At 36.7% G+C, this 102,046-nt stretch carries 78 protein-coding genes, 6 tRNA genes and 2 pseudogenes; 46 read left to right on the forward strand and 40 right to left on the reverse strand.

Translation table 11 applies throughout. The features are described 5' to 3' along the window. Window positions 1-152 precede the first annotated feature (152 nt). Entirely contained in the window at window positions 153-545 is a 393-nt protein-coding gene (locus ACFILO_RS05470) for a helix-turn-helix domain-containing protein (protein WP_375616573.1), read from the forward strand. A gap of 89 nt (window positions 546-634) precedes the next feature. On the opposite strand, the gene ACFILO_RS05475 is transcribed toward ACFILO_RS05470, so the two are convergent. Further along, window positions 635-709: transfer RNA gene (locus ACFILO_RS05475), tRNA-Glu, on the reverse strand. A gap of 1,337 nt (window positions 710-2,046) precedes the next feature. Between ACFILO_RS05475 and ACFILO_RS05480 the strand changes: the two genes are divergently transcribed. Together ACFILO_RS05480 and glpX are read left to right on the forward strand one after the other, a co-directional pair. After that, a complete protein-coding gene (locus tag ACFILO_RS05480) occupies window positions 2,047-3,363 on the forward strand; it encodes a homoserine dehydrogenase (RefSeq protein ID WP_375677945.1) in 1,317 nt (438 codons plus the stop codon). A 141-nt stretch (window positions 3,364-3,504) separates the two neighbouring features. Beyond that, a complete protein-coding gene (glpX, locus tag ACFILO_RS05485; RefSeq protein ID WP_375617770.1) occupies window positions 3,505-4,491 on the forward strand; it encodes a class II fructose-bisphosphatase in 987 nt (328 codons plus the stop codon). A 105-nt stretch (window positions 4,492-4,596) separates the two neighbouring features. On the opposite strand, the gene ACFILO_RS05490 is transcribed toward glpX, so the two are convergent. Next, a complete protein-coding gene (locus ACFILO_RS05490) occupies window positions 4,597-5,703 on the reverse strand; it encodes a branched-chain amino acid aminotransferase (protein ID WP_375613100.1) in 1,107 nt (368 codons plus the stop codon). 310 nt (window positions 5,704-6,013) lie between these two features. Between ACFILO_RS05490 and ACFILO_RS05495 the strand changes: the two genes are divergently transcribed. Beyond that, window positions 6,014-6,289, forward strand: coding sequence for a hypothetical protein (locus ACFILO_RS05495; RefSeq protein WP_375611528.1), 276 nt, complete (start codon window positions 6,014-6,016; stop codon window positions 6,287-6,289). A gap of 177 nt (window positions 6,290-6,466) precedes the next feature. Here ACFILO_RS05495 and ACFILO_RS05500 read toward each other — a convergent pair whose 3' ends face one another. From ACFILO_RS05500 to ACFILO_RS05510, 3 genes are all read right to left on the reverse strand, one after another. Then, a complete protein-coding gene (locus ACFILO_RS05500) occupies window positions 6,467-8,983 on the reverse strand; it encodes an SPOR domain-containing protein (RefSeq protein WP_375677946.1) in 2,517 nt (838 codons plus the stop codon). A 151-nt stretch (window positions 8,984-9,134) separates the two neighbouring features. Beyond that, window positions 9,135-10,892 (reverse strand): arginine--tRNA ligase, encoded by a 1,758-nt coding sequence (gene argS, locus ACFILO_RS05505; RefSeq protein ID WP_375627798.1) that lies wholly within the window; start codon window positions 10,890-10,892, stop codon window positions 9,135-9,137. A 30-nt stretch (window positions 10,893-10,922) separates the two neighbouring features. After that, window positions 10,923-12,125 (reverse strand): deoxyguanosinetriphosphate triphosphohydrolase, encoded by a 1,203-nt coding sequence (locus ACFILO_RS05510; RefSeq protein ID WP_375627797.1) that lies wholly within the window; start codon window positions 12,123-12,125, stop codon window positions 10,923-10,925. Window positions 12,126-12,233: 108 nt separating this feature from the next. On the opposite strand from ACFILO_RS05510, the gene ACFILO_RS05515 reads away from it, so the two are divergent. From ACFILO_RS05515 to glmS, 5 genes are all read left to right on the forward strand, one after another. Then, on the forward strand, window positions 12,234-12,557 hold the full coding sequence (locus ACFILO_RS05515; RefSeq protein ID WP_273791197.1) for an iron-sulfur cluster assembly accessory protein: 324 nt from the start codon (window positions 12,234-12,236) through the stop codon (window positions 12,555-12,557). Between the two features lie 39 nt (window positions 12,558-12,596). Continuing rightward, window positions 12,597-13,586, forward strand: coding sequence for a carboxypeptidase regulatory-like domain-containing protein (locus ACFILO_RS05520; protein ID WP_375677967.1), 990 nt, complete (start codon window positions 12,597-12,599; stop codon window positions 13,584-13,586). Between the two features lie 45 nt (window positions 13,587-13,631). Further along, window positions 13,632-14,420 carry a cytochrome c biogenesis CcdA family protein gene (locus tag ACFILO_RS05525; RefSeq protein WP_375653514.1) on the forward strand — a complete coding sequence of 263 codons (789 nt, stop codon included), beginning with the start codon at window positions 13,632-13,634 and terminating at the stop codon, window positions 14,418-14,420. Window positions 14,421-14,434: 14 nt separating this feature from the next. Then, complete coding sequence (gene glmU / locus ACFILO_RS05530) at window positions 14,435-15,784, forward strand: bifunctional UDP-N-acetylglucosamine diphosphorylase/glucosamine-1-phosphate N-acetyltransferase GlmU (RefSeq protein ID WP_375677947.1); 1,350 nt, start codon at window positions 14,435-14,437, stop codon at window positions 15,782-15,784. A 173-nt stretch (window positions 15,785-15,957) separates the two neighbouring features. Next, window positions 15,958-17,781: a glutamine--fructose-6-phosphate transaminase (isomerizing) gene (gene glmS, locus ACFILO_RS05535; RefSeq protein ID WP_375677948.1), complete on the forward strand. Its 1,824-nt coding sequence runs from the start codon at window positions 15,958-15,960 to the stop codon at window positions 17,779-17,781. A 356-nt stretch (window positions 17,782-18,137) separates the two neighbouring features. On the opposite strand, the gene recG is transcribed toward glmS, so the two are convergent. Beyond that, window positions 18,138-20,246 (reverse strand): ATP-dependent DNA helicase RecG, encoded by a 2,109-nt coding sequence (recG, locus tag ACFILO_RS05540; protein WP_375677949.1) that lies wholly within the window; start codon window positions 20,244-20,246, stop codon window positions 18,138-18,140. Window positions 20,247-20,648: 402 nt separating this feature from the next. On the opposite strand from recG, the gene dnaE reads away from it, so the two are divergent. Next, the gene (gene dnaE, locus ACFILO_RS05545) at window positions 20,649-24,116 is read left to right on the forward strand and encodes a DNA polymerase III subunit alpha (RefSeq protein ID WP_375677968.1); all 3,468 of its coding nucleotides are present in this window, start codon (window positions 20,649-20,651) and stop codon (window positions 24,114-24,116) included. A gap of 191 nt (window positions 24,117-24,307) precedes the next feature. Here dnaE and ACFILO_RS05550 read toward each other — a convergent pair whose 3' ends face one another. Next, window positions 24,308-25,555, reverse strand: coding sequence for an FAD-binding protein (locus tag ACFILO_RS05550; protein WP_375677950.1), 1,248 nt, complete (start codon window positions 25,553-25,555; stop codon window positions 24,308-24,310). Between the two features lie 52 nt (window positions 25,556-25,607). Further along, a complete protein-coding gene (locus ACFILO_RS05555) occupies window positions 25,608-25,856 on the reverse strand; it encodes a zinc-finger domain-containing protein (protein ID WP_375611536.1) in 249 nt (82 codons plus the stop codon). A gap of 325 nt (window positions 25,857-26,181) precedes the next feature. Between ACFILO_RS05555 and ACFILO_RS05560 the strand changes: the two genes are divergently transcribed. Beyond that, on the forward strand, window positions 26,182-28,362 hold the full coding sequence (locus ACFILO_RS05560; protein ID WP_375677951.1) for an RNA degradosome polyphosphate kinase: 2,181 nt from the start codon (window positions 26,182-26,184) through the stop codon (window positions 28,360-28,362). 6 nt (window positions 28,363-28,368) lie between these two features. Next, on the forward strand, window positions 28,369-29,886 hold the full coding sequence (gene ppx / locus ACFILO_RS05565) for an exopolyphosphatase (RefSeq protein ID WP_375611538.1): 1,518 nt from the start codon (window positions 28,369-28,371) through the stop codon (window positions 29,884-29,886). A 273-nt stretch (window positions 29,887-30,159) separates the two neighbouring features. On the opposite strand, the pseudogene ACFILO_RS05570 reads toward ppx, so the two are convergent. Next, window positions 30,160-30,345 (reverse strand): annotated as a pseudogene (locus tag ACFILO_RS05570) (helix-turn-helix transcriptional regulator). A 642-nt stretch (window positions 30,346-30,987) separates the two neighbouring features. Next, window positions 30,988-32,142 (reverse strand): ribonuclease D, encoded by a 1,155-nt coding sequence (rnd, locus tag ACFILO_RS05575; RefSeq protein ID WP_375677952.1) that lies wholly within the window; start codon window positions 32,140-32,142, stop codon window positions 30,988-30,990. Between the two features lie 132 nt (window positions 32,143-32,274). Here rnd and aspS point away from each other — a divergent pair, with 132 nt between their 5' ends. Both aspS and parC read left to right on the forward strand, forming a co-directional pair. Beyond that, on the forward strand, window positions 32,275-34,068 hold the full coding sequence (gene aspS / locus ACFILO_RS05580) for an aspartate--tRNA ligase (protein ID WP_375637467.1): 1,794 nt from the start codon (window positions 32,275-32,277) through the stop codon (window positions 34,066-34,068). 777 nt (window positions 34,069-34,845) lie between these two features. Then, window positions 34,846-37,095 carry a DNA topoisomerase IV subunit A gene (parC, locus tag ACFILO_RS05585; RefSeq protein WP_375653454.1) on the forward strand — a complete coding sequence of 750 codons (2,250 nt, stop codon included), beginning with the start codon at window positions 34,846-34,848 and terminating at the stop codon, window positions 37,093-37,095. Between the two features lie 467 nt (window positions 37,096-37,562). Here parC and ACFILO_RS05590 read toward each other — a convergent pair whose 3' ends face one another. The 10 genes from ACFILO_RS05590 to rpe all read right to left on the reverse strand — a co-directional run bounded on the left by ACFILO_RS05590 (window position 37,563) and on the right by rpe (window position 46,667). After that, window positions 37,563-38,819, reverse strand: a complete 1,257-nt coding sequence (locus ACFILO_RS05590) for a multidrug effflux MFS transporter (protein ID WP_375613088.1) — start codon at window positions 38,817-38,819, stop codon at window positions 37,563-37,565. A 71-nt stretch (window positions 38,820-38,890) separates the two neighbouring features. Then, the gene (gene grxD, locus ACFILO_RS05595) at window positions 38,891-39,223 is read right to left on the reverse strand and encodes a Grx4 family monothiol glutaredoxin (RefSeq protein WP_375606638.1); all 333 of its coding nucleotides are present in this window, start codon (window positions 39,221-39,223) and stop codon (window positions 38,891-38,893) included. 98 nt (window positions 39,224-39,321) lie between these two features. Continuing rightward, on the reverse strand, window positions 39,322-39,555 hold the full coding sequence (locus ACFILO_RS05600; RefSeq protein WP_375611543.1) for a BolA/IbaG family iron-sulfur metabolism protein: 234 nt from the start codon (window positions 39,553-39,555) through the stop codon (window positions 39,322-39,324). Window positions 39,556-39,613: 58 nt separating this feature from the next. Then, window positions 39,614-41,824 (reverse strand): phosphoribosylformylglycinamidine synthase subunit PurL, encoded by a 2,211-nt coding sequence (gene purL / locus ACFILO_RS05605; protein ID WP_375677953.1) that lies wholly within the window; start codon window positions 41,822-41,824, stop codon window positions 39,614-39,616. Window positions 41,825-42,117: 293 nt separating this feature from the next. After that, window positions 42,118-42,789: a phosphoribosylformylglycinamidine synthase subunit PurQ gene (gene purQ / locus ACFILO_RS05610; protein WP_375613086.1), complete on the reverse strand. Its 672-nt coding sequence runs from the start codon at window positions 42,787-42,789 to the stop codon at window positions 42,118-42,120. Window positions 42,790-42,800: 11 nt separating this feature from the next. After that, window positions 42,801-43,040, reverse strand: coding sequence for a phosphoribosylformylglycinamidine synthase subunit PurS (gene purS, locus ACFILO_RS05615; protein ID WP_273791180.1), 240 nt, complete (start codon window positions 43,038-43,040; stop codon window positions 42,801-42,803). Between the two features lie 78 nt (window positions 43,041-43,118). Continuing rightward, complete coding sequence (gene purC / locus ACFILO_RS05620; protein WP_273791179.1) at window positions 43,119-43,883, reverse strand: phosphoribosylaminoimidazolesuccinocarboxamide synthase; 765 nt, start codon at window positions 43,881-43,883, stop codon at window positions 43,119-43,121. A gap of 173 nt (window positions 43,884-44,056) precedes the next feature. Continuing rightward, window positions 44,057-44,605, reverse strand: a complete 549-nt coding sequence (locus ACFILO_RS05625; protein WP_375611547.1) for an RBBP9/YdeN family alpha/beta hydrolase — start codon at window positions 44,603-44,605, stop codon at window positions 44,057-44,059. A gap of 68 nt (window positions 44,606-44,673) precedes the next feature. Next, window positions 44,674-45,981, reverse strand: coding sequence for an adenylosuccinate lyase (purB, locus tag ACFILO_RS05630; RefSeq protein ID WP_375632257.1), 1,308 nt, complete (start codon window positions 45,979-45,981; stop codon window positions 44,674-44,676). After that, window positions 45,981-46,667, reverse strand: coding sequence for a ribulose-phosphate 3-epimerase (gene rpe, locus ACFILO_RS05635; RefSeq protein ID WP_375613084.1), 687 nt, complete (start codon window positions 46,665-46,667; stop codon window positions 45,981-45,983). The genes purB and rpe overlap by 1 nt, the downstream gene beginning before the upstream one ends. Window positions 46,668-46,813: 146 nt before the next feature. Between rpe and ACFILO_RS05640 the strand changes: the two genes are divergently transcribed. Together ACFILO_RS05640 and dksA are read left to right on the forward strand one after the other, a co-directional pair. Beyond that, complete coding sequence (locus ACFILO_RS05640; RefSeq protein WP_375611549.1) at window positions 46,814-47,353, forward strand: flavin reductase; 540 nt, start codon at window positions 46,814-46,816, stop codon at window positions 47,351-47,353. 315 nt (window positions 47,354-47,668) lie between these two features. Then, the gene (gene dksA / locus ACFILO_RS05645) at window positions 47,669-48,085 is read left to right on the forward strand and encodes an RNA polymerase-binding protein DksA (RefSeq protein WP_015856486.1); all 417 of its coding nucleotides are present in this window, start codon (window positions 47,669-47,671) and stop codon (window positions 48,083-48,085) included. 52 nt (window positions 48,086-48,137) lie between these two features. Here dksA and ACFILO_RS05650 read toward each other — a convergent pair whose 3' ends face one another. Next, the gene (locus ACFILO_RS05650; protein ID WP_375632184.1) at window positions 48,138-48,614 is read right to left on the reverse strand and encodes a hypothetical protein; all 477 of its coding nucleotides are present in this window, start codon (window positions 48,612-48,614) and stop codon (window positions 48,138-48,140) included. A gap of 218 nt (window positions 48,615-48,832) precedes the next feature. Here ACFILO_RS05650 and ACFILO_RS05655 point away from each other — a divergent pair, with 218 nt between their 5' ends. Then, on the forward strand, window positions 48,833-51,367 hold the full coding sequence (locus ACFILO_RS05655; protein ID WP_375632185.1) for a response regulator: 2,535 nt from the start codon (window positions 48,833-48,835) through the stop codon (window positions 51,365-51,367). A gap of 281 nt (window positions 51,368-51,648) precedes the next feature. Here ACFILO_RS05655 and purN read toward each other — a convergent pair whose 3' ends face one another. Together purN and purM are read right to left on the reverse strand one after the other, a co-directional pair. Continuing rightward, complete coding sequence (gene purN, locus ACFILO_RS05660; RefSeq protein ID WP_375677954.1) at window positions 51,649-52,260, reverse strand: phosphoribosylglycinamide formyltransferase; 612 nt, start codon at window positions 52,258-52,260, stop codon at window positions 51,649-51,651. Beyond that, entirely contained in the window at window positions 52,257-53,366 is a 1,110-nt protein-coding gene (gene purM, locus ACFILO_RS05665; RefSeq protein WP_375632187.1) for a phosphoribosylformylglycinamidine cyclo-ligase, read from the reverse strand. Before purM ends, purN begins: the two co-directional genes overlap by 4 nt. A gap of 158 nt (window positions 53,367-53,524) precedes the next feature. On the opposite strand from purM, the gene ACFILO_RS05670 reads away from it, so the two are divergent. From ACFILO_RS05670 to ACFILO_RS05690, 5 genes are all read left to right on the forward strand, one after another. After that, the gene (locus ACFILO_RS05670; RefSeq protein WP_375632188.1) at window positions 53,525-54,736 is read left to right on the forward strand and encodes an AI-2E family transporter; all 1,212 of its coding nucleotides are present in this window, start codon (window positions 53,525-53,527) and stop codon (window positions 54,734-54,736) included. Further along, window positions 54,733-55,422 carry a DnaA regulatory inactivator HdaA gene (gene hdaA / locus ACFILO_RS05675; protein WP_375632189.1) on the forward strand — a complete coding sequence of 230 codons (690 nt, stop codon included), beginning with the start codon at window positions 54,733-54,735 and terminating at the stop codon, window positions 55,420-55,422. Before ACFILO_RS05670 ends, hdaA begins: the two co-directional genes overlap by 4 nt. A gap of 711 nt (window positions 55,423-56,133) precedes the next feature. Further along, window positions 56,134-56,210: transfer RNA gene (locus ACFILO_RS05680), tRNA-Pro, on the forward strand. 89 nt (window positions 56,211-56,299) lie between these two features. Then, window positions 56,300-56,605: an ETC complex I subunit gene (locus ACFILO_RS05685; protein WP_375611556.1), complete on the forward strand. Its 306-nt coding sequence runs from the start codon at window positions 56,300-56,302 to the stop codon at window positions 56,603-56,605. Between the two features lie 39 nt (window positions 56,606-56,644). Continuing rightward, window positions 56,645-56,721, forward strand: a tRNA-Arg gene (locus tag ACFILO_RS05690). 1,872 nt (window positions 56,722-58,593) lie between these two features. Here ACFILO_RS05690 and ACFILO_RS05695 read toward each other — a convergent pair. The 3 genes from ACFILO_RS05695 to ACFILO_RS05705 all read right to left on the reverse strand — a co-directional run bounded on the left by ACFILO_RS05695 (window position 58,594) and on the right by ACFILO_RS05705 (window position 60,887). Then, window positions 58,594-58,668: transfer RNA gene (locus ACFILO_RS05695), tRNA-Val, on the reverse strand. 97 nt (window positions 58,669-58,765) lie between these two features. Next, window positions 58,766-59,128, reverse strand: coding sequence for a cell cycle two-component system response regulator CpdR (gene cpdR / locus ACFILO_RS05700; RefSeq protein WP_005773448.1), 363 nt, complete (start codon window positions 59,126-59,128; stop codon window positions 58,766-58,768). Between the two features lie 841 nt (window positions 59,129-59,969). Continuing rightward, window positions 59,970-60,887 carry a serine aminopeptidase domain-containing protein gene (locus ACFILO_RS05705; protein ID WP_375632190.1) on the reverse strand — a complete coding sequence of 306 codons (918 nt, stop codon included), beginning with the start codon at window positions 60,885-60,887 and terminating at the stop codon, window positions 59,970-59,972. Window positions 60,888-61,146: 259 nt separating this feature from the next. Here ACFILO_RS05705 and ACFILO_RS05710 point away from each other — a divergent pair, with 259 nt between their 5' ends. Continuing rightward, window positions 61,147-61,614 (forward strand): Hsp20 family protein, encoded by a 468-nt coding sequence (locus ACFILO_RS05710; RefSeq protein WP_273791398.1) that lies wholly within the window; start codon window positions 61,147-61,149, stop codon window positions 61,612-61,614. Between the two features lie 251 nt (window positions 61,615-61,865). On the opposite strand, the gene ACFILO_RS05715 is transcribed toward ACFILO_RS05710, so the two are convergent. Then, window positions 61,866-61,942: transfer RNA gene (locus ACFILO_RS05715), tRNA-Pro, on the reverse strand. A gap of 606 nt (window positions 61,943-62,548) precedes the next feature. Between ACFILO_RS05715 and ACFILO_RS05720 the strand changes: the two genes are divergently transcribed. Next, window positions 62,549-62,914: an iron-sulfur cluster assembly accessory protein gene (locus ACFILO_RS05720; protein WP_375632191.1), complete on the forward strand. Its 366-nt coding sequence runs from the start codon at window positions 62,549-62,551 to the stop codon at window positions 62,912-62,914. 70 nt (window positions 62,915-62,984) lie between these two features. Here the strand turns inward: ACFILO_RS05720 and mazG are convergent, their stop codons facing one another. The 8 genes from mazG to ACFILO_RS05760 form a co-directional block, all read right to left on the reverse strand. Then, on the reverse strand, window positions 62,985-63,800 hold the full coding sequence (gene mazG / locus ACFILO_RS05725) for a nucleoside triphosphate pyrophosphohydrolase (protein WP_375677955.1): 816 nt from the start codon (window positions 63,798-63,800) through the stop codon (window positions 62,985-62,987). 29 nt (window positions 63,801-63,829) lie between these two features. After that, a complete protein-coding gene (locus ACFILO_RS05730) occupies window positions 63,830-64,759 on the reverse strand; it encodes a lipid A biosynthesis lauroyl acyltransferase (protein WP_375677969.1) in 930 nt (309 codons plus the stop codon). Window positions 64,760-64,765: 6 nt separating this feature from the next. Next, window positions 64,766-65,794 (reverse strand): zinc-binding dehydrogenase, encoded by a 1,029-nt coding sequence (locus tag ACFILO_RS05735; RefSeq protein ID WP_375613072.1) that lies wholly within the window; start codon window positions 65,792-65,794, stop codon window positions 64,766-64,768. A gap of 57 nt (window positions 65,795-65,851) precedes the next feature. After that, a complete protein-coding gene (locus ACFILO_RS05740; RefSeq protein WP_375677956.1) occupies window positions 65,852-67,126 on the reverse strand; it encodes a beta-ketoacyl-ACP synthase in 1,275 nt (424 codons plus the stop codon). Window positions 67,127-67,141: 15 nt separating this feature from the next. Next, complete coding sequence (locus ACFILO_RS05745; protein WP_375613070.1) at window positions 67,142-68,317, reverse strand: beta-ketoacyl-ACP synthase; 1,176 nt, start codon at window positions 68,315-68,317, stop codon at window positions 67,142-67,144. A gap of 10 nt (window positions 68,318-68,327) precedes the next feature. Beyond that, entirely contained in the window at window positions 68,328-68,612 is a 285-nt protein-coding gene (locus tag ACFILO_RS05750; protein WP_005773457.1) for an acyl carrier protein, read from the reverse strand. Window positions 68,613-68,801: 189 nt separating this feature from the next. Continuing rightward, complete coding sequence (locus tag ACFILO_RS05755) at window positions 68,802-71,120, reverse strand: NADP-dependent malic enzyme (protein ID WP_375677957.1); 2,319 nt, start codon at window positions 71,118-71,120, stop codon at window positions 68,802-68,804. Window positions 71,121-72,122: 1,002 nt separating this feature from the next. Then, complete coding sequence (locus ACFILO_RS05760) at window positions 72,123-76,682, reverse strand: hypothetical protein (RefSeq protein ID WP_375677958.1); 4,560 nt, start codon at window positions 76,680-76,682, stop codon at window positions 72,123-72,125. Window positions 76,683-77,336: 654 nt separating this feature from the next. Here ACFILO_RS05760 and hfq point away from each other — a divergent pair. From hfq to ACFILO_RS05780, 4 genes are all read left to right on the forward strand, one after another. After that, entirely contained in the window at window positions 77,337-77,576 is a 240-nt protein-coding gene (gene hfq, locus ACFILO_RS05765; RefSeq protein ID WP_005773461.1) for an RNA chaperone Hfq, read from the forward strand. Window positions 77,577-77,629: 53 nt separating this feature from the next. Beyond that, window positions 77,630-78,973 (forward strand): GTPase HflX, encoded by a 1,344-nt coding sequence (gene hflX, locus ACFILO_RS05770; RefSeq protein ID WP_375677959.1) that lies wholly within the window; start codon window positions 77,630-77,632, stop codon window positions 78,971-78,973. Window positions 78,974-79,117: 144 nt separating this feature from the next. Beyond that, a complete protein-coding gene (locus ACFILO_RS05775; protein ID WP_375677960.1) occupies window positions 79,118-80,944 on the forward strand; it encodes a hypothetical protein in 1,827 nt (608 codons plus the stop codon). Window positions 80,945-81,075: 131 nt separating this feature from the next. Next, entirely contained in the window at window positions 81,076-82,167 is a 1,092-nt protein-coding gene (locus tag ACFILO_RS05780; protein WP_375677961.1) for a COX15/CtaA family protein, read from the forward strand. Between the two features lie 20 nt (window positions 82,168-82,187). Here ACFILO_RS05780 and argC read toward each other — a convergent pair whose 3' ends face one another. Beyond that, window positions 82,188-83,120, reverse strand: coding sequence for an N-acetyl-gamma-glutamyl-phosphate reductase (argC, locus tag ACFILO_RS05785; protein ID WP_375677962.1), 933 nt, complete (start codon window positions 83,118-83,120; stop codon window positions 82,188-82,190). A 322-nt stretch (window positions 83,121-83,442) separates the two neighbouring features. Here argC and glyA point away from each other — a divergent pair, with 322 nt between their 5' ends. The 6 genes from glyA (at window position 83,443) to nusB (ending at window position 87,982) form a co-directional block, all read left to right on the forward strand. Beyond that, window positions 83,443-84,756, forward strand: a complete 1,314-nt coding sequence (glyA, locus tag ACFILO_RS05790) for a serine hydroxymethyltransferase (protein WP_375621302.1) — start codon at window positions 83,443-83,445, stop codon at window positions 84,754-84,756. An 11-nt stretch (window positions 84,757-84,767) separates the two neighbouring features. Then, window positions 84,768-85,250, forward strand: a complete 483-nt coding sequence (gene nrdR, locus ACFILO_RS05795) for a transcriptional regulator NrdR (RefSeq protein WP_375611570.1) — start codon at window positions 84,768-84,770, stop codon at window positions 85,248-85,250. Then, window positions 85,243-86,373, forward strand: coding sequence for a bifunctional diaminohydroxyphosphoribosylaminopyrimidine deaminase/5-amino-6-(5-phosphoribosylamino)uracil reductase RibD (ribD, locus tag ACFILO_RS05800; protein WP_375613062.1), 1,131 nt, complete (start codon window positions 85,243-85,245; stop codon window positions 86,371-86,373). Before nrdR ends, ribD begins: the two co-directional genes overlap by 8 nt. Continuing rightward, window positions 86,355-86,972 carry a riboflavin synthase gene (locus ACFILO_RS05805; RefSeq protein ID WP_375677963.1) on the forward strand — a complete coding sequence of 206 codons (618 nt, stop codon included), beginning with the start codon at window positions 86,355-86,357 and terminating at the stop codon, window positions 86,970-86,972. The genes ribD and ACFILO_RS05805 overlap by 19 nt, the downstream gene beginning before the upstream one ends. A gap of 81 nt (window positions 86,973-87,053) precedes the next feature. Then, window positions 87,054-87,509, forward strand: coding sequence for a 6,7-dimethyl-8-ribityllumazine synthase (locus ACFILO_RS05810; RefSeq protein ID WP_375611572.1), 456 nt, complete (start codon window positions 87,054-87,056; stop codon window positions 87,507-87,509). A 2-nt stretch (window positions 87,510-87,511) separates the two neighbouring features. Next, window positions 87,512-87,982, forward strand: coding sequence for a transcription antitermination factor NusB (gene nusB, locus ACFILO_RS05815; protein ID WP_015856452.1), 471 nt, complete (start codon window positions 87,512-87,514; stop codon window positions 87,980-87,982). A gap of 77 nt (window positions 87,983-88,059) precedes the next feature. Here nusB and ACFILO_RS05820 read toward each other — a convergent pair whose 3' ends face one another. Beyond that, window positions 88,060-88,539, reverse strand: coding sequence for an outer membrane protein assembly factor BamE (locus ACFILO_RS05820; protein ID WP_375611591.1), 480 nt, complete (start codon window positions 88,537-88,539; stop codon window positions 88,060-88,062). A gap of 221 nt (window positions 88,540-88,760) precedes the next feature. Here ACFILO_RS05820 and ACFILO_RS05825 point away from each other — a divergent pair, with 221 nt between their 5' ends. The 5 genes from ACFILO_RS05825 (at window position 88,761) to ACFILO_RS05845 (ending at window position 92,654) form a co-directional block, all read left to right on the forward strand. Continuing rightward, complete coding sequence (locus tag ACFILO_RS05825) at window positions 88,761-89,318, forward strand: DUF177 domain-containing protein (protein ID WP_375611573.1); 558 nt, start codon at window positions 88,761-88,763, stop codon at window positions 89,316-89,318. 149 nt (window positions 89,319-89,467) lie between these two features. Next, on the forward strand, window positions 89,468-90,538 hold the full coding sequence (gene plsX / locus ACFILO_RS05830) for a phosphate acyltransferase PlsX (RefSeq protein WP_375613059.1): 1,071 nt from the start codon (window positions 89,468-89,470) through the stop codon (window positions 90,536-90,538). Between the two features lie 49 nt (window positions 90,539-90,587). Beyond that, window positions 90,588-91,562 (forward strand): beta-ketoacyl-ACP synthase III, encoded by a 975-nt coding sequence (locus ACFILO_RS05835; protein ID WP_375629381.1) that lies wholly within the window; start codon window positions 90,588-90,590, stop codon window positions 91,560-91,562. Window positions 91,563-91,639: 77 nt separating this feature from the next. Further along, window positions 91,640-91,954, forward strand: coding sequence for an integration host factor subunit alpha (locus ACFILO_RS05840; RefSeq protein ID WP_273791377.1), 315 nt, complete (start codon window positions 91,640-91,642; stop codon window positions 91,952-91,954). 196 nt (window positions 91,955-92,150) lie between these two features. Then, entirely contained in the window at window positions 92,151-92,654 is a 504-nt protein-coding gene (locus ACFILO_RS05845) for a MerR family transcriptional regulator (protein WP_375607116.1), read from the forward strand. A 1,048-nt stretch (window positions 92,655-93,702) separates the two neighbouring features. Here ACFILO_RS05845 and thrS read toward each other — a convergent pair. From thrS to ACFILO_RS05860, 3 genes are all read right to left on the reverse strand, one after another. Next, window positions 93,703-95,679: a threonine--tRNA ligase gene (thrS, locus tag ACFILO_RS05850; protein WP_375611577.1), complete on the reverse strand. Its 1,977-nt coding sequence runs from the start codon at window positions 95,677-95,679 to the stop codon at window positions 93,703-93,705. A gap of 111 nt (window positions 95,680-95,790) precedes the next feature. Continuing rightward, window positions 95,791-96,141 (reverse strand): membrane protein insertion efficiency factor YidD, encoded by a 351-nt coding sequence (gene yidD, locus ACFILO_RS05855; RefSeq protein ID WP_375632204.1) that lies wholly within the window; start codon window positions 96,139-96,141, stop codon window positions 95,791-95,793. After that, window positions 96,142-96,570, reverse strand: coding sequence for an iron-sulfur cluster assembly scaffold protein (locus ACFILO_RS05860; RefSeq protein ID WP_375653703.1), 429 nt, complete (start codon window positions 96,568-96,570; stop codon window positions 96,142-96,144). A gap of 125 nt (window positions 96,571-96,695) precedes the next feature. Here ACFILO_RS05860 and folE point away from each other — a divergent pair, with 125 nt between their 5' ends. From folE to ACFILO_RS05895, 7 genes and pseudogenes are all read left to right on the forward strand, one after another. Further along, complete coding sequence (gene folE / locus ACFILO_RS05865) at window positions 96,696-97,307, forward strand: GTP cyclohydrolase I FolE (RefSeq protein ID WP_375653705.1); 612 nt, start codon at window positions 96,696-96,698, stop codon at window positions 97,305-97,307. Between the two features lie 137 nt (window positions 97,308-97,444). Next, window positions 97,445-97,529: transfer RNA gene (locus ACFILO_RS05870), tRNA-Leu, on the forward strand. Window positions 97,530-97,722: 193 nt separating this feature from the next. Continuing rightward, window positions 97,723-98,895, forward strand: a complete 1,173-nt coding sequence (locus ACFILO_RS05875) for an alpha/beta hydrolase (RefSeq protein ID WP_375607121.1) — start codon at window positions 97,723-97,725, stop codon at window positions 98,893-98,895. 137 nt (window positions 98,896-99,032) lie between these two features. After that, on the forward strand, window positions 99,033-99,554 hold the full coding sequence (locus ACFILO_RS05880) for a hypothetical protein (RefSeq protein WP_375677964.1): 522 nt from the start codon (window positions 99,033-99,035) through the stop codon (window positions 99,552-99,554). 608 nt (window positions 99,555-100,162) lie between these two features. Next, complete coding sequence (locus tag ACFILO_RS05885) at window positions 100,163-100,750, forward strand: hypothetical protein (protein WP_375677965.1); 588 nt, start codon at window positions 100,163-100,165, stop codon at window positions 100,748-100,750. Next, a complete protein-coding gene (locus ACFILO_RS05890) occupies window positions 100,737-101,042 on the forward strand; it encodes a hypothetical protein (RefSeq protein WP_375677966.1) in 306 nt (101 codons plus the stop codon). Before ACFILO_RS05885 ends, ACFILO_RS05890 begins: the two co-directional genes overlap by 14 nt. Next, window positions 100,994-102,046 (forward strand): annotated as a pseudogene (locus tag ACFILO_RS05895) (hemagglutinin repeat-containing protein); the annotation flags it as partial. The gene ACFILO_RS05890 and the pseudogene ACFILO_RS05895, both read left to right, overlap by 49 nt.

Raw genomic sequence — 102,046 nt, forward strand, 5'->3', positions numbered from 1 at the left:
TTTGACTTTTTAGAATTAGAGACCCTTTGGACCTCTGGTTTTGCTAAAAAACCACCCAGAAAAGAACTCTTGATTCGTAATAATTGAAGAAAATCATAAAAAGATTTGTTAGAATCAGAAGAAAATATTTCTTCTCTAATAGGACTTTTTATATGGTTACATCTTTTGGTAAAATTTTACGGAAACTTCGCATTGATCACTCAGAACGCCTTTTAGATATGGCTAAGAAATTAGACATATCTGTAGCATTTTTATCTTCTGTCGAGATTGGCAAAAAATCTGTTCCTGTAGGACTGGAGGAAAAGATAATTGAACTCTATGCTTTAGATCAAGAGGTAGCAGAAATTTTGAGAAGAGAATCGGATGCTTGTCGCAAAAGTTTTACAATCAAGACTTCTGATCCGTTGAGGCGTAAAACTGTTGGCATGTTTTTTAGAACTTTAAAAGATTTTTCACAAGAGGATTTAGAAGCATTCAAAACATTATTAGAGATGATTAGCGAAGCGCAAAGAAAAGAAAATGCTACTGTTGTAGACAAATGTTAGAAAATCCTATTCCCTAACTTTTATTTACGTATCCCGTACTTTTAAAAAGATATATAAAATCAATAGATTATGTACAGAAAAAAGAAACATGGTACGCCCAAGGGGAATCGAACCCCTGTTTCCGCCGTGAAAGGGCGATGTCCTAACCGCTAGACGATGGGCGCAAACCAATGATGAGGCTTATAGAGAGGATCTTTTTACTTCGCAAGCCCTCTGTGTCATTTTTTTTTGAAAAAAGTGTGTTTTATTGAATAATTTTTGAGCGCTTCCTGTTTAGATCATTTTATTTTCTAAGATTTTTTGTAGAAAAAATATAAAGTTATCATGATTGATAGAAAATTTTGATGTGGGTATCATCTCAGGGAATGATATTTTCAGTTTGAGGAGTAGGCAAAAATGATCAAAAACAGCATTTTTAATGTATTTATTTTTTGCATATTTTATCGCTTGTTATCTTTGCTCACCACATGAGAATATTATTTAACTTGCTTGAAAGAGCCTTTATACAGAAAGACTTCTCATTTGAGCTTATCATAAAGCAAAAACTGTATAATTTATGAAGTGGAAAGATAATATTTATTACCAAATTAACAAATAATACCAATTATACAAAAGTTTTTTTGAGGAGCAAGCCACAAATTCCTTTCAGTTTAACAAAATATAAAAAGATTCTTTATAATAAGAATATTAAGCAAATTTTACAGAATATATTAAAAATACTTTTCTTATCTTTACTTTTACAGGTTTGTAAGAAATTTAAAATTAAAACCCCTTCATTTGTTCCCTCACATATTGGGAAGGTTATTTATTTGGAAATGAATTAGTTTGGGTAAAGGGCAGATTGAGATTTTTGTCATTTCAATTCGCTAGTTTTTTAAAGAGGTGGCAATAAGTTGAGATAAAATATTCGAATTTTGCAAATTTATTTTCCATATTTATAATATTTTAGAATTATGGTGTGTGCATATTAAGTCTTGTGTTTTACTTTAATGTAAGGTTCTATTTTGATATATGAGTGCGTTAAGATTTTTGCATTAAAGATTTATAGTTTAAGCTATGGAATGGTAGGAAGGAATGTGTTATTATTGACTGAACTACTTTATTTTATCCATTCTCTTAATTTATCATATGAAAGAATGTTTTTTGTTCCATATTTGTCGATTTAGAAGAGATATTTTTATTCTTTCTTACTAAGTCTTCAATATTCTTTAACTTGTTATTGATTATTTTTTAGAACTTTTCTTTATGGCAACTTGCATTTATCAGTTTTACAGATTTTCATTCTGAATTAAATATTTTATAAGATTCTGAAATCTTTGAAGACAATAAATATTATATTTTTAGGAATGTTGATTGAATAAGCGGGGATAATTCTATTGGAGAAAATAAAGTGAATAGAGCGGGATATTTCTTTTGTTCTTATGGATATAGATATTCTTTGTGTTGATTGGCACATCATTTAAACGATTCTTCAATGAAGATAGGGATCAGTGGTTAGAATATGGCAGAAGCTTTAAAAGTTGGCGTTGCGGGACTTGGTACAGTTGGTACTTCAGTTGTTCGAACTCTATTTGAAAAAGCGAATAGTTTAGCTTGTCAATGTGGGCGATTCATCAAAGTTGTTGCTGTTAGTGCGCGTGATAAAGGTCGCAATCGTGGAATTGATCTTAGTGGTATAAAATGGTTTGATTCACCTGTGGAGTTGGCTGCTTCTGATGAGATTGATGTTTTTGTAGAGTTAATTGGTGGTGAATTGGATGTGGTGTATACCGCTGTTAAGAGAGCGCTTGAGGCGGGACATCATGTTGTAACAGCCAATAAAGCTCTTCTTGCTCAACATGGCGTAGAGCTGGCTATAATTGCAGAAAAAAAAGGTGTTTTTCTTCATTTTGAAGCAGCTGTTGCAGGGGGGATTCCTGTTATCAAAGCGATGAGAGAATCACTTGTTAGTAATCGCATATCGCGAATTTATGGTATTCTCAATGGAACCTGTAATTATATATTAACACGTATGTTTACGGAAGGTCTTTCATTTAAAGATTGTTTAGCAGATGCACAGAGACTTGGGTATGCTGAAGCAGATCCAAGTTTTGATATTGAGGGAAATGATACTGCTCATAAATTAGCTTTGTTGACAAGCTTGGCATTTGGAACTGCTGTTTCGTTAGATGATGTTTATGTTGAAGGAATTCATAATATTTCGCAAATTGATATTCGAGCAGCTGATGAATTGGGGTATCGGATTAAGCTTTTAGGGGTTGCATTAAAAACGGATTCTGGAATAGAGCAACGCGTTCATCCAACAATGGTACCAACATCCTCAATGATTGCACAGATAAATGGTGTAACCAATGCTCTTTCTATTCAAAGTGATTTATTAGGTGAATTACTGTTTTCTGGTCCTGGCGCCGGAGGAAAGGCAACAGCATCAGCCGTTATTGGTGATTTGGCTGATATAGCAAAAGCACGTTCTGGTTTTCAGTATGCACCTGTTTTAAGACGTCCAGCATTAGAACTTGCTCCTCATAAAAAAGCACGTATTTCGCATCATGCAGGTGGTTATTTTATTCGTTTAAATGTTCATGATCGTACTGGTGTTTTTGCCGAGGTCGCAAGGCATATGGCTGATAATCACATCTCATTGGAGTCGATTGTTCAAAGATCTTTTGTAGAAGATCAAATTGAAAAAACAATTATTTTAATTACGCACGAAACAACAGAGGTGAATGTACGACAGGCACTTGCAGAAATTGAAAAAGATGGACATCTTGTTGCAAAATCTCAATTTATTCGTATTGAACCTATGGCAAAGAATTGATAACTTTCTTGATAATAAAAAAGCACGATTGAGTTCTTTTATCTCTTGTGGAAAATTTTCATCTTTGCCAAAAAACTTTATTCTTAGTATTTAATAAGGACTCATATTTTTTCTGGTATTCATTCGGTAGGATTTTTTCATATGCCCACAACTCAGAAGATTTTAAATGGACTTGATCGTATTTTGACGCTTGAATTGGTACGTGTTACTGAACGTGCTGCTGTTGCTGCTGCACGCTGGCGCGGACGTGGCGATGAAAAGGCAGCGGATCAGGCTGCTGTAGATGCAATGCGGCAAGAACTTAATCGATTGCCTATTGATGGTACAGTGGTGATTGGTGAAGGTGAGCGGGATGAAGCGCCTATGCTTTATATTGGAGAAAAAGTAGGTCTTCAAAGTGGATTGGCGATCGATATTGCACTTGATCCACTAGAGGGTACAACACTTTGTGCTAAAAATATTGCCAATTCTTTGGCAGTAGTTGCAATTGCTGAAAAGGGTAATCTCCTTTATGCCCCTGATGTTTATATGAACAAAATTGCTATTGGTCCTGGTTATCCAAAGGGAGTAGTCGATATAGATGCTTGTCCTACCGATAATATACATGCTCTTGCGAAGGCTAAAGGAGTGACTGTTAATCAGATTGTTGTTTGTATTATGGATAGACCTCGTCATGAAAAATTGGTTAATGAAGTACGAGCGACAGGGGCGTCGATTCGCTTGATTGGGGATGGAGATGTGGCTGCTGTTATTGATACAACTGATCCAGAAGAAACAGGTATTGATATCTATATGGGGATTGGTGGAGCACCTGAAGGTGTCTTAGCTTCTGCTGCTTTGCGCTGCATTGGAGGACAGATGCAAGGTCGTTTGCTGCTTGATACAGAAGAGAAAATTGCTCGTGCAGCTAAAATGGGGATTAGTGATCCCAATAAGGTTTATACAATGGAAGAAATGGCAAAGGGTGATGTTTTGTTTTCAGCAACAGGGGTGACAGATGGCAATATGCTTTCTGGTGTTAAATTTACATCTCGTTACATTCAAACGGAAACTCTCGTAATGCGCTCCCATACGGGTACAGTCCGTAATATTAAAGCAAAGCATAGAAATCATTCGAAATTTGATTAATGCTTTCTTTTTTGTCACTAAAAATAGAGGGAGTTTTTCTAGGAAAAACGCTTCCATGAATCTACTTTCATGGAAGCGTTTATAGATATGAGAATACCTTAAATATTATGAGATCTGGACAGAATGTACCCAGCCATTTTTATCTTCTATGTTCCCTTTTTGAATGCCAACCAATTGTGTACGAAGCTGCTTTGTAACTTCTCCAACTGTTTCATTTCCAATAATAAATTCTCCCCCTTTATATCTAAAACGACCAATTGATGTGACAACGGCAGCTGTACCACAAGCAAAGGCTTCTTTAAGGTGTCCACTCTTTGCATCTTCTTGAAGCGCTGTAAAAGAATAAGGACGCTCTTCTATTTTTAATCCCATTTGTTGAGCTAACCTTAAGATTGAATCACGGGTTATCCCTGGAAGGATAGTTCCATTAAGTGGGGGGGTTACAAGTGTATTATTGTCCATAATAAAGCAGACATTCATACCACCAAGTTCTTCAATCCATTTATGTTCAATCATATCAAGGAAGAGTACTTGGCTACAATTATTTTCAGTTGCAGTTTTTTGTGCCAGTAAGCTTGCTGCATAGTTTCCACCACATTTGGCAGCCCCTGTTCCTCTTGGACCGGCACGACTATAATCTGTTTCAATCCAGACGCTGACAGATTTTTCTTCTCCTTTGAAATAGGATTCAACTGGAGAGGCTATGACACAAAAAAGATATTCTTGAGAAGGGCGGACTCCCAAAAAGTTTTCATTGCCAAACATAAATGGACGGATATAGAGGCTAGCGTTGGGCTGATCAGAAACCCATTTTTGATCAATCTTTACTAATTGATGAACGGCATCCAGAAAAATATCTTTTGGCAATTCTGGCATAGCTAAACGTTGTGCTGATTCTATAAAGCGTTGTGCATTGGCATCAGGACGGAAGAGCAAGATGCGTCCATCTTTTGCACGATATGCTTTTAAACCCTCAAAAATTTCCTGTCCGTAATGTAAAACGGTACTTGCAGGGTTAATTTCTAAAGCTTTGTATTGAGAAATGACGGCATTGTGCCAGCCTTTGTCTTCAGTCCATTGAATAGTACACATGTGGTCTGTAAAAAATTGACCAAAACCGGGACTTTTTAAAATTTCTTCATATTTTTCTTCTGACAGAGGAGATGGGTGTTTTTCTATTTTAAAGGGAAGCGATGATATGGGAGATTTCATAAAAAACCTTTTGAGTATGTTTCATTTTTATTAATAAAAATAATGAAATATTTTGATTATAACTCTATTATTAACAAAACCTTTGTGTCAATGTTTTATTATAGAATACAAAGGGGTTTATTATAGAATTCAAAGGCTAGAGTAGGGTAGATATTTTAATTCTATCCTCGCTTCTTTTTCTCAACTTTATGAAGTAAACTGGAACTTTTGTTTATAATTATCGTTTTCTCACAATAAGTATCTGAATAATTGCATATATGCATATTTTCTAGAAATTTAAAGGTAAGGGAATTGAGAAAAGGAATCCACTATGATTGATAAAAATTATCACACATATGAAGAACGTATGGCCGCAGAAAGAAGAGGTCGTGAACAACCTGTTTCAATCGCTAAGGGTATTTTTGCTATTCTTCTTGCGATGGTTATTATCTGGTTTATTTTTGGTTTTTTAGGATCTTTTTTTGCAAAATCTCCTGAACATAGTTCGCGTTATAATACCCCAGAAACAAGCCAAAGTGTAACAACGCCCAAAAAAGATTTAAATTCGCTTCCTCCTGTACCTTATACCTATAAGGGTACGGAGTAATTTTTTCGTAAATATAATCTTTTAGATAGGGCGAAAATCGACGTAGATTAAGGAATAAAGTCAGCACAAAGACATAAAAAAGAGAGGAATGATTTTAATTTCTGAAGTTTTTGATAAGTAATTAAATGGTATGGAAATAAATAATGCAACGGTTGTTAAAACCGTTGCATTATTGGTTTAGCGTGTGATGAAGCAGCTTCCACCAGAACTTTTAATGGATTCACAAAGGATTATGGCTTCATTACGGTCTTGCGCTTGAATCCGAACACGGTAATAAGTACCTTTTCCTGGTATAAAAGCGGATTGAATATTTAAAGAACGGGCACCGATAAGGAATCCAAATTTAGATTTCATATTTTTTAAAGAATTTCTAGCGAGCTCATACGTTGGTTGAGATGCAAGTTGTACGTAATAACTTTCTGAATTTTGTGCTGCGACTCTGTTTGGTGATATGGGGCGAGACGCGGCTGGTGTTTCAACTTGTGTATTTCTTTCTGCATGAGAAGGGATAGGGATAAATTTTTCTTCAATATTTGAGCTAGAATTATTTTCTGCGATTATTTTATCAATATTATTTTTGAGATCATGATCTCTTTCTTGGTCGTTTATATCAGAATCATGCGACGAAACAAGGGACGAATCTTGAAGTTCATTAGAAGTTTGATCAATGCTTTCTTCAGATTGAGCAGCAGTTTTGCTGTTTGTTTGATGCGCGGGGGCTAGTGTAACTGTACCATCTTGATTGACAATAACAGTTTGTACTTCTCGCATTGGAATAGTATGATTTATGGCTTCTGTGACTGCATCTTCAACATCAGATTCATTTAAAGACGATGAGGAAACGCTTGAAGATTCTTCAGGGTTTAATTCTTTTAAATTTTCAGGTTGTTCAGAGTTATCAATAAGAAATTGTTGTGTATTTTCTTGTTTCTCATTTTGTTCAGTTGTTTGTTTATAAATATCTAAATTATGTGCAACATCATTTTTCGTTTCAGTTGTTTCTGGTTTGAATTTAAAAGGCGTATTATCAGCGTGGATAATGACCGTTTCTTCATTTTTTTGTGATGGCATAAAAAAATGAGAATAACCAGCAAACCCAAGTCCTATTAAAATAAGTATAAAAAAACCTTTAATGAAAGTTTTACCAAAAATAAAACTTTTTAAGGGAGGAGGAGCTGATGGAGGTGTGGGAACCTCATCTGAGTTTGTGTATGATGAATTCTCGCTAAAAGAGGGAAAATTATATTCCATATTGGCAGAAGAAAAATAGTCGGAATTTTGTTCTTTAGAGTTTATATAAACACCTTCTTTTGAATTTTGCATAGACTGATGAAAAACTTCACTAAAAACCTCGTTTTTCTGTTTTTTTTGAGAAAAATTATCCGTTGGGACATTCCCTACATTGAGTACATCAGCAAATTCTTCTTCTAAACCACCATTAGTTGGCACATCATATTCTGGCGCTTCATACGGGACTTCTGGAACCATAATAGGACCAGTTTTTTCTACGATTTCCTCTGAAAATTTATAAGTATCAACATTGGGAGGGGGAGTATCTCTGTGCGTATAGTTATGGGCAAAAAAGCCATCCGTTTGTTTTGTATTTAAAGAGGGGGATGAGGAAAGAAACTCATCTAAATTATTTTCATTATATGAAATTTCTCTATTTGGGTTAGAGGCACCTTCGGCGTTATTGATGTATTGGGCTCGAGCCTCATCATATATCGGAACTTTTTCGCCATAAGTTTCTTGTTGTGAGGGGTTTTCTGCAAAAAAATGGGGATAATTGGTTGTATGATCTTCTTGTGAAGCCCCCTTTAAATAAGATTGTCTATCAACTGGTGGAGAATCTAAAGGTGAGGAGAAGGTACTTGTTGTTTGATTTCTTGCAGTGTTTTGTCTTTCTGACACAAGATTAGAAGATGAGAAAAACTCATTTTCCTCTGTAGAAGAGGAGACATCAGGATAATCTTTTTTAATCCAATTTTCTTGATCAGCTGAAATTTTATAGGGATGGTTTATAGGAGTGTCATAGAGGTTTTGATTGTCCTCATAAGTTTTTTGTATATTCGTAGTCTCAGGTTGTTGTGAATTTATTTGTGAAAAACGATTGGTTTGTTCAACATCTTCTGGCGTCTCTCTCTTATTTTCGTGCCTTTCAGATTTATCAAAAAAGAAATTTTCTGATTCTGATTGTGACATAAGATTACTTTTTTCAAGAAAAGGATCAGCATTGGTTGCTGTTTTTTTCTGTTGATGTGATTGATTCTTTGGGATTGGTAATGGAGAAAGCTCATCTAAAATTTGTTCTTCATCATGACTGCTAGGTGAAGAATATTTCTCTTCAGATAAATTATTTTGTTTTGAATGGTTGAAAGAAGAAGATTGTGCAATATCTGAGGCTGTTGCGTTGCTGGTTGCATGCAAGTCCCATTGTTTTTTTTGATCATCAAACGGTAAGTCATGTGCTAAATTTTTTTCAAGTTCCTCTTCTAGAAAGGAGAAATCAAAATCATCATCATGGGATGATGTTTCGGGGTGAGATGTTGATCGTTCTGTTTTTAAAGAAGATTGCTCATTTTGGTTTCCGCTTTGTTTGTGCGGATTAAAAATGCGCGTAAGCCTTTCTAAAGGATCATGGTGTTCATGATCGTGTTTTGTTTCGTGTAGATTTTTGCGATCGTTATCGCTCATAGCTTTTCTCACATGATGGTTTGCACTTACGTGCAATCAATGGTTGATTTTGATTTGTTATATTAAAATTATAAATTTTCCCCCTCTCATGCAAGGATACATGAAAAAGTTTATCAATAGAGTACCTATTGTATGTATTTATAGAACTTTTTCAACGCATTTCTATGGGTGCTTCGACTCCTATGATGGTAAGCCCTGATGATAAAATATTGATAACAGCTTGTATCAATCCTAATCTTGCAAAGGATAACTCTTTATCATCAGGTTGAATAAAGCGTAAATTGAGATTTTCACTCCCTTTATTCCAATGGGTGTGAAAGCTGGAGGCAAGGTCATAAAGGTAAAACGCTAATCGATGCGGTTCTTTATGAATTACGGCCTGTTCAATGATACGTGGATATTCAGAAAGTTTGCGTATTAACAATATTTCATGGTCATCTGTTAATCGATGAAGATGGGCAATCAATGTATTATTTGAAAAGCTTTTAATATGAAGCGCTTCTTGTGCTTGACGAAAGACTGAGTGACAACGTGCACTTGCATATTGTACGTAAAAGATGGGGTTATCTTTTGATTGTTCTGTTACTTTTGCAAAATCAAAATCAAGAGGTGCTTCACACTTACGGTATAGCATCATAAAACGCACAGGATCACGCCCAACCTCTTCGACAACATCCCGTAGAGTGACAAAAGATCCTGCTCTTTTTGACATGCGTACAGGATGACCGTTGCGAAAAAGTTTTACCAATTGACACAAGAAGACACTTAATTTAGCTTTATCCCCAGAAATTGCTTTTGCCATTGCCTCTAGTCGTTTTACATAGCCCGCATGGTCTGCGCCTAGAATATAAATCATTTCATCAAAATGACGATTAAATTTATCCCGAAAATAAGCAACATCAGCAGCAAAATAAGTGTAAGAACCGTCAGATTTGACTAAAACACGGTCTTGGTCATCACCGACATTTGTTGAACGGAACAAAGTTTGTTCGCTTGGTTCCCAGTCTTCTGTATTTTGTCCTTTGGGAGGGGGGAGTTTTCCTTTGTAGATATAACCATTTAAAGTGAGGTCGTTGATGGTGTTACGAATGGCGCGTGCATTATCTGCATAAAGCATTCGCTCAGAGAAAAAGATATCATGATAAATATTAAGAGCAGCCAAATCTTCGCGAATCATGGACATCATTGCATGAATTGCACGTTCTTTCACAAGAGATAAGGCTTCATCTTTATCCATCGTGAGGAGTTGGTCACCAAACTCTTGAGCAAGCGATTGACCCAATGGTATCAAGTATTCTCCAGGATAGAGTCCTTCTGGAATTTCATTAATTTCTTGCCCAAGAGCTTCACGATAGCGCAATAGTACCGAATGGGCGAGGACTTCGATTTGTTGACCCGCATCATTGATATAATACTCTTTTGTAATGTTATAGCCCGTAAATTGTAGCAAATTGGAGAGAACATCCCCAACAACTGCTCCGCGGCAGTGTCCTACATGCATTGGTCCAGTGGGATTTGCTGAGACATATTCAACATTGACGCATTTTCCTTGTCCCATTGGAATACGACCATAAGAAGTGCCTAATTCAAGCATAGATTTTATAGCATCTTGCCAAAATAATTTTGTAAGCTTTATGTTTATAAAACCAGGACCGGCAACATCTATATTTTCGATAGAGGAATCATTTTTAAGAAGTTCTATGATTTTATCTGCAAGTGCACGTGGATTGATTCCAATAGATTTTGCAAGCACCATAGCAGCATTGGTTGATAAATGACCGTGGGAGGAATCACGCGGAGGATCAACAGTGATTTTTGATAAATCTAGATCTTCTCCATTTTTTCCTTTTATATCAGATAATTCAATTGATCTCTTAATTTTTTTTTCGAAGTTTTTAAAGATATTCATATTTAGCTTCCATGATGATGCCAAAAGCCATTAAACGAAATTATCTGTATGGTCAAATAAACGCTGATATTCACGTAGAGCGTAGTGATCCGTCATGCCTGAAAGAAAGTCAGCAATCAAACGTGCTAACTCTTGATTTTTTAAGTGCACTGTTTTGCTCTGCCAACTTTCAGGCATTGTATTTGGATTTTCATAATAACAATTGAATAATTTTTGTACAATGCATTTTGCTGCATTGCGACGACTAAGAACTTGTTCATGGTAGTAAAGATTTTTAAATAAAAAGTTTTTTAGTTCTTTTTCATAAACGGTCATTGTCGGTGAAAAGGTGACAATGGTTTGTTTTGCTTGGTGAATATCGTTTATGCTTGTTGGTTTGATGCGTGCTAAATTTTCTTGTGATTGTTTGATAACATCTTCAACCATGGTTGTTATTTGTCTTCGTACAAGTGTGTAACCGCGACGCGCTTGGTCGAGGTGGGGATGCTCATCTGTTATATCTTTTAATATTGCTGCTGTTAGTGGAACATGTTCAAATTGATCGAGTGTTAAAAATTGCGAACGTAGACCATCATCAATATCATGCGCATTGTATGCGATATCATCTGCAATAGCAGCACATTGCGCTTCTAGCCCTGCAAAACAATCGAGTGCAAGGTCTTGCTTTGCATTGTATTGTAAAATATCGATAGGAACCTCCTTATTCTTTGCGTGAGGACCTAAAAGGGGACCATTATGCTTTACAAGTCCTTCGAGGGTTTCCCATGTAAGGTTAAGTCCATCAAAATTTGCATAGCGCTGTTCTAGTTTTGTTACAATACGTAATGCTTGTGCATTATGATCAAAGCCGCCATAATGTACCATGGCTTCATTAAGAGCATCTTCTCCAGCATGGCCAAAGGGTGTGTGTCCAAAGTCGTGAACAAGGGCAATGGCTTCGGCAAGGTCTTCATCAAGACACAGGGCACGGGCTAATGTTCTTGCAATTTGAGAAACCTCTATGGAATGGGTTAGGCGAGTACGGTAATGATCGCTTTCATCAGCAATAAACACTTGCGTTTTATGTTTAAGACGTCGAAATGCATTAGAATGGATAATACGATCTCTATCTCGTTGAAAAGGTGAGCGTGTGGTGCTCATCGTTTCATGGTATAATCGACCACGGCTTGTTTGTGGATGAGCACTGTATACTGCTCGAGATTGGTAATTGAAGTTGATATTGCCTATATCCATTGCAAGCTGTCTATTATCATCTTAAAATTGAGAGTGGTTTATGAGAAATAAACTGCTCTTTGAGTGTAGGATACTCTTTCTTGATGGTTTAATGCAAGGATATATAAAATGAATGTGAAAATTTCAGATGTTGCTGCCAAAAAAATTGCACAGATACTTTTGCGTGAACCCGATAAAATAGCATTACGTATTTCTGTTGAAGGTGGTGGGTGTTCTGGTTTTTCTTATAAATATGACTTGGTTTCTGAAATGTGTGAAGATGACCTCGTTCTCAAAAAAGACGGGGCAGTTGTGTTTATTGATTTACTATCACTTCCTTTTATGGAAGGAGCTGAGATTGATTTTGTTGATGATCTTATGGGGCAGTCTTTTCAAATCCACAATCCCAATGCTGTTTCATCATGTGGTTGTGGTGTAAGTTTCTCAATTTAAAATGATGGCTGTGTGATATTGTTTCTTGAAAAAAAGATCATGTTGGTCAACAATGCAAAAATGGGTATTCTTATAAAAATAGTGCACCGATGTGTATGGTTGTGCGTGGCGCTTTCTTTATTGACTTGGAGCCACTGTGCTTTTTCTGAAGCAGGAGAAGGGCAAGATCAGCAGCAGAGACAATCAAGGAGTTTTATTGTAAAGACTCAAGAGCAGGAGAACGAAAACTTAGCATCTCAAACACAACTCATTTTGAATGCTCGATTAACAAATAGTCATCCGGATATTGAAAAAGGGCTTGTCTGGCGGGTTTATGCTCCTATTCTAGGGATTGATAATAAGTTACCATTAGTGGCAACCTATAAGGGGGGAAGTGCACGTTTTGATCTCGAACCAGGAAATTATCTTGTTCATGTCTCATTTGGTCATATGAGTGCTGTGCGCCATATTCGTTTAGAAAATGGGCAGAGTCTTGTAAAAAACTTTAATCTTGAGGCTGGTGGTGTCATTTTAAATGCAACACTGCTCAATGGCGTAATGAATGAAAAGGAACTCCGTTTTACCATTTATGAGGATGAAAAAGAAAATGATGATACGGGAGTAATTATATCAAATGTTAAACCCCAATCAGTTGTGCGTTTAAAAGCTGGCCGCTACCATGTTGCTTCCCATTATGGTTCTATTAATGCGACGGCTCGTTCGGATATTCAAGTGGATGCGGGTAAAATAACAGAAGTTACTCTTGAACATCAGTCCGCTCAGATTGTCTTAAAGCTGGTGCGACAAGAAAGAGGAGAAGCGCTTGCAGATACAAGTTGGTCTCTTGCCAATGATTCTGGTGATATCGTTTATGAAACAGTAGGTGCGTATGTTTCACTCGTGTTAGCGGAGGGAGAGTATATTGCAATTGCTAAAAATAAAGATAAAATCTATCAAAAAGTTTTTTCAGTCGTTTCTGGTCATGATGAAGATATAAGTGTGATAGCGAATGAAGAAAATATGCAGCGAGTTGATGAAGATGTGGATTGATTGTTGTTCATGGGGGGGTAAACTATGATGAAAGACGGGGTATGAATTTTGATTGAAATTTCAACAGTTGGTGTGTTTTTTGCTGGGGCACTCTCTTTTTTGTCACCATGCGTTTTGCCGTTAGTTCCTCCTTATTTGTGCTATATGGCAGGGGTTGGTATTGATGATTTTCGTTCAGAAAAGCCTGATGAGAAAGTCTTTATCCGGTGGGCTTTATTATCTTCTGTTATTGCTTTTGTTCTTGGGTTTACGACTGTTTTTGTTGCTTTAGGTGCCAGTGCTAGTACAATTGGGAAATTCATCGGTTATTATCGTGATTGGTTTGCCCTTGCTGCTGGAATTGTCATTATTATTTTTGGTTTAAATTTTTTGGGGATTTTCAAGATCGCTTTTTTATTTCGTGAGGCGCGTTTTCAGACCCAAAAAACACCTGCTGGTCCTTTAGGCGCGTATATTATCGGTTTAGCTTTTGCCTTTGGTTGGACACCGTGTATTGGCCCTATTTTAGGTCCTATTATAACGCTTGCTGGAACAAAAGAAACTGTGGGAGAGGGAGCTGTTCTCTTAGCGGTTTATGCATTAGGTCTTGCTATTCCTTTTATGTTAGCAGCTTTATTTTCGAGCAGTTTTATGCGATTTTTAGGAGCTTTTCGTATTCATTTAGGAAAAGTTGAAAAAATCATTGGTGTTTTTCTTATTCTTACAGGGATTTTGTTTTTAACAGGTTCTATGCAGGATCTTTCATTTTGGCTTTTAGAACATTATCCTTCGTTGAGTTATATTGAAGATATTCGTTGGCACAATATTATGAATTTTTTTGGATTTTCTCGTTAGTCTTATGTGTTTTTATGGTTAGAAGTTGTCTTTCTATTGTTCTTGCCGCAGGTGAGGGGACGCGCATGAAATCGTCTCTGCCTAAGGTACTTCATAAAATTGCTGGATTGCCTCTTATATGCCATGTTCTAAAACAAATAGAATTGGCAGGCTCTTCACAATTAGTGGTTGTTGTGGGATATGGTGCTAAGGAGGTTACGCACGTTGTTCAGTCATTTGTAAAAGATGTAATGATTTTTGAACAAAAAGAGCGTTTAGGAACTGCCCATGCTGTTTTGTCTGCTCGTTTAGCTTTGCAAAAGGAGGTGGATGATGTGCTCATTGTTTTTGGGGATACTCCTCTCATTCAGCAAGATTCATTGCACCAAATGCGTGCACAGCTTGCTGATGGAGCAGATGTTGTTTTTGCAGGTTTTCATACCAAACATCCAACAGGTTATGGGCGTCTTCTCGAGAAAAATGGTCAATTGATTGCAATTGTAGAAGAAAAAGACGCTAGCGATGAAGAAAAAAAGATTTCTTTTTGTAACGGTGGAATACTCGCTATGCGTGGAAAACATGCACTTTCTCTTTTAGAGAAAGTTGGTAATAATAATGTGAAAAAAGAATATTACTTAACAGATATTGCTTCTCTTGCAACATGCGAAGGATTAGATGTGCGTGTTGTTGAAGTTCCTTTTGAAGATATTGTAGGAATTAACAACGGTTTTGAGCTTTCTGAGGCTGATTCTTTGTGGCAAAAACGTAAAGCGCGCGATTTAATGTTATCGGGTGTTACACTCTTAAAGCCAGAAACACTCTATTTTTCTTATGATACAGAAATTGCACCAGGGGTGGTGATAGAACCAAATGTTTATTTTGGGTTAAACGTAAAAGTACAATCTGGTGCGGTTATTCATGCATTTAGTTATCTCGAAGGTGCTGTGGTTGGTAGAGATGCACAGATTGGTCCCTATGCACGTTTGCGTCCTGGAACAGAGTTGGCAAAGTCCGTAAAGATTGGAAATTTTTGTGAAGTCAAACAAGCTAAGGTAGGAGAATCTTCTAAAATCAATCATTTAAGTTATATTGGTGATGCCGAAATTGGTGCACATACCAATATTGGAGCCGGTACGATTACTTGCAATTATGATGGATTTAACAAATATAAAACCATGATTGGTGATCATGCTTTTGTTGGGTCTAATACGGCACTTGTTTCCCCATTGGTAATAGGGGATGGCTCTTATGTTGCTTCAGGAAGTGTTATTACTGAAAATATTCCTATGAATAGTATGGCTTTTGGGCGTGCACGACAGGTTATAAAAGAGGGCTATGCGACAAAATTTCGAGAGCGTTTGTTAGAAAACAAACAGAAAAAATGATTATTTTCAGCTTATTCTTTTGTTTCGTGTTAATCTAACGATGGATGGAAGATTTATTCTTAAAGATTGCCGTATTCCATGTTTGAATTATTTTTATTATTTATAGTTTTAAATAAAGGCTGTTGGATTGTTTTGTAAAATTTGAATCTTAAGATGTGGGTTGGAGCTTTTTAATGTGTGGAATTATTGGAGTTCTTGGAAAGAGGTGTGTTACGTCCTCTTTGGTTGAGGGGTTAAAACGTCTTGAGTATAGAGGGTATGATTCATCTGGGGTGGCAACGGTCCATAATGGGCATCTTTATCGTGTACGTGCTGAGGGGAAGCTTGTTCATTTAGAAGAAAAATTAAAAAAAACACCTCTGGAGGGAAGTTTAGGGATTGGTCATACCCGTTGGGCTACGCATGGAATTGCTGTTGAACGCAATGCGCATCCCCATGTGACTGAAAAGCTTGCGATTGTTCATAATGGTATTATTGAAAATTTTGTAGAACTGCAAAAGGAACTCATAGAGGATGGTTGTATCTTTGAAACAGAGACGGATACGGAAGTTATTGCACATTTAATAACGCGTGCATTAAAAGATGGTCTTTCTCCGCAAGAAGCCATACGTACCAGTTGGAAAAGGCTGCAGGGGGCTTTTGCTATTGCTCTTATTTTCGAAGGTGAAGATAACCTTATGATTGCGGCTTGTTCTGGTCCACCTCTGGCAATTGGTTATGGAAAAGATGAATTTTTTGTGGGGTCAGATGCCATAGCTTTGGCACCATTCGTTGATTATATTAGCTATATGGAAGATGGGGATTGGGCTGTTCTCACACGGGAAGGTGTTACAATTTATGATGCTAATAATCAACCGGTAAAACGTCCTGTGACGACATTACTTGAAGGGGCTTTATTGATTTCTAAGGGTAATCATCGTCATTTTATGCACAAGGAAATGTTTGAACAACCTGAAGTGATTTCTCATAATTTGGCGCATTATCTTGATCTTGGAAATTATGTCGTTCGACCCCTTGAGAATTTGATTGATTGGAAAAATATTCATCGTCTCCTTTTTGCGAGTTGTGGAACGGCTTATTATTCAACCTTAGTTGCGCGCTATTGGTTTGAGAAATTTGCCGCTTTAAGTGTTGATAATGATGTTGCTTCGGAGTTTCGTTATCGTGAACCTCCTATAACGTCTGATGTGTTATCGCTGTTTGTTTCTCAATCTGGTGAGACAGCTGATACATTGGCTTCTTTGCGTTATTGTCGTGAGCGGGGTGTAAAAACAGCAACAATTGTGAATGTAGAGCAATCAACAATGGCAAGGGAGGCTGATTTTATTCTCCCAACACTTGCCGGACCGGAAATAGGTGTTGCTTCAACAAAAGCTTTTACCTGTCAATTGGCAACGCTTGCTTCACTCGCTCTTAGTGCGGCTAAACAACGTGGCTATCTTTCGGCTCAAATAGAAAAGCAACTGGTTCAACAGTTGGCAGAAGTTCCACGTATTTTAAATGAGGTCTTAAAACTAGAGAGAAAAATTGAATGTATTTGTCGTGATTTGGTAAATGCAAAAAGTGTTCTTTATCTAGGACGTGGAACTTCTTATCCGATTGCTTTGGAGGGAGCCCTTAAACTGAAAGAGCTTTCTTATATTCATGCTGAAGGTTATGCGGCAGGTGAATTAAAGCATGGACCAATTGCTCTGGTGGATGAGACAATACCCGTTATTGTTGTTGCACCGTATGATCGGTGGTTTGAAAAAACTTTTTCTAATATGCAAGAAGTGGTAGCGCGTAATGGTCGTATTATTTTAATAACCGATAAAAAAGGAGCAGAAGTAGCTTGTCTTAAGACTTTATCAACGATCACTTTGCCAGATGTTCCAGAATTTATTTCTCCTATTATTTATGCACTCCCTGTTCAGTTAATCGCTTATCATACGGCTGTTTTATTAGGAACAGATGTTGATCAACCCCGTAATTTAGCAAAATCAGTCACGGTTGAATAAAAGTATATTTCTGAATCTTTTGGAGAATAATCAAGTGTAAGAAATTGATTTATAATGAAACTTATTTTTTCATTTTTCTCTGTTGAACGAGAATACTGAAGAAAGGTTTTTTATTCCTAAATCCTTTACGATAAAACGAAAAATATTTTCTTACCTATCAAAAAATAGATCAGTTATGTGAATATAATGGTAAAAAAAGACGCAATATTGCTTCTACTGTTTTAATGCAGTTGATTTGTTATTCGTTCATGAAGCATAAAGATGGTAAGAGACTGCGTAGATCATTTATGGGTAATTCTAAGAGAAAATCATATTTGAACAGAGAGGTATTTAAGTTTTTTATTAGAGGGTTTTTGTTATCCTGCTCGTAAGAGGCGTGCAGCATCGTTGTGTCCGAAAAGATAAAGGAGCAACCGTAAAGCTTGTCCTTGCTCAGAAGAAAGATGAGGATCGCGTTGTAAAAATAAACGAGCATCTTTTCTTGCCATTGACAAAAGATCGCTATGAACTGCAAGGTTTGCTATATGAAATTCAGGGACTCCAGATTGTTTTGTACCTAAAAGCTCTCCTTCGCCTCGTAGGCGCCAATCTTCTTCAGCAATTTCAAAACCATCTTCTGTATTGCGGATAATATTAAGGCGTGTTGCTGCTGTTTTAGTCAGTGGATCTTTATAGAGCAAAATGCAGGAAGACTTTTTATCGCCTCGTCCTACACGTCCACGTAATTGGTGCAATTGTGAAAGGCCAAAATGTTCCGCGTGTTCGATGATAATGATCGAAGCATCTGGAATATCTACTCCCACTTCAATGACGGTGGTTGCAACTAAAATACGTGTATTTCCACATTTAAAAGATGCCATAGCGGCTTCTTTTTCTGCTGTAGACATTTTTCCATGGATCATACCAACGTGTGCTCCAAAGCGCTCATGGAGAAATGCAAAGCGGTTTTCAATTGAAGTGAGATCAAGAGCTGTCGATTCCTCTACTAAAGGACAAATCCAATAGAGCTTTTCTCCTTTTTCTAATGCAATTGCGATTCTCTCTATAAGTTCATGAAGACGTTTCAAAGAAAGCGTTGCTGTTGTAATGGGTTGTCGTCCCATTGGTTTTTCGGTAATTTTAGAGACATCCATATCACCAAAAGCTGTTAAGACAAGTGTGCGCGGAATGGGCGTGGCGGTCATAACCAGCAGATCAGCTTTATTGCCTTTTTCTGTAAGAGCGATACGTTGATGGACACCAAAACGGTGTTGTTCATCGATAATGGTTAAAGCGAGATTATTATAAGTAACACTGTTTTGTATGAGAGCATGGGTTCCGATGACAATAGAAACTTGACCTGACAGAATATCATTCACGATATTTGTCCGCAATTTCCCTTTTTCTCGTCCTGTTAAAAGCGTTGTTTGTAATCCGACCTTTTCGGCAAGAGGAGCGATGGTGGCAAAATGTTGCCTAGCAAGCACTTCAGTTGGTGCCATTAAAGCTGATTGTCCTGAATTTTCAGCAATTTGTGCCATTGCCATCAATGCAACAACAGTTTTTCCTGCGCCTACATCACCTTGAAGTAGTCTTAGCATCGGTTCTGGTGAAGCAAGATCATTTGCGATATCTTCTACTGCTTTTTTTTGTCCGGTTGTGAGTTGAAAGGGGAGGATATTAAGCAATTTTTTAGTATAAATTCCTGTTGATGGTCGAGAAGTGCCAACAAGAGATTTAGTTTTCAAACGCACGAGTCCTAGTGCCAATTGACAAGCGAGCAATTCATCATAGGCAAGACGTTTGCGTGCTGTACTTTCTAAGGATAGATCATTGGGGTTAATGGGTGCATGGATACGGCGTAAAGCAACAGAAAAAGAAGGAAAATTTTGCTGCTTTTTTACATTTTCATCTATCCATTCTGGTAGAAGAGGAATAAAATCAAGAGCGTTTTGTATGGCGCGTCTTAGTGTCTTTACAGTTAGTCCGGCAGTAGAGGGATAGACAGGTTCGATCAGAGGTATCTGATTTGATTGTTCACTTGGGGCAATATAGTCTGGATGCGCCATTGAAAGCTGTCCATTAAACCATTCAACTTTTCCTGATATAATGACTTTTTTTCCTTCGGGGAGTTGTTTTTTTAGCCAAAGAGGTTGAGCATAAAAAAAGACTAAATTTATTTTTCCTGTGTGATCATGGGCAATAACACGATAGGGAATTCGGTTGTGACCACGGGGTGGTGGTTGATGCTGATCGATGATAATTTCGAGCGTAACAGTATCTCCTTCTTTTGCACAAGTAATGTTGGGACGCATTCTGCGGTCTATAACGGAATGGGGCATTAATTGAAGAAGGTCAATAAGGGTTGCTTCGCGTTGTGTGGGATTAACATCTAAGAGTTTGGTCAATAAACCATAGACTTTAGGTGTAATACCAGAAAGAGTTCGGATAGAATTAAAAAGTGGGGTAAGAAGACTTGGAGGCATGAGCAAATTTAACCTGCCCTTTTTGTTTTTTCTAGACCTTTAGAAGAGCTTTTTGGGGATAAAGTCATAAAGACAAGGTTGCTTTATTTACACATTGAACTTTAGGAAGAGAAATTAATATTTAAAGAAAAATACAATTAAATGGTCAAAAATTAAAGTACTTAGATGAGGTATATTGTTTTTCTTTTTATTTTAGGTGTTTATTTGCTGTGAATAGAAGCATTTTCTTGATAGAACTCTCTTATAAATATTAATAAAATTGGGATATTGCTCCTATGTAGGATGATGAATTTATAGCTTTAAAGTTTGATGATAAACAGAAGTTTTTTCTTTTATAAGGGGTGCTGTTTAGCATTTATTTTGTAGTGGGAAATTGTGAGAGTGGTAAAAAATAAAATGCAAATGCAAGAGAACAAAAATTCTCTTCCTCGCTTTATTCATTTGAGAGTGCATTCAGCTTATTCCTTGCTCGAAGGGGCTTTAAAAATCCCCCAAATTATTCAACAGACGATTTCAGATCATGCACCAGCGGTTGCTATTACCGATACCAATAATTTATTTGGTGCTTTGGAATTTTCACAGCATTGTCTTTCTCATGGGGTCCAACCTATTATTGGTTGTCAGCTTACTGTTGATTTTTGTGATGAAAATGATCATTCACGTTTGGCTAAATGGCGTAATCCTTCTGATTTTTGCTCTATTGTTCTTTTGGCTGCTAGCGAAACCGGTTATGCTCATTTGGTTCGTCTTGTGAGCCGTGCTTATCTTGATAAGTGTGATACTGATCCTCCTCATATTAAAGCTGATTGGTTGTCAGAACACAGTGAAGGCATAATCGCTTTAACGGGTGGAAAGGGAGGACCTATTAATCTTTCTTTGGCAGAAGAGAAAAAAGAACATGCTGTTGAGCGCTTAATTTATTTGAAAAAATCTTTTGCTGATCGTCTTTATGTGGAGTTACAACGGCATGGCTCTTATGACCGGAGAGTAGAAGCTGATCTTATTGAATTGGCTTATGCGCATGAAATTCCTCTTGTAGCAACGAATGAAGCTTTTTTTCTGCAAAGAGAAGGGTATGAAGCGCATGATGCGCTGATGGCTGTTTCAGAAGGACAAATTGTCTCTAATCCAGATCGCAAACGTGTGACACCAGATCATTATTTGAAGTCACAAGATGAAATGGTTACACTGTTTTCTGATCTTCCAGAAGCTTTGGAAAATAGTGTTGAAATTGCATGGCGTTGTCATATTGCCTCGCCTCTTCGAAAACCGATATTGCCTCGTTTTATAGAACAATCTGTTAATTCAGAAACTACTTTAGAAATAGAAGATAGTGAGTTATTAAATCAGGCTAAAGATGGTTTGAAGATTCGGCTTGAAACAATAGGGTTGGCTGAAGGGTATACGATTGCAGATTATGAACAGCGGCTTGATTATGAAATTTCAGTTATTACGCGTATGCAATTTTCTGGATATTTTCTTATCGTTTCAGATTTCATAAAATGGGCAAAGGTTCATGACATTCCCGTTGGACCAGGACGGGGTTCTGGTGCTGGTTCACTTGTTGCTTATGCATTGACGATTACTGATGTGGATCCCTTGCGGTTTTCTCTTCTCTTTGAACGTTTTCTGAATCCAGATCGTGTTTCGATGCCAGATTTTGATATCGACTTTTGTCAAGAGCGGCGCGAAGAAGTTATTCAATATGTTCAAAAAAAATATGGACGTGATCAAGTTGCTCAAATTATTACTTTTGGTAAGTTACAGGCACGTGCAGTTTTGCGTGATGTGGGGCGTGTTTTAGAAGTTCCTTATCGTCAGGTGGATTATCTTACAAAATTAATTCCTGCCACCCCAGGAAGTCAGGTAGAATTAGCAGATGCTATTAAGGATGAACCTAAATTTGAAGAAGAAAAGAAAAAAGATCCCGTTGTTGGACGCGCATTAGATATAGCGCTTCAGTTGGAGGGACTTTATCGTCATGCTTCAACTCATGCTGCTGGGATTGTTATCGGAGATCGTCCACTTTGGGAGCTTGTCCCGATGTATCGTGATCCTCGTTCTGATATGCCTGTTACACAATTTAACATGAAATATGTTGAACAAGCGGGGCTGGTAAAATTTGATTTTCTTGGATTAAAAACGCTTACTGTTTTGAAAATGGCAGTCGATTTTGTTGCCAGAAAGGGGATTAAAATAGATTTATCAAATATTCCTCTGAATGATGAAGCAACCTACGCTATGATGGCACGTGGTGAAACGGTTGGCGTGTTTCAGGTGGAAAGTTCTGGTATGCGCAAGGCGTTGATTGGAATGAAGCCAGACCGTATTGAAGATATTATTGCGCTGGTTGCACTTTATCGTCCAGGTCCAATGGAGAATATTCCAACCTATAATGCACGCAAACATGGGGAAGAGGAAATTGCTTCTATTCATCCTAAAATAGATCATCTGATCAAAGAAACACAAGGTGTTATTGTTTATCAAGAACAGGTGATGCAGATTGCTCAGGTGCTTGCTGGCTATTCGCTTGGGGAAGCCGATTTATTACGTCGTGCTATGGGGAAAAAAATTCATGCTGAAATGCAAAAACAGCGTACGCGTTTTGTTAATGGAGCCGTTGCAGGTGGTGTGGATAAAGATCAAGCTGATATTATCTTTGATCTTTTAGCAAAATTTGCCGATTATGGTTTTAATAAATCGCACGCTGCTGCTTATGCAATTGTTTCTTACCAAACAGCTTATATGAAAGCAAACTATCCCGTTGAGTTTTTAGCTGCTTCAATGACATATGATATGACGAATACAGATAAGCTCAATGATTTTCGGCGTGAAGCATTAAGGTTGGGTATTGAAGTTATTGCACCTTCTATACAAACATCTCATCGTGTTTTTGAGGTTGGTGATAACTGTATTTATTATTCTCTTGCTGCCATTAAAGGTGTGGGAGAAACTGTTGTAGATCATATTGTTTCTTGTCGTGGGAATAAGGTTTTTAAGGATTTGGAAGATTTTTGTGCGCGTGTTGATCCTCGTATTGTTAATAAGCGTGCGATGGAAAGTTTAGTTTGTGCTGGTGCTTTTGATTGTTTTAACATTGCACGTGAGGTTTTATTAGCCAATCTTGGAACCCTTCATGCGCGTGCACTTCGTATTCTCGATGACAATTCTAGCGGGCAGGTTGATATATTTGGAATGGCAGGCGGATTAAAAGAACCATTGATTTTATCGCAAACAACCCCTTGGTTGCCGGCTGAGAAACTTTATCGAGAATTTCAAGCTATAGGTTTTTACTTTTCTGCGCATCCTTTGGAGGAATATCAAGCTATTCTAAACAAAAAACGCATTCAGACTTGGGGTAATTTTGCTAATGCCGTTAAAGGGGGAGCAACGGCTGCACGGCTTGCTGGAACTGTTGTGGCAAAAAACGTGCGCAAAACAAAATCTGGTAAAAAAATGGGAATTATTCATTTTTCTGATACAAGTGGACAATATGAAGCAGTTCTCTTTTCTGAGGCACTCTCGGATTATGAAGAGATGCTAGAACCCGGAAAATCTTTTATTATTACGGTGAGCGCAGAAAATCGTTCTGAAGGAGTTAGTTTGCGAATTGAAACAATTCAGTCTTTGGAAAATGAATCATTACAACAGCATAAAATGATGCGTCTCTTTATAAAAACAGTTGATATGCTTCCACAAATTGAACAAAATTTAAATCTTGGGGGGAATGGAGAGGTTGGGCTTATTTTAATTCAAGAGGATGGATTGCGAGAAGTCGAAATTGCGCTTCCTAAGCGATATAAGGTAAATTCACATGTCGCAAATGCTATGAAATTAATTCAGGGTGTTGTTGATGTAGAATTGAGTTAAAGAAAGATTAAAGATGGGAGCTGATTTTGAGTGGTGTTTTTGCTTTTAGGAGAGCTAAAAATTGAGCTTTTAAAATCAGATTGTAGGTTTCGAAAAATATTGCTTTTATTAGAGTAAATTATGATATTTTTTAGTGTCATAAAATTAAAAAAATCTCGTTCTTTCGTAATATTCAAAGTGCCGGAAGAATTTTATAAGTTTTTATCATTATTTTTTATAGAATTCATCGCATCATACATGTAAAGCCAATTGAGATCTGACATAATGCTCTCTGGTGTACGAATTTTCATCATGAGATTGCGTGCAATTGCTATGGGACCGGTTGCGTGATAGGCTAATCTATTGAAATCTCCGCGTTTTTTTACTGCTGCAATACGCGGGGTGCGTGTTGTTTCGTAAAGCGAAAGTGCTTTCGTTAATGAAAAATCTTTCAATGAAAGTGCTTTTGCTAATGTGGCAGCATCTTCGATTGCCATAGCGGCACCTTGTGCTGCAAAAGGTAAGGCAGCATGTGCGCAATCGCCAACAAATACTTGTCTCTCTAAACCGATAAAACGATTTTGTTTCATTTGAAAAAGTGGCCAATAACTCCATTCATCAATATGATCAAAGATTTGTAAGATTTTTGAATTCCAATCTTTAAAAAGAGATTTGAGTTTTTCTTTATCTCCTTTATGGGCCCATCCTTCTTTTGAATTTTCTCCATGCGTAATGGCGACAAAATTAAAAATTTTTTCTGACGATTGAATGGGGTAGACAACAAGATGATTTTTTGGTCCCATCCAAGCCGTAATTGTCTTCATATTTTGCAATGAAGAACGAAAGTTTTGAGGAAGATTATCAGATGTTGTTGTTGCACGCCAAGCAATAAAGCCACTAAAATTTGCTTTTTCATGAAAAGGAGATTGTTGCCGTAATGTTGACCAAACGCCATCACATCCGATCAGGAGGGGCGTTGAATAAAGCTGTTCTGTTGCCGTATCTGTTTTTATTGTCGTGATTTTAATGTTGGTTGCCGATTGGGTAGAAGATACAATCGTTTCGCCTGCTTTGTATTTGATCAAAGGATTTTCAATCACTGCATTATATAAAATTTTTTGTAAAGCCGCGCGGTGAATCGTCATATAAGGGGCTTTCCAATATTTTTCTGTTAGATTAATAAGATGAGCCCGTAGATGTATTTTTAAAGATAATCCATCTTTTAACTCAAGAAAATATGGGATTGTCGCGACTTCAGTGAGTTTGTTAAGAAGTTTCCAGCGAGCAAGAATAGATGTTGCATTTGATGTCAGTTGAATACCAGCGCCTATCGTTTCAAGTTGCTTACACTTTTCGATAATGGTGCTTGCAATTCCTTTATGAGCGAGTGCTAAAGCAGTGCTTAAACCAGCAATTCCTCCTCCAACGATGATGGGTGATTGTTCCACAAATGATTTCATATTAAACAAGCAGAATTAAAAGAGGGGTTATTAAGAAAGCCAAAAAACGCAATTATAATAGCTTTTCTGGATGATATAAGCATCCTGTTGGGTTTGTTTGATCGTATGATAGCGAGGGAACATAACGATAAAGGGTTGAGCAGTAAGGGCAAATTTTCTCATCTGCTGCTCCCATATCGATAAAGATATGAGGATGATCGAATGGGTGTGTAGCGCCTACACACATAAATTCTTTCACACCAATTTCGATTGTTTTATATCCAAGGTCATTTTGGAAATGAGGAATATTGTGATCAGCCATGGCATACAAACTCCAGAATAAATTTTCTCATCAGCTATGATTGGGCTCTTCTATTTTATAGGCGTGAGTTTGTAATAAAGCGTATAATAATGCAAGATGCTTTTTAAGACAAATTTCTCTTCTTTTATGCTATATTAGAATAGTTGTCTTACTTTTAGTGCTTTGCGCATAGCAATAATTCCAAGTACTTTTAAATATTAAATGGAAAAATGATGAGGGAAGTTAGGTATTGATATATTATTATGATGATAACATATTATCAAATGTTATGTGAGATATTTCGTCAAGGATTTTAGAAAATATAAAAGAAAATTATTTAGGATATATGGAACAGAGGGTGGTAGATAAAATTTCTATATCGAATATAACAATGAAAAATCCGGTACGGTTTATTAATCGAGAGTTTTCATGGCTACAATTTAATAATCGTGTTTTGATGGAAGCGGCTAATTCGAAACATCCTTTATTAGAACGTCTACAATTTCTTTCTATTTCAGCTGCAAATCTTGATGAGTTTTTTATGGTTCGTGTTGCAGGACTAGCAGCTCAAATTCGTGCTCGCGTTACAGCGTGCAGTGCAGATGGGCACACTCCACAGGAACAACTTGATATTGTATTAGCTGAGATTTCAAAGCTGCAGGCTCACCAACTACGAGAATTGAATGTTTTACGTGATGAATTAAAAAAGAATGATATTGAAATTATTTGTTCTGATGATCTTTCAGAAATTGAAAAATCATGGCTTGAAAAATATTTTCTTGAGACAATTTTTCCTGTTTTAAAACCTTTACCTGTTGATTCTACTCATCCTTTTCCATTTATTCCTAATTTAGGGCTTTCTATTGGGCTTCAATTGTCTGGAGAAACTGATCAGAATTCACACACAGTGTTGTTGTCTATTTCAATGCTTTTAAGGCGTTTCGTTCTTCTTCCTCAAGAAGGTAAACATTTTCGTTTTATCGCATCTGAAGATGTTATTTGCCTTTTTATTAAACATGTATTTCCTAACTATGAGGTTAAAGGAATTGGTACATTTAGAATAATCCGAGATAGCGATATTGAAGTAGAAGAAGAAGCTGAGGATCTTGTTCATTTTTTTGAAACTGCTCTCAAAAGGCGGCGCCGTGGGCAGGTTATTCGAGTTGAGTTTGACGCAAAAATGCCAGAGAGTTTACGCCAATTTATAGCGAATAGTCTCGCTGTTCCTGATAATTGTATTAATGTCCTTGACGGATTTTTAGCGCTTAATACGGTATCAGAAATTGTTTCTATTCCCCGCGATGATCTTAAATTTATTCCTTATATTTCTCGTGTTCCAGAATGTATTCGTAAACATAAAGGGGATTGTTTTGCGGCTATTCGTGAAAATGATATTGTGATTCATCACCCCTATGAGACATTTGATGTTGTTGTCCAATTTTTACGTCAAGCTGCTTGCGATCCTGATGTTGTAGAAATAAAACAAACACTTTATCGTACATCAAATGATAGTCCAATTGTTGGCGCTTTGATTGAAGCAGCTGAACAGGGAAAGTCTGTGACTGCTTTGGTAGAACTTAAAGCACGTTTTGATGAGGAAGCAAATATTCGTTGGGCCCGGGATCTTGAATGTGCTGGAGTTCAAGTTATTTTTGGTTTTATTGCATTAAAAACGCATGCTAAGATGTCATTAGTTGTGAGACGTGAGGGAAAACGTCTTCGCTCTTATGTTCATCTTGGAACAGGAAATTATCATCCCATTAATGCTAAAACTTATACCGATCTTTCTTTTTTTTCCACGGATGATGATATCGCTCATGATGTTGCGTTATTATTCAATTATATTGCGCAATATGAGCGTCCAAATGAAACAATGAAGATTGCTTTTTCACCCTTAACACTGCGTGGTCGTATCTTAGAGCATATTGAGGGAGAAATTGTTCATGCACAACAGGGAGGGTTTGCTGCTATTTGGATGAAAGTTAATGCATTGGTTGATCCTGAAATTATTGATGCTTTATATCGTGCCAGTCAAGCAGGGGTGCAAATTGATTTGGTTGTGCGGGGGATATGTTGTTTACGTCCTGGTATTCTAGGAATTTCGGATAATATTCGTGTAAAATCAATTGTCGGGCGTTTTCTTGAACATAGTCGCATTTTTTGTTTTGGGAATGGTCAAGATTTGCCTAATGAAAATGCACTCGTTTACTTAGGCTCTGCTGATATGATGCCTCGTAATTTGGACTATCGTATTGAAATATTGGTTCCGGTTTTTAATAAAATAGTGCGTCAAAAAATTCTTTTACAGATTATGTTAGCTAATATCATTGATAATCAACAAAGCTTTGATATACTTAAGGATGGAACATCAAAACGTATTACACCGCAGATAGGTGAAAGTCTATTTAATGCGCAGGAGTATTTTATGGCCAATACAAGTTTTGCGGGGGAAAATGAGTCTTTTGAGTCTTCTGTTTCGCGCTTGGTTGCGTTGCATCGGCAACAAGCCGAAATACATAAAGACTAAAATCCAATGACATATAGAGATGCTCAAGGTCGGTTAAAAGGGCGTAAGCCTGTTGCTGTTATTGACATTGGCTCAAATTCTGTTCGGTTGGTTATTTATGAGGGGCTTGTTCGATCACCAACAGTTTTATTTAATGAAAAGATTCTTTGTGGTCTCGGTCATGGTGTGGCGAAAACAGGATTTTTAGAAGAAAAATCGATGAAAATGGCGTTGCAAACACTGAAACGGTTTCGTACGCTTTGTCGACAGATTGGGGCAGATGAGGTCTATACTTTAGCAACAGCAGCAGCACGAGATGCACAGAATGGCGTAGCATTTATTCAGCATGCTGAAGATATTTTGCAAAATAAAATATATCTTCTTTCAGGAAGTGAAGAAGCTATGTATTCAGCATATGGAGTTGTGTCTACTTTTTATCAACCAAAAGGTATTTCTGGGGATCTTGGTGGTGGAAGTCTTGAGCTGATTGATATTGATCATTCTGATGTTGGTGAAGGGATAACGCTCCCATTGGGTGGTTTAAGGCTACAGTATATGTCAAATAATGATAGTGCTGTAGCTACAAAAATTGTACATGAGCAATTTTATAAATCGTCTGTTGTTCGTGCTCGTAAAGGTATAGCACGTTATTTTTATGCAGTAGGGGGGACATGGCGTAATTTGGCAAAACTCCATATGGCAATGAAACACTATCGGCTCCCTGTTATGCATGGCTATGAAGTTGATGCTGTTGAAATGGAGAACTTTTTACGTCTTGTAGCACGTGGCAATATTGATAATATGAGAGGGATTGCAGCGGTTTCTCAGAACCGTCGAAAACTTTTATCTTATGGGGCAATAGTTCTTATTGAACTCATTCAGTGTATGGAGTTTGAAAAGATAATCTTTTCTGGTGCTGGCGTTCGTGAAGGTTTTCTTTATTCACGATTGCCGCAGGCGATTCGACTTTCAGATCCTCTCATTGCAGCATGCACAGAAATGGCTATTTTACGGGCACGTTCACCAAAACAAGCAGAAGAACTCATTGATTTTACGACGAATGCTTTTGAAGTTTTTGGAATTTCAGAAACCGAAAATGAATGCCGTTATCGTCAAGCCGCTTGTCTTCTTGCGGATATTGGTTGGCGTATACATCCAGATTATCGAGGCAATGAAGCAGCAAATCAAATAGCTTTAGGATCTTATCCAGGAATTTCTCATGAAGGGCGCCTTTATGCGGCACTTGCTGTTTTTTTTCGCAATACGAGTTTATTGGTTGATAAAGAATCTCTTCCCATTTTTCAATTAGCAACTCAAAATATAATTGAAAAAGCACGTATTCTTGGCGAAACTATGCGTATTGCTCATCTTTTTAGTGCTTCTGTTGCAGGAATTTTACCTCATTTATTGTGGCATAAAAAAGCAGATCATATTATCCTGCAGATCCCAAAGAATTACGCTGGGTTATTAGGAGAACGTCCTCTTGGACGATTACAGAAGTTATCAAAAATAATAAAACAACCTCTCGCTTTTGAAATTTTTTGATTTTTTTCCTAATTTATTCGTGTTTTATGTCTTAATAATAGGGCCATTGACGAGGGATAAACTAGGTAGCCTATCATCATGAGCTGGACAATAGGACTTGTTCCATAACGCCCATGCTAGACACCACGCAAAGCATTTGTAATGCCTGAGCATTCATAAAAGAAAACATAATTTTTTATTCTGTTACTTGCATCACAGGATGGATTTTTCACTTCATAAGCTTCATGTGAAAATGAAAAGTTTTGTCCATTTTTACGTGAAAAGGTTTTCTTTTTATGCTGTGTCGTTATAACGTTTCTGTTTAGCTTGCTCGATTATCTTCATAAGATTACGATTGTAACCAACGCGATAAAAAACAAGTTTTAAAGATTTTGGGAGAGATCCATTGGTTACATGACGCTGGAATGTTGAAATACTCATATGAAACAGTTTTGCACTTTCACGGTCTGTCAAAAGAATATCATTTCAGTCATTATAAAATCCTTTCACTATAAAAAATAGAAATAAATCACAACTATTTATTAACCATGATTTTTGAATCCTTTGAAAGGTATTTAATTTATAAAAAACAGCGCTTTATCATATAATTCTTATGTGAAACTTTATGAGTCTTATTGAGATGGAGTGAGAGAATCTTACGATATTCGGAGGTCTAATTCAATATAAATAACGCTAGATTATTTTTAGAAATCAATATATTGCTTTTGTTAGGTATTTTAGTTGTTATGCTGGCTCGTTTTTGATTGTTAGATTGCAATCTCGGTAGTTTTTAATACGATATGGTGACGTGAGGCATTATATCTTTGTTTGTTCCTATTTCTAGGCTGCTATTTTTGTAATGAATGCGCTTTTATTATCAGAACTTTTTTTTTCAAAACTTTTAAATAAGGAACTGTCTGTTTTTTTAGATTATTTTTAATGGGATTGCTATTTAATTGACCTGATAAAGATTTAGCTATCATTTTAATGAGAGTTTACTATTTAATTTTTTAACTTTGTCAGAAGTGGGCTTTATTTATCCTGTTTGCGTTGGTCTATAGGGCATACCAATTGATATAGATAATGAGTAGCATAATGGATTTTTCAAAATGAAAATGTAAATTAAAGCTGTTTTGTGCTTATTTTTCCATCGTTAAAGTAAAACCCTATCTGTCCCTTTAGCAGTTGTTCGGCTTTTTTACCAAATATTTCATAGCGCCAGCCATTCATAGCGGGAATATTTTTCTTTATTCCTCCATTGGCAATTTTTTCTAAATCATTAGATGTTGCAATAATTTTAGGGGCAATGCTGTTTTCATTTGCAACAATTTTTAATAACACTTTGAGCAGATCGATAACAGCGGCTGTCGTATCATTGAGTGGATTATGTTTAGGAATGGGGGGTAAAGTAGAAAGATCCACCTCTAAGCCTTCATGGACAGCTTTGATTAATGATTGAGCAATTGAGAGTTTATCCCAATTCTTATTAAGACTGCGCAATCGTTTTAATGCAGATTCATCTTTTGGTTGTTGGGTTGCTATTTCTATAAGACATTCATCTTTTATGATATGACGACGTGGCATATTGTATCTTCGTGCTTCACGTTCACGCCAAGCTGCTATCTTTTGTAATACAGCAAGTTCACGTGGCTTTTTAATTTGTCCTTTCACTTTTTTCCATGCTTCATCTTCTGGCATATCATAGGTTTTAGGATTTAAAAGGATTGTTAGTTCATCATCCATCCAGTGAGCACGTTGATTTTTTTCTAACCTTTTTTTCAATAACAGGTAAACATCTCTTAAATAGGTTACATCGGCAAGTGCATAGAGCAGTTGTTTTTCAGACAAAGGTCGGCAACTCCAGTCTGTAAAGCGGGAAGATTTATCAAGATGATGCCCCGTGCAACGTTGTACAATTTGATCATAGGAGATAGAATCACCAAATCCACAAATTGATCCTGCTATTTGCGTATCAAAGAGAGGGGAAGGAATAACACCTCCAAGATGATAAATTGTTTCAATATCTTGGCGCGCAGCATGAAAAACTTTTACAACTTTTTTATCGACCATAAGGTCAAAAAATGGTTGTAAATCAATATCTGGTGCTATGGGATCAATCAAAACTGTGACATCTGGTGATGCGAGCTGGATTAAACACAGTTGAGGCCAAAAAGTTGTTTCGCGGATAAACTCAGTATCGACTGTTACAAAATCAGAGGTACGTAGAGCGTTAAGTGCAATTTCAAGATCTGTTGTTTGTGTAATAAGATTCATCATTTTATTATAATTCGATAAATTAAATTTGTCCTTTGTTGACTTTATTTTTGAGTTTTTATTCTCATATCTTGACAAATGGTTATTAAAAAGCGTTTGTAGCGCATGTGAATATTATAATCAAAGGCAAAAAACATGCATCGTTATCGCAGTCATCATTGTGCGGCTCTCCGTAGATGTGATGTAGGAACACAAGTTCGTCTTTCGGGGTGGGTTCATCGTGTTCGTGATCATGGAGGGATTCTTTTTGTGGATTTACGTGATCATTTTGGAATCACACAAATTGTTGCTGACCCTGCTTCACCAGCTTTTAAAGTTATTGAAAAAGTGCGTTCTGAATGGGTTATTCGTGTGGATGGGGAGGTATGTGCTCGTTCTGATGAGGTTATTAATGCAACGCTTCCAACAGGTGAGATTGAAATTTTTGCACAAGAGGTAGAAATTCTTTCAAAATCTGATGAGCTTCCTTTACCGGTTTTTGGTGAGCCTGATTATCCAGAAGATATTCGATTAAAATATCGTTTTCTTGATTTGCGTCGGGAGACTATGCACAAAAATATCATGCGTCGGACTGAAATTATTGCGGCTATGAGACGGGCTATGCAAAATAATGGTTTTACGGAATTTACGACGCCACTTTTGACAGCTTCATCGCCGGAAGGAGCGCGTGATTTTTTGGTTCCAAGTCGTGTTCATCAGGGAAAATTTTATGCGCTACCGCAAGCGCCACAGCAATATAAACAATTGTTGATGATGTCAGGTTTTGATCGTTATTTTCAGATTGCTCCATGTTTTAGAGATGAAGATCCAAGGGCCGACCGTCTTCCTGGTGAATTTTATCAATTAGATGTTGAAATGAGTTTTGTTGAGCAAGAAGATGTTTTAGCAACTATGGAACCTATTATGCGTTCTATTTTTGAAGAATTTGCAGATGGAAAGACTGTGACACAAAGCTTTCCTCGCATTTCCTATGATGAAGCAATGCAAAAATATGGTTCTGATCAGCCTGATCTACGTAATCCGATCATTATGGAAGATGTTTCTCAGCATTTTTATAATTCTGGTTTCAAAGTCTTTGCTCAAATTTTAGCGAATGATGAGAATGCTCAAGTGTGGGCTATTCCAGCTAAAACGGGTGGAAGTCGTGCTTTTTGTGATCGTATGAATGTATGGGCACAAGGCGAGGGGCAACCAGGGCTCGGTTATATTTTTTGGCGTGAAGAAGAAGGAAAATTTGAAGGAGCAGGGCCTATCGCCAAAAATATTGGTGAACAGAGGACTGAAGCAATCCGTATACAGCTTGGGCTTGAAAGTGGGGATGCCTGTTTTTTTGTAGCTGGCGATCCAAAAAAGTTTTCATCTTTTGCCGGAGCAGCACGCACAAGGGTAGGGGAAGAATTAGATCTTCTTGATAGAGATAGTTTCTCTTTGGCGTGGATTGTTGATTTTCCATTTTTTGAATGGAATGAAGATGAAAAAAAGATTGATTTTGCACATAATCCTTTTTCCATGCCTCAAGGGGGAGAAAATGCCCTTGCCTGTCAAGATCCTCTTACTATTAAAGCTTTTCAATATGATCTTGTTTGCAATGGTTATGAAATTGCATCAGGTGGAATTCGTAATCACTTACCAGAAATGATGCTTAAAGTTTTTGAACTTGTAGGACTTTCTAAGGAAGTTGTGAAAGATCGTTTTGGTGGTCTTTATCGTGCATTCCATTATGGGGCTCCACCACATGGTGGTATGGCTGCGGGAATTGACCGCATTATTATGCTGTTACAAGGTGTTAAAAATTTGCGTGAAGTTGCTTTATTCCCTATGAACCAACAGGCGCTTGATCTTTTAATGAGCGCTCCGTCTGATGTTTCTCCTACACAATTACGTGATTTAGGAATCCGCATGGCTCCTACTCACAAAAATAGCTCATAAAGTTGATAATGGATTGGTTTCATCTTTTCTACGTAGAGTGAAGTTTTGATGCCTTTCAAGAGTCAACGGTGTGTGCGTGTACTGTTTGTGAAATTTAGATAGGCAAAACGCTATTGTGTTGATTCTTTACGAGGCATTTTTATTCCTTGTTTCTATAGTGGCTTTTCCCCTTGTGATAGGTGAGGAAATAATTATAATTGCTTGATCATGAATAAATTAGAAATAAAAGAATTCTATAATATTCGGGAGCCTCATTTTAGTTGAAAAAAATTAATTATCTTTATATGTCAATATATTATTTATTTTTTATTGAAGTTTTTACAACGTTGTAGCAGAGAATTGTGTCTCTTCGTTTTTATGAGAATAATGTGGTTTTCCATTCTATGGACTTACTCTGAAAAGTTTAAATTTCATAAGCTTTGAACATTTTTTTGGTTTTTCGTAGAAAAACTGAATGGGGTTGTTATACAATTTATCTTTATAATAAAAGATGATGTTTGAAAGGTGCTTTTGTCATTTCAGAAAAGATGAAATAACTCTTTGTGGGCAGTTAAATTATCGTCGAATTTGACAAAGCTTTCAATAAATTACTTAGGACAAGGGGGGAAGGACATGTATAAATTTTTCAAATTGATATAATTTTCTGTTCATGTTCTAATTGCAGCGTTTGTTTTTATGTAATTGACTTTTAATAAGAAAGTCGACTCATAGAAGATTTCATTAAATAAATCCTATAAAATAATTTCTTATTATTGTGGGAATTGTTGTTTTAATACTATGTCTGATAAAATGAATTTACCTTTTGATAAAGAACATATTGAACCAATAGAATTACGTTCTGCTTTACAGGAACGTTATTTGGCTTATGCACTTTCTACGATTACACACCGTGCATTGCCTGATGTACGTGATGGATTGAAGCCGGTCCACCGGCGGATTGTTCATGCGATGCGTCTTCTCAAACTAAATCCTGGACAGTCTTATGCGAAATGTGCGCGGATTGTTGGTGATGTCATGGGAAAATTTCATCCTCATGGGGATGCGTCTATTTATGATGCCTTGGTGCGCTTGGCTCAAAGTTTTGCTGTTCGTTATCCGTTGGTTGATGGGCAAGGCAATTTTGGTAATATTGATGGTGATAATGCTGCTGCCATGCGTTATACGGAAGCACGTATGACTGAAGTGGCTGCATTGTTACTTGAAGGAATTAATGAGAATGCTATTGATTTTCGTTTAACCTATAATGAGGAAGATGAAGAGCCTGTTGTTTTACCAGGAGCTTTCCCTAATCTTTTAGCAAATGGTTCTTCTGGTATTGCTGTTGGTATGGCAACATCTATTCCCCCCCATAATGTTGCTGAGCTTTGTGATGCAGCACTCCATTTGATTGCGCATCCCGATGTAAATGATGAGGAATTAAATCAATTTGTTCTTGGTCCTGATTTTCCGACGGGGGGAATTTTAGTTGAACCTAAAAAAAGTATTGAGGAATCCTATCGTGTTGGGCGTGGATTCTTTCGCTTGCGTTCACGTTGGCATCAGGAATCTGGTAGCCGTGGTTCTTATGTGATTGTTGTAACTGAAATTCCCTATCAGATTCAAAAGTCACGTCTTATTGAAAAAACAGCAGAGTTATTGCTTGCACGCCGATTGCCAATGCTTGAGGATATCCAAGATGAATCAGCAGAAGATATCAGAATCGTGCTGGTTCCTAAAAATCGGTCGGTTGATCCGGAGCTCCTTATGGAGTCTCTTTTTAAATTGACTGACTTTGAAGTAAGATTTCCCCTTAATCTGAATGTTTTGTCTTTGGGAAAAATACCCAATGTCCTTTCTTTGCGAGAAAGTTTGCAGCAATGGCTTGAACATCGTCAAGAAGTGCTTATTCGTCGCTCTCATTATCGGCTTGATCAAATTGATAGCCGATTGGAAATTCTTCATGGATATCTTATTGCCTATTTAAATCTCGATGAGGTCATTCAGATTATTCGTGAAGAGGATGAACCGAAAAAGAAGCTGATTAATCGGTTTGAATTAACAGAAAATCAAGCTGAAGCTATTCTTAATATGCGCTTGCGTTCTTTGCGTAAGCTTGAGGAATTTGAAATTCGTAAAGAATTTGAAAGTTTGAAAGCTGAAAAAGAAAAGCTACAGAATTTGTTAGCTTCTCCTATAAAACAGTGGAAAATAATTTCAGAAGAAATCAAAAAAGTTCGAAACACTTTTGGGCCTGAAACACTCTTGGGGAAAAGACGTACGACGTTTGAAGAGGCACCAAGACATGATCTTGATGATATTCAACAAGCAATGATCGAAAAAGAACCGATTACTATTGTTATTTCTGAAAAGGGGTGGATGCGTGCTTTGAAGGGACACTTGAACGATTATAAAGCACTTTCTTTTAAAGAAGGAGACAGTTTAAAGTTAGCCTTTCCAGCATTTACGACCGACAAGATTGTGCTGATCAGTACGGGGGGGAAGTTTTTTGCTATTGGTGCAAATAATTTACCTGGAGGGCGGGGACATGGTGAACCTATTCGTCTCTTAGTTGATATGGATGATGAGCACGATGTTCTCACAGCTTTTGTGCATCACGCCGAGGAAAAATTTCTCTTGGTTTCATCTCACGGTAATGGTTTTATTGTTTCTTCTGCAGAAGTGATCGCCAATACACGAAAAGGAAAGCAAGTGATGAATGTGAAAGCTCCTGATAAGGTAAAGCTTTGTGTTCCGGTAAATGGTGATCATGTTGCTGTAGTCGGTGAAAACCGTAAAATGCTTATTTTTTCTATTGAACAAATACCAGAAATGAATCGCGGTAAAGGTGTTCGTTTACAGCGTTATAAAGAAGGTGCTGTTGTTGATGCCAAGACTTTTAATTTATCAGAAGGCTTAAGTTGGCAAGATACAGCTGAACGAATCTTTAACCGTCAAGCTGATGATCTCATTGAATGGATGGGAATGCGTGCGGGCGTCGGGCGTTTGGTTCCAAGAGGATTTCCAAAATCAGGAAAATTTATCAATTAAATATATTTTATAAATGGGAAAGTTCCCTATGGTTTTATGATTGTGTAAGATATTAATTTATAAAGATAATTTATTATTTTTTATATTGAACGAAAGACCTAAAGCGTAAGTTTTTCTCTTATTTCGATCTTGTTTAGGTTAAACCAATCAAAACTGTTTGTTTGCCTGTCATGAGATGAAAGACCAGCCCGTCTTCATAAAAACTATTGAAGAAAAGAATCAAAATATTTTTTAATAAACCGTTTCACAGACAAGAGTTGTTGCAACAATAGGTATGTTTGTTTTTTTACATTATACCATTTATGGGCGCTGTCGTGAAATGATTTGATATTTCGAGAGCTGTATCTTTAAACAAACAATGTGAATGTTTAACACAAGAGTGTTCTATTTGAAGATGTTTTATTTTGTCTGATAGGTTTATCTTCTTATTGTTCAAGAGAGATGTTATTAATCTTTCGTAGTAATATTTATTCGTTAGGATTACTATGATATTGCCTAAAAAGATAACCACGTTCAGCCCATAAGACGAGAAGTATGGCAGTGAGACTCAGAAAGAAAAATCCTGCTGAGTTTGGGATGGTTGTTTCATCAAATTGTTGGGCAATAAAAAAGCTAAGTCCTGCACCGATAGATGTTTGAAGAAAGCCGGATACAGAAGAAGCTGTTCCAGCTATTTCTCCTACAGGTTCAAGAGCGAGTGTATTGAAATTGGCCATAATACCACCGCAGGTAAACATTAATATACAATATAACGTCATATAAAAAGGAAAAGGGATAACACCACCTGCTAAGATGGACCCAATAAACCAAATGCATGAAGTGGCACAAAAGAGCAAAAGCATAGTATGAGCAATACGCCGCATTCCAAGGCGTCCAACGAGTTGAGAGTTAAAGAATGATGATAGAGCTTGAAATGCAGCACCAACTGCAAAAGCAATAGGGAACCAAAGTCCTAGATTATAGATCCCTTCATATGTTTGTTGTGATGTATTAACGGCGGTAAAGATACAGCCTAAAATAATGGACGTTGCAAGTGTATAGCAAAGTGTTGTGCGATTGGTTATTACAATCCATAAGTTGTGTTTAACTGAAGAAAAGGAAAGAGAGCGTTGCGCATAAAGAGTTTCAGGCAAGCGCAGTTGAATCCAAATCATCAGTCCTAAACCAATCATTGCCATGAAAATAAAAATATATTGCCAATGTCCGAGCAGTAAAATGATCTGTCCTGTTGCGGGACCAACCATTGGTGCAACAAGAAAAACCATCATAACAATAGACATAACTTCTGCCATTTTTCGACCACTGTAGAGATCACGTACGACGGAAACTGTGAGCACGCGCATAGCAGCCCCTCCAATTCCTTGCAAGATACGTAAAATAAGTAAGAGAGAAAAATCAGTTACAAAGGCACAGCCAATCGCCGTAAATGAATAAAAAGCAAGCCCGAGAAGAATAAGTTTACGTCGTCCATACCTATCGCTTATTGGACCGAAAAATATTTGAGCAATACCATAGCTAATAAGATAACTCGAAATGATATAATGTTGATCATTTTCATTGAGAACATTTAAGCCGTCTAAAATATCGGGCATAGCTGGCAGCATAATATCAACAGCTATAGCGTTAATAGCCATGAGCGAAGCAATAAGAATAACAAATTCTTTATAGCCAATTTTGTTTCTAATCGCATCTCTATGCGTTTGTTCATCGACTGAATATGACATATGGCATCCTTGAAATAAAAATTTCGTCTGAAAACAGCTCTTTTTAAGAGTCTGAATAAAATGAAAGATACCTATGATTGATTACATGGAATATTTTTTTCTTTCAAAAGTTCCTGTAACTCATTGTTTTGAAACATCTCTTTAACAATATCACAGCCTCCGATAAATTCACCTTTGATATAAAGCTGTGGAATTGTTGGCCAATTTGAGTAATCTTTAATCCCTTGACGCAATTCGTTAGAAGTTAAGATATTAATCCCTTTATAATTCAATCCTAAATAATCAAGAATTTGAACAACTTGTCCTGAAAACCCGCATTGCGGAGCGTCAGGTGTTCCTTTCATGAATAAAATGACGTCGTTTGTTTTAATTTCGTTGTCAATAAAATCATGAACAGTGGTCATTTTTATCCCTCGATATTTCAGATTTTTATCAGTGTGTAATTTATATTCATACTGCTTTTAATCGTATTAAATGTGTGAATGCAAGAAGAAATTTTAGATTATTTTGGGACATTTGTTTGCAACATTAAGGCGTGAAGGTCATTTCCCATATTGCCTTTAAGGGCATCATAGACCATTTTATGTTGTTGAACACGGGTTTTACCACGAAAACTTTCAGAAATAACTTCTGCAGCATAATGTTCCCCATCTCCAGCAAGATCACGAATTCTTACAGTAGCATCAGGAATGCCTTCACGAATAAGCGTTTCAATTGCATGGGCACTCATTGCCATCATTATTCTCCTATGTTGTTCATTTTTTATAAAGGCTGTTTAAGAGAAAAAACAATTTTTATTCTTCACCCATAAATTGTGGAAACCAGTTTTCATAGGCTTTTGTGAGTTTGTCTACTGAAAGTGTTAATATCCCATCTATATTAAGAGAAGTACCCTCGACTTGACCTAGCTCTGTTAAAGAAACTGTATTGATTTGTGCACGCTCTTTAAGACTATTAAGAGAGTGAGGTTTGACGGCTAAAAGATAACGTCCTTGGTCTTCTCCAAAAAGTTCTGCATGATGGGGTGATTTATTGCTTAATTTTACTTTGATTCCTTTACCTGCTTTAATGACCATTTCAGCAAGTGCTATCGCTAATCCTCCGTCAGAAAGGTCATGGGCGGCGTGAATAAAACCACGATGTATGACATCTCGAACAAATTGACCATGCTTTTTTTCAAGTTGTAAATCTACAGGGGGGGGGGGGCCTGCATCAATATTTAAAATGTTACGTGCATAGATTGATTGTCCTAAATGGGAGCCGCAATTTCCTACTAAAACAAGAATATCTCCATTTTGCATACCACTTATTGTTACCATTTTAGACCAATCATTAAGAAGGCCTACACCAGCAATTGTGGGGGTTGGAAGAATGGCTTCCCCATTTGTTTCGTTGTAAAGAGAAACATTGCCTGAAACGATAGGAAAATCAAGGATTCTACAAGCTTCTCCTATACCTTTAATAGCAAAAACCAGCTGTCCCATAATTTCAGGTTTTTCAGGGTTACCAAAATTGAGATTATCTGTAGCAGCCAGTGGTGTTGCACCTGTCGTACTAATGTTTCGCCAGCATTCTGCGACAGCTTGTTTCCCCCCTTCATAAGGGTCTGCTTCACAATAGCGAGGTGTTACATCAGAAGAAAAAGCAAGAGCACGTTTGCTGTTGTTTCCTACACGGATAACGCCTGCATCACCTCCTGGACAAACAAGGCTATTTCCTTGGATAAGGGTATCATATTGTTCATAAACCCATCGCCGAGAACTTTGATCAGCAGAATTCAATAAGCTCAGAAGCGCATCACCAAGATTTTCAACTTTTTTGACGTCTTCTGCTTTCAAGGGTGTTTTTTTTGCCGGCTCACTCCAAGGACGATCATAAACAGGCGCTTCATCACCAAGCTCTTTGATGGGAAGATTGACAACTTCTTCCCCTTGATGAAATACACGAAAACGTAAATCATCGGTTGTTTTTCCAATGATAGAAAAATGTAGTCCCCACTTATGAAAAATTGCTTCTGCTTGCTTTTCTAGTTCTGGTTTAAGGACCATGAGCATACGCTCTTGACTTTCAGAAAGCATCATTTCATAGGCTGTCATGTTTTCTTCTCGAACAGGAACTGTATCAAGATTAAGCTGTATCCCCAGATTTCCTTTTGCTCCCATTTCAACGGCAGAAGAGGTGAGTCCTGCTGCCCCCATATCTTGAATAGCAACCACGGCTCCAAGTTCCATGAGCTCTAAACATGCTTCAAGGAGACATTTTTCTGTAAAAGGATCACCGACTTGAACAGTTGGGCGTTTTTCACTGATTGAAGAATCAAATTCAGCAGAAGCCATTGTTGCTCCACCGACACCATCACGTCCTGTTTTTGCACCCAGATAAACAACAGGGAGTCCAATACCTTGTGCTTTAGAATAAAAAAGGGCGTCTGTCTTTGCAATACCGGCGACAAAAGCGTTAACAAGGATATTGCCATTATAACGCTCATCAAAATTTACTTCTCCACCAACCGTTGGAACACCAAAAGAATTGCTGTAACCACCTATTCCAGAAACAACACCAGAAACAAGATGGCGTGTTCGTGGGTGATCAGGAGCACCAAATCGCAATGCATTCATAGCAGCAACAGGACGGGCTCCCATTGTAAAGACATCACGTAAAATACCACCAACACCTGTCGCTGCACCTTGATAAGGTTCAATATAAGAAGGGTGGTTATGGCTTTCCATTTTGAAAACAACACATTGTCCTTCGCCAATATCGGCAACACCAGCATTTTCACCAGGTCCTTGGATGACACATTTTCCTTCTGTCGGAAGAGTTTTTAGCCATTTTTTAGATGATTTATAGGAACAATGTTCGTTCCACATTGCAGAAAAAATTCCTAGTTCAGTAAATGTTGGTTCTCTACCAATTAACGTTAGGATACGTTGATATTCATCTTCTTTTAGCCCGTGTTGTGCAATGAGTTCTGATGTAATAGTGATGTTATTGCAAGGCTTCATGAGTATTTATCCGTCAAATTAATCGAAATTTAGTATTTTTATTTTTTTAACCTAGCAGCTTATATTATAAACAATAATGTTGTTTAATAATAAAAATATTTATAGACAGTAAGCTGAAGATTTTGTCCGTTTGTTTGGTGGGATTTAAGACTAAAAATGGTCTTAAATAATTATGTGTTTAGAAAATAATATCCATTGTTGTTTGTGAAGAGCTTTGTTTATAGATTTACGATGCGAGAAATGGTATAAATCCTTGTTTTTTTAAATTATGGAGCGCGAGTATTTTTGCAGCATTATCCATTTACTAACTCTAAAGCACTTTGAAAAAGTAAACGACCGTCAGTACCTCCGTGGGCGGGTTCAATAAAGTTTTCAGGATGGGGCATCATACCAAGAATATTACCAGCTTTATTAACAATACCAGCAATATCTTTCATTGAGCCGTTCGGGTTTGTATTTTCTGCATAGCGAAAAACAATTTGTTCATTGTCTTCCATTTGTTTCAATGTTTCACTATCAACAAAATAATTTCCGTCATGATGGGCAACAGGACAACGAATAATTTGTCCTTTAGAATAATATCGAGAAAATTTTGTCTTGGCGTTGACGACTTCAAGCTTGATTTCACGACAAACAAATTTTAAAGAAGCGTTACGCATTAAAGTACCGGGTAATAATCCTGCTTCCAACAAAATTTGAAATCCATTACAGATACCTATAATTGTCGTACCTTCTTGTGCTTTTTCACGAATGGCTTTTAAGACGGGAGTTCGCGCTCCAATCGCACCACATCTTAAGTAGTCGCCATAGGAAAAACCACCAGGAATAATAATAACATCTACATCTGGAATTGTTGTTTCTGTTTGCCAAATTTTTAGTGGCTCAACTCCCGTTATATGATGTAATGCTGCAACCATATCTCGATCACGATTTAATCCAGGAAGTTGAATGATGGCAGTTTTCATGAGCATTTCACTTAAAAAAGTTCGATTGTATAATTTTCAATGACAGTATTTGCGAGTAACTCTTCACACATTTGTTCAAGTTTTTTCTTTGCGGTTTCAGAAGGTAGTTCATCAAGAACAATATCAAAAACCTTTCCTTGACGAATGGATTGAATGCCTTCGAAAGCCAAACTTTTTAAAGCACCGACAATTGCTTCTCCTTGTGGATCAAGAACGCTTTCTCTTAAAGTAACTGTAATGCGTGCTTTCATTTTTTGCTTCCTGCTTTTTAAAAGAACCTCTCCTTTGAAGAGGGGTGTTTGTATAAGGTGATGTTTTTTACCTTGTTTTTACTTTACGAGAACGGGACCACTTGGTCGTGTTGGTTCGTTTTCATTCATAATACCAAGACGTTTGGCAACTTCTTGATAGGCATTAATAAGCCCTCCCATATCACGACGAAAACGGTCTTTATCCATTTTTTCTTGTGTGTGCATATCCCATAGTCGTGCAGAATCAGGAGAGATTTCATCAGCAAGAACAATGCGCATTGTTTCATCTTCCCACAGGCGACCAAATTCCATTTTAAAATCAATTAATTGGATGTTAACACCGGCAAAAAGCCCAGAAAGAAAATCATTAATACGAATTGAAAGTTGCATGATATCTTCTATCTCTTGTGGGACAGCCCACCCAAAAGCTGTGATATGTTCTTCCGTTACCATAGGATCATCGAGAGAATCATTTTTATAGTAGAATTCAATGATGGATTGCGGAAGCGGGGTTCCTTCTTCCAGTCCTAAACGCTTAGCAAGAGAGCCGGCAGCAACATTGCGAACAACAACTTCCAACGGAATGATTTCCACTGCTTTAATAAGCTGTTCGCGCATGTTTATACGTTTGATAAAATGTGTTGGGATGCCCAAACGTCCAAGATGGCTAAAAATATGTTCCGAAATTCGGTTGTTTAAAACCCCCTTTCCGTCGATAATTTCATGTTTTTTTGCATTAAAGGCAGTTGCATCATCTTTAAAAAATTGAATGTAAGTCCCTGGTTCAGGTCCTTCATATAAAATTTTAGCCTTGCCTTCATAAATACGGTGGCGACGATTCATCATGATTCTCTATTTATCTTGAGAGGTTTTTAATAACATTGATAAATGATACTATCCTAATTGATAGAATTTCTCAATGATATTGCTATGATACTTTTATAATTTTTATCATTACACGTTTACCCAAAGGTGAAGATACATAAGCGATGAGAAAGAAGATCACCTCTTTTGGATCAAATTTTTGCAAGAAAGTGAGAGAGGACCATAAGCCCTTCAGGCCAAGGTCCGTGTCCGGATTCTGCGTTAATATGGCCAGAATACCCAGCATCAACAAAGAGTGATCCCCAATCATTGGCAATTTTTTCTGCTACTGAAAATTGACAAAACTCATCGTTGCGACTGGCTATGACAATAGAAGGAAAAGGAAGCTTTTGGCGATGATAGGGGCCAAATGTCATTAAATGTTTGGGACGTATTTTTTCATTGGCGACATCTGGAGGTGCAACAAAGAAAGCGCCACAAATTTTTTCTGTATTTTGTACAGTTGCATGAATAACACTGGGAACTCCTAATGAATGAGCAATAAGCATAACAGGCCTTTGAGCTTTTGCGATGGCGGTTTTAACTTTGTTAACCCACTCTTCACAAACAGGCTTTGACCAATGGAGTTGTTCAATGCGGCTGGCTGTCGACAATTTTTTTTCCCAGCGTGTTTGCCAATGATCTGGACCAGATCCTTTGTAGCCAGGAACAATAAGAATATCGAGTTGATTTGCTTTCATGAATTGTTTTCTTTGTTACAACAGATTTTTGATCATAGGTTGAATGGATTTTGGTTTTCTATGTCGCTTTATTGTTCTTCAAAAACACGTTTAAAAATCGTATTGATATGTTTGGTATGGTAAGAAAGATCAAATTTTTCGCGAAGTTCTTCTTCACTTAAAGCTTTGGTAACATCTTTGTCGTTGAGGAGTTCTTCTAAAAAATCTTTTCCTTGTTCCCAAACTTTCATCGCATTTCGTTGTACAATCCGATAAGAATCTTCACGACTAATCCCTGCTTGTGTGAGGGCTAAAAGAACCCGTTGTGAGTGAACAAGACCGCGGAATTTATTGAGATTTTTTTGCATATTTTCTGGATAGACAATGAGATTTTCAATGACAGATGTGAGGCGAGAAAGAGCAAAATCAAGTGTAATCGTCGCATCTGGAGCAATATAACGCTCAACAGATGAATGAGAAATATCACGTTCATGCCAAAGAGCTACATTTTCCATGGCTGGGAGTGCAAATGCACGTACCATGCGGGCTAATCCAGTTAAATTTTCTGTTAAAACTGGATTACGTTTATGAGGCATTGCCGATGAACCTTTTTGTCCAGGTGAGAAATGTTCCTCTGCTTCAAGAACTTCTGTTCGTTGTAAATGGCGTATTTCTATTGCTAGCCTTTCAATAGAGGAAGCAATAACACCAAGTGTTGCAAAAAACATAGCATGACGATCTCTTGGTATTACTTGGGTGGAAACCGGTTCAGCACGCATCTTCAAGGCTTTTGCTACATGTTCTTCAACGCGTGGATCGATATTAGCAAAAGTTCCTACAGCTCCTGAAATCGCGCAAGTAGAAATTTCTTCTCGTGCAGCAAGAAGACGTTTGCGACAACGGGAAAATTCAGCGTATGCAAGAGCAAACTTGATTCCAAATGTTGTCGGTTCAGCATGAATGCCATGACTCCGCCCAATGGTGATTGTCTCTTTATGCTCAAAAGCACGTCTTTTTAATGCTTCAAGAAGTTGATCTATATCCTCTAGCAAAATATCACTCGCACGCATCAATTGAATGTTCAGCGTTGTATCGAGAACATCAGATGATGTCATGCCTTGGTGGATAAAACGTGCCTCTGGTCCAATGAATTCAGCTAGGTGGGTTAGAAATGCGATAACATCATGTTTGGTAATTGCTTCAATTTCATCAATGCGATTGACATCAAATTTAGCTGCTGCCCCTTTTTCCCAAATGACTTTGGCGGCTTCTTTCGGAATAATCCCTAAGTGAGCAAGGGCATCACAGGCATGGGCTTCAATTTCAAACCAAATACGATATTTTGTTTCGGGAGACCAAATTGTTACCATTGCAGGGCGGGAATAACGTGCGATCATCATTTTTTTCCTTGTTGTGAGAGGATTGCGGCTTGGCGCAATGCACTAATACGTGTTTTGTAAAGCTCTTTATTTCCATCTTTATAAATTGCAGAGCCTGCAACAAATACATTTGCACCAGCTTTTGCAGCTATCCCAATTGTATCAACGGTGATACCACCATCAACTTCAAGATCAATAGGGCGGTTTGCAATCATGTTTTTAACGCGCTTAATTTTATTTTTTATTTCTGGAATAAAACTTTGTCCACCAAAACCGGGATTGACCGTCATGATGAGAATGAGATCTAATTGATCAAGCAAATATTCCAGTACATGTTCAGGGGTGCTTGGATTGAGTGCGATTCCTGCTTTTTTCCCCATTTTTTTGATTGTTTGTAATGAACGATGAAGATGTGGACCTGCTTCAGCATGAATAGTTATAATATCTGAACCTGCTTTTGCAAAAGCTTCTAAATAAGGGTCTACTGGTGCGATCATCAGGTGGACATCAAATATTGCTTTTGTTAATGGGCGTAGAGCTTTGACGATTTCAGGACCAAAGGTGATGTTAGGAACAAAGTGCCCATCCATAATATCAAGATGAAGCCAATCTGCACCAGCATCAACAACATCTAACATTTCTTGTCCAAGTTTAGAAAAATCAGAAGCCAAGAGAGAAGGCGAAATGAGATGAAAATGAGGCATTAAAATCTCCTTAGATTGGCAGTTTTTATCATATCGCTGTGTATACACAAATATTTTTTGTGTTATGACGGAAAAGAAAAAATATGTATTATAGGTCTTTTTATGGAAAGATTGCTTGAAATTTTAAAGCTTTATAAGTGAAAGATATGTCGAATCATAAAACATATTTGATGCCTGAACTTCAACATAAACATACTATTGCGGTTTCTTCTCAAGAATATCGAGATGCCATGAGTCTTTTTGCAGGAGCTGTGCATATTGTGACAACAAATGGTATTAAGGGAAGACGTGGGGTGACTGTTTCGGCGTGTTGTTCTTTATCTGATGATCCTCCAACCCTTCTTGTTTGTCTCATGCGCCATAATTTAAAGAATCAGGTGTTTATGGAGAATGGAAATTTTTGTGTTAATAGCTTGGCAGGAAAACATCGCTCATTAGCGGATGTTTTTTCGAGGCGTTGCAATTCTACACAAAATGAGCGTTTTGATGTTGCTCAATGGGGAGCTTTGCAAACGGGGGCGCCTAGTCTTTCAGACGCTCTAGCGTCGTTTGATTGTCGTTTGATTTGTTGGCACGAACACGCAACCCATTGTGTTTTGATTGGTGAGGTTGTTGCAATCAACTGTAATAAAGAAAAAGATGCTTTGATGTATTTGAAACGTGAATATCACACTTTGCCTTTATAAAGATTTTATTTTTTTGCATTGATGAAATGATTTATTGTTGCTTCATTTAGATTTTAAACAATGTAGAGAGTAGGGGAGGGATGGCTCTGATATCTGATATTAGATTTCCTTCTTTTTAAAGTTTTTCAATAAGCGAGAAAAATGATTCTGGATGAGATTTGATCAAGAATTCAATCTACATAAAAAAGCGATCAAACCTAAACAGTGCATTTAGATATATTCGTCGATTGTTATGAAAAAACATTTTACTCTTGTGTTGATGGGTATTGCACAATATATAGACCGCACATAGCATATGTGGAGGTTTTTTATTGCATGAGCGAAGAGATTGATGGTCAATATCGCCCTAGTGAAGATGAGCCTTTTATGAATGAGCGGCAAAAGGCGTATTTTCGTGCTAAATTGGTTTCTTGGAAGAATGATATATTAAAAGAAGCTCGTGAGACTTTGGAAAATTTGCAGGAAGAGAATGTTGGTCAGCCCGATTTGACTGATCGGGCTTCTTGTGAAACTGATCGTACAATCGAATTACGTGCTCGTGATCGTCAGAGGAAACTTATTTCAAAAATAGATGCTGCTTTAGAGCGCATTGATAATGGGACATACGGTTTTTGTGAAGAAACCGGCGAACCCATTAGTATCAAGCGTCTTGAGGCTCGGCCGATAGCCGTTTTGTCATTGGAAGCGCAAGAACGTCACGAACGACGTGAAAGAGTTTATCGCGATGATTAAGGTTATTGAGATGATAAACAAACGAAATTCGTGGTGATAAAATTGTATATTTTTATTTTTGAGGGGTAGGAATGAATAAAGATGGTTCTTGCCGCCCCTCAATTTCGGCGGTGATGGCTGAATCTTTTACCGCTTGATTCGTAAAAGGAGAGGGACTTTTATCCGATACATCGTTTCTTTCTGGAGGGGCGGAATTTAGATGTGTATGTGTTTCTCTTTTTTGTATTTTTGATGTATCAGTAATATCGGATTCTACAACCACATCTGTTAATCCGCCAATAAGGAGCAAATGTTCTTTATTATCGCAACGGACTAAAACAAGGCGGCGTGCTCGATCTATAGAAATTACTTCACATAATGCTAATCGTGATAGACTTTTTTTTCTATTAATGCTGTATCTTCCCGTACCTAAGCGGCGTAAAAACACGATAATTACGGTAATAGCTGCGATTGTTATTATAAAAAGCAAAAAGCTTACCGTTATGTTTGCAGCAGATACACCTATCTGCTCTGATAACCAGATATACATAGATTTTCTCCCATTTTGGATGGAAATATTATTTTTTATTGAGATAAATTTATAAACATACCCTCAAAAGATTCACTTATAATGTAAGAAATAAACTTTTGAATATTAAGCGAGCTTATCTTAGATAATATCATAGTATATACTTTATAACAACATAACAACGAATATAAAGGAAGTTTTGTGACATAAGAAATAGCTATAAGCTAAGGCAAAGAGAGATGGATAAAGATTTTGAGAATAATGAAAGATCAGCGTCTTCGTTTCATCGGAGAGTTGTGATTTTTGGTGTTGTTTTTGTATTAGGTTTTCTTTTCATTGTGGGTATTTTAGGTTTTTTTTATCCACAAAACTATTTGCAACAGGCGATATCAATATCTTTTTTGATTCTAGCAATGATCGGTGTTGCAACACTCGTTTTGTGTGGAATGGGAATTTTAAGATATCATGTGTGGTCGCATGAAGATTTTGATTTTAGCATCTTTAATAGGAGCGATGATGCAATTGTAATCTCTGATCTTTCTGGTTTTGTTTATTATTCTAATCAAAACTATCGAAAAATTCTGACCTATAAGCCTGAAGTGTCTTGTTATAGGGTTATTGCGGATCTTCCAGGAGCTGGTGCACTCTCGTACCGCTTAAAGGTTGCAGCCTGTAATAATCTTGCAGCGCAAGAGGAATTGAGAGTAGAACAACCAATTTTTACCGATTCTACACCAAAAAAATCTGTTTGGTATAATATTTCCGTTCAACCTATCACAAAACAGAAAAAAAAGCTTTTATTTTGGCGTATTACTGATATTTCGCACTTACAACAAACGCGAGAAGTTTTTTTCTCGAACCTTCAAGAGGCTATCAATCACTTGGATCAAGCTTCTATTGGTTTTGTATCCGTTAATAGACAAGGAACTATTCTTTATGCCAATGCGACTTTTGCCGAATGGTTTTCAATTGATTTAGCGAATTTCTCAATTGGTCAATATAATTTTGATTCGTTATTTGATAGCGTTGGCGCTAAGAGCTCATGGAGTGATATCTGTTTACAAACCAACAGATATCAAAGTTCAGGTTACTCTTTACCTTATAGGTTTTCGTTATGTTTAAATTCACACACGACTTGTGAGAAAATATTCCATTGTCTTATATCTGTTTCTTCTCTCTTAGAAGAGGAAGCCATTTATCGTATTGTGATCATTCCACAACAAATACAAAAAGAAGAGGATGATCAATTAAAATTACCCAGTATATTAGGAGAATATTTTGATGCAAGTCCTTTTGCAATAGCCGTGGTGGATCATGCAGGGCAATTGATTCATATGAATAAAGCTTTTTCATCACTCACGGGATGTATGGACAAAGCTGTCAATTTTTATGATGTTATTTCTCGTCGTGATTGTGCGCAGTTAGAGCGTTCTTTTCAGAGAATTGCGACAAATAAAAATTATTTTGTTTCTCTAGAAACTGTTTTAGAAAAAAATGAAGAATGCCATTTACGGCTCCATATTATGTCTGTACCGCCCTATCACGGTGATGCATTGCAAGATTTGCTTATTATCTCTGTGATTGAAACAACCGAACAAAAAACTCTTGAAGATAAAATGATGCAAAGTCAGAAGATGCAAGCTGTAGGACAATTGGCTGGCGGCATTGCTCATGATTTTAATAATGTTTTAACAGCAATTTTAATGTCGTGTGATCTTCTTTTAAATACGCATCGTAGTTCTGATCCTGCTCATGCTGATCTGATCAATATTAAAAACAATGCTAATCGTGCAGCTGCTCTTGTCCAGCAATTATTAGCTTTTTCTAGAAAGCAAACACTTCGACCTGAAGAAGTTGATTTTACTGAATTTTTATCAGATATCCGCAATCTTATTTTACCACTTTTGGGGAATAATATTCAGTTAAAAATTATCCATGGAAGAGATTTGTGGAGCGTTGAAGTTGATCAAGCATCTTTTCAGCGTGTTATTATGAATTTGGTTATTAATGCGCGTGATGCCATGTTAGATGGAGGTATTGTTACGATTGCGACAAATAATATTACAAAGCAACAAAGTGCTGAATTTAATCATCTTGGATTAGCAATTGGCGAGTATGTGCAATTGACTATTTCAGATACAGGGGCTGGTATATCTGCTGCTATACAAGAAAAAATGTTTGAGCCATTTTTTACAACAAAAGAAGTTGGAAAAGGAACAGGACTTGGTTTATCAATGGTTTATGGAATTATCAAGCAGAGCGGTGGATATATTTATTGTGAAAGTAAAGAAGGTGAAGGAGCAACATTTCATATTTTTCTTCCCCGTTATATCCCCAATATAAAAGGAGAAATTTCTCAAAAGATTGAAAAAGATGAAGAGAAAGATAAAAATATAGACTTAACAGGATCTGCGACTGTTTTATTAGTTGAAGATGAAGATGCGGTCAGAATGGGGGGGGTAAGAGCTCTTCAAATGAGAGGATATACGGTTTTAGAGGCAGCAAGTGGGGTGGAAGCACTCTCTATTCTTGAGGAACAAAAAGGAGAAGTTGATATTATTGTTTCCGATGTGGTGATGCCAGAAATGGATGGGCCAACTTTATTGAAGGAAGTCCGTAAAAACTATCCTGATATCAAATTGCTTTTCGTTTCTGGATATGCAAAAGATGCCTTTGCTAAAAATCTTCCACAAGATGCTGTTTTTGGTTTTTTATCTAAGCCTTTTACACTCAAACAGTTAGCTGTAACAGTTAAAGAAACACTTTCGTCATAAACAAAAATTTATGCAATAGAAAATTGCGTATTTTAAGATTTTTTAGGCGAAATACGAGAGTATTTTGATAAATAGAGCTTATGATAATGTCATAGAATTGAATAAAGAAGAAAAATTTTAAAAATGAACTAAAATTCAAAAAATTACATATTTTGTGCAAAAATTTATGAAGAGATGGACTCTATTATGTCAATATTTCATAGAGATTTTCAATTGTAGATACTGAGCAAAAACTATGTGTAAAGCATTGAAATATGCTGATTAATAGATTGTTGATACACTCAAAAAGATAAAAGCTGTTGTTGCGTATCGACCATTTTGCTCTTCCCTTCAATAAATGCTTTTAAAGCTTCGGGGTAGAGTTTATGCTCTACTTTAAGAACTCTTTGTGCTAAGCACTCAGCAGTATCATGGGGATAGACTGGAACGGCTGCTTGGGCAAGGATTTTTCCTGCATCCATGTCTTCTGTAACAAGATGAACAGTGCAACCCGTGATTTTTACACCTGCTTGTAAAGCTTTTTCATGTGTGTTTAAGCCTTTAAATGAAGGCAAAAGAGAAGGATGAATGTTTAAAATTCGTCCTTCATAAAGTTTTACAAAACGTGGTGAGATAAGACGCATATACCCTGCAAAGCAGAGAAAATCCGGTTTATATTGATCTAAAATTGTAAAAATATTTTCTTCATGCTCTTCTTTTGTTTTGTAAATTTTACGATCAACAATATGAATAGGTAAGTTATGGTTTTGCGCCTTTTCAATACCCCTTGCACGCGGATTATCGCAAATAACCGCGACGATTTCAGCAGGATATTCTTTTTGTTGACTAGCTTGAGCAAGGGCGACCATATTGGACCCATTACCAGAAATAAAAACGACAATTTTTTTTTTCATAAATGCAGTACCCCTTTATAAAGTATTCCTTTATTTTGATCTTGGCATTTTGTTAAAATGCCAAGGGGAGTTACAGTTTCTCCTTTTTTTTCAAGAGCTTGTATAATTGTTTCAGCTGCATACTGTGCTACGATAATGATCATGCCAATACCACAATTAAATGTTCTTAACATTTCTGTTTCTTCTATTTTACCTTGTTTGGCAATCCATGAAAATACTGCTGGAACATTGATGCTAGAAAGATTAATTTCAGCGCAGAGAGAGGATGGAAGGACACGTGGAATATTTTCAGGAAAGCCTCCACCCGTAATATGAGCAAGAGCTTTAATCCCTTCATATTTTCGCATGATGGGAAGAAGCGATTTTACATAAATGCGTGTTGGTGTAAGAAGTGCTATACCAAGGCTGTTTTCGGGGGAAAAAGGGGCAGGGTCATTCCATTTGAGATAATTTTGCTGGATGATTCGTCGAACAAGCGAAAAGCCATTGGAATGAATTCCAGAGGAGCTTAGACCTAATATAACATCACCTTCTATCAAATCTTTTGAAGGGAGTAGCTTACTGCGTTCGCATGCTCCTACAGCAAAACCGGCTAGATCATAATCTCCCTCTGCATACATTCCTGGCATTTCTGCAGTTTCTCCTCCAATAAGAGCAGCACCGGCTTGTTTACATCCTTCTGCAATACCAGAAACAATCGCAGCCCCTTGTTCAGGGTCGAGCTTTCCAGTTGCAAAATAATCCAGAAAAAAGAGAGGTTCAGCTCCTTGTACGAGTAAATCATTGACACACATAGCTACAAGGTCAATACCTACAGTGTTATGGTGCCCCACTTCAATGGCAATTTTTAATTTTGTTCCCACACCATCATTGGCTGCTACTAGGATAGGATCTGTAAAGCCAGCTGCTTTTAAATCAAAAAGGCCACCAAACCCGCCAATTTCCGCATCTGCTCCGGCTCGTTTTGTCGCGCGTATAAAGGGTTTAATTTTTTCTACCATAGCATTACCCATATCGATGTTTACACCGGCTTTTGCGTAGGTAAGACCAGCTTTTAATTTATCCCCAGCCTTGGATTTATTATTTGTAAGATCTTGATTGCTCATTGGAGCCTTCCTTTAATGGAAAATCAGGTTTTGATATTATGCAATGCCATGATAGAGTTCTCTCTGCAAGAGATATTGATAAGAAAATAAGCAACTTTTCTTGTACCTTATTTTGAAGTTGTTTATAATTTTTTGTGAAGATTTTTTTAGGATATTTTATGAGCAAGATATCAGATAATCACGGACAGTCTTCTTGGCAACTTATGAAAAAGAAAGTGAGTGAGAATACATCTCGTGATCGTTATAAGACTTATGTGCCAGCGTATACTCAATTACCGTTGCCAAATAATATGAAAAGACAAATCTTTTTTTGGCTTGGTACGCTGATTTTTTTCATTCTTTTTATGTTTGTTTTTGGATCGATTTTGCTTCCTTTTGTGGCAGGGATTGTGTTGGCTTATTTTCTCAATCCCATTGTTCAATTACTTGAAAAATTTGGTATTCGTCGTGTGTTTGGGACTGTCCTTATTACCTTATTTATTGTTATTACCTTTGTTGCTGCTTTAGTTATTTTGATTCCTGTTATTAGTTGGCAAATACAGCAATTTATGAGTGATGGTTTACCTGTTTATATTAATCGTATTCAAACCTTTTTTGTTGAGCATGATTTTGATTGGTTAAGGCGCTATTTTGGAAGTGATCCAAATGAATTACGGAATAATATTAAAGGATTTTTGGGAGAAGGTTCGGATTTTATCACGTCTCTTTTGAATTCACTTTTAAAGTCAGGAAAATCAATCGTTAATATCGTTAGCCTATTTGTTGTGGCACCTGTGGTGGCATTTTATATGTTATTAGATTGGCCACGTATGGTAACAGCAATCGATTCGTTAATACCGCGGGATCATCTGGAAACCGTTCGTAGTATTTTTCATGAAATGGATAGAGCTATTGCAGGCTTTGTTCGTGGACAAGGAACAGTTTGTCTCATATTGGGAGGCTATTATGCTATTGGTTTAACGATTGCAGGACTCAATTTTAGTCTTTTGATTGGTATGTTTATTGGTCTTATTAGCTTTGTTCCTTATATCGGCACAATGAGTGGTTTGGTCCTTTCTGTTGGTATTGCATGGGTCCAGTTTTATCCCAATAATTGGGGGGGAATCATTGTTGTGATGGCACTTTTTTTAATTGGTCAATTTATTGAAGGTTATATTCTTCAACCCAAGCTTGTAGGTTCATCAGTGGGATTACATCCCGTATGGTTGATGTTTTCACTTTTTGCTTTTTCTTCACTCTTTGGTTTTACTGGTATGCTTGTTGCTGTTCCTGCGGCAGCGGCTGTTGGCGTTTTAGTTCGTTTTGCTCTTCATACTTATCTGAGTTCTCAGATGTATTCGCGAAGCGGAAATTCGGAGCCGCTAAAATGAATGGGCGTGAAACGCAATTATCTTTAAATTTTCCTTATGATCCGATTTTTCAATTTGAGGATTTAGTGGTAACGGAAAGCAATCGTATGGCTTTTCAGCTTATTGATCACTGGCCCAATTGGAGCTTACCTATTGCAGTTTTGGTTGGTAAAGAAGGATCTGGAAAAACGCATTTTTCTAATATATGGCTCCAAAAAGCAGATGCTTTCAGGATTCAGCACAATGAACTTGATCAGGCTGTTACTATGGCTTCTTTAGGCAGATCATTTTTAATAGAGGATATTGATACAGGTGAAATCAATGAGACAGAACTTTTTCATTTAATTAACAGTATTAAGCAAGCAAATCTTGATGCACGACAGGCTACTTTATTGATGACGGCACAAACACTTCCTTCCGCTTGGAATTTAATGTTAAATGATCTAAAAAGTCGTCTTAATTCGGTGATGTTCGTTGAAATTAATCAGCCTGATGATGCATTGTTAACAGCTGTTGCATTTAAGCTTTTTTCCGATAGGCAACTTATTGTACATCCAGATACGGTTTATTATCTTGTAAGCCGTTGTGAACGTTCTTTATTTTCATTGAAGCGTGTTATTGATTCTGTTGATCAGTTGGCATTACAAAGAAAAAGAAAAATAACACGTGCTGTTATTGCTGAAGTTTTAAATAGAAGAAAACCGTAAATACTCCTTATCATGGCTTACTTATTCTGTCCTTCTATTATCGTTTCAATATGTGGAAGACAAGTCATTTAAATTTTCTTCTTTTGGGATATCTATATAAGAGTAAAAAATAGTGTTTTTTTACTCTTGTCGTGTTTTTATTTTAAATAGCTTTGAGATTTTATTGTATGATGTTGAATTCTTACCATCTTCGCATTTGAAAATTTTTCTAAAAAGAGCGCTTTATTTTATTTATAATAAAACCTTTGTGCTTTGAAAAAATGTTTGTTGTTTATGGATTTGGATTGTAGAAGATTCTAGAATTTTTAATAAAAGAGTCTTTGGGAAGATAGAAAAAGAGGGGAAAAAAGCTTGATACAGCTGAATTTTTTGGCTTATGTTCTCTTTGGGAAAGTTTTTCTATGATATTTAAGTCATTTTTTTCTAAAATTGTATCTGTGGAATGTGTTTTGATACAATGAGAGCTTGCTTAAAACAGGATAAAAATTATGAAATCCTTATAGAGAAATTCGTTATTTTTAATATAGATTGGATTTTCTTACGGAAGTTATTTTCTACTATTTGTCAATAAATTTGTTATTGAGTAGGGGGAAAAGTTAAAAAATGTGCTTTTTTGTAAAGAAATGCAACAAAATTAAAAAAAAGTGTGTTTTTCTCTTGCACTTCTGTTGTGAAAATTTTAGGAAATGTGCATCAAGTAAATGTAAATGGCGGAGCGTAGCGCAGCCTGGTAGCGCACCTGATTTGGGATCAGGGGGTCGTAGGTTCGAATCCTATCGCTCCGACCATATTTGATTGAGTGTGTGAGAATGACCCAATTGGGTACGTGTGGTGAGAAACTATCATCCAAGCGTTGTGTAATCTGAAGGAAAAAGGCATGATCGCACGTATTTATAGTCCTGCTAAGACAGCTATGCAGTCAGGTAAGGGGAATACAGGTTTTTGGATTCTAGAGTATGAGCCAATGAAAGCAAAAATGCTTGAACCTCTTATGGGCTATACGGCAACGTCTGATATGAATAATCAGGTAAAGATTCGATTTAATAGGAAGGAAGAAGCGATTGCTTTTGCACGTAAGAATGCTATCTCTTACCGTGTAGAAAAGAAACATACATCGATTCGACGTGCTATTTCTTATTCTGATAATTTTCGCAGTGATCGGCAGCATTCTTGGACACATTGAATTGAAGATGCTATTTTGAATTGAGAAAATAATCAGTCGGGTCCCGTAGCTCAGCTGGATAGAGCAACGGCCTTCTAAGCCGTGGGTCACAGGTTCGAATCCTGTCGGGATCACCATGTTTAAATGATATTTATAGGCTATAAAAAGTTAGAGAGTTTTCCTTTTATTCTATTAGCTTATTTTTCTGTATAATCCCGAACCTTTTTGATGTTTTTTGGTTTATTTTGTTGCTACACGTTTTCTGTTGACTGTTTTAGTATAAAATGATGCTGTTTTCTCTTTTTTCAGTAAAAATTGCTTTTGATTGCTGAAACTTTAGCATTGCATATTCTTGCCGCATGTTGCTACTATATCACATGCTTTAGGAAACAGATTACAAAAACTCTTTTTTATGAGCTTCTTTTCATCTTTCTGAAAATGAATATTTTATTTCTTAGATTAGATTTAAGCATTGCGGTTAATGCTGGTGAAATTGCCAAAAAACATCTATTGTGATTTTTTTATTTTTTATGAATAATATTATTACGTTTTTTAGCATGATCTTTGGTAAGATCGATTTTGATTAGATACAAGGCATGATGGATTCGATTTAGAACAGTTTATGAAACATTGAAGAATAAAAACGATATCTGTTTATGATGAGAATTTACAGATGGCACAAGAGGTGGAAAATATCTTCTTGTCTTGGAAGCTGTGATTCATAACGAATTACTTCTTTATAGTTTTTTCGTATAAAAAGATGTTATATGTGCCGTCCAGATAAGATATTGTTTTTTCAATGAGAGACACTTGCGGACAATTTGATTTAACATGATTGTCACTGTTTCTCAGGTAGGGTTATAGGTTTCATCAATGTTTAGGTTTTCTTAGTCTTATAGGTTTAAGAATGTATACTGTGTATTTATATGAATGAAGATAGATTGTATCTTAGAGTTAAATTTTTAGATTTCATATTTACATTTTCAAATGTTTTTTCTTATTTCTTTATAGTTTGTACATCATGTGAAAAGTATTTTAATATTGGATAACAATCACATTAAAATGTTATGCAGATGAGCTCTGAAGATCTAAACTCACACGGTTCAAGGTGATCATTATTTCAATAGGAATACAGTGTGAGGAGAATGCCATTTTACAGGCTTTGTTTTAAGAGATATCTCTTAAAGCTCACTTCACGCTGGCGCTCGTGAATGGTACAATGATAAATCCATTGAGCTCCATCATCTTTACACTTATGAAGAAATAAGCTGACATTATCATATACTTTGCCTATTTGTCAGCCTCCGATGTTGCAATAGATCTCAGCACTTGAGGTATTTATCGGCATTTTTGTGCTTTTTTATACAATTTTTACTTAATACTAATTCCTCTTATGACGTGTAAGAGAGACGGTTTTGTTTAATTCAATATAAATAGGTTTGAAATGAGAAAACATTACGATATTCGGATTTCTCATTCAACATGGCAAACAATAAAACATGATTATAAATCAAATGTATTTTTAGAATGAAAAAATTTGCTTTTATCGTGTTTTTTACTCTTTTTAATATTTTATTATAATCTGTAATTGGTAAACTCAAAATACAGCTCTAAGGTTAAGTGTTTTATATCTATTGAAGTGACTGTGGTTATATCTAACTGTTTGGACAACAAGTTGTATACCAATAGACATGAAAGAATTAAGAAAAACAGGGGACAGATCAGGAAACAAACAATATTTTTTAGAACGGAAGCCTATGCTTGTGGAAAGAATTTTAAAATCAAACTTCTAATCTGTTGCAAAATAAGGCTGTTATTACGTTTGTGATACTTTTAGATGGCTTCCCCTAAGAGGCGCTATCAGAACGTAAAAAATATTAGAAACACTCCGTAAAGTATGCCCTTTGTAGAGGCATGTTGCAAAATCTTATTTCCGAATTTTTATTTACGCATCCCGTACCTTGGAAGAATACGATAATTCAATAATTTATTTATACTATAAAGTTGAATGGTGGGCGTGACAGGGATTGAACCTGTGACCCCTACGATGTCAACGTAGTGCTCTCCCGCTGAGCTACACGCCCATTCATTGATGTTGCATACACCATATAGAATGCCAAACGTCAATGCCTAATTTTATTTTCTCTTTCAACAGATGCAAATAACTTTAAAAAATACTTTTTAAGCAGCGATAAGGATCTTTTCAACCTCATTGACGAGTTCACGTAAGTGAAATGGCTTAGAGAGAACCTTTGCATCAGGAGGGGCATCACTATTTGAATTGAGTGCTACCGCTGCAAAACCTGTAATGAACATTACTCGTAAATCAGGGTCAATCTCAGTAGCACGTCGTGCGAGTTCGATTCCGTCCATCTCTGGCATCACAATATCAGTCAGGAGAAGGGAAAATGGCTCTTCTTGTAAACGTTCATATGCGCTAATACCATTATCGAAGTCGGCGACTTCGTAGCCTGCACGTTCTAGGGCTTTTACGAGAAAGCGACGCATATCGTTATCATCTTCTGCGAGCAGGATTCGTTTCATGATTATATTCCAATGGCTCCATTTGTCAGAGTTTTGCCGCATCAATTATACAATATAGAGTATTTATAAAAAAGATGGTAAAATGCTCATAATTGAAATGAATGGCAAAATGGTTAATTCTTACATTCTGATTCAAAATACAGCATATTCGTTGTGAGTTGGTTAAATTCGAAATATATGTGATTTTGAAAAAAGAAGGGGTTCTCTAAAACTACTAAGATGATTCATTACTATCTTTTCTTTTAAAGTTACTGATTATTATCAGAATTCCATTTAAAAACTTATGAAAACCGTTATTGTAGGGTTTTCATATATCGAGAAATTAGAAGAATATTATGTTAATTTATTGTTTTTAAAAAGTTCTCCTAAGAAATAGAAATTTTATAGTTATTTGTTTTTATAGAGATTTGTAATAAATATTATAAATGCGCTTTATTTCCAGTTTTTTCTTAAATAGATGAAAACTATTGTTTTCCTAGATATAATATTAAATTATCACTTAATAACAGATCAAAAATAGTATTTTGATGCTTTATTTGTAAATATGTATCATGTTATATTAAGATAGATTTATTATTTTTATTTATATAAATAGTTTTTTTATTAAGTTAGTTTTTATGATGTAAAATAATATTGTTTAATGTAATGATATACTTTGTATATTAGTTTTTTATTAGAATGCGTGGTGAATATTTAGGTTATGGCTTGCCTGTAAAGGCTAGAAAACAAATCATATGAGTGGTTGAAAAGAAAAATCTATTATATTTAAAAGTGTTTGTAGATCCAATGCTCGTAGAAACTTTCTTTTTTGATGGGGCGGAGCGGAAATTAAGGTTTAGTGTTATTTTACAGATACATTATCGGGAATAAAGGCATCAAATGCAGCCCAAAATTGTTTTTTATAATCTTCGTTAACCATAATTGTATCCAGTTCAGCGCCTGTAATAGTAATACTTTCTGTTAGACGTGTGTGTTGGCATAATTGCCGCACTTCAATGTTGTTTGCAATATTGTTTTGATTGGCAAGAATAAAGAGTGTTGGGATTCGTAAATCTCCATGAAGTACATTTCTCTTCATAGAATCAATCGCATTAAATACTGAAGCCATCCATTGGGATGTTGGGGGCTTAATGGAAGGGAGCGGCACTTTATGTATGTGTCCCAATTGTATATTTTTTTGTTTTGTCTTGTTTAATTTTTTACTATCTTTCGCTGGTATAAAGCCAAGACCTATATCAGAAAGAAATTGTGTTAATTTATGTTGAAAACCATTCGTTTTATTGCCGAATGGAGCAAAAAGGGGAGAAACACAGAGCAATCTATTAAACTGATGATTAATGAGATCTAATCCGCTAAGTGCTATCAATCCACCTATGCCATAGGTGAGCATAGAGTAAGGTGGCAGACAATTAGGATAAACAATATTTGTAAGAAATTTATATAAGTCATTAATATCATTATTTATATCAAAATATTGATGTCGGCTTTGTTTTCTTATCTTGAGGGATATTTTTTCTTGATCAAACCAGTCAAATATTGCTGTATGAAAACCGCGTCTAGAAATTTCATTTATTAATAAAAAATATTTTTCTAAAGTATTTGCGTAGCTTTTGAGAATAACAATTGTTCCCTTAGATTTTTCCACCTCAGGATATGTTATAGCAAAACAAATTTCGTGATCTATTGCTATTTTAAGAGTACCATGATGGATATTAAGAGGAGTGGAACCCCAGTCTATGGGATAAAGAGGTGTTTCCAATTGAAATTCCTTTACAGTGTATTTGCCGCTTAGTGCTTTGACATTTATGTAATGAAGAAAGAGGATTAAAAAAGGGGTATATTGCTTTTTAGATAGTTTTTATCAATTTAGGTCCCAAAGAGTTGAAATAAAGAAAAACGATTACTAGATAATATAATGCGGTTGCCATGATGGGGCCGCAGGTTCACAAGTAAGTTTGCCATGTGGGAACTTTGTGAATTAATTATAAATTATAGTCGCTCTAGAGGAGGGCAATATTATGCGTCAAGTAGATTTTTCACCATTTTATCGTTCCACAGTAGGTTTTGATCATCTTTTTAACTGGTTTGATTCTAGAACACAACCAGACGAAGTTTCTTCTTATCCCCCTTATAATATCGAGCGTTTAACTGAAGATTCTTATAGAATTTCTATGGCTGTTGCTGGTTTTTCTCAAGATGAAATTGATATTGAAACGCATTGTAATCAGCTGATCGTTAAGGGAGACAGAAAGTCTAAAAATGATGATGAAGAGCGAGAATTCCTTTATCGAGGTATTGCTTCGCGTGCTTTTGAACGGCGTTTTCATTTGGCTGATCATGTTAAGGTTATTGGGGCAGAACTTGGAGATGGGCTTCTTCATATTCAGCTTAAAAGGGAAATGCCAGCTGAATTAAAACCCAAAAAGATAACCGTACAGATGTCACCATCCATTACAAAAAATGATAACAGCGACATTATCGTGTAAAGAAAATTTAGAAAATATGAGATCGGATAATTATAAATTTTTCTGAAAAATAAAAAACGCGAGGCAAAAGGTCTCGCGTTTCGTATGTGTTTTTCTAAGAACGAAGCGCATTTTAATAAAACAGCTTATCTCGAATTTATGATAAAATATCATTGCACATTATTCTACGTTGAAGGAAAAGTTCATGTGTGTGCAATTGAAATGCATAATAATTCACTTTTTAAGTAAGCTTATTTATAGCATTTTAAAAATGGTCGGAGCGGCGGGATTTGAACCCACGACCCCTTGACCCCCAGTCAAGTGCGCTACCAAGCTGCGCTACGCTCCGAGTTCGTGTAAAACGATTAAATGACTGTTTCTTTAAAGGCAAGAGAAAAAATAAACAGAATAAAATCTAAAATGCTCTTGCACTTAGAGCTTTTGAAAGTAAAAATTTTGGACATCAATATTTTGTTGTTAATTCAAGATAAATAACGAATTTGTAAAATTCTTTGTGATCATTAAATTTTTAGCTCTATAGTTAATAGATGTATGCAATTTAATTACTTTTGAGATTGTGAGGAGGGGGGTAAGATTGGTGTAGAGGTATGAATTGGAGCAAATGAGTGCTGAAGGTATATTTTTTTCTTACCTAATCGTTACTTTTCTAAAAAGATAAAGATTTTCAAAAGAAGAGGAGTGAATGTATGGTTTTGAAAAGTTTTCGTTTTTTAGAGTTTTATAGACGAGGTATTTTCATTTTATATGGATAAAAAATTGTAAGTTCTGGATTGTATAATCACAAATCTCATTTTACGGGTATGTATTTTTATCCAAATAAACAAGATCAGAATGCTTTAATTTATGTTTTGTTGTTTTTTTTCTAAAATATCAGATAAAATATTATAGAGGAAAAACTTTCAAAGTGTCTATTGAACTAAGAAAAGAGTAAAGGATGAGCCGTTTTTCGGTAATAAATTTGACGCAAGCAGCAGTGGATCGTGTTAAAGCGATTATGGATGCAAAAGATGCACAGGGTATTCTTGTTGGTATCAAAAAAGGTGGCTGTGCAGGGATGGAGTATACAATTACTCTTGTCAAAGAAAACGGGATAGATGCGGATGTTGTTGAAGTGAATGGTGCCCGTGTTTTTGTAGCACATGATGCGGTATTATTTTTATTAGGGACGCAGATGGATTATGAAGTGACAACGCTGCGGTCTGGTTTTGTCTTTAAAAATCCTAATCAAGTTTCAGCATGCGGGTGTGGCGAATCGGTGGAACTTCGTCCTGCTACGCAGGATCAATATAAAACAAATTGAGCTGAGCTAAATTATAATTAAGTAATTTTAGAGGAGCTTGTTCTTTTAGGTAGAAGAAATCTACTATTTTTTATCGTTCATTTTTAGCTTGCTTCCAAAGTGCTTCCATTTCATTCAAGGATGCGTCAGTGAGTGTTTTAGATTGAGTGGATAGCTTTTCTTCAATATAGGCGAAACGATTTCGAAATTTTATATTCGTTTTTTTTAATGCTTTTTGTGAATCAATCGCTAAGTGGCGCGCGAGATTAAGAAGTATAAAGTAGAGATCTCCAAACTCTGCTTCTATCTCTGAGTTTTGTTTATTTTTGATGGCTTCTTTGAGCTCTTCCAGTTCTTCTTCTATTTTTTCAAAAACTTTATCACTTTTTTGCCAATCAAAACCTACTTTAGCTGCTGTTTCTTGTAAAGCAAGTGCCTCTTGGTTTGCTGGCTGGATTTGTTTTACTGTTGCGAGTATGCTTATGGAGGAATTGTTGTTTTTTTCTTCGCTCATTCTTTTTTGTTCAACCTGTTCTCTTTTTTTTATATATTCCCACTCCTCTTTTATAAATCCTCGTTTTTTTTGCTCGGTATTTCCAAAAACATGAGGATGGCGTCGAATCATTTTTTCCGTGATTGCATGAACAACATCTTCAAAAGTAAAGCTGCCTTCTTCTTGTGCTATGGTAGCATGATAGACAACTTGTAAAAGAAGATCCCCAAGTTCTTCACAGAGATCCTTTCGATTCTTTCGTTCAATGGCATCGATGACTTCGTAAACTTCTTCGAGCATATAGGGTATGAGGGATTCAAAAGTTTGTTTTTTATGCCAGATACAACCATTATCAGAGTTTCGTAATGCAGTGATAATTGCAGTGAGATCTTTGATATCTTTTGAGGCTAACATTTTGCACTTCCTTTGTAAGCAATAGAGCTTTAGATGTCCCAACGTCTATGTAACCACATCCATTGTCCAGGATATTCACGGACCCAACATTCAACAATATCATTTAATTTTTGCGTAGAAGCAGCTATATCGATATCATTTTTTTCATCACGTGGAAGTTCTACATGTTCATATAACTCTAAACGATGACGTCCTCTAGGCAAACGAATACAACGTGCTGGATAAATATCACAGTCATATTGTCGAGCAAGTTTTATAATTAAGGGGTTTGTTTTAAGAGGTCTGTTAAAAAATGTTCCCATGATACCGCGGCGAAATTTTTGATCAACGAGCATACCAACATTTTCACCTTCTTCTAATTTGGCTGCTAATGCCCATGCGGCACCGGCCTTGGAGGGAACAAGATGTCCCATAGAAGTTTGTCGTGCTTTAAGGATTCGTTTGGCAACATAGGGATTATTGGGTGGTCTAAATAATACCGTAACATTAAGATCAAAACTTTGTGCACAAATAGGCAGAAGTTCAAAATTGCCAGTATGTGCGGTGAAAAAAATATGTGGTTTTTTTTCATTTTTTAATCGCTCAAATATTTCAATGCCTTTAACCTCAATGAAACCTGGCTCGACTGCATGAGGATCAAAATCAAAAATTTTATCAAGAAAAATATATTCGGCTAGGAAACGTCCTATATTTTCCCACATTTCTATTGCAATCGCACGGAGTTCTTGCTCTGTTTTTTCTGGATATGCACTCCTAAGGTTTGCAAGTGTGATTTGATGACGATGTACAAGGGGACCAATTTTTTTTGCTAACCAAGCAAAAAAAGAAATTCCCATTTTGGCTGGAAAACATTTTAGAATAAATAAAGAACCAAAGAGTAGATATGCCCATAACAAGTAGGATATTTTTTTAGCTATAATTTTAATACGATATATGAGATTTTTAAGAGAAAGCTTCATCATGATTTAATCGATTTTAAGGATAATTTTACCAAAAACATCACGACTCTCCATTCGTTTTAAAGCTGTATCAATTTCATCCAGCCCAACAATTGTATCAATGACAGGGTGTACGGCTTTTTGTGCCATTTTTTGCATGGCATTTTTCATATTTTCCATACGGCAGCCAAATGAACCGAATATTTTAAGCTGTTGCTGGAATAATTGCATGAGATTTATTGGTGCTGAAACACCAGAGGTAGAACCGCAAGTCACTAAGCGTGCTCCTTTTTTCATACATAACAGAGAACCGTTCCATGTATCGACACCAACATGCTCAAAAACAACGTCAACACCTTTTTTTTGGGTTAATTTACGCACTACACCTTCAAAACGATCTTTACGATAATTAATCACATGATCTGCCCCAAGAGAGTGCGCTTTTGCAATTTTTTCATCTGAACCTACAGTTGTGATAACTGTACAGCCCATGTGTTTTGCAAGTTGAATGGCTGCAGAACCAATACCTGAGCCACCAGCCTGTACTAGGATTGTTTCTCCTGCTTGTAGTTTTGCGTTATCGAAAAGCATATGTTCTACGGTACCAAAAGTAATTGGAGCAACTGCTGCTTGCAATTCATCACATTGGGGAGGTGATGGAACTAATAAACGTGCTGGCAAATTGACAAGCTCACACGCAAATCCATCAAGGTGAAAACCATAGACTCCCTTTACATTACTGCAAAGATTATCCCGTCCTTCATGACAAGCTTGGCATACTCCGCAGGTTTGTGCACCATAAATTGAGACAATCTGTCCAAGTTGGAGATGTTCAACGCCATCTCCTATTTGTATAACCTCACCAGAGGCTTCTGCACCAATGATGAGTGGCATTTTTCTTTTCGCAAAAGCCATGCCACGCCATCCCCATACATCAATATGATTAAGAGCAACGGCTTTTATCCGCACAGTTACTTCACCTATACTAGGTGAAGATGGCGGGGAAATATTGGTGATTTCAAGCCGACGATCATCGAAGAGTTGCAGTGCACGCATTATCATCCCCCTTAAATATATTATTGGTTAGCGTTATAAAATTTTATTATTACAGGATTATCCTTTATATGTAGTGATAACAAGACTCATATTTTGACCACCAAATCCAAATGAGTTTGACAAAACCGCATTGACACAGGACTTACGGCTATGATGAGGAACAACATCTAAGGGGATAGTAGGGTCAGGATTATCATAATTTATTGTTGGTGGAAGTATTCCCGATTGAATGGTTAAAAGCGAAAAAACCGCTTCTATTGCACCAGCAGCAGTTAATGTATGCCCAATCATTGATTTATTAGAAGAGACAGGAATATGCTCTAAAAGATCACCGAATACTGTTGATAATGCAAGATATTCCATTTTTTCATTTTCAGGTGTTGAAGTTCCGTGGGCATTAATATAGTCAATTTCATTGATGGTTATTTTTGCATCGTCTAAAGCTTTGCGAACGGATTCAATTGCTGGTGATGCATCGGGTTTTGAACGTGTACGGTGAAAGTCATCGGCGGTTTCTCCACAGCCAGCTAAAATTCCTAAAACTGTAGCATTACGGTTTAATGCGCTTTGAAGAGATTCAAGAACAAGAGCGCCTGAGCCTTCTGCCATAACAAAACCATCTCGATCACGGCTAAAGGGTTTTGCTGCTTTTTCTGGAGGCTCATTCTGAGTTGAAAGAGCAGATAGTAGCGAAAAACGAATAAGAGATTCTGCTGAAACTGATCCATCTGTCGCAATTATGAGAGCTCTATTTGTCTCTCTCCGTCTAATAGACTCAACACCTAATTGAATTGCTGTTGCACCAGATGCACAGGCAGTGGAAAGTGTAACAGGAAGTCCTTTTGTGCCAAATGTTTTTTGAAGTTTTTCTGCAATTGCACCAAATTGTGTGGATTCAAAAAGCGTCTCATGGAGTTTATCCTTACAGACTTTAAGAAGATGTGCATAAGAAGGCTCATTATTGAATTCTTCCTCTTGATCAAGACTAAAACGTGCTTTCCATTCAAGTTCAACAGGAGGAGCAGCTAGAAAGAGTGGTCCATTAAAATTTTTTTTATCAATAGCAGCTTGTTCTAAAGCTTCTTCAGCAGAAAGATGTGCAAGCTTCTCAGAGAGAGCTGAAGCACCAAGTGTACTTTCTTTAAGAAAATCAATTGTTCCAGCAATATATGTATTTAATCCCTCAACGGGAAAACGTGTTATTTTGTGGATACCACTTACACCACTTGTTAATTTTTGCCAATTTTCATGTTTCCCTTGTCCCAGTGATGTGACAATGCCTGCACCAGTTATTGCTACAAGTGGACGCCCAAAATGATCATGATATTTCACTATAGAAATTCCCCTTCAAACAGCAGTAAGACGCACAATACCTTCAGCTCTTTTTATACCAATCGTTGTAACAAATATTTCACGTACTTCTTTAGAAAAAGGTTTTTCATGAGGACTTAACGCTGGAAAACCGCGTTTTTTTTCAATTGAAAGTGCTGCAAGAGCTAGAGCTAGAGGAAATTGTGCTTCCCGCATATAACCAAATAATGTTGTAATGCCACGGTAAGATAGATCAGCATTATCAAGAGCATTTTGTTCTGCTTTTGTTGCTTCGTGAGCTCCTGAGGCTGCTGAAATGGCTAAGGCAGATTTAGCGCCCGCAGTTTTTAACATTGTTGCAATTGAATCTCTAAGTGGAATTTTGGTTCTATCTGTTTGGTCTGTAATAATTTGGCTAATTTCAGCATAAGCACGTGCGTTGCGTTTTTTGGCATGTTCTCCACTTTCAATAACTAGGAAGATCCCACCAGAACCTGCTATGACACCGCCGCCTGGATAGATTCCACGATCCCACACTGGGCTCCATCCATTATGGGTTAAAAGACCACCAAGCTCATGCGCCAACAACATATCATAACTTTGTGCATTATAGGAACTTCCTACAAGAGCATGGGTACTTTGACCTGATTTAATACGAGCTACAGCAATTTGAAGTGCAGAAAGACCACTGCCTTCTTCTCCCATAAATGTACGAGATGATCCAGTGACTTTATGAACAATTGAAATGTTTCCTGCCAAAAGGTTTGAAAGTTGTGCCAAAAATAATGTTGGACGAAGTTCAGTTGAAAGAGCAACATTTAACATAGAAGCATGATCGGCAACAGCGCGCGCTTTAGAAAGAATCTGTGTATCAACAGTAATATCACGTTCTCCCCCACTTGCCGCTACGATCATATCCATTGTTGAAGTGAGTTGTTCATTATTTTTCATGCCGGCATCATCAAGAGCAAGACCAGCCGCATAGGTACCAAGACGCTGCCATGTTCCCATTTGCCGTTGATCACTTTTTTTAGGAATTTGTAAACTCCAATCAATTTCGGGCAATTTATGAACCGTGTAAGGTGAAAAAGTTGTATAATCTAGGTTTGGTGTACGGATTGGATCATTTAAGAGATTCCAATGTTGATCAGTTCCTTCCCCCAGAGAGCTTATGAGACCTATACCAGTGATGAATACAGATTGATCATGCATGGCGAAAAAACTACTCCGCCTGTTTTAAGGCAACGAGATCATCAATTTTTGCACAAAGGTTTTTAAGAACAAAGTATTCTTCTGTTGCAACGGTACCTTCGTTGACTTCTTGTGTCCATTGTTCTAGAGGGACTTTTATTCCAAAAGCTTTATCAATAGCGAAAACAATATCAAGAAAATCAAGACTGTCGATTCCTAAATCGTCAATTGTATGACTCTCAGGTGTAATTGTATTGCGATCAATTTCACTGATTTCTGCAATGATATCAGCAACTTTATCAAACGTGGAAGGCAATGTACGGATTCCTTATTATAGAGTTAGTAAATTCAAAATACATTTAATATTGTTCTTCTAGCCTTTTTTCTCTTTAAAAAAAAGACTTAATCCAGAATATAGCTGTCTTTATCTATAGAGAAAAGAGGTTTACAGTACATGAAATACTATATCTCAATATTTAAAAAACTTTGAAATTTTATTACGCATTTATTTTACGAGACTATTTTTTCTATTGGCAGCAAGGACAGCAAGGGCTGTTATATTAACAACTCCCCGGGAAGTTACTGAAGGTGTTAAGATATGGGCGGGACGTGCTGCCCCGATTAGAATAGGACCAACATGGAGTGCATTTGTGAGGCTTTTAACAGTGTTGAGCGTGATATTGGCTGAATCAAGTGTTGGAAAGACAAGCAAATTAGCTTCACTTTTAAGACGAGAATTAGGAAAAACACGATCACGAAAAACTTTGGAAAGGGCAGCATCAGCATGCATTTCACCATCTGCTTCTAAATCAGGGTGTAATTTGGCAAGAATTTCTGTTGCACGTCGCATTTTACGCGCACTTTCTGTGTTTTTAGAACCAAAGTTTGAGTGTGATAATAAGGCTGCTTTTGGTGTTATTCCAAATGCTTCAACTTCTTGAGCTGCCAACACAGTCATTTCAGCGATTTCTTCTGCAGAAGGATTTTCATTGACGTAAGTATCTGTAAGGAAAAGAGTACGTTGTTGAGAGATAAGCAAACTCATAGCAGAAAAACGGTGAACATGAGGATCAAGACCGATAATTTGTTCAATCAATTCAAGTTGGCGTTCAAAGCGTCCTTCTAAGCCGCAAATCATTGCATCTGCTTCTTCACGCATAACGGCGAGGGCAGCAATAGCCGTTGTTGATGTTCTCACTACTGTTTTTGCCATTTCAGGCGTAACACCACGCCTCCCTGTATAATGAAAAAATAAATTAACATAATCACGAAAACGTGGATCATCTTCAGGGTTTGTTAATTCAAAATCTATACCAGGACGAATTCTTAAACCAAAGCGTTTTAATCTTGCTTCTACGACATGTGGACGGCCGATAAGGAGGGGCGTTGCTGTTTGTTCTTCAATGACAACTTGTGCTGCACGAAGGACGCGTTCATCTTCACCATTGGCATAGATGACGCGTTTACGTTTTGCTGTTTTTGCTGCAGCAAAAACAGGTTTCATTGTTAAACCAGAAAGAAAGACAAATCGATTGAGGATATCATAGTAGGCCTCCATATCTTCAATGGGACGAATGGCGACACCAGTTGTCATTGCTGCTTTAGCAACAGCGGGGGCAATACGCAGTATTAAACGCGGATCAAAAGGAGAGGGGATTAGATAGTCTGGTCCAAAATTGGGTGGTTCTTTCGAGTATGCACGTGCTACAACATCTGAAGTTTCTTCACGTGCAAGGGCAGCAATCGCATGAACAGCGGCCATTTTCATTTCTTCATTAATTGCACTAGCACCTACGTCTAATGCACCACGGAAGATATAGGGAAAACAAAGGACATTATTAACTTGATTGGGATAATCAGAGCGTCCTGTGCAGATCATTGCATCTGGTCGGATAGAGCGTGCTTCTTCAGGCATAATTTCTGGTACTGGATTAGCCAGTGCTAAAATGAGTGGATTTTGAGCCATTCTTTTAAGATATTCAGGCTTTAAAACACCACCTGCAGATAGGCCTAGAAAAATATCCGCATCATCAATAATATCAGATAAAGTTCGTGCGTCCGTTTTTTGTGCGTAATTGATTTTCCAACGATCCATAAGGGTCTTGCGACCTTTATAAACAACTCCCTCTAAGTCACTAAGCCAAATATTTTCAACTTTTGCCCCAAGACGAACCAAAAGATTAAGGCAAGCGAGGGCAGCAGCACCTGCACCTGAGGTAACTATTTTTGCATTTTCAATTTTTTTTCCTGAAAGATTTAAGGCATTTAATACAGCCGCAGAAACAATAATGGCAGTTCCATGTTGGTCATCATGAAAAACTGGAATTTTCATTTTAGCACGAAGCTTTTCTTCGATGTCAAAACATTCAGGAGCCTTAATGTCTTCAAGATTAATACCACCAAATGTAGGTTCTAAAGTCGATACCGTTTGTACCATTTGTTCTATATCGGATGCATCAATTTCAATATCAAAGACATCAATATTCGCAAATTTTTTGAATAAAACGGCTTTACCTTCCATAACTGGCTTTGAAGCAAGAGGGCCAATATTTCCTAAACCAAGAACAGCAGTTCCATTGGATATAACAGCGACTAAATTAGAACGGGAGGTATATTGAGCAGCAAGATTAGGATCTTCATGAATTGCAAGACATGGTGCAGCAACACCTGGAGAATAAGCAAGAGCTAAATCACGTTGGTTATCAAGAGGTTTTGTTGCTTGTATTTCCAATTTTCCAGGTTTAGGGTACTGGTGATAAAAAAGTGCGGCACTGTCAAGTTCAGCTTTTGGTGAACTGAAATCACTATTTCGTTCTCTAGACATTTTTATGATATCCAAGTTAGCGTATGTGTATATGAGATGTTCCATCTACGATAAGGTTTTGTCCACTAATAAATCCTCATTTCTCTGAATATCAAAATGCATGAGTATGAGAAAATTCTTCTGGATCGTAAAACCAGTTTGATGATTCTTTTTGTTTGTGTGCATGAATAATTTCATTGATAGCAGCACGATTAGTTTTTTCTTTCCTTAATAAAACCCGTAAAAATTGATTAGTCTACAAACAAATAAAATATTACTAATAATTACATTACCAAGCCATTATTTTTTTTGCAATGCTTACAACTTAAGGAAAGAAAAGAAGAGTGTTTTCTATTAACTTCATCTTCTTTATTTAAATTTCTATAGGGAGGTAGAAGAAATTTTAAATAACAATTTGCAATTTATAAATTATTTTTGCAGCTATTTAAAAGGAAATTGGAACTTTAAAAATGGGAGTTGTTTTGTTTATTATTCAATTGAACTCTTAATAATGCAAACTTTATAATTTATAATGAATCATCTCGTATGTTGAATGAGAAATTTGAATACAATAAGATTCTTTTAGCTCAAATTCATCTAATATAATAAAAAATATTTACTTACATAATTCAAACGAGAGTAATATGTGGATAAAAAACATTAAAAAAATAAATAGAAGTGTTTCTATGAGCTATTTTAATACAAAAGCATGAATTTTTTTCACAATTAATAAAAATAATTATTACCGATTTTGTACCTTTATGAAACTATGAAAAATAAAGGAGTTAAGAAAAAGATAAGGAAATAGAAAACATGCTTTATCATTCTTAGAATGATACGTTGTTTGATAAGCCATTACGCTTCTTTAGGGTTATTGCTTAGGATATCAAAGAAAACCGCATGCCAATTATCCCAACCTTTGAAGTACAAAGCTACAGTTGAAAAAAAAGCATTCTATGATGAGCCATTAAAACAACTGGAGAGAGAAAGTGGAAAAAATATCTTTTTCCACTTTCTTATTTGTTATTGGATTCGACCACTTGCATGAGCAAGCATAGTATAAACTTTTCCGGTATCTGATATCAAGTACTTGCGAACTGAGTTGGAAGAGCCAGAACTGCGCGATATATCACGTAAGAGCTTTTCGAAATCTGTAACATATTGATTCACTGAACGTTTAAACCCAAAATCGCTCATATATTTTTTCTTAATCATTTCAAATATTTTTTGTCCATTTAAGGTATAAAGGCGTTCTGTTACGATGTTTTTTTGTCCACGTTGATAATGATCCCATAGCTCAACAATGGCATTGTGATTAATAGCTTGCACTATACCAGAAGCTAATGAATTAAGAGAGCAGTTTGCAGGAGATGGTTTTGTTTGCACTGATGTTAAAACATCATCACTAGGGGGAGCATCATAAAATGTTTCTTCACGTGAAGCTCTTTCTAAGAGATTTGATACCCATTTATTTGGTCTTTTTTTGCTTTGATCTTGTTGCAAAATAGGCTTAGGTGGCACAATCTTTTTAACAGACTCAGTGGAACTGTCACTTTTTTGATTAAACATTGATGATGTAGGCAATGCTGATATTAGCTGTTTTTGTGCGCTCTTTTGATCATTTTGTATAACACTGACTAAATCTTGTAACGCTGTAATCTGTTCATTCAAAGCTGTGCGAATTGTTTGCGTTGTTTCTTTTGTTTTTTCTGGAAGTTTTTTTACATTTTCATTGATATCATTATTAATCTTTGAAAGCTCTAAACGAACTTCATCAGCGGAGCGACGTATATCTTCTGCTGCTTCTGAAAAACGCGTTGATGCTTCACTAACAAGCTTATTAAGTGATTGTTGGAATGAATTTGTGGAGTTACGCGCATTCTTATCAGAGCGTTCAAGTGCTAAGTTGAAGATTTTTTCATAATGCCCAATCATTTGATTAATTTCATGAGACTTTGAAACAAGAGCATCGCTTAATACAGAAAGCGTATTATGTTTTTCTTCAAGTGTTGCACTAAGTGAATTTTCAGACTGTTCAAGAACATGAATAGTTTGGGAAAGTGTCTTTGCATGTTCACCAAAACTGCTCGTTATATGATTAATTTGTTCAAAGGTACTCTTTGAAAGTCCTTGCAGAATTTCAACATTAGTATTGAGCGCTTGATTTGAAGCTGACAAACGCTCTGCTACTTGGTCCGTGTTGCGGAAAAAATTATTCGTACTCTCATTAAACTGCCCATCAATATTTTGAACAGCCGATAATAAAACATTACTATTTTCCTGAAAATTGTAAATTGATTGATTCAACTGTGTTAAGATGGATGAGACATTATTAACAAGCTCTTCCTTCATAATCGTTATTGTTTGAAGTGTTTCAGAGTTAGCTTTGGTTAAGCTATTCACTAAAGATTCATTATGTGCATAAATTCTTTGTTCAGCATCTTGTGTGGAAAGAGAGAGTTGTTCACCGATATGCTGTGTTAAAGAATCAATTGATTCTGTCGTATTTTGCGCTGCTTGATTTAAGTGATTTGTAAGCTCTGTTATTTTTCCAACATGTTGTGAAATTTGTGTTGTTGTTTGATTTCCAGCATCTTCCAGACGGCTCGTTACATCAGAGAGCTGATATCCTAAATTATTTTTAAGATTTTGCATAGAGTGATGAAGAACATCACAGCGTTCATTAAGAACTTGTTCTATTGCTGTTGTTGATGTGTGAATAGTTTCATTCAATAATGCTTGTGCATTATGGCTGGCTGTTGCGAAAGCTTCGACAGTATGCGCTGTTTGTTCAGACAGAACTGACAGAACTTTTTCACTGGTATCATAAACAGTTTTTTTGACATTTGATACAATGCGATTGCCTGATTCTGAGAGAATATTTTCTGCTTGTGCAGTAACATTTGTAACAGATGAAAGAATTTGTTCACTCGTAGAAGAAAGAATATCAGAAGCTTTTATAATCTTATTATGCAGGTTATCTGTCACTGTATTAACAGAGTCTTCTAAGGTTACACGCATATTGTCAACACTGCTTTCCAGCGCTTGTTGAATTATCTGACTTTGCTCATTACTAATCATGAGAGACGTTTTTAATGTGTCAGAACGTTCCTCAATAACAGATGTTTGCATATCAATGGCTTCACAGATTTGGCTAAATTTTTCAGATAATGTTTCCTCTAGCGTTGTTGTCCGTTCAAAAATTTTGTGTGCACGATCTTCTAGATCTGTATCGAATGATTCCATACGTGTTTCAAGGGTTTCAAAGAAAACACCACTCGATTGAGAGAGCGTATTTTTTAAAATTTCGGCATGGCTTTCAAGGTTTTTGATATGATCTTGAACCGTTTCAGTAATGTTTTTATTATTGGCGACAATTGCACTCTCAACTAAATCTATTTGTTGTTTCAATGCAACATCGACACGTATATCACTTTTTGCAATGAGATTATGGATTGTTTCCATGCGTTGTTCAAGTGTGCGTGCTTGATCGGCAAGAACTTCATTGAGAGAAAAACTATTAATCGCTAAAGAATCGCGCAGAGCATCGGCACGGATATCAATATTTCTCGCTTGTGCTTCTAAAGCATCTTGGGTTGTATTACAACTTTGTACAATGACATCTTGTAACTTTTCAGTGCATTGAATGATGTTTGTAATATGATTTTCAGCTTGTTTATCAACGACTTGAACATTATCAGCCAAAACTTTTTCAATATGAGAAGTATTTTGGGACAAAACATCAATTTGATTTCTTAATGTATCCGCAATTTTATTTTTCTCGTTATCGAGCATGTCTGCCATAAGAGCTCGTTGATCAGAAAGTTGTACTTTAAAATCTTGTGAACGTTCTTGTATGATATCAACAATGGCATTGTCGACATATTGAATTTCTTCTCTCAGACTTTCCTTACTTTTATCAATTGCAGAAAGAATAGCTTCACGTCCATTTGTAAATGCATGGGTAATGTCTGCTGTTTTTTCTTGGAGGTTCTCATTTATTTTCAAGACATGAGCTTCCAAGAAGTTACCAAGTTTTTCAGCATTATCCTCTAAAGCCTGACTGCGTTCTATAAAGGAATCAATGATGGAATCACTATGCTCTTTAAGAGAAAGATCAACAGTTGCTAAACGTTGTTCAAAGGCTCCAATTGCTTGCGAGGTTACGTTATCAAATTTAGAAGAGAGTTTATGTGCTTGGTCGTCGAGCTTTAAGATCTTCTCATCAAAATTCTGTAGAGATTGATTATTACGATCAATAAGAGCTTTATCCAAGGCTTTAAACTTTTCATCGACAGCGTGCAAAGTTTGATCTGTTACTGCTTGTATATGTGTTGCAATTTTAGCAACATGTACTTCTGCTTTTTCAGCTGTTTCATTAAAGGTTTTTTCTATTTGTTTTTCATTATGATCAAATCGTTTTGCAAAACCATCAAAGTTTTTTCCTAATTCATGAAAAAATTCCGTGTTTTTCTGCTGAATTTGTGTTGTTGTTTTGTTAAATTTTTCAACAAGTTGATTTGTTACGCCATCACCGGCATAGGAAAGTTTTTCAACAAGGTCTTCACCTTGTTTTTGTAAAGTTTGAGAAAGGGTTTGTGCAAGCTTTTCAACATTGGTCACAATGTTAGAGGTAACCAAACCAAATTCATCACTCAGTTGTTCTTGGGTTCCTTTAATTGTTGATTGTACGCGATCTGCGTGATTCAAAATGGCTATGCGTTCATTACTCAATTCTTTGATTAATGTGTGAATGCGTGATTCATTCTCAGCATAGGCTTGTTCTAGATTGTGAACTTCACCTTGTATGATTGCTTCAAGTTCAACAGCACGTCCGAGGGTACGTTCAATACCTTCGTTCATTGCCGCTACTTCTTCACGAATGGTTTGCCCTATAGCAATAGCTTGTTTTTCAGATAGATGTTGTGGTTCACTAAGGCGCTGTGCAGCATTGGTCATAAGAAGCGCAATATTATGCAAGTCGTTTGAACGTTTTGTTAATTGAGCAACGCCCCAAGATATAAGGATAGGAATTGCTGTTCCGGCTGCTACAGCAAGTCCTGTTGGGGATGTAACAAAAGTGCTGATATTGGATAAGGAGCTGAGTCCGGTAGGTGCGAGTTTATGCGCAATAAAAGCTCCTCCCGTTGCCCATAAAGCACTAAGCGCTGTTGTATACCAGTAGACTCGAGAGGAAGAACGCTGCTTGAATGGTCCAAAATTTACAGGGGTTGTTATATCATCATTTGCAGGAAGAAGTTTTGTAGGCAATAATGTATTATGAACAGTTCCACCTGAAATATCAGGTGAAGGTTTTGGAGCAAAAAGCTGTTCAACAACGGATTTATCAACAACAGCTTCATCATGAATATTAGAAACAAAAGTTGACGTACCGTTTTCAGCAAAAAATTCTTCTTCTGCCATTGCAATTTTTTGAATCAGATCATCGACATTAACAACATTTTCAGAATTATTGGATGATATCGTTTCAAATCCTGTGTCATCGAAATCAAAGTTCATAGCTTTTGTGAGGGCTTCTTCAACTTCAACTTCAAATGTTTGCAATTTTGTTCTGCGTGCCATACTCGCCTCGTACTCTTACAGCCGGAAAAGGGATACGTCCTCTTCCACATAATTTCTACATACTAGCTGTTAATTATTTAGAAAGGAATATGCTTAGGGAAAAATTTTAAAAACTTATCAAGATAAAGTTAACGCGGTTTCTTGTACCCTGTTTAAAAATGTTATAAAATATAGTAAAAACAATTTATTATTTAAATCTAACTAAAACAAAAATACTGTTTACAACTTGTGTTTATAGAAAGCTTTATAAGCCGGCAGTCTTTGAAATAAGGACAATTTAATAGCGGTTATATATACAGTAAGGTGCGAATGTCTCTCTTTAATATCGATAATCGTTAATAAATGTTGTTGTCCGCTTACTTTTATTGATTCTAAACGAAGCAGATTCATCATCACATATAGTCTGTAATAGCTTAGGATGTATAAAAGTATGCCTTTGAATTGTAAGCTCATAAAAAAGTAAACGTGGAAAAATTTTTAATTTAATATAGCTTTTCGTAAGTTGTACTTTATTATTGTCTTAAAGAGCTGTTTTTTCTCTAATTTCAGTTGTTTGTTGCTGAATTTTTAAGCTTCTACGTTGACAATTGGATATTTTTCAGTCGATATGCATGCACGAATATTTTATGCAATCTAGATAAAGGTGTAAGAATAATGGCAGAGCGATCACAACACCTGCAAGATGTGTTTTTAAATACGGTGCGTAAGCAAAAAATTTCCCTTACAATTTTTCTTGTCAATGGCGTTAAACTCACGGGTATTGTAACTTCATTTGATAATTTTTGTGTTCTTTTGCGCCGAGATGGACACGCGCAATTGGTTTATAAGCATGCTATTTCTACGATTATGCCTGGACAGCCTGTACAGATGTTTGAGGGTGAAAGTCCTGAGTAAACATATCATTTTAAGATAGACCTCTTATCCCATTTAAAAGTACTTAGATTGCTATGATAAATGAAAATGAGAGATTAGGAGGGGTATTTTCGCAGAATACAGGACAGGTGCGCGCACTTGTTCTGATACCGATTTTTCAAGAAAATAGAAGTGAAAGCTCTTTGAGAGAGTGTTCTATATCTTCTCGTGTTAAAGAATCATTGGGGTTAGCACGTGCTATAAGGTTAGAAGTTGTTAATTATGAAATGATTAATATTGCAACGCCTCGCTCTGCGACTCTCTTTGGAAAAGGTAAAGTAGATGCGTTAACCTGTTATATAGATGAATATTCTATTGAGCTTGCGATTGTAGATCACTTTTTAACGCCAGTACAGCAGCGTAATTTAGAAAAATTGTGGAATTGCAAAGTTATCGATAGAACGGCTTTGATTCTTGAAATTTTTGGGGACCGTGCACGAACAAAAGAAGGAGTTTTGCAAGTAGAGTTAGCGCACTTGTCCTATCAAAAAGGGAGGCTTGTGCGGAGTTGGACGCACTTGGAAAGGCAACGGGGGGGGCGTGGCTTCCTAGGTGGACCTGGTGAGACGCAAATTGAAGCAGATAGGCGTCTTTTACAAGAGAAAATTATTCGTATTCGCCGCGAATTGCAAACGGTTATTAAAACACGTGCACTTCATAGAGCAAAAAGGAAAAAAACATCTTATCCTGTTGTAGCAATGGTAGGATATACGAATACAGGAAAGTCAACTCTTTTTAACCGTTTAAGCGGTGCAGATGTTTTAGCAAAGAATATGTTATTTGCAACGCTTGATCCGACTTTGCGCAAAGTTGTTCTTCCCCATGGAAAAACTGTTCTTTTGTCTGATACTGTAGGGTTTATTTCTAACTTGCCAACGAATTTGATTGCAGCTTTTAGAGCAACCCTTGAAGAAGTGGTTGAAGCAGATCTCATTCTTCATATAAGAGATATGTCAGATCTTGATCATCGAGCACATGCCCAAGATGTTTTAGAAGTGCTTTCAAGTCTTGATATCGATATTGATGATATGGAGCATATCATAGAAGTTTGGAATAAGATTGATATGTTAGATGAGCAAGCATTGAATGTTTTACAAACAAGCGCAAAGACGCGATTAAATCCTGCTCTCATGGTATCAGCACTTAAGGGGGATGGACTCGATCAATTATTAAGAGCCATTGAAAAGCGAATTTTTGGAGAGGTGCAAAGCATTGAATATCTTTTACAACCTCATGAAATGTCGCTTATTGATTGGTTTTATGAAAACTCTGCGGAAATAGTGCAAGAAGGGCATGATGATGGGTCTATTACCATTAGAGCGGTTGTTACTTCTGAAGCAAAAAAACAACTAGAGAGCCTCAAAAAAAATATGAATTAAGTTCTTTAAAGCTATTGTTGAACATTTGTTCTTAAATTTTATATTTTTATTATCTCAAAATAATATGACAGCAAGTTAAGAGGATAGTTACTACTTTCTCTTAATAAAACAATATGAAGAAGTATTTTGCTGGTTAAAATAAAGATGAGTCTTACATGTAATAAAAGACTATTCGTACGTACCGTATGGCGAAGCATTTTGATTGTTTTGCTATTACAAATGCTATGTGTATCTTTGATTTGGTTGTATTATTTTGTCCAGCCCCGTGGTTACCAAGCAACTTTAACATTTTCATTATCTGATTCTGTAGGAAAGCTATTACCAATTAAAAAGCAAGACAATGTTATCGCCTTTTTGTTTTCACAGCCTATGTTCTTCAATGATTCGAATTTTTCTTTAAGTGCTTCTTATAAGAAAAAAAATCATGAAAATATCCGTTTATCGCGTCATGGTGATTTTATCGATCTTACTTTTGAAGCCGAGACACTTGAAGCAGCTCAACGTGGGTTGGAAACTTGGTTTTCCGCATTTTCACAAGCAATCATAAAACAGAAACAATTCTTGTTAAATGATAAATTAGAAGACAAACAATATGATAATATTGCAATCCTTAATATCGTGCAGGAATTTCGTAAATCTATTGATTCTTTTATTCAGCGTGGTGTAAAACAAACAGAGCTTCATGATCTTTCGATGCAATTAACGCAAGCAACTTTAAAGCGTATTCATTTAACAAGTTTGAATTCAACGATTAACATGATGCGTGAAAATGGGCAGTCTTTACTGTCTTTATCGTTTATTGCAGGCAATTCAGCAATTGCTGCTCTGGAATCTAAACGTGATCTCTTGGAAACACAAAGAGCACATATGGCTGTGCAATTAGGGTGGACACATCCTCAAATTAAAGCGATGACTGCAGAATTAGAGACAGTTTCTCATCAATTAAAAAATAAAATTTTACAAATCGTTTATCAAGTTCATTCAGATGAGGTTATTGCAACGGAATTAGAAAAACAGCTCAAAAAAAGAATGAACTTTTTTGTAAAAGATCAATCCCAATCTTTGAATGAAATATTTAACGAGTTTGAAAATAAAATAAAAGCAGCAGTCGATGCCCAAAATAAAGCGATGAGCAAGTCTGCTCATCGAAGAGAAAAAATTATTGATTCATATCGGAGATTGAGTGATGATCCTCTTCTCTTACAAAATACAAATATTCACGTGGTCACGCCAACAACGTTAGCACCAATTTCTTTTATGGCTCTTTATGGAAAAAATATTCTTGTGAGTGCATTGGTCAGCTTCCTTACTCTTTTGCTAGGAATATTGTTATTCTATCCGTGCTTTAAAAGGAAAAAAGACCAAATCTCAGAAGAGGATTTGAGATCAAAAGAAAATGATCTTAAGAAGAATGAGAGTATTTTAGTCTCTCAAGAAATGAAAAATTTTGAAGCTTTTATTACGATAGAGGGATTATCTGATGTTTTGAAATGGCGTGCTTCAACCATTATTTCAATCATTGGACCAGAAGCTGCACGGACAGCGGCAAAGCTTTCACTTCATCTCACAAAAGAGAACAAAACAATTTTGTTGGTCGATATTTCTGGTCAACAAATAGAGAAAGTCATTGGCCCACATCGCGGACTGAGTGATATTTTAACGGGCAATGCCAAGTTGCATGATGTTATTTACCGTGATTATGATACGGGGGTTGATATTCTTCCTCAGGGGTTAACAAGTGCTATTTCAGCACAAGATTTTTCAAATGATATTTTTCATATATTACAAGAATTTAAAAAAGAATATGATTTTATCATCCTAGAGATGGCAAGCGAACCAAAATATGGGGTTGAGCAATTTGCAGAGCTAACAGACTATTATATTTGTAATACTGTTCTTAATGAACAAGAATGGATGATGCGTATGGTAGACAGCTTTCCAAAGACTGTTTATCGCGTTGTAGCATCATAAGTTTCGTAAAAAAGAAATATGTATCGCATGTTATAGTGGTACGCTTGTTTTTTGCTAAAGTTGTAGTACATACTAAAATAGACAAAGAGTTAATGTTTAAATTTTAAAATGCATTTTAGTTGGAGAGAAGCGTGGGGCAATCAGAGATGGCAGTAAAGAGATTAAACAATAGCGTTTTAACGCCTGTGCAAAAGGAAAATAGAAAACATATACAGGTGTGGCTTTACTCTATTTTATTGCTTTGTTTGGCAATTGTTTTAGTGGGTGGCGCTACTCGTTTGACGGGATCAGGATTATCTATAACGGAATGGAAGCCAATACACGGCGTTATTCCACCGATTGGTGAGGATCAATGGCAAGAGGAATTTTTAAAATATCAACAGATAGCACAGTATAAGCTGCTTAATCCTGATATGACTTTAAGTGCTTTTAAGGTCATTTTTTGGTGGGAATGGGCGCATCGTGTTCTTGGGCGTCTTGTTGGTCTTGTCGCTTTATTGGGGCTCATTTGGTTTTGGGCGACTAAGCGTGTTGAAAAAAATATCTTACTCCCGCTTATTGTTGTACCTATTCTTATCGCCTTTCAAGGCTTTATTGGTTGGTGGATGGTTGCTTCAGGGATTGGGCAAAGTAGTTTAACAAGTGTGAGCCAATATCGTTTGGCCTTTCATCTTATAACGGCATGTTTTGTTATTGTTTTTGTTACTTATTTATCTCGAGGACTTGAAGAATACTCAGAAAAGCCAGCAAATCAAAAGGTGCAATATTTTGCGGCATGGCTTGTTATTCTCGTCTTGATAGAGATTTATTTCGGAGCTTTGGTTGCAGGGCTTCATGCTGGAAAAGTCTATAATACATGGCCCCTTATGGATGGTCAGATTATTCCTGATGGATTGTTACAGCATCGTCCTGTTTGGCTCAATTTATTCGAAAATCCCTTAACGGTTCAGTTTATTCATAGATTTTTTGCTTATTTTTTATTGATTGCCTCGGCTATTCATGCTTTCTATGTACAAAAAAATGCTCCACATTCAACTCATTCTCGTCGTGCATTTCTTATCTGTGTTATGATTATTATCCAAGCAGTCTTGGGTATCTTAACACTGTTACATGAGGTTCCGATAAGTTTGGGGCTCATTCATCAAAGTATGGCATTAGTCGTGTTGTGTTTTGTTGTTGCACATTGGCGAGCAACAAAAGGGGCTTATCGCGTTGTTGAATAAAAGTTTGTGGGTAGGGAGGTTTAGTCGCTTGCAAGCATTAAATCGAGGTTTTGGATAGCTGCAGCTGATGCGCCTTTTCCTAAATTATCGAATATGGCGCTGAGATTAAAAATACCTTCACGATCATTTCCAAATACGAACAGTTTCATACCATCTTTATTGGCTAAACACTCTGGATTAAGTCTTTGAAGTGAAGCAGTTTCTTCTTGTGATGCAACTAAAATGGTATTTTGTCCATCGTAATGGTTTGCGAGAATTTCGCGCAAATCAGAACAGTTTGCTGATTTTGTAAATAAATGGCGATGCAGAGGAAGATTTACAATCATTCCTTGGGGAAAACGACCCACACTTGGTATAAAAACTGGGGGTTGATTGATTTGTCCATAGATTTTAATTTCTGGCACATGTTTGTGTTCAAGATTAAGACCATAGATAAAATAATTGTCCTGAATATTTTGTTGAGATTGATTTTCCATTTGTAAAATCAACTGTTTTCCACCACCGGTATAGCCGGAGATTGCATTAATCGAGATGGGATAATCGGCGTCTAGCAGTCCTGCTTCACGGAGTGGGCGAATCAAACTAATGGCACCGGTAGGATAGCATCCGGGATTGGTTATATAATGTGCTGCTTGGATGCGCTTTCTTTGTCCTGCTGTCATTTCAGGAAAACCGTAAACCCAGTCTGGTGCAACACGGTGGGCTGTCGAGCTATCAATAATCCTAATGTTTTTATTTTTTTGAAGCCAATGAACCGTTTCGCGTGCAGCATCATCTGGAAGACACAAAATAGCAATATCGGCTTGATTAAGATAGTCTTGTCGCAGATGAACATTATGGCGATCTTTATGAGCAAGAGAGAGTAGTTTTAAATCTGTACGCCTTTCTAAGCGTTTTTGTATTTGTAGTCCGGTTGTGCCATGTTCACCATCAATAAAAACTTTGGTTAGCATTCTTATTTGCCTTCGTATTAACTTTGCCTATTATATTCAGCTTTTCACATTATAAATTATTTTTAATCATTAAATTATTGAATTTCTTTAGATTATAGATATTTTTTGTAAAAGGTGTAAACAAATAAGAGTGTAAAAAAAGAAATGTAATCTCATTTTTTACTATTCTCGAGAGGAAAGTTTTTCGCTGTTTTTATAACAAAGAATAAGATAAATATTTGCCTCATTATTTTTGAGTGTAAGTAGTTTAAAATGTTTGGTTTGCATGGTTTGCTGTGTTATCGTTCTTTGACTTTATTTTTTTATGTTAGGAATGTGTTTTATGACTCAGCAAGAAAATGACGCACAAAAGCGCTTTTTTAATGATAATTTACAAACTGTTGATGGTGCAATTTTTGACGCAATTAGAGGGGAGTTTGAGCGTCAACAACATGAAATTGAGCTGATTGCTTCAGAGAATATTGTTTCAAGAGCGGTCCTTGAAGCGCAAGGGTCTGTTTTAACCAATAAGTATGCAGAAGGTTATCCAAGAAAGCGCTACTATGGTGGGTGTCAATTTGTTGATGTCGTTGAAGATTTAGCTATTGAAAGGGCAAAACAGCTTTTCGGTGCTGCGTTTGCGAATGTACAGCCTAATTCTGGTAGCCAAATGAATCAAGCTGTCTTTTTAGCTTTACTTCAGCCTGGTGACACATTTATGGGGTTGGATTTAAATGCTGGAGGTCACCTTACGCATGGTTCACCTGTTAATATGTCAGGAAAATGGTTTGATGTTGTTTCCTATGGTGTGCGTCAAGAAGATCAGATTATTGATATGGATGAGGTTGAGCAGCTTGCAAAAGAACGTAAGCCAAAACTTATTATAGCAGGGGGCTCATCTTATCCACGGCTATGGGATTGGAAACGATTCCGTGAAATTGCAGATGAAATCGGTGCTCATTTACTCGTTGATATGTCTCATATTGCTGGTCTTGTTGCTGGTGGCGTGCATCCTTCACCTGTTCCACATGCGCATATTGTAACAACAACAACACATAAGTCGCTTCGAGGTCCTCGTGGTGGTTTAATATTGACAAATGATGAGGCTTTATCCAGAAAAATTAATTCTGCAATTTTTCCTGGTCTTCAGGGTGGTCCTTTAATGCATGTGATTGCCGCAAAGGCTGTTGCGTTTGAGGAGGCTTTGCGTCCCTCTTTCAAGAGTTACAGTGCCAATGTTGTCGCTAATGCGAAAACTTTAGCAAAAACATTACAGGGTAATGGTTTTAATATTGTTTCTGGTGGTACAGATAATCATTTGTTGTTGGTTGATTTACGTTCCAAAAATCTAACAGGTAAACGTGCTGAATTGGCTTTGGGACGTGCTCATATTACCTGCAATAAAAATGGCATTCCTTTTGATTCTGAAACGCCATCTATAACATCGGGAATTCGTTTGGGATCACCTGCTGCCACGACGCGTGGTTTTTTAGAAAAAGAGTTTATTCAAGTTGGTCATCTGATTTCAGAAGTTCTTGATGGTCTTCGGAGTGCAAAAAGTGATGAAGATAATCATGCCGTTGAAATGGCTGTTGAGAAAAAGGTAAAAGATATAACGAATCAATTTCCTCTTTACTCTTATCTTACCACTCGTTAAGGATACAAAGGATGCGCTGTCCTTACTGCCAATATGAGGATACACAGGTCAAAGACTCTCGTCCAGCAGAAGAGGGGGCAGTGATTCGCCGCCGCCGTGTGTGTTCCGTTTGTGGTGGTCGTTTTACAACTTTTGAACGTGTTCAGTTGCGTGAGCTCTTGGTTGCTAAAAAAAGTGGACGATGTGAACCCTTCGATCGTGATAAGTTAATGCGATCAGTTGATGTGGCTGTACGTAAGCGCAATATTGATCCTGATCATATTGAACGAGCAATTTCTGGCATTGTACGCCAGCTTGAAAGTTTGGGAGAACCAGAGATTTCTTCAGAAAAAATTGGGCATCTTGTGATGGAAGCATTGAAAAGAATTGATGATATTGCTTATATTCGTTTTGCTTCTGTGTATCGAGATTTTCGTAATGCAAGCGATTTTCACGATGTTATAGATGAATTGTCAAAGGGTATCGCGGATACAGAATCTCGTTTTGATGAATAAAAAAGTGCAAGATGAACGGTTTATGGCTGCAGCTATTCGTTTAGCAGAACGTCATGTCGGTCTTACAGGTGAGAATCCTTCCGTTGGTACGTTAATTGTGCGAAACGATAATGGTGCTGTGGGGGCTTTTATTGTTGGCTATGGCGTAACAGCTATTCATGGGAGTCCTCATGCGGAAGTGCAAGCTTTACACATGGCAGGTTCTTTGGCTCAAGGAGCGACAGCTTATGTTACTTTAGAACCTTGTGCGCATTATGGAAAAACTTCGCCGTGTGTGAATGCGCTTATTGATTCAGGTGTTTCTCGAGTTGTTGTTGCGCTGACTGATTGTGACAAGCGTGTTGATGGTCATGGTATTGCTCTTTTGCGAGCGGCGGGTATTGAAGTGGTTGAGGGCATTTTAGCTGAAGAGGCTTTTGAATCCTTATGGACGCATTGGTGCATAAGGAAGATACAACGCTGTGCGGTCACTTTTAAAATGGCAATTTCTGCCGATAATGGTGTTGGAAAAAGAGAGAAGGGCAGCGTAAAAATTAGTGGAACACTTTCTCATGCCCATACGCATATTCTACGTGCTCAAAATAATGCTATCCTCGTTGGTATTGGTACTATATTAGCAGATGATCCACAACTCAATTGCCGCTTGCCAGGGATGGAGATGCGCTCACCAATTCGTATTATTTTGGATGCAGATTTATCTATCCCCCTTGATGCAAAAGTTGTCCAAACAGCCATAAAAATTCCTACATGGGTTATTTGTGATGTGGATATTTCAAAGAAAAGCAAAAAAAATGCATTGGAGCAATATGGTGTGTCTGTTTATTCGGTCGAGATGAATAATGGTTGTGTAGAACCCTTTGCTCTTTTACAGATGCTTTATAAACATGGGATTAATAGTGTTTTATTGGAAGGGGGTGTCAAGACAGGGGAAAAATTTTTGAATGCTGGTTGTGTTGATCATTTGATATGTTTTCATACCCCCATTGTTTTAGGCAAAAATCGTATTGAAGCCCCTCATTTTGGAAATTATCTCTCGCAGTTTCATGAGATTGAGACAAGAATGTTTGGAAATGACCGTTTTTATAAGTGGAGACGTAAGACATTATGTTCACAGGAATTATAACGGATATTGGTTGTGTTGAAGATGTTCAACCTTTAAAGCAGGGGATTCGTTTAAAGATTTCTACCCGCTATGCTATAGAAAGCTTAGCAATTGGGGCGTCAATTGCTTGTTCAGGAATTTGTCTGACAATTGTAGAGCGAGGATTAAAGCAAGAAGATTCCAATTGGTTTGTTGTCGAGGCGTGGGAAGAAACATTACGTTTAACGAATCTTGCACAATGGATAAAAGGAACTTTTGTTAATTTGGAACGTTCGCTTCGATTGGGTGATGAAATGGGAGGACATTTAGTTTCTGGTCATATTGATGGTTTGGCTGAAATCATTGATCAAAAAAATGAAGGGGATGCAATTCGCTTTTATTTAAAAGTTTCAAGACAATTTATGCCTTTCATTGTTAATAAGGGATCTATTGCACTTAATGGGACATCTTTGACTGTTAATGGTGTTGAGGATTGTGTTTTTGATGTTCTTATTATTCGCCATACACTTGAAATGACAACGTGGGGACAAGCTAAAATTGGAGATCGGGTCAATTTGGAAATTGATCAACTTGCTCGTTATGCTGCAAAACTTTTTACTTTAAAAAGAGAAGATGAATAAGCCAACACTCTATTGATCGTTTTCAGAATTTTATGCTTTATAACTTTGATTTTTTTGATTCGTTTTTTGTGGAATTCCATTATGATGAAAGAGATAGGTAAAAAGCCTCACGTATTGATTGTTGAGGCACGTTTTTATGAGGGGATTTCTGATGCACTTTTGAGAGGTGCAGTGAATACTTTGCAAAAAGCTGAAGCAAGTTATGATGTTGTAACGGTTCCTGGAGCATTAGAAATACCAAGTGCAATAGCTTTTGCTGAACAAAACAAGATATCGTATGATGGTTATGTTGCTCTTGGTTGTGTTATTCGGGGTGAAACATATCACTTTGAAATTGTTGCTAATGATTCTTGTCGTGCATTGATGGATTTAACTGTTCATCAGCACTTGGCTATTGGAAATGGTATTTTGACTGTTGAAAACGAAGAACAAGCATGGGTGCGTGCAAAACTAGATGACAAAAATAAAGGTGGTTTTGCGGCTGAAGCTGCTTTATGTATGATCGCTCTAAAAAAGAGATTTGGAGATAATCGTTAAATATGGCTGATATAAAAAGCAGACATTTTCCGCGTTCAGCCAATAAACGTGGAGCAGCAAGACTCGCTGCAGTTCAAGCACTCTATCAAATGGATATCGTGGGTTCGGGGGTGATGGAAACGGCAGCTGAGTATGAGGCTTATCGTTTGGGAAAAGATATTGATGGAGATCAATATCTTGAAGCTGATTTTCAATGGTTTTTGGCTATTATAACGGGTGTTGTAAAAGATCAAAAGCAGCTTGATCCGCTGCTTCATCAACAGCTTTCTGCAGAGTGGTCTCTTTCACGTCTTGATTCTATATTGCGAGCAATTTTACGAGCAGGTTTATGGGAGTTGATCAACCGTAAAGATGTTCCCGTTGCAGTTGTCATGAATGAGTATGTTGACATAGCAAAGGCGTTTTTTGAAGGTGATGAGCCAAAACTTGTTAATGCAGTTCTCGACAGTATGGCAAAAAAAGTCCGCCTCTAAGAGTTACAAATCCCCCCCTATTATAGATCTGATATTATCAGACCTATAATATTGAAACGGTATGCAGACTATATAATTTAGTTATGGGGTGGCAAATTCACAGGGCCTTTTATAATTTGAATTAAGAAAGGATGTTCTTTCGTTACAGTTGGCGTTGTTTGTGTAATAAAATCAAACACTTGACCGTCTTGTAATCCGTAATTTGCAACTTTTGCAACCTGATTATTTTTATTGAAGTAAATGGCTAAAACTTTGCGATCAATAATCTTTGTTTTCATAAACTGCATCCCACGATAACGTGTCTGTGAGATGTAATAAAAAACTTCATTATCATATTTTGTTTTTAATGAAGGGGTCCCTAAAGTTAAAAGAACTTGCTCTTGACTTGAGCCAATAGAGATAGAACTTAGAGCATTTTTATCAAGAACATAGCCCTCTCTATAAATTTGGCTCGAACCTGAAGAATCAAGAAGGCTACACCCAGCAAGCATTCCTATGCTTGCTATTGATAGACCAATCAATAATTTACGTTTGATTAAGGCTATTATGTGAGGCATTTGAAACAATGGTATCTCCTTTTTATACTGAGATGTAGGACAAGAAGGCAACCTCAAGTTTTTTCTAATTTTAACTTAATCTACCGTAGCTTACACTGAGTTTCCCTGTTATAAAGCAAATTATGCCATATAGAATTTCTTTAGAAAAGAAAAAAATGCATAAATACTTGAGATAAATAAAAACATAGTGCTTTACGCATTTTTATGTTTGGGAGTTGTCAATGAATGTTCAAAATGTTCCTCAAATGACATTTGCTTTGGCTTATCCAATATCTGTACGTTCTCTACCTGCTAAAGGTATAAGGGTTCATTTTTGTGCAAACAAAAAAGAATGTACACATTTAGCCCAGAACCATGATTTAATTGAAGTAAAATCTTGTGAGGGAAAATTCCATATTTTCCCGTGGAAAAAACGCGGAGTGCGTATAAAAGGTCTGTTGCAAGCGCGTATACTACAGTTATGTGTTGTTACATTAGAACCATTAGAAAATATCCTTTGTGAAAATATTGAGGTTGTTTTTGTTCCTGAAGATTCAAATTTGATGAAGCCCCAAATATCAGAGGATACAGGGGAATTGTTTTTAGATGTGGAGGGGCTTGATACTCCTGAAGTGTTTTATGATGATAAAATTGATATTGGCGCAATCATGGAAGAGTTTTTTGAGTTGTCTATTAATCATTATCCACGTAAAGAAGGGATAAAGATGAATATGGTTGAAAATTTAGAAGAAGCAGAGCGAAAATTCTCTCCATTTTCTGTTTTGAAAAATTGGAAGTGATTGTAAAAACATACAAAAAATATCTATTGTATGCTAAACGGTATTTTCTGCGGAGCGATTTTCGCAAGATGTGCTGTGTGAGTATTCAGGAGCTAAAAATCATAATATGTATTTAAAGATATAAATGAAAAGATGTGGGATATGCAAGCGTGATTAGAATTTCTGTGGATGTCATGGGCGGTGATTACGGTCCAGAAGCAGCTATTGCAGGAGCAGCAATTGTACAAAAATATTTATCAAATATTTATTTTCTATTTTATGGAGTAGAGGAGGCTGTTCGTCCGGTTTTAAAAAAATATCCCTGTTTGGATTCTGTATCGCGCTTTTGCCCTACAGAAAGTTATACACGCATGGATGAAAAGCCAAGCCAAGCACTTCGTAATGGACGTGGTAAATCATCAATGTGGTACGCCATTGAAGCGGTAAAAAATGGTGAAGCTGATGCTTGCATTTCTGCTGGTAATACGGGTGCACTCATGGCCATGTCTTATTTTTGTTTGAAAATGCTTGCAGAGGCTGAACGTCCTGGTATTGCGGGTATCTGGCCAACACTGCGCAGTGAGAGTATTGTTTTAGATATTGGAGCAACAATTGGTGCCTCTGCTAGTCAGTTGGTTGATTTGGCGGTTATGGGAGCAGGTATGTTTCGCGCTTTATATCACACTGAAAGACCAAGTGTTGGGCTTTTAAATGTGGGGGTGGAAGAGGTTAAAGGACTTTATGAAATAAAAAAAGCAGGAATGATATTGCGTGAAGTGCAATTAGAAGGATTGGAATATAAAGGATTTGTTGAGGGCAATGACATTGGAAAAGGAACAGTCGATGTTGTTGTGACAGAGGGGTTTTCTGGTAATATTGCTTTAAAAACCGCAGAAGGAACCGCGCGACAGATAGGAGAGATTTTAAACTCTGCAATGCGCAGTTCTTTTTTAACATCTCTTGGTTATTTTTTATCACGGGGTGCTTTTCGTATACTGAAACATAAAATGGATCCTGATAGGGTGAATGGAGGAGTTCTTTTGGGTTTGAATGGTGTTGTTATAAAAAGTCATGGCAGTGCTAATGCTAATGGCTTTGCTTCTGCTATCCGCGTTGGTTATAAAATGGTTAATAATGGACTTTTACAAAAAATAACGGCTGATTTACGGCGATTTCATGAAAATAAAGCAACACTTTTTGACCAAGAAGATGAAGCGGTGATGAATGGAGAGTCCTTATGATAAGCTCTTATAATAGAAATAAAAAATTTGAAGAAAAGGTAAGAGCTGAATGATTCGGTCAATTATACGTGGTGTAGGAAGTGCTTTGCCGAAAAGAAGTTTATCAAATGATGAGATTGCAAAGTTTGTTGAAACGTCAGATTCATGGATTGTTCAGCGTACAGGAATACGCCAACGTTATATTGCCAGTGAAAATGAAACAACTGTTTCTTTAGGAGTTGAGGCTGCGCAAGCAGCACTTACAAATGCTGGTTTAACAATAAAAGACATCGATTGTATTATTTTAGCAACGTCCACCCCGAATCGTACTTTTCCTGCTTCTGCTGTTGAAATTCAGCATGCTTTGGGAATGAGCCATGGATTTGCTTTTGATATTCAAGCTGTTTGCTCTGGTTTTATTTTTGCTTTAACAACAGGAGATTCTTATTTACGGTGTGGAGGGGCTAAAAGAATTTTAGTTATTGGATCCGATACATTTTCTCGAATTTTAGATTGGGAAGATCGTACGACATGTGTTTTGTTTGGTGATGGTGCTGGTGCTGTTATTTTGGAAGCACTAGAAACTGAGGGTGATATTGCTTTTGAGCGTGGTATATTGTCTGCGAAATTGCGCTCTAATGGTGCTTATATAGATAAGCTATATGTTGATGGTGGACCTTCAACAACACAAACGACAGGCTATTTGCGTATGGAAGGACGAGAAGTTTTTAAATATGCTGTTGGTATGATAACGGATGTGGTTGATGATTGTTTTGCAGCTGCAGGTATGGATTCTTCACAACTAGATTGGTTTGTACCTCATCAGGCTAATAAGCGCATTATTGAAGCATCTGCTAAAAAGCTGGGAATTTCACTAGATAAAGTTGTGATTACCGTTGATCAACATGGTAATACGTCTGCTGCATCAGTTCCGTTGGCTTTAACAACAGCTGTTTGCGATGGAAAAATAAAAGAAGGAGATCTTATCATGTTAGAAGCCATGGGAGGTGGATTTACATGGGGAGCAATTCTTATTCGTTGGTAAATTATGGCTACTTGACCATATTTCAAGAAAACGTATAAGTCATTTTGTAATTTTTAATATTTTAATAGGTGGTTATAATGACAAGTAAGACAGTAACGCGTGCAGATTTAGCGAGCGTAGTTTGTAAAAGAGTGGGCTTGTCACATACTGAATCAGCAGCTTTAGTCGAATTGGTTTTGGATGAGATTTGCAACTCACTTGTAAGAGGTGAAGCGGTTAAATTATCTTCTTTTGCAACTTTTCAGGTTCGCAGTAAAAATGAACGTGTTGGACGCAATCCAAAAACAGGTGTTGAAGCACCGATTCCGCCGCGACGTGTTGTGACGTTTAAGGCTGCCAATGTCCTTAAACAGAGAATTTTAGATTCGCATCGTGCAAAACAGAAAAAATGATATCTCATAAATAAATGCCATGGTATGTTTGGTATTTGTTAAAGAAATGTATAAAATAAGGGTCTTTATTTTTTAGAAAAAGACTGGTGAGTAAGGTATCAATGATGGTCTTATTTTTGACTAATCTTGTTGAGAAATTGAGACAGAATGAGTCATTGTGAAGTAATTTATTTTGTTTTAAATAAGGTGTTACAAAATGGATAAAAGCTCTGATGCTTTTCGCACAATTAGCGAAGTAGCGGAGTTATTGGAGCTTCCGCAGCATGTCTTAAGATTTTGGGAAACACGTTTTAGGCAGATTAAACCAATGAAACGTGGGGGAGGAAGGCGCTATTATCGTCCGGTCGATGTTGATTTGCTCAATGGTATTAAGCAGTTACTATATGATCAGGGTTATACAATAAAAGGTGTGCAACGCCTTTTGAAAGAAAATGGTGTTGCTTTTGTGACTGCATTGGGTAATGGTGATCTTGATGCTATGAATGTGGTCATAGAGAAGAAACATGCAGGACAAACTTCTGAAAATGCTAGCAATAAGCCTAAGAAATCTTCTTTTGGGCTTTTGAGTTTCATGAGGAATGAGGGAGAAACATCTGTCGGTTCTGTGAATCTTTACAAAGATAAAACTGATAAAGCATTGTTACAAGAAATTCTGTTTGAACTCATTGAATGTAAGCGTGTTCTTGATAGAGCACGATAATAATATTTTTTTATTTTATATGTGTTTCGTAGATATTTAGATGTTTTATGGATGTGCCCAGAATTTTATACGTTCAACGAGTAGTCATATATCGTATGTGTATATTTAACGAGTTTTTTATAAGAGTTTTTCATTTGGTAAAACATGAAGAAGAGAAAGAATAAACGCTGAGTTTTGCCATTTTTTTTGATTTGGCTTTATAAAAATTAAGGCAATATCTCATCAGTGTAGATTGCGGGATGTAGAATGCCATTAGCTTACCAATTCATGTGCTTGTTTTAAAGAGATGTTTCTTAAGGCTTCTTAATCTTATTTTACCATAATGCCTCGTGAATGATTAATGGTAAACTCGTTGAGTACCGCTATTTTTATACTTATGAAGGTTCAAGTCGGCATCATCATTATAATTATAGCCTGTTCTCAATGACTGCAACAATTCTTAGCACTTTAGGCGGTTCATTGTAGGCATTTTAAAAGTCCTTTCTCAATAATTTTTATCCACACACTCATTCCGCTTGTTTCGTGCAAGCAAATGATTTTGATAGATTCAACATAAACATATTAAAAATAAGAGAAGCCTATGATATTCGAAACCTTATTTAATATGAATAACGATATATTATCATTATAAATCAATATCTTGTCCTTTTTATAAGGGCTTATCTTACGAATAAGAAATATCATTGTTCAGCTAATTTTACATATTTTTTATTAATAAATATAATCTTGTTTTCAGTTTTCTTGCTTGATGTTTCTATAATTATTGTAATGATCTATCCATGATAATAGCAGAATTTTTTCATTATAAAGGTAAAAGATTAATGTTATTATTAATATTCAATTGTCTATGATTTTTGCATTTAAACAGCTCATAGCTTACATTCAACTTTTTCACCAATCTACCTTGTAGAGAAAGAGCACGTTATTCTTTCTGATGATAGGTCATTGTGCATGAAACAAAAACACACTACAATATCAAATTATTTCATTTTGTACAAAAACTGAAGATTTATAGTAAAAAATTAACGTATTACCATCTTCTGTGGTATTATGCATTTATTACACGTTGCAAATCTGGAGGTGTTGCTTCATTTGAGAGTTGTTTAATCACATCTTCTACAGATAAAAGGGTTTGATTTGTACTTCCTAAGCGGCGCATGTTTACGCTGTTTGTTTCAGCTTCACGTTTGCCACATACCAAAATTACGGGGACTTTTTGTAAAGAATGTTCTCGTATTTTATAGTTAATTTTTTCATTGCGGAGATCTATTGTTGCGGAAAGCCCAACAGCTTTAAGTTTTGCTGTTATTTTTTGGGCATATTCATTTGCTTCGGATGTAATTGTTGCAACAACAATTTGTTCAGGAGCAAGCCAAAGTGGCATATGTCCAGCAAAATTTTCAATTAATATACCAAGAAAACGCTCCATTGATCCAAAAATAGCACGGTGGATCATAACAGGTTGACGTTTTTCTGAATCTTTATCAATATAGAATGCACCAAAACGTTCAGGGAGATTAAAGTCTATTTGTGTTGTTCCACATTGCCATTCACGACCGATAGCATCCTTTAATGTATATTCAAATTTTGGACCATAAAATGCTCCTTCACCTGGAAGGATGCTTGTTTTGATTTGTCCTGCAAATTTTGTTTCAATCGTTTTAAGGACAGATTCCATGATACTTTCTGCATGATCCCATAATGCATCAGATCCAACTCGTTTTTCTGGACGTGTTGAAAGCTTAAGACTAATTTCTTTAAAACCAAAATCAGCATAAGTTGATAAAATAAGATCATTAATACTGAGACATTCATCGGCTAATTGTTCATCAGTACAAAAAATATGCGCATCATCTTGTGTAAAACCACGCACACGCATAAGACCATGTAAAGAGCCTGAAGGCTCATAACGATGAACAAGTCCAAATTCAGCAAGTCTAATAGGCAAATCACGATAAGATTTTAAACCATGTTTAAAAATTTGCACATGACCAGGGCAATTCATTGGTTTAAGGGCATAAACATTCCCATGATCTGAATCTTCTTCTGCTGAAATTACTTTGAACATATTCTCCTTATACCAACCCCAATGGCCAGATATTTCCCAGAGTGACCTATCGAGAACTTGTGGTGCATTAACTTCAGCATATTGATGATCATCAAGGCGTCTACGCATATAGCTGATCAAATTTTGGAACATTTTCCAACCTTTTTTGTGCCAAAAAATCATTCCTGGCCCTTCTTCTTGAAAGTGAAATAAGTCCATTTCACGTCCCAAGCGGCGATGATCACGTTTTTCAGCTTCTTCTAGCATATGGAGGTAGGCTTTTAAGTCATTTTCATTTGCAAATGCTGTTCCATAAATTCTCGTGAGCATTGGATTATTGGCATCGCCACGCCAATAAGCTCCTGCAACTTTCATTAATTTGAAAGCATTCCCAATTTGCCCTGTAGATTGCATGTGCGGTCCGCGACAAAGATCAAACCACTCCCCTTGATAATAGATTTTTAAATCTTGATTTTCAGGAATGCTATCAATAAGTTCAACTTTATAAAATTCCTTTTTCTCAGAAAAAACTTTTCTTGCTTTTTCACGAGACCAAATTTCTTTTCTAAAAGGTTTATTGCGTTGGATAATTTCACGCATTTTCTTTTCAATGACGGTGAGATCATCTAATGTGAAAGGTTGTTGGCGTGCAAAATCATAATAGAATCCGTTCTCAATGACAGGACCTATTGTTACTTGCGTTTCAGGAAAGAGCTCTTGCACTGCTTCAGCAAGGACATGGGCGCAATCATGCCTTATGAGCTCAAGAGCGCGTGAATCTTCTCGGGTAATAATCTCTACTTGACCAGATTGTCCCAATGGATCCGATAAGTCTCGCGTGATACCATCAAGACTATAGGCGACTGCTTTTTTTGCAAGTGATTTAGAAATAGATTCTGCTAATTCCAAGCCTGTCATTTCGGCGGGGTAATTACGTTTTGAACCATCGGGAAAAAAAAGAGAAATAGAGCAAGACATAAAAACACCCTTTTAATCCAATTCCGCTAACGATTGCGGATGGTTTCGTGAAAATTGAGTAAAAAGCTTATAGACTAATTTTTTATCAATACATGTGAAAAAAGAAAAGGATTATTTGTTGTGTTTGTCAGAAATTTTCCAGTAACGCCAAGGTTTATAAAAACAGCAAGAATTTCCAAGCGATGGAGGGACTGGATCAAAGCCATCTGTTCCAAAGGGCCCACAACGCATGATACGAAAGAGTCCCATCCATGCACCAGCCCAAAGCCCATGGCGAGCAATCGCTTCATATGTATATTCTGAACAAGTCGGAGCATGGCGACATTGATTGCCTATAAGGCTCGAAAGTGTTATTTGATAGAACCGTATTAAGAAAATACCCAATAATCGTCCGGGTGTTTTTTTCCAAGTGCCTGTGTAATTCCGAGTCAACTTTTTTTGTCTAGATTGTGATTTGAACATTTATTTTTCTTCAATTTTTTGAATGCAGTCTATCATTGCATCAAAGGGTAGTAGTGTTGCTGCATGGCGCACTTTATAGTCTTTAATGGGCTGTAAGCAAGAAAAATCCTCAAATGGAGCTTGAGGAGAAGGACCATTTTGCGTTAGCATTTGGTAGATAACTTCACGCAATATTTTAAGATCTTGAGTTGTTTGTCCGATGATATGAGATGCTAAAAGTGAAGCTGAAGCTTGCCCTAGCACACATGCATGTATTTCGTGAGCAAAATCGGTAATAATACCATTTTCCACTTTTAAATCTACAGTGATTGTCGAACCACAAAGGTGTGCATGTTTTCTTGATGTTGCATCAGGATTATTAAGACGCCCAATTTTGCCTATATGTGCAGCATATTTAAGTATTTTATCATTATAGATATTATCAATCATGCGCTATTGCCTGAAATTTTGAGAGTCGTGATTGTTTAAACTTTTAATTCGCTTATATAGAGATTATACAAAATGAGATAGGTATGGAGCAAATGCTTTGTATAGAGTAAGCTTGGAGTTTTTGAATGCGTAATGTTGTTAAAGAAGACGCAATTTTATCTGAAGAAAAGCGTCCGAGTATTGAAAAGGTGGAAGAAGCGATTCGTACATTACTCTTATGGATAGGGGAAAATCCAAATAGAGAAGGGCTTTTAGATACTCCAAAACGTATAGCCAAGGCATATCGCGAGCTTTTTAATGGTTATAGTCAATCGGTTAAAGAAACCTTAGGTACAGTTTTTGAAGAGGTTTCAGGATACAATGAAGCCGTAATCGTAAAGAATATACCTTTTTATTCACACTGTGAGCATCACATGATCCCAATTATTGGGAAAGCACATATAGCATATCTTCCTAATGCAAAAATTGTTGGTCTTTCAAAAATTGTACGTGTTGTAGATATTTTTTCTCGTCGTTTACAAACTCAAGAAGCTATGACAGCGCAAGTGGCTCACGCGTTAAAAACGTATCTGAAGCCTCATGGTGTAGCAGTATTGATTGAGGCTGAGCACATGTGTATGGCTATGAGAGGAATCCAAAAACAGGGCTCTACAACAATTACAAAAAACTTTCATGGTTATTATGAAAAAGATCAAGCGGCACAAGCACATTTTATGATGATGGTTCAAAGGTCATAGTAAAGCCCATATTTCTCGTAATCTCTATTAAATTATAAAGCATCCGGATAAAATAAATTATGAGAAAAAGAAAATTGGCTTGTACCTTTCTTTATGATTTGTTAAAGGCTAAAAACCAAGATTTTTTCTTTCCACGTGCGGTCGTGGCGGAATTGGTAGACGCGCAGCGTTGAGGTCGCTGTGGGGCAACCCGTGGAAGTTCGAGTCTTCTCGACCGCACCAGTTCGCAGGGAGTCTCTCCATAATGAGATGAAGTTATGTTAGAGAGAGGGGATTTATAGGCATTATAGAAAAATCTTTTTTGTATGTTATTTGTTGGTGTGTTGCCAATAATGTTTCGTTTTTTATTACTTTATCTATGCATTTGAAATGTTATATTTTTATAAGGTGGGGTGAAGTTGCAGTGAGAAGTATAATGATTCTGAGATATTTAACACTTCTTATTTGTATTTCTTTATTATCAGCGTGTAGTGATTCACGTGCTGTACTTTGGCATGGGGTGCATGCAACACCTTCTATGACTGCCGTAGAAAGGGAAGTTGAAGGGAAACCAGTTTCTCCAAAAGCCATCGTTCCAGTGTATGTTGCAACGAGTCGTATGATGCAAAATAATTACGCTCAACCTTATGGTGCAGAGCGATCAAATAAAGTTCATTATAATCGTGTTGACGTAGGAATTCCTCAGCAACATGTAAAGGGAGTTGTTGAAATAAATGCCTATAAACCTACGCATGATAAGTATTTTGCAGCAGTAGCATTGCAAAAATACGATAATAAAGAACAGTTTAAACAGCAATTAAATGCTGCTTTAGCAAAAAAGCCAAAAGGAAAAAGAGAAATTTTTCTTTTTATCCATGGGTATAATAATAATTTTGCAGATGGTACATTTCGTACAGCACAGTTTACACACGATTATTCTTTAAATGTTGTCGCTGTGCATTATTCTTGGCCTTCGGCCGGATCAGTTCCTCTTTATATTTATGATCGTGACAGTGCTAATTTTGCCCGTGACGGATTGATAGAGCTTTTAACACTTATTAGTGAAACCAATGCTGATCAAATTTCGGTTATTGCACATTCTATGGGCAATTTTGTTATAATGGAAGCATTTAGAACGTTAGCGTTACAGGGAAAATATAGGCCTATTCGTCGTATTACAAGTTTATTAATGGCTGCACCAGATATTGATGTTGATGTATTTGAGCGCCAACTTAATGATATAAAAAAACTTCCGCAGCCAACCGCTATTTTAGTATCCAGAGCGGATAAAGCTCTTGCGGTTTCAGGACGTCTTACGGGTGGACATCATCGTGTGGGCGATGGCTCAGATATTGAAATGTTGCGTAAAAATGGAATAGCTGTTCTTGATTTTTCTCATGTGGATGGGGGAGCACACAATGTCTTTGCATCTTCGCCAACGTTGATGGCTCTTTCTCGAGAAGGTTCTTTGGCTTCCACAATTATGCAAGGTACAGAATTGTCACCTAGTCAAGCCCTTCTTGCTGATGGTAGTAGTGTGTTGGAAAAAACAACACATCTTATCCTTTATACACCTGTACGTTTTCTCTCTCCACGGATTCCACGTTGATCGTGAAAAGAGAGAAGGGGCTCCATCGAATAATGTATTGGAGGTAATATTTTTTAGCACTTTCTTTAGAATGGTCTTGTAAAATGAAAAATAAATAGCGGGATGAATGTAAAAAACAGTCATTAGGTGAGTTTGTGATGATTGCACGGAAACGCTATGTTAATACGCCTACAGTTGTTGATTATTTATCTCATTCCGCAATTAAGTTATTAGATATTCATGCTATGCTTGTGAAGGTGAGAAAAGGTGATATGGGGGAAAAACCAAATTTATTGCGTCAAATTGATTCTACAAAAAAACAGTTAGATGAGATAAGCCATGCTCTTATTTTAGAATATCGTAAACGCCAAGAAAATGAGCGTTTTTTAAAACAAATTCTGCTATCCATTTCTGATCAACTTTTTGCACTTAATAATGGTTTTAAGGAAACAGGACGTCTTTTTTTTCAAGAAGTTAGAATACTTCAATCTCAGATGCAATGTTTATATGAGGGAAAGGAGAGGCTGCATTTGTTGAATAGCCAAGAATCTTTTTGTTCTCCGTCAAAGATTGATGAAGTCATTAAACAGTTACAAAAAGCACGAGAAAAGCTTATTCTTGAAAGCCCACATCTCTTTGAAAAAAGCACAAAAGCTAAACAATCAAAGTTCTTTAGTTGAGCAGATAGATAATTTGAATTTTACAGCAAAAACGCTGTTAGATAGAAGGCTATAACCTTTTTAAAGAAAAGAATTTGCTTTAATAAATGAAACACATGTATTTTATAATCACACTCTTTATCGCATTAAAGCTTTAGAAGACTTTGGTTATATCTTTGCTAAAGTTAAGGCTTATGTTAAGTTGAGCTTTCAAATGCTTCGCACAGGAGAGCCGCTTACGAATAATTTTAAAGTGTTATCTTTATTGGCTGGCTGCTCAGTAAAAAAATTCAGAAGGCATTAGATCTTTTATTAGAAACTGGACACATCATTTTTTTAGAAGATGGTTGATTGTGGAACCCAGATGTTGCATTAGAATTAAATGATAGCAAAGAGAAATCAGAAGCAGCAACAAAAGCAGCTCATTCTAGATGGCATAAAACAAAAGGTAAAAATGACAATAATCATATAAAAGAAAACGCATATGCGGATTGCATGCAGAGCGCATACGATGCGCATAGTGTTGCGCACTGCGAACGCAATGCCATTAACATTAACATATATAAAAAAATAAAACTAACGTTTTATCAAAAAAAGAAATTGATTTTGAAGATTTAGAAACAATCGATTTGGTTGACGAGCCAATCGAGTGTGATGTTGAAAGCCAATCAAAGCAAACCAACCAACCTCCTATTCACGAGCAAGAAAGCGTTCCTAAGAAAGCCAAGCGAAGTAAGGGGAAAAAAGAACTTGGAAGCGTACCAGAAGATTTTGAACCTGATTTGCAATACGCAATCGATAAAGGCTTAACGCATGATGAGGCGTTATTAGAATTCGAAAGATTTAAACTTCATTGGAAAGCCAACCCATGTCGAAATGCAAACAATCGCGATTGGCAAAGTGTTTGGTGTGGTTGGATTATTAACCAGAATGGAACGCTCGCCAAGAAATTAGAACAGGAGAAACGATATGCAAACGAACGCTATAAGCTCTCAACAAACAATTTCATAAACAGCCTTTCACAAAGCTTCAGTACACTCAAATCAGCAATCACCACTAGCGATTCTTATGGATCAGAATGCAGCAGAGATACAGAGGCTATCAGTTCATTTGCAAGCACTTGCCAAGAGAGTGGACCGGAGTGTGTATCCTCCAACCTCTATGCATGGAAAGCCGTTGACGCTGGAGGAGAAAGCGCAAGTTTTGCAAGACTGTAATCGCTTACAAGCACTGCTTTCACGGAAAGTTACGGTTGAACATATCGAGGCGGCTGCTTATTTGCTTTCTGGTCTAAAAATACCGGCAAATATAGACCTGAATGTTATCGCTTTGAACTATAGCATAGCGCTAGCAGACGCTTTAGAACATACCCTTAAACAGGCTGTTAAGGATATCATATGCGGAAAAGCAAAGGGCTTGTCGAAAAACCTTTATGCTAACAGGAGCAGAGCTTGCAGAGTGATGCTTATTTTGAATATCGTCTGGTGGGTGAGCAAATCTTTGAGCTGACAGGCAATCGCACTCTTCTTGATGTTGAAGATCCCAATGCTCAAATGCAAAGGCTTTATGACAATGCTGTGGAGCAGCAGGGTCCTTTGGGGTTAGTGCTAGGCAAGCCCTTAACGCCTCAGCAGATTGCTGAGATCAAAAAGGATATGATCTGGCTTGAAATTCACCTTGTCGACGGACAAGAAGTCTTGGTACCCCACGTTTATTTGGCACCAACCTCCTCTTCAGAACAAGGGATAAAAAACGGCACAAGGATTGCAAGGAAACCTTGCCAGTGCGCGTTTGAAAGGGAATGGGGTCACCTTGAATGCGGACCGTCTTACCAATAGCGGTGCTGTGGTAAGTGATGATGCATTGCATGTTTCGACCACGCAAACATTGTTTAATGATGGTGGTTTTTTAGATGCCAGAGGTGCTGTAGAACTCACCAGTAACGGTCTTTTAGCCAATTCTTCCGGTGTTATTCATGGTGATACGGTTACCATGACGGGTGGAACGATTGTCAATAGTGCCGCTAAAATCCGTGACACGAATGAATATGGTTTTGTTGATCGAGCTGGGCAGAAGGGACAAATTCTCTCTGATCATGAATTAAACATTCAATCCCTTGGTGATCTTGGCTCAGAGGGGGGGAATTCACCAGCGGCGGTCCGATGACGGTGATTGTCGGTGGTTCTGCTACGTTTGGTTCATTAGTGCTAGAGAATGACCATAAGGAAACATTGGAAAAAGGGCATTATAACGCCCAAAGCAGTGAGCACCGTTTGACAGAAGTCAACAGTGATGGAGATTTGACCATTGTCACAGGTGGTGAACTGAACCTTGAGGGAAAGTTTAAAACCAAGGGCAATGGAGATTTCACCAGTGGTGGCGCTCTCAACGTGGTTTCAGAGCAAGATTTTAACAGTTTTGATTTGGATCTGAGGAGCAAAGAAGGCGACAAATCGAAGCAAAAGAATAAGTTTCGTCAACAATCAACAGAAGTTACTACAAACAAAACCACG

Source organism: Bartonella sp. AP72JLCBS (assembly GCF_042195705.1).
Taxonomy (GTDB): Bacteria; Pseudomonadota; Alphaproteobacteria; order Rhizobiales; family Rhizobiaceae; genus Bartonella.

Excerpts from the sequence above, each read along its gene's own strand:
- yidD (WP_375632204.1), bottom strand. The coding sequence starts at position 96,141 with ATGTTCAAATCACAATCTAGACAAAAAAAGTTGACTCGGAATTACACA.
- ACFILO_RS05560 (WP_375677951.1), top strand. The coding sequence starts at position 26,182 with ATGGAACAGAGGGTGGTAGATAAAATTTCTATATCGAATATAACAATG.
- purS (WP_273791180.1), bottom strand. The coding sequence starts at position 43,040 with ATGAAAGCACGCATTACAGTTACTTTAAGAGAAAGCGTTCTTGATCCA.
- argC (WP_375677962.1), bottom strand. The coding sequence starts at position 83,120 with ATGCTAACCAAAGTTTTTATTGATGGTGAACATGGCACAACCGGACTA.
- parC (WP_375653454.1), top strand. The coding sequence starts at position 34,846 with ATGTCTGATAAAATGAATTTACCTTTTGATAAAGAACATATTGAACCA.
- ACFILO_RS05745 (WP_375613070.1), bottom strand. The coding sequence starts at position 68,317 with ATGCATGATCAATCTGTATTCATCACTGGTATAGGTCTCATAAGCTCT.
- ACFILO_RS05845 (WP_375607116.1), top strand. The coding sequence starts at position 92,151 with ATGGATAAAAGCTCTGATGCTTTTCGCACAATTAGCGAAGTAGCGGAG.
- ACFILO_RS05760 (WP_375677958.1), bottom strand. The coding sequence starts at position 76,682 with ATGGCACGCAGAACAAAATTGCAAACATTTGAAGTTGAAGTTGAAGAA.
- ACFILO_RS05720 (WP_375632191.1), top strand. The coding sequence starts at position 62,549 with ATGAGCCGTTTTTCGGTAATAAATTTGACGCAAGCAGCAGTGGATCGT.
- ACFILO_RS05655 (WP_375632185.1), top strand. The coding sequence starts at position 48,833 with ATGGATAAAGATTTTGAGAATAATGAAAGATCAGCGTCTTCGTTTCAT.
- nrdR (WP_375611570.1), top strand. The coding sequence starts at position 84,768 with ATGCGCTGTCCTTACTGCCAATATGAGGATACACAGGTCAAAGACTCT.
- ACFILO_RS05510 (WP_375627797.1), bottom strand. The coding sequence starts at position 12,125 with ATGGATATAGGCAATATCAACTTCAATTACCAATCTCGAGCAGTATAC.
- ACFILO_RS05650 (WP_375632184.1), bottom strand. The coding sequence starts at position 48,614 with ATGTATATCTGGTTATCAGAGCAGATAGGTGTATCTGCTGCAAACATA.
- ACFILO_RS05550 (WP_375677950.1), bottom strand. The coding sequence starts at position 25,555 with ATGAAATCATTTGTGGAACAATCACCCATCATCGTTGGAGGAGGAATT.
- ACFILO_RS05825 (WP_375611573.1), top strand. The coding sequence starts at position 88,761 with ATGAATGTTCAAAATGTTCCTCAAATGACATTTGCTTTGGCTTATCCA.
- ACFILO_RS05805 (WP_375677963.1), top strand. The coding sequence starts at position 86,355 with ATGTTCACAGGAATTATAACGGATATTGGTTGTGTTGAAGATGTTCAA.
- dksA (WP_015856486.1), top strand. The coding sequence starts at position 47,669 with ATGAGCGAAGAGATTGATGGTCAATATCGCCCTAGTGAAGATGAGCCT.
- purQ (WP_375613086.1), bottom strand. The coding sequence starts at position 42,789 with ATGAAAACTGCCATCATTCAACTTCCTGGATTAAATCGTGATCGAGAT.
- ACFILO_RS05775 (WP_375677960.1), top strand. The coding sequence starts at position 79,118 with ATGAGTCTTACATGTAATAAAAGACTATTCGTACGTACCGTATGGCGA.
- ACFILO_RS05640 (WP_375611549.1), top strand. The coding sequence starts at position 46,814 with ATGTCGAATCATAAAACATATTTGATGCCTGAACTTCAACATAAACAT.
- ACFILO_RS05860 (WP_375653703.1), bottom strand. The coding sequence starts at position 96,570 with ATGATTGATAATATCTATAATGATAAAATACTTAAATATGCTGCACAT.
- mazG (WP_375677955.1), bottom strand. The coding sequence starts at position 63,800 with ATGTTAGCCTCAAAAGATATCAAAGATCTCACTGCAATTATCACTGCA.
- ACFILO_RS05820 (WP_375611591.1), bottom strand. The coding sequence starts at position 88,539 with ATGCCTCACATAATAGCCTTAATCAAACGTAAATTATTGATTGGTCTA.
- glmS (WP_375677948.1), top strand. The coding sequence starts at position 15,958 with ATGTGTGGAATTATTGGAGTTCTTGGAAAGAGGTGTGTTACGTCCTCT.
- ACFILO_RS05480 (WP_375677945.1), top strand. The coding sequence starts at position 2,047 with ATGGCAGAAGCTTTAAAAGTTGGCGTTGCGGGACTTGGTACAGTTGGT.
- ppx (WP_375611538.1), top strand. The coding sequence starts at position 28,369 with ATGACATATAGAGATGCTCAAGGTCGGTTAAAAGGGCGTAAGCCTGTT.
- ACFILO_RS05600 (WP_375611543.1), bottom strand. The coding sequence starts at position 39,555 with ATGGCAATGAGTGCCCATGCAATTGAAACGCTTATTCGTGAAGGCATT.
- glyA (WP_375621302.1), top strand. The coding sequence starts at position 83,443 with ATGACTCAGCAAGAAAATGACGCACAAAAGCGCTTTTTTAATGATAAT.
- ACFILO_RS05500 (WP_375677946.1), bottom strand. The coding sequence starts at position 8,983 with ATGAGCGATAACGATCGCAAAAATCTACACGAAACAAAACACGATCAT.
- thrS (WP_375611577.1), bottom strand. The coding sequence starts at position 95,679 with ATGTCTTGCTCTATTTCTCTTTTTTTTCCCGATGGTTCAAAACGTAAT.
- ACFILO_RS05875 (WP_375607121.1), top strand. The coding sequence starts at position 97,723 with ATGATTCTGAGATATTTAACACTTCTTATTTGTATTTCTTTATTATCA.
- ACFILO_RS05625 (WP_375611547.1), bottom strand. The coding sequence starts at position 44,605 with ATGAAAGCAAATCAACTCGATATTCTTATTGTTCCTGGCTACAAAGGA.
- ACFILO_RS05490 (WP_375613100.1), bottom strand. The coding sequence starts at position 5,703 with ATGAAATCTCCCATATCATCGCTTCCCTTTAAAATAGAAAAACACCCA.
- ACFILO_RS05810 (WP_375611572.1), top strand. The coding sequence starts at position 87,054 with ATGATGAAAGAGATAGGTAAAAAGCCTCACGTATTGATTGTTGAGGCA.
- glmU (WP_375677947.1), top strand. The coding sequence starts at position 14,435 with ATGGTTAGAAGTTGTCTTTCTATTGTTCTTGCCGCAGGTGAGGGGACG.
- hfq (WP_005773461.1), top strand. The coding sequence starts at position 77,337 with ATGGCAGAGCGATCACAACACCTGCAAGATGTGTTTTTAAATACGGTG.
- dnaE (WP_375677968.1), top strand. The coding sequence starts at position 20,649 with ATGCAAGAGAACAAAAATTCTCTTCCTCGCTTTATTCATTTGAGAGTG.
- purN (WP_375677954.1), bottom strand. The coding sequence starts at position 52,260 with ATGAAAAAAAAAATTGTCGTTTTTATTTCTGGTAATGGGTCCAATATG.
- nusB (WP_015856452.1), top strand. The coding sequence starts at position 87,512 with ATGGCTGATATAAAAAGCAGACATTTTCCGCGTTCAGCCAATAAACGT.
- recG (WP_375677949.1), bottom strand. The coding sequence starts at position 20,246 with ATGCCTCCAAGTCTTCTTACCCCACTTTTTAATTCTATCCGAACTCTT.
- ACFILO_RS05470 (WP_375616573.1), top strand. The coding sequence starts at position 153 with ATGGTTACATCTTTTGGTAAAATTTTACGGAAACTTCGCATTGATCAC.
- ACFILO_RS05685 (WP_375611556.1), top strand. The coding sequence starts at position 56,300 with ATGATCGCACGTATTTATAGTCCTGCTAAGACAGCTATGCAGTCAGGT.
- ACFILO_RS05835 (WP_375629381.1), top strand. The coding sequence starts at position 90,588 with ATGATTCGGTCAATTATACGTGGTGTAGGAAGTGCTTTGCCGAAAAGA.
- ACFILO_RS05495 (WP_375611528.1), top strand. The coding sequence starts at position 6,014 with ATGATTGATAAAAATTATCACACATATGAAGAACGTATGGCCGCAGAA.
- ACFILO_RS05515 (WP_273791197.1), top strand. The coding sequence starts at position 12,234 with ATGAATGTGAAAATTTCAGATGTTGCTGCCAAAAAAATTGCACAGATA.
- purM (WP_375632187.1), bottom strand. The coding sequence starts at position 53,366 with ATGAGCAATCAAGATCTTACAAATAATAAATCCAAGGCTGGGGATAAA.
- purL (WP_375677953.1), bottom strand. The coding sequence starts at position 41,824 with ATGAAGCCTTGCAATAACATCACTATTACATCAGAACTCATTGCACAA.
- ACFILO_RS05730 (WP_375677969.1), bottom strand. The coding sequence starts at position 64,759 with ATGAAGCTTTCTCTTAAAAATCTCATATATCGTATTAAAATTATAGCT.
- ACFILO_RS05710 (WP_273791398.1), top strand. The coding sequence starts at position 61,147 with ATGCGTCAAGTAGATTTTTCACCATTTTATCGTTCCACAGTAGGTTTT.
- folE (WP_375653705.1), top strand. The coding sequence starts at position 96,696 with ATGCGTAATGTTGTTAAAGAAGACGCAATTTTATCTGAAGAAAAGCGT.
- ACFILO_RS05555 (WP_375611536.1), bottom strand. The coding sequence starts at position 25,856 with ATGGCTGATCACAATATTCCTCATTTCCAAAATGACCTTGGATATAAA.
- aspS (WP_375637467.1), top strand. The coding sequence starts at position 32,275 with ATGCATCGTTATCGCAGTCATCATTGTGCGGCTCTCCGTAGATGTGAT.
- hflX (WP_375677959.1), top strand. The coding sequence starts at position 77,630 with ATGATAAATGAAAATGAGAGATTAGGAGGGGTATTTTCGCAGAATACA.
- cpdR (WP_005773448.1), bottom strand. The coding sequence starts at position 59,128 with ATGAAACGAATCCTGCTCGCAGAAGATGATAACGATATGCGTCGCTTT.
- ACFILO_RS05670 (WP_375632188.1), top strand. The coding sequence starts at position 53,525 with ATGAGCAAGATATCAGATAATCACGGACAGTCTTCTTGGCAACTTATG.
- ribD (WP_375613062.1), top strand. The coding sequence starts at position 85,243 with ATGAATAAAAAAGTGCAAGATGAACGGTTTATGGCTGCAGCTATTCGT.
- hdaA (WP_375632189.1), top strand. The coding sequence starts at position 54,733 with ATGAATGGGCGTGAAACGCAATTATCTTTAAATTTTCCTTATGATCCG.
- ACFILO_RS05590 (WP_375613088.1), bottom strand. The coding sequence starts at position 38,819 with ATGTCATATTCAGTCGATGAACAAACGCATAGAGATGCGATTAGAAAC.
- ACFILO_RS05880 (WP_375677964.1), top strand. The coding sequence starts at position 99,033 with ATGATTGCACGGAAACGCTATGTTAATACGCCTACAGTTGTTGATTAT.
- ACFILO_RS05840 (WP_273791377.1), top strand. The coding sequence starts at position 91,640 with ATGACAAGTAAGACAGTAACGCGTGCAGATTTAGCGAGCGTAGTTTGT.
- rpe (WP_375613084.1), bottom strand. The coding sequence starts at position 46,667 with ATGCCTCATTTTCATCTCATTTCGCCTTCTCTCTTGGCTTCTGATTTT.
- argS (WP_375627798.1), bottom strand. The coding sequence starts at position 10,892 with ATGAATATCTTTAAAAACTTCGAAAAAAAAATTAAGAGATCAATTGAA.
- ACFILO_RS05520 (WP_375677967.1), top strand. The coding sequence starts at position 12,597 with ATGTTGGTCAACAATGCAAAAATGGGTATTCTTATAAAAATAGTGCAC.
- rnd (WP_375677952.1), bottom strand. The coding sequence starts at position 32,142 with ATGATGAATCTTATTACACAAACAACAGATCTTGAAATTGCACTTAAC.
- purC (WP_273791179.1), bottom strand. The coding sequence starts at position 43,883 with ATGAATCGTCGCCACCGTATTTATGAAGGCAAGGCTAAAATTTTATAT.
- ACFILO_RS05755 (WP_375677957.1), bottom strand. The coding sequence starts at position 71,120 with ATGTCTAGAGAACGAAATAGTGATTTCAGTTCACCAAAAGCTGAACTT.
- purB (WP_375632257.1), bottom strand. The coding sequence starts at position 45,981 with ATGATCGCACGTTATTCCCGCCCTGCAATGGTAACAATTTGGTCTCCC.
- glpX (WP_375617770.1), top strand. The coding sequence starts at position 3,505 with ATGCCCACAACTCAGAAGATTTTAAATGGACTTGATCGTATTTTGACG.
- grxD (WP_375606638.1), bottom strand. The coding sequence starts at position 39,223 with ATGACCACTGTTCATGATTTTATTGACAACGAAATTAAAACAAACGAC.
- ACFILO_RS05735 (WP_375613072.1), bottom strand. The coding sequence starts at position 65,794 with ATGCGTGCACTGCAACTCTTCGATGATCGTCGGCTTGAAATCACCAAT.